General features: G+C 63.9%; 100 protein-coding genes, 6 tRNA genes and 1 other RNA gene (2 of these 107 only partly in view). 72 read left to right on the top strand and 35 right to left on the bottom strand.

Features of this window, described 5'->3' with window-relative positions:
- From epsC to msrA, 3 genes are all read right to left on the bottom strand, one after another.
- On the bottom strand, window positions 1-524 hold the 5' portion of the coding sequence (gene epsC, locus CURSPS6_RS04570) for a serine O-acetyltransferase EpsC (RefSeq protein ID WP_030014458.1). The gene continues 61 nt to the left of window position 1, outside the view; the window shows 524 of its 585 coding nt (coding positions 1-524); the start codon lies at window positions 522-524; its stop codon lies beyond the left edge, outside the window.
- A gap of 218 nt (window positions 525-742) precedes the next feature.
- Window positions 743-1,678, bottom strand: a complete 936-nt coding sequence (gene cysK / locus CURSPS6_RS04565; protein ID WP_030014456.1) for a cysteine synthase A — start codon at window positions 1,676-1,678, stop codon at window positions 743-745.
- Window positions 1,679-1,753: 75 nt separating this feature from the next.
- The gene (gene msrA / locus CURSPS6_RS04560; RefSeq protein WP_030014454.1) at window positions 1,754-2,284 is read right to left on the bottom strand and encodes a peptide-methionine (S)-S-oxide reductase MsrA; all 531 of its coding nucleotides are present in this window, start codon (window positions 2,282-2,284) and stop codon (window positions 1,754-1,756) included.
- A gap of 114 nt (window positions 2,285-2,398) precedes the next feature.
- Here msrA and CURSPS6_RS04555 point away from each other — a divergent pair, with 114 nt between their 5' ends.
- Window positions 2,399-3,286 (top strand): Nif3-like dinuclear metal center hexameric protein, encoded by an 888-nt coding sequence (locus tag CURSPS6_RS04555; protein WP_030014453.1) that lies wholly within the window; start codon window positions 2,399-2,401, stop codon window positions 3,284-3,286.
- Between the two features lie 50 nt (window positions 3,287-3,336).
- Here CURSPS6_RS04555 and rnpB read toward each other — a convergent pair.
- An RNA gene (gene rnpB / locus CURSPS6_RS09425) (RNase P RNA component class A) lies at window positions 3,337-3,707 on the bottom strand.
- 28 nt (window positions 3,708-3,735) lie between these two features.
- Between rnpB and CURSPS6_RS04550 the strand changes: the two genes are divergently transcribed.
- The gene (locus CURSPS6_RS04550) at window positions 3,736-4,494 is read left to right on the top strand and encodes a YaaA family protein (protein WP_030014452.1); all 759 of its coding nucleotides are present in this window, start codon (window positions 3,736-3,738) and stop codon (window positions 4,492-4,494) included.
- 42 nt (window positions 4,495-4,536) lie between these two features.
- On the opposite strand, the gene def is transcribed toward CURSPS6_RS04550, so the two are convergent.
- A complete protein-coding gene (gene def / locus CURSPS6_RS04545) occupies window positions 4,537-5,118 on the bottom strand; it encodes a peptide deformylase (protein WP_030014450.1) in 582 nt (193 codons plus the stop codon).
- A gap of 209 nt (window positions 5,119-5,327) precedes the next feature.
- On the opposite strand from def, the gene CURSPS6_RS04540 reads away from it, so the two are divergent.
- From CURSPS6_RS04540 to CURSPS6_RS04520, 5 genes are read left to right on the top strand one after another with little or no spacing between them, the layout of a single operon-like run.
- Complete coding sequence (locus CURSPS6_RS04540) at window positions 5,328-5,924, top strand: biotin transporter BioY (RefSeq protein WP_152978055.1); 597 nt, start codon at window positions 5,328-5,330, stop codon at window positions 5,922-5,924.
- Window positions 5,921-7,060: an AMP-binding protein gene (locus CURSPS6_RS04535; protein WP_051687630.1), complete on the top strand. Its 1,140-nt coding sequence runs from the start codon at window positions 5,921-5,923 to the stop codon at window positions 7,058-7,060. Before CURSPS6_RS04540 ends, CURSPS6_RS04535 begins: the two co-directional genes overlap by 4 nt.
- Before the next feature lie 23 nt (window positions 7,061-7,083).
- Window positions 7,084-8,205 (top strand): thiolase family protein, encoded by a 1,122-nt coding sequence (locus tag CURSPS6_RS04530; RefSeq protein ID WP_035810189.1) that lies wholly within the window; start codon window positions 7,084-7,086, stop codon window positions 8,203-8,205.
- Complete coding sequence (locus CURSPS6_RS04525) at window positions 8,202-8,894, top strand: energy-coupling factor ABC transporter ATP-binding protein (RefSeq protein ID WP_030014444.1); 693 nt, start codon at window positions 8,202-8,204, stop codon at window positions 8,892-8,894. The genes CURSPS6_RS04530 and CURSPS6_RS04525 overlap by 4 nt, the downstream gene beginning before the upstream one ends.
- Window positions 8,891-9,508, top strand: a complete 618-nt coding sequence (locus tag CURSPS6_RS04520; protein ID WP_030014443.1) for an energy-coupling factor transporter transmembrane component T family protein — start codon at window positions 8,891-8,893, stop codon at window positions 9,506-9,508. Before CURSPS6_RS04525 ends, CURSPS6_RS04520 begins: the two co-directional genes overlap by 4 nt.
- Window positions 9,509-9,596: 88 nt before the next feature.
- On the opposite strand, the gene CURSPS6_RS04515 is transcribed toward CURSPS6_RS04520, so the two are convergent.
- Both CURSPS6_RS04515 and orn read right to left on the bottom strand, forming a co-directional pair.
- Window positions 9,597-9,672 (bottom strand) — tRNA-His (locus CURSPS6_RS04515).
- Between the two features lie 141 nt (window positions 9,673-9,813).
- Window positions 9,814-10,434: an oligoribonuclease gene (gene orn, locus CURSPS6_RS04510; protein WP_082470069.1), complete on the bottom strand. Its 621-nt coding sequence runs from the start codon at window positions 10,432-10,434 to the stop codon at window positions 9,814-9,816.
- Between the two features lie 130 nt (window positions 10,435-10,564).
- On the opposite strand from orn, the gene mptB reads away from it, so the two are divergent.
- Window positions 10,565-12,094, top strand: a complete 1,530-nt coding sequence (gene mptB / locus CURSPS6_RS04505; RefSeq protein WP_152978054.1) for a polyprenol phosphomannose-dependent alpha 1,6 mannosyltransferase MptB — start codon at window positions 10,565-10,567, stop codon at window positions 12,092-12,094.
- Between the two features lie 60 nt (window positions 12,095-12,154).
- Window positions 12,155-12,230 (top strand) — tRNA-Arg (locus CURSPS6_RS04500).
- A 401-nt stretch (window positions 12,231-12,631) separates the two neighbouring features.
- Here the strand turns inward: CURSPS6_RS04500 and CURSPS6_RS04495 are convergent.
- Complete coding sequence (locus CURSPS6_RS04495; protein WP_030014439.1) at window positions 12,632-13,204, bottom strand: hypothetical protein; 573 nt, start codon at window positions 13,202-13,204, stop codon at window positions 12,632-12,634.
- Window positions 13,205-13,385: 181 nt separating this feature from the next.
- On the opposite strand from CURSPS6_RS04495, the gene CURSPS6_RS04490 reads away from it, so the two are divergent.
- On the top strand, window positions 13,386-14,210 hold the full coding sequence (locus CURSPS6_RS04490; RefSeq protein WP_051687629.1) for a methyltransferase domain-containing protein: 825 nt from the start codon (window positions 13,386-13,388) through the stop codon (window positions 14,208-14,210).
- 70 nt (window positions 14,211-14,280) lie between these two features.
- On the opposite strand, the gene ctlX is transcribed toward CURSPS6_RS04490, so the two are convergent.
- Window positions 14,281-15,282, bottom strand: coding sequence for a citrulline utilization hydrolase CtlX (ctlX, locus tag CURSPS6_RS04485; RefSeq protein WP_200910827.1), 1,002 nt, complete (start codon window positions 15,280-15,282; stop codon window positions 14,281-14,283).
- 277 nt (window positions 15,283-15,559) lie between these two features.
- Between ctlX and CURSPS6_RS04480 the strand changes: the two genes are divergently transcribed.
- On the top strand, window positions 15,560-16,024 hold the full coding sequence (locus tag CURSPS6_RS04480; protein ID WP_051687628.1) for a DUF6993 domain-containing protein: 465 nt from the start codon (window positions 15,560-15,562) through the stop codon (window positions 16,022-16,024).
- Between the two features lie 113 nt (window positions 16,025-16,137).
- Window positions 16,138-17,820 carry an energy-dependent translational throttle protein EttA gene (gene ettA, locus CURSPS6_RS04475; RefSeq protein ID WP_030014435.1) on the top strand — a complete coding sequence of 561 codons (1,683 nt, stop codon included), beginning with the start codon at window positions 16,138-16,140 and terminating at the stop codon, window positions 17,818-17,820.
- Between the two features lie 118 nt (window positions 17,821-17,938).
- Here ettA and CURSPS6_RS04470 read toward each other — a convergent pair whose 3' ends face one another.
- Window positions 17,939-18,790 carry an acyl-CoA thioesterase gene (locus CURSPS6_RS04470; RefSeq protein ID WP_051687817.1) on the bottom strand — a complete coding sequence of 284 codons (852 nt, stop codon included), beginning with the start codon at window positions 18,788-18,790 and terminating at the stop codon, window positions 17,939-17,941.
- Window positions 18,791-18,990: 200 nt separating this feature from the next.
- Here CURSPS6_RS04470 and CURSPS6_RS04465 point away from each other — a divergent pair, with 200 nt between their 5' ends.
- Entirely contained in the window at window positions 18,991-19,641 is a 651-nt protein-coding gene (locus tag CURSPS6_RS04465) for a hypothetical protein (RefSeq protein ID WP_030014433.1), read from the top strand.
- A 30-nt stretch (window positions 19,642-19,671) separates the two neighbouring features.
- On the opposite strand, the gene CURSPS6_RS04460 is transcribed toward CURSPS6_RS04465, so the two are convergent.
- Together CURSPS6_RS04460 and pepN are read right to left on the bottom strand one after the other, a co-directional pair.
- A complete protein-coding gene (locus tag CURSPS6_RS04460) occupies window positions 19,672-20,067 on the bottom strand; it encodes a globin (RefSeq protein WP_030014432.1) in 396 nt (131 codons plus the stop codon).
- A 49-nt stretch (window positions 20,068-20,116) separates the two neighbouring features.
- The gene (gene pepN, locus CURSPS6_RS04455) at window positions 20,117-22,663 is read right to left on the bottom strand and encodes an aminopeptidase N (protein WP_030014430.1); all 2,547 of its coding nucleotides are present in this window, start codon (window positions 22,661-22,663) and stop codon (window positions 20,117-20,119) included.
- Window positions 22,664-22,776: 113 nt separating this feature from the next.
- Between pepN and CURSPS6_RS04450 the strand changes: the two genes are divergently transcribed.
- Window positions 22,777-23,271: a ribose-5-phosphate isomerase gene (locus tag CURSPS6_RS04450; RefSeq protein WP_030014426.1), complete on the top strand. Its 495-nt coding sequence runs from the start codon at window positions 22,777-22,779 to the stop codon at window positions 23,269-23,271.
- Between the two features lie 43 nt (window positions 23,272-23,314).
- A complete protein-coding gene (locus CURSPS6_RS04445) occupies window positions 23,315-24,205 on the top strand; it encodes an Fpg/Nei family DNA glycosylase (RefSeq protein ID WP_030014425.1) in 891 nt (296 codons plus the stop codon).
- 10 nt (window positions 24,206-24,215) lie between these two features.
- On the opposite strand, the gene CURSPS6_RS04440 is transcribed toward CURSPS6_RS04445, so the two are convergent.
- Complete coding sequence (locus tag CURSPS6_RS04440) at window positions 24,216-25,814, bottom strand: nucleobase:cation symporter-2 family protein (RefSeq protein ID WP_035810186.1); 1,599 nt, start codon at window positions 25,812-25,814, stop codon at window positions 24,216-24,218.
- Window positions 25,815-26,197: 383 nt separating this feature from the next.
- On the opposite strand from CURSPS6_RS04440, the gene CURSPS6_RS04435 reads away from it, so the two are divergent.
- Window positions 26,198-27,652: an 8-oxoguanine deaminase gene (locus tag CURSPS6_RS04435; protein ID WP_082470068.1), complete on the top strand. Its 1,455-nt coding sequence runs from the start codon at window positions 26,198-26,200 to the stop codon at window positions 27,650-27,652.
- 60 nt (window positions 27,653-27,712) lie between these two features.
- Here the strand turns inward: CURSPS6_RS04435 and CURSPS6_RS04430 are convergent.
- Window positions 27,713-27,786, bottom strand: a tRNA-Gly gene (locus CURSPS6_RS04430).
- A 117-nt stretch (window positions 27,787-27,903) separates the two neighbouring features.
- Here CURSPS6_RS04430 and CURSPS6_RS04425 point away from each other — a divergent pair.
- The 7 genes from CURSPS6_RS04425 to CURSPS6_RS04395 all read left to right on the top strand — a co-directional run bounded on the left by CURSPS6_RS04425 (window position 27,904) and on the right by CURSPS6_RS04395 (window position 34,110).
- A tRNA-Pro gene (locus CURSPS6_RS04425) sits at window positions 27,904-27,976 on the top strand.
- 154 nt (window positions 27,977-28,130) lie between these two features.
- On the top strand, window positions 28,131-29,462 hold the full coding sequence (gene tig / locus CURSPS6_RS04420; protein WP_030014421.1) for a trigger factor: 1,332 nt from the start codon (window positions 28,131-28,133) through the stop codon (window positions 29,460-29,462).
- A gap of 358 nt (window positions 29,463-29,820) precedes the next feature.
- Window positions 29,821-30,423, top strand: coding sequence for an ATP-dependent Clp protease proteolytic subunit (locus tag CURSPS6_RS04415; protein WP_030014420.1), 603 nt, complete (start codon window positions 29,821-29,823; stop codon window positions 30,421-30,423).
- Window positions 30,424-30,484: 61 nt separating this feature from the next.
- Window positions 30,485-31,168, top strand: coding sequence for an ATP-dependent Clp protease proteolytic subunit (locus CURSPS6_RS04410; protein ID WP_051687627.1), 684 nt, complete (start codon window positions 30,485-30,487; stop codon window positions 31,166-31,168).
- Window positions 31,169-31,444: 276 nt separating this feature from the next.
- The gene (clpX, locus tag CURSPS6_RS04405) at window positions 31,445-32,737 is read left to right on the top strand and encodes an ATP-dependent Clp protease ATP-binding subunit ClpX (protein WP_030014416.1); all 1,293 of its coding nucleotides are present in this window, start codon (window positions 31,445-31,447) and stop codon (window positions 32,735-32,737) included.
- 189 nt (window positions 32,738-32,926) lie between these two features.
- Window positions 32,927-33,415 carry a hypothetical protein gene (locus CURSPS6_RS04400; protein WP_030014414.1) on the top strand — a complete coding sequence of 163 codons (489 nt, stop codon included), beginning with the start codon at window positions 32,927-32,929 and terminating at the stop codon, window positions 33,413-33,415.
- Window positions 33,416-33,489: 74 nt separating this feature from the next.
- Complete coding sequence (locus tag CURSPS6_RS04395; RefSeq protein WP_030014413.1) at window positions 33,490-34,110, top strand: DsbA family protein; 621 nt, start codon at window positions 33,490-33,492, stop codon at window positions 34,108-34,110.
- On the opposite strand, the gene CURSPS6_RS12290 is transcribed toward CURSPS6_RS04395, so the two are convergent.
- Entirely contained in the window at window positions 34,107-35,567 is a 1,461-nt protein-coding gene (locus CURSPS6_RS12290; RefSeq protein WP_235503670.1) for an LssY C-terminal domain-containing protein, read from the bottom strand. The genes CURSPS6_RS04395 and CURSPS6_RS12290 overlap by 4 nt on opposite strands.
- A 113-nt stretch (window positions 35,568-35,680) precedes the next feature.
- The gene (gene valS, locus CURSPS6_RS04385) at window positions 35,681-38,299 is read right to left on the bottom strand and encodes a valine--tRNA ligase (RefSeq protein WP_030014410.1); all 2,619 of its coding nucleotides are present in this window, start codon (window positions 38,297-38,299) and stop codon (window positions 35,681-35,683) included.
- Window positions 38,300-38,426: 127 nt separating this feature from the next.
- On the opposite strand from valS, the gene CURSPS6_RS04380 reads away from it, so the two are divergent.
- From CURSPS6_RS04380 to cobA, 7 genes are all read left to right on the top strand, one after another.
- Window positions 38,427-39,215 carry an SDR family oxidoreductase gene (locus tag CURSPS6_RS04380; protein WP_030014409.1) on the top strand — a complete coding sequence of 263 codons (789 nt, stop codon included), beginning with the start codon at window positions 38,427-38,429 and terminating at the stop codon, window positions 39,213-39,215.
- 37 nt (window positions 39,216-39,252) lie between these two features.
- A complete protein-coding gene (locus CURSPS6_RS04375) occupies window positions 39,253-39,960 on the top strand; it encodes a sirohydrochlorin chelatase (protein WP_051687626.1) in 708 nt (235 codons plus the stop codon).
- Window positions 39,961-40,093: 133 nt separating this feature from the next.
- Window positions 40,094-41,815: a nitrite/sulfite reductase gene (locus CURSPS6_RS04370; protein ID WP_030014406.1), complete on the top strand. Its 1,722-nt coding sequence runs from the start codon at window positions 40,094-40,096 to the stop codon at window positions 41,813-41,815.
- Window positions 41,816-41,817: 2 nt separating this feature from the next.
- Window positions 41,818-42,513, top strand: coding sequence for a phosphoadenylyl-sulfate reductase (locus CURSPS6_RS04365; RefSeq protein WP_030014405.1), 696 nt, complete (start codon window positions 41,818-41,820; stop codon window positions 42,511-42,513).
- Entirely contained in the window at window positions 42,495-43,472 is a 978-nt protein-coding gene (cysD, locus tag CURSPS6_RS04360) for a sulfate adenylyltransferase subunit CysD (RefSeq protein ID WP_082470062.1), read from the top strand. Before CURSPS6_RS04365 ends, cysD begins: the two co-directional genes overlap by 19 nt.
- Window positions 43,472-44,851 (top strand): sulfate adenylyltransferase subunit 1, encoded by a 1,380-nt coding sequence (locus CURSPS6_RS04355; protein WP_051687625.1) that lies wholly within the window; start codon window positions 43,472-43,474, stop codon window positions 44,849-44,851. Before cysD ends, CURSPS6_RS04355 begins: the two co-directional genes overlap by 1 nt.
- Window positions 44,852-44,863: 12 nt before the next feature.
- On the top strand, window positions 44,864-46,117 hold the full coding sequence (gene cobA / locus CURSPS6_RS04350) for a uroporphyrinogen-III C-methyltransferase (RefSeq protein WP_030014401.1): 1,254 nt from the start codon (window positions 44,864-44,866) through the stop codon (window positions 46,115-46,117).
- Here the strand turns inward: cobA and CURSPS6_RS04345 are convergent.
- Window positions 46,085-46,474 (bottom strand): membrane protein, encoded by a 390-nt coding sequence (locus CURSPS6_RS04345; protein ID WP_030014400.1) that lies wholly within the window; start codon window positions 46,472-46,474, stop codon window positions 46,085-46,087. The two genes, cobA and CURSPS6_RS04345, sit on opposite strands and share 33 nt — an antisense overlap.
- A 337-nt stretch (window positions 46,475-46,811) precedes the next feature.
- Between CURSPS6_RS04345 and ileS the strand changes: the two genes are divergently transcribed.
- The 5 genes from ileS to ndk are packed head-to-tail and all read left to right on the top strand — an operon-like array spanning window position 46,812 to window position 53,847.
- Window positions 46,812-50,135 carry an isoleucine--tRNA ligase gene (gene ileS, locus CURSPS6_RS04340; RefSeq protein ID WP_051687624.1) on the top strand — a complete coding sequence of 1,108 codons (3,324 nt, stop codon included), beginning with the start codon at window positions 46,812-46,814 and terminating at the stop codon, window positions 50,133-50,135.
- Window positions 50,132-51,676, top strand: coding sequence for a bifunctional folylpolyglutamate synthase/dihydrofolate synthase (locus tag CURSPS6_RS04335; RefSeq protein WP_152978053.1), 1,545 nt, complete (start codon window positions 50,132-50,134; stop codon window positions 51,674-51,676). The genes ileS and CURSPS6_RS04335 overlap by 4 nt, the downstream gene beginning before the upstream one ends.
- 9 nt (window positions 51,677-51,685) lie before the next feature.
- Window positions 51,686-52,129 carry a DUF4233 domain-containing protein gene (locus CURSPS6_RS04330; RefSeq protein WP_030014396.1) on the top strand — a complete coding sequence of 148 codons (444 nt, stop codon included), beginning with the start codon at window positions 51,686-51,688 and terminating at the stop codon, window positions 52,127-52,129.
- Between the two features lie 26 nt (window positions 52,130-52,155).
- Window positions 52,156-53,430, top strand: coding sequence for a hypothetical protein (locus tag CURSPS6_RS04325; protein ID WP_152978052.1), 1,275 nt, complete (start codon window positions 52,156-52,158; stop codon window positions 53,428-53,430).
- Window positions 53,431-53,433: 3 nt separating this feature from the next.
- Window positions 53,434-53,847: a nucleoside-diphosphate kinase gene (gene ndk / locus CURSPS6_RS04320; protein WP_030014393.1), complete on the top strand. Its 414-nt coding sequence runs from the start codon at window positions 53,434-53,436 to the stop codon at window positions 53,845-53,847.
- A gap of 64 nt (window positions 53,848-53,911) precedes the next feature.
- On the opposite strand, the gene CURSPS6_RS04315 is transcribed toward ndk, so the two are convergent.
- Window positions 53,912-54,556: a vitamin K epoxide reductase family protein gene (locus tag CURSPS6_RS04315; RefSeq protein ID WP_235503669.1), complete on the bottom strand. Its 645-nt coding sequence runs from the start codon at window positions 54,554-54,556 to the stop codon at window positions 53,912-53,914.
- A 462-nt stretch (window positions 54,557-55,018) separates the two neighbouring features.
- Between CURSPS6_RS04315 and CURSPS6_RS04310 the strand changes: the two genes are divergently transcribed.
- The 16 genes from CURSPS6_RS04310 (at window position 55,019) to CURSPS6_RS04235 (ending at window position 69,551) form a co-directional block, all read left to right on the top strand.
- Entirely contained in the window at window positions 55,019-58,072 is a 3,054-nt protein-coding gene (locus CURSPS6_RS04310) for an Rne/Rng family ribonuclease (RefSeq protein ID WP_051687623.1), read from the top strand.
- A gap of 305 nt (window positions 58,073-58,377) precedes the next feature.
- Window positions 58,378-58,689 carry a 50S ribosomal protein L21 gene (gene rplU, locus CURSPS6_RS04305; protein WP_030014390.1) on the top strand — a complete coding sequence of 104 codons (312 nt, stop codon included), beginning with the start codon at window positions 58,378-58,380 and terminating at the stop codon, window positions 58,687-58,689.
- Between the two features lie 52 nt (window positions 58,690-58,741).
- On the top strand, window positions 58,742-58,999 hold the full coding sequence (rpmA, locus tag CURSPS6_RS04300) for a 50S ribosomal protein L27 (protein WP_030014389.1): 258 nt from the start codon (window positions 58,742-58,744) through the stop codon (window positions 58,997-58,999).
- Between the two features lie 134 nt (window positions 59,000-59,133).
- On the top strand, window positions 59,134-60,744 hold the full coding sequence (gene obgE, locus CURSPS6_RS04295; protein WP_030014387.1) for a GTPase ObgE: 1,611 nt from the start codon (window positions 59,134-59,136) through the stop codon (window positions 60,742-60,744).
- A complete protein-coding gene (gene proB / locus CURSPS6_RS04290) occupies window positions 60,731-61,936 on the top strand; it encodes a glutamate 5-kinase (RefSeq protein WP_030014386.1) in 1,206 nt (401 codons plus the stop codon). Before obgE ends, proB begins: the two co-directional genes overlap by 14 nt.
- 108 nt (window positions 61,937-62,044) lie before the next feature.
- Window positions 62,045-63,352: a glutamate-5-semialdehyde dehydrogenase gene (locus tag CURSPS6_RS04285; RefSeq protein WP_030014385.1), complete on the top strand. Its 1,308-nt coding sequence runs from the start codon at window positions 62,045-62,047 to the stop codon at window positions 63,350-63,352.
- A 75-nt stretch (window positions 63,353-63,427) separates the two neighbouring features.
- Window positions 63,428-63,664: a hypothetical protein gene (locus CURSPS6_RS04280; RefSeq protein ID WP_030014384.1), complete on the top strand. Its 237-nt coding sequence runs from the start codon at window positions 63,428-63,430 to the stop codon at window positions 63,662-63,664.
- 52 nt (window positions 63,665-63,716) lie between these two features.
- Window positions 63,717-64,457, top strand: a complete 741-nt coding sequence (nadD, locus tag CURSPS6_RS04275) for a nicotinate-nucleotide adenylyltransferase (protein WP_082470335.1) — start codon at window positions 63,717-63,719, stop codon at window positions 64,455-64,457.
- Between the two features lie 152 nt (window positions 64,458-64,609).
- Window positions 64,610-65,446, top strand: a complete 837-nt coding sequence (locus CURSPS6_RS04270; protein ID WP_030014381.1) for a hypothetical protein — start codon at window positions 64,610-64,612, stop codon at window positions 65,444-65,446.
- Window positions 65,447-65,477: 31 nt separating this feature from the next.
- The gene (gene rsfS, locus CURSPS6_RS04265; RefSeq protein WP_035810182.1) at window positions 65,478-65,903 is read left to right on the top strand and encodes a ribosome silencing factor; all 426 of its coding nucleotides are present in this window, start codon (window positions 65,478-65,480) and stop codon (window positions 65,901-65,903) included.
- 116 nt (window positions 65,904-66,019) lie between these two features.
- Window positions 66,020-66,092: transfer RNA gene (locus CURSPS6_RS04260), tRNA-Ala, on the top strand.
- A gap of 148 nt (window positions 66,093-66,240) precedes the next feature.
- On the top strand, window positions 66,241-66,525 hold the full coding sequence (locus tag CURSPS6_RS04255; RefSeq protein ID WP_030014379.1) for an antibiotic biosynthesis monooxygenase family protein: 285 nt from the start codon (window positions 66,241-66,243) through the stop codon (window positions 66,523-66,525).
- Between the two features lie 74 nt (window positions 66,526-66,599).
- Window positions 66,600-66,672: transfer RNA gene (locus CURSPS6_RS04250), tRNA-Ala, on the top strand.
- Between the two features lie 291 nt (window positions 66,673-66,963).
- Window positions 66,964-67,956, top strand: a complete 993-nt coding sequence (locus tag CURSPS6_RS04245; RefSeq protein WP_082470058.1) for a metal ABC transporter substrate-binding protein — start codon at window positions 66,964-66,966, stop codon at window positions 67,954-67,956.
- Window positions 67,953-68,678 carry a metal ABC transporter ATP-binding protein gene (locus tag CURSPS6_RS04240; protein WP_030014375.1) on the top strand — a complete coding sequence of 242 codons (726 nt, stop codon included), beginning with the start codon at window positions 67,953-67,955 and terminating at the stop codon, window positions 68,676-68,678. The genes CURSPS6_RS04245 and CURSPS6_RS04240 overlap by 4 nt, the downstream gene beginning before the upstream one ends.
- On the top strand, window positions 68,679-69,551 hold the full coding sequence (locus CURSPS6_RS04235) for a metal ABC transporter permease (protein ID WP_030014374.1): 873 nt from the start codon (window positions 68,679-68,681) through the stop codon (window positions 69,549-69,551).
- Window positions 69,552-69,589: 38 nt separating this feature from the next.
- Here CURSPS6_RS04235 and CURSPS6_RS04230 read toward each other — a convergent pair whose 3' ends face one another.
- Both CURSPS6_RS04230 and CURSPS6_RS04225 read right to left on the bottom strand, forming a co-directional pair.
- The gene (locus tag CURSPS6_RS04230) at window positions 69,590-70,267 is read right to left on the bottom strand and encodes a metal-dependent transcriptional regulator (RefSeq protein WP_030014373.1); all 678 of its coding nucleotides are present in this window, start codon (window positions 70,265-70,267) and stop codon (window positions 69,590-69,592) included.
- A gap of 47 nt (window positions 70,268-70,314) precedes the next feature.
- Complete coding sequence (locus tag CURSPS6_RS04225) at window positions 70,315-71,718, bottom strand: anion permease (RefSeq protein WP_082470333.1); 1,404 nt, start codon at window positions 71,716-71,718, stop codon at window positions 70,315-70,317.
- 254 nt (window positions 71,719-71,972) lie between these two features.
- Here CURSPS6_RS04225 and CURSPS6_RS04220 point away from each other — a divergent pair, with 254 nt between their 5' ends.
- From CURSPS6_RS04220 to CURSPS6_RS04195, 6 genes are all read left to right on the top strand, one after another.
- Complete coding sequence (locus CURSPS6_RS04220; protein WP_051687622.1) at window positions 71,973-73,073, top strand: App1 family protein; 1,101 nt, start codon at window positions 71,973-71,975, stop codon at window positions 73,071-73,073.
- A 316-nt stretch (window positions 73,074-73,389) separates the two neighbouring features.
- Complete coding sequence (gene nrdH / locus CURSPS6_RS04215; RefSeq protein WP_030014369.1) at window positions 73,390-73,626, top strand: glutaredoxin-like protein NrdH; 237 nt, start codon at window positions 73,390-73,392, stop codon at window positions 73,624-73,626.
- 37 nt (window positions 73,627-73,663) lie between these two features.
- The gene (gene nrdI, locus CURSPS6_RS04210; protein ID WP_030014367.1) at window positions 73,664-74,122 is read left to right on the top strand and encodes a class Ib ribonucleoside-diphosphate reductase assembly flavoprotein NrdI; all 459 of its coding nucleotides are present in this window, start codon (window positions 73,664-73,666) and stop codon (window positions 74,120-74,122) included.
- The gene (nrdE, locus tag CURSPS6_RS04205; protein WP_051687621.1) at window positions 74,098-76,278 is read left to right on the top strand and encodes a class 1b ribonucleoside-diphosphate reductase subunit alpha; all 2,181 of its coding nucleotides are present in this window, start codon (window positions 74,098-74,100) and stop codon (window positions 76,276-76,278) included. The genes nrdI and nrdE overlap by 25 nt, the downstream gene beginning before the upstream one ends.
- A 147-nt stretch (window positions 76,279-76,425) precedes the next feature.
- Entirely contained in the window at window positions 76,426-77,400 is a 975-nt protein-coding gene (gene nrdF / locus CURSPS6_RS04200) for a class 1b ribonucleoside-diphosphate reductase subunit beta (RefSeq protein WP_030014365.1), read from the top strand.
- Between the two features lie 191 nt (window positions 77,401-77,591).
- Complete coding sequence (locus CURSPS6_RS04195) at window positions 77,592-78,311, top strand: SRPBCC domain-containing protein (protein WP_051687620.1); 720 nt, start codon at window positions 77,592-77,594, stop codon at window positions 78,309-78,311.
- 99 nt (window positions 78,312-78,410) lie between these two features.
- Here CURSPS6_RS04195 and CURSPS6_RS04190 read toward each other — a convergent pair whose 3' ends face one another.
- Entirely contained in the window at window positions 78,411-79,916 is a 1,506-nt protein-coding gene (locus CURSPS6_RS04190) for a SulP family inorganic anion transporter (RefSeq protein WP_030014362.1), read from the bottom strand.
- A 129-nt stretch (window positions 79,917-80,045) separates the two neighbouring features.
- On the opposite strand from CURSPS6_RS04190, the gene CURSPS6_RS04185 reads away from it, so the two are divergent.
- Window positions 80,046-80,750, top strand: a complete 705-nt coding sequence (locus CURSPS6_RS04185) for a lipoyl protein ligase domain-containing protein (RefSeq protein ID WP_051687619.1) — start codon at window positions 80,046-80,048, stop codon at window positions 80,748-80,750.
- A gap of 214 nt (window positions 80,751-80,964) precedes the next feature.
- Here the strand turns inward: CURSPS6_RS04185 and CURSPS6_RS04180 are convergent, their stop codons facing one another.
- The 5 genes from CURSPS6_RS04180 to CURSPS6_RS04165 form a co-directional block, all read right to left on the bottom strand.
- The gene (locus CURSPS6_RS04180) at window positions 80,965-82,074 is read right to left on the bottom strand and encodes a tyrosine-type recombinase/integrase (RefSeq protein ID WP_030014359.1); all 1,110 of its coding nucleotides are present in this window, start codon (window positions 82,072-82,074) and stop codon (window positions 80,965-80,967) included.
- 144 nt (window positions 82,075-82,218) lie between these two features.
- Window positions 82,219-82,458 (bottom strand): hypothetical protein, encoded by a 240-nt coding sequence (locus CURSPS6_RS12490; protein WP_152978050.1) that lies wholly within the window; start codon window positions 82,456-82,458, stop codon window positions 82,219-82,221.
- A gap of 183 nt (window positions 82,459-82,641) precedes the next feature.
- Window positions 82,642-83,502 (bottom strand): DUF3037 domain-containing protein, encoded by an 861-nt coding sequence (locus CURSPS6_RS04175; protein ID WP_030014358.1) that lies wholly within the window; start codon window positions 83,500-83,502, stop codon window positions 82,642-82,644.
- 4 nt (window positions 83,503-83,506) lie between these two features.
- Window positions 83,507-84,280 (bottom strand): HipA family kinase, encoded by a 774-nt coding sequence (locus CURSPS6_RS04170; RefSeq protein ID WP_321164016.1) that lies wholly within the window; start codon window positions 84,278-84,280, stop codon window positions 83,507-83,509.
- On the bottom strand, window positions 84,277-84,750 hold the full coding sequence (locus CURSPS6_RS04165; protein ID WP_030014355.1) for a hypothetical protein: 474 nt from the start codon (window positions 84,748-84,750) through the stop codon (window positions 84,277-84,279). Before CURSPS6_RS04165 ends, CURSPS6_RS04170 begins: the two co-directional genes overlap by 4 nt.
- A gap of 659 nt (window positions 84,751-85,409) precedes the next feature.
- Here CURSPS6_RS04165 and CURSPS6_RS04160 point away from each other — a divergent pair.
- Window positions 85,410-86,180: an SOS response-associated peptidase gene (locus tag CURSPS6_RS04160; RefSeq protein ID WP_030014354.1), complete on the top strand. Its 771-nt coding sequence runs from the start codon at window positions 85,410-85,412 to the stop codon at window positions 86,178-86,180.
- Window positions 86,181-86,257: 77 nt separating this feature from the next.
- On the opposite strand, the gene CURSPS6_RS04155 is transcribed toward CURSPS6_RS04160, so the two are convergent.
- The 3 genes from CURSPS6_RS04155 to CURSPS6_RS04145 all read right to left on the bottom strand — a co-directional run bounded on the left by CURSPS6_RS04155 (window position 86,258) and on the right by CURSPS6_RS04145 (window position 90,975).
- A complete protein-coding gene (locus CURSPS6_RS04155; protein ID WP_235503668.1) occupies window positions 86,258-86,695 on the bottom strand; it encodes a GNAT family N-acetyltransferase in 438 nt (145 codons plus the stop codon).
- A 215-nt stretch (window positions 86,696-86,910) separates the two neighbouring features.
- Window positions 86,911-88,341, bottom strand: coding sequence for an alpha/beta fold hydrolase (locus CURSPS6_RS04150; RefSeq protein WP_051687618.1), 1,431 nt, complete (start codon window positions 88,339-88,341; stop codon window positions 86,911-86,913).
- Window positions 88,342-88,362: 21 nt separating this feature from the next.
- Window positions 88,363-90,975, bottom strand: a complete 2,613-nt coding sequence (locus CURSPS6_RS04145) for a DEAD/DEAH box helicase (RefSeq protein ID WP_030014351.1) — start codon at window positions 90,973-90,975, stop codon at window positions 88,363-88,365.
- Between the two features lie 110 nt (window positions 90,976-91,085).
- Here CURSPS6_RS04145 and CURSPS6_RS04140 point away from each other — a divergent pair, with 110 nt between their 5' ends.
- Entirely contained in the window at window positions 91,086-92,786 is a 1,701-nt protein-coding gene (locus tag CURSPS6_RS04140; RefSeq protein WP_030014349.1) for a formate--tetrahydrofolate ligase, read from the top strand.
- Window positions 92,787-92,848: 62 nt separating this feature from the next.
- Here CURSPS6_RS04140 and CURSPS6_RS04135 read toward each other — a convergent pair whose 3' ends face one another.
- Window positions 92,849-93,517: an MBL fold metallo-hydrolase gene (locus CURSPS6_RS04135; protein WP_030014348.1), complete on the bottom strand. Its 669-nt coding sequence runs from the start codon at window positions 93,515-93,517 to the stop codon at window positions 92,849-92,851.
- A 173-nt stretch (window positions 93,518-93,690) separates the two neighbouring features.
- On the opposite strand from CURSPS6_RS04135, the gene uvrA reads away from it, so the two are divergent.
- From uvrA to secG, 11 genes are all read left to right on the top strand, one after another.
- Window positions 93,691-96,576: an excinuclease ABC subunit UvrA gene (uvrA, locus tag CURSPS6_RS04130; protein ID WP_030014346.1), complete on the top strand. Its 2,886-nt coding sequence runs from the start codon at window positions 93,691-93,693 to the stop codon at window positions 96,574-96,576.
- A complete protein-coding gene (locus tag CURSPS6_RS04125; RefSeq protein ID WP_082470052.1) occupies window positions 96,573-97,331 on the top strand; it encodes an HAD hydrolase-like protein in 759 nt (252 codons plus the stop codon). The genes uvrA and CURSPS6_RS04125 overlap by 4 nt, the downstream gene beginning before the upstream one ends.
- Before the next feature lie 124 nt (window positions 97,332-97,455).
- Window positions 97,456-98,130, top strand: a complete 675-nt coding sequence (locus CURSPS6_RS04120) for a lysophospholipid acyltransferase family protein (RefSeq protein WP_030014343.1) — start codon at window positions 97,456-97,458, stop codon at window positions 98,128-98,130.
- Between the two features lie 26 nt (window positions 98,131-98,156).
- Window positions 98,157-100,139, top strand: a complete 1,983-nt coding sequence (gene uvrC / locus CURSPS6_RS04115) for an excinuclease ABC subunit UvrC (protein WP_030014342.1) — start codon at window positions 98,157-98,159, stop codon at window positions 100,137-100,139.
- A gap of 93 nt (window positions 100,140-100,232) precedes the next feature.
- Complete coding sequence (gene rapZ, locus CURSPS6_RS04110) at window positions 100,233-101,150, top strand: RNase adapter RapZ (RefSeq protein ID WP_030014341.1); 918 nt, start codon at window positions 100,233-100,235, stop codon at window positions 101,148-101,150.
- A 16-nt stretch (window positions 101,151-101,166) separates the two neighbouring features.
- A complete protein-coding gene (locus CURSPS6_RS04105) occupies window positions 101,167-102,192 on the top strand; it encodes a gluconeogenesis factor YvcK family protein (RefSeq protein ID WP_051687615.1) in 1,026 nt (341 codons plus the stop codon).
- Window positions 102,193-102,262: 70 nt separating this feature from the next.
- Window positions 102,263-103,237, top strand: coding sequence for a DNA-binding protein WhiA (whiA, locus tag CURSPS6_RS04100; RefSeq protein ID WP_030014339.1), 975 nt, complete (start codon window positions 102,263-102,265; stop codon window positions 103,235-103,237).
- Window positions 103,238-103,628: 391 nt separating this feature from the next.
- Complete coding sequence (gap, locus tag CURSPS6_RS04095) at window positions 103,629-104,633, top strand: type I glyceraldehyde-3-phosphate dehydrogenase (protein ID WP_030014337.1); 1,005 nt, start codon at window positions 103,629-103,631, stop codon at window positions 104,631-104,633.
- A 48-nt stretch (window positions 104,634-104,681) separates the two neighbouring features.
- A complete protein-coding gene (locus CURSPS6_RS04090; protein ID WP_030014336.1) occupies window positions 104,682-105,905 on the top strand; it encodes a phosphoglycerate kinase in 1,224 nt (407 codons plus the stop codon).
- A 141-nt stretch (window positions 105,906-106,046) separates the two neighbouring features.
- A complete protein-coding gene (tpiA, locus tag CURSPS6_RS04085; protein ID WP_030014334.1) occupies window positions 106,047-106,862 on the top strand; it encodes a triose-phosphate isomerase in 816 nt (271 codons plus the stop codon).
- A gap of 166 nt (window positions 106,863-107,028) precedes the next feature.
- Window positions 107,029-107,277, top strand: coding sequence for a preprotein translocase subunit SecG (gene secG / locus CURSPS6_RS04080; protein ID WP_030014333.1), 249 nt, complete (start codon window positions 107,029-107,031; stop codon window positions 107,275-107,277).
- 101 nt (window positions 107,278-107,378) lie between these two features.
- Here the strand turns inward: secG and pgl are convergent, their stop codons facing one another.
- The 5 genes from pgl to tkt form a co-directional block, all read right to left on the bottom strand.
- Complete coding sequence (pgl, locus tag CURSPS6_RS04075) at window positions 107,379-108,140, bottom strand: 6-phosphogluconolactonase (RefSeq protein ID WP_030014331.1); 762 nt, start codon at window positions 108,138-108,140, stop codon at window positions 107,379-107,381.
- Window positions 108,133-109,119 carry a glucose-6-phosphate dehydrogenase assembly protein OpcA gene (locus tag CURSPS6_RS04070; protein ID WP_030014330.1) on the bottom strand — a complete coding sequence of 329 codons (987 nt, stop codon included), beginning with the start codon at window positions 109,117-109,119 and terminating at the stop codon, window positions 108,133-108,135. Before CURSPS6_RS04070 ends, pgl begins: the two co-directional genes overlap by 8 nt.
- Window positions 109,119-110,657: a glucose-6-phosphate dehydrogenase gene (gene zwf / locus CURSPS6_RS04065; RefSeq protein ID WP_030014329.1), complete on the bottom strand. Its 1,539-nt coding sequence runs from the start codon at window positions 110,655-110,657 to the stop codon at window positions 109,119-109,121. Before zwf ends, CURSPS6_RS04070 begins: the two co-directional genes overlap by 1 nt.
- 108 nt (window positions 110,658-110,765) lie before the next feature.
- Window positions 110,766-111,866 (bottom strand): transaldolase, encoded by a 1,101-nt coding sequence (gene tal / locus CURSPS6_RS04060; protein ID WP_030014327.1) that lies wholly within the window; start codon window positions 111,864-111,866, stop codon window positions 110,766-110,768.
- 76 nt (window positions 111,867-111,942) lie between these two features.
- Window positions 111,943-114,060: a transketolase gene (tkt, locus tag CURSPS6_RS04055; protein WP_030014326.1), complete on the bottom strand. Its 2,118-nt coding sequence runs from the start codon at window positions 114,058-114,060 to the stop codon at window positions 111,943-111,945.
- Between the two features lie 380 nt (window positions 114,061-114,440).
- On the opposite strand from tkt, the gene CURSPS6_RS04050 reads away from it, so the two are divergent.
- Window positions 114,441-115,343, top strand: partial view of a heme o synthase gene (locus CURSPS6_RS04050; protein WP_051687613.1) — the 5' portion only. It continues 30 nt past the right edge of the window; the window shows 903 of its 933 coding nt (coding positions 1-903); its start codon is at window positions 114,441-114,443; its stop codon lies beyond the right edge, outside the window.

Raw genomic sequence — 115,343 nt, 5'->3', positions numbered from 1 at the left:
GGGGTCCGTGGCCGAGCCTCGGCCGGAATGCCGGTGACGATCGAGTCGGCCGGTGCGTCATGGACCACCACGGCATTGGCGCCCACCGCCGAATCATCGCCGATCGTGATCGGCCCCAAAACCTTGGCGCCCGCGCCGACCGTGACGCGGTGGCCCAGCGTCGGATGCCTCTTGACCCGTTCCAGCGAGCGCCCGCCGAGCGTGACCCCGTGGTAGAGCATGACGTCGTCGCCGATTTCGGTGGTTTCGCCGATGACGATCCCCATTCCGTGATCGATGAAAAACCGCCGACCGATGGTCGCCCCGGGGTGAATCTCGACGCCTGTGAGCCACCGGGTGACCTGTGACAGGGTCCGCGCGATGGTTCGGTATCGATCCTGCTGCCACAATCGGTGCGTGAAGCGATGCATCCAAATCGCGTGGAGACCCGAATAATTGAGGATGATCTCGAGATTCCCGCGGGCGGCTGGGTCGTGGGTGCGGGCGGTGGTCAGGTCTTCCCGGAGGCGGCTGGAGAAACTCACTGTCGTGGTCGCTTTCGAAGAACGGGCATGGAATCGCGGGCAAATGCGTGATCGCGGAGGATCAGCAGGGGTCGCGGAGGTTCTGAAGGGGTCCAACCGCGGGGCCGGGACTCGTATTCCCGGGTGTCGACATGTGGAAAAGGTCAGCGGCTCACAGAACGGTGCCCACGCGACGGGATCGCGTGGGCACCGTTGAGCGCTCGGAGCAACGGGGCGACTTAGCCCCGGATGTCCTCGTAGAGAACGGTGGAGATGTAACGCTCCGCGAAGTCGCAGACGACCGTCACGATGAGCTTGCCCTCGTTCTCGGACTTCTTTGCTTCCTCGAGAGCGGCCCACACGTTGGCGCCCGAGGAGATGCCTCCCAAGATGCCTTCCTTGGCGCCGAGCTCGCGGGCCACACGCACGGCGTCGTCGAGGTTGACGTCGGTCACCGAGTCGTAGATGTTCTGGTCCAGGGTCTCTGGGACGAAGTTGGCGCCCAGACCCTGAATCTTGTGGGGTCCGGCCTTGCCTTCGGTCAACAAGGGGGAGTCGGACGGCTCCACGGCGACGACCTTGACCTCGGGCTTTTGTTCCTTGAGGTACTTGCCGGCGCCGGAGATCGTGCCGCCGGTACCGATGCCCGCGACGAAGATGTCGACGGCGCCTTCGGAGTCTTCCCAGATCTCCGGGCCGGTCGTGTCGTAATGAACCTGAGGGTTGGCCTCGTTCTCGAACTGACGGGCCAAAACGGCGTTGTCGGAGTTTTCGACGATCTCCGCGGCCTTATCCACGGCGCCACGCATGCCTTCCGCGCCGGGGGTCAAAACGATCTCGGCACCGTAGGCTCGAAGCATGACCCGGCGCTCGGTGGACATGGTCTCGGGCATGGTCAGGATGACCTTGTATCCGCGTGCCGCACCCACCATGGCCAGGGCGATTCCGGTGTTGCCGGAGGTGCCCTCGACGATCGTGCCGCCGGGACGCAGCTGCCCGGACCTCTCGGCGGCGTCGATGATCGCCTTGCCGATGCGGTCCTTGACCGAGTTCGCCGGGTTGTAGAACTCGAGCTTGACGGCGACGTTCGCCGGGAGGTCCTTGTCCAACTGGTTCAAGCGGACCAGCGGGGTGGCTCCGATGGCCTCGGTCACGTTGTTCAGAATCTTTGCCATGATGTCGCCTTTCGTCGTGAAAACATTCGGCAGGGGAACGGTTCTCTCGATCCACTACGGTAGTCCGCCGCGGTGTCAGACAGCGGGGTCGAGCCACATCTTGTAATATTCCCGGGCCTTCCGGAGCTTGGGACCGATGATGACCTGGCAATAGCCGCTATAGGGGTTCTCCCGTTCGAAGTCCTGATGGACCTCTTCCGCGCGGTAGAAGGTCTGCGAGGGTTCCAGCGTGGTCACGATCGGGGCGTCGAAGAGTCGTTGGGCGCGGGCGATCTGGTCCTCGAAGAACTTCTTCTCGGCCTCGTCCCGGTAAAAGAGGGCCGACCGGTACTGAGTCCCGATGTCGAATCCCTGGCGGTTGAGGCTGGTCGGATCGTGGGTCGTGAAGAACATATCCATGATGACGTCCTCGGGAACGACGTCCTCGTCGAACGTCACGCGGATCGCTTCGGCGTGACCGGTTTGACCGCTACACACCTCGGAGTAGGTGGGGTCTACCGTCTCACCGCCCGTGTATCCGCAGATAGACGACGACACCCCTCGCGTTCGTTGGTAGACGGCGTCGAGGCACCAAAAACATCCTGCGGCAACGGTGAATTCCTTCATAGGGACATTGTCGGTTCCGACACGGTGGTCCGTCACCAGGGTTTCGCTGTGGGAAGACCTATGACATGAGTAAGACTCCTGACGAACCGCGGCGGCTTCCATAGACTGAGACCCATGACTACTCCCAGCCTGAACGACGTCGTTGAAGCCGCCCACGAATTGTGGCCCGTCAGCCTTGCCCAGGACTGGGACGCCAGCGGGCTGGTCAGCGGGCATCCTGACGCCCCTGTCGACCGCGTCCTCTTCGCCGTCGACGCGGTGCAAGGCACGGCCCGCGAGGCCATCGATGCCGAATGCCAATTGCTCATCACCCACCACCCTCTGCTGATGCGGGGCGCTTCATTTTTGCCCTCCTCGAACGATAAGGGCCGCGTGCTCCACACCCTGATCGAGGGAGGATGCGGTCTCTTGGCCTCCCACACGAACGCGGACAGCATGCTCGGCGGGGTCTCGGACGCGTTGATCGAGGCGTGCGGCGTGGAATCCGCGCGCCCTCTCGGCGATCCGGAGGGGGAGACCGGCATCGGCAGGGTCGGCGATCTTCCCCACGAGACCACGTTGGGCGACCTCGCTCGTCGCCTGGCGTCCGTTCTGGTGCCAACGGCGGGTGGTCTGCGGGTGGCCGGCCCCAAGGACGGTACCGTGCGACGCGTCGCGGTATGCGGCGGGGCGGGGGACTCGCTATTCGACGAGGTCCGGCACGCTGGCGCGGACGTCTACGTGACCGCGGATCTGCGGCATCACCCGGCCTCCGAGGCCCGAGAGCGCGCCCTGATCGACGGTGGGGCTCCCTACCTCATCGACTGCTCGCACTTTGCCAGCGAGGAGCTGTGGCTCGCCCACGGGGCGCGCATGCTCCAGGAGAACCTCGCGGGCAAGGGATTCGAGGTCGAGATTCTGCTGAGCAGCGTGAATACGGACCCGTGGGATTTTGTCATCGTGCCGGAAGACGTTCCGGTTTCCGCGTCGACCGATCCCGAAGGATCGGGGTACGCCCGCTGAGGGCTGCCCGAGGGCTGCCCGAGGGCGGATCGCGGCGCTTAGACGAAAGGTGGACGGGTCGGAGCGTAAGCCGGGTCTTGTATCCGCCGCCGGTTGCCCAGGGCGGTGACGATCATCCATCTAGACCGTCGATTGCTCGACGGTTCAAGCGGTCTACCCGAGTGCTTGGGGCGAGCAGCCCTCGTAGCGCACTCTGTCTGACCTTGCTCCGAATGGGGTTTACCGAGCTTCCCGCGTCGCCACGGGAACTGGTGGTCTCTTACACCACCGTTTCACCCTTACCCGCCGATAGCGGGCGGTCTATTTTCTGTGGCACTGGCCTGCGGGTTACCCCGAGTGGACGTTATCCACCATTCTGCTCTGCGGAGCCCGGACTTTCCTCGAGGCGCACAACACGCCGCGCGATCGTCCGTCCGACCCGTCCGGAGGACAACTCTACACTGGGTGGAATGTTGATCTTGCTTCCGCCTTCCGAATCGAAAAGTGCCCCCGAATCCGGGTCGGCGTTGGACCTGTCGCGGTTGTCCTTCCCGGAACTGAGCGACGACCGTGCGGCCATGCTGAGCCGCCTCGTGGAGGTCAGCTCCCGCGAGGATGCCGGCGCGCTGTTGAAGACCGGCGCGAGCCTCGCCGGGGAGGTCCGCCGCAACCGGCGGCTCCCGGACAATCCTACGGCCGAGGCCATGGACATCTACAACGGGGTTCTCTACGACGCCTTGGGATACCGAAGCCTGGGCGACGAGGCGCGTCGTCGCGCCGACGGATCAATCCTTGTCTTCTCGGCCCTCTGGGGCGTGATCAGCCCCACCGACCGGATTCCCGCCTATCGGCTCTCGATCGGGGCGTCCATGACGGATGTGGGGACCCTGGCCTCGTGGTGGAAATCGCGTCTGACTCCGGTGCTCGATGCCGCCTCGGAGGGACACGTCGTCGTCGATTGCCGGTCCTCGGGGTACGCGGCGGCGTGGAAGGCGCCGGCGGATCGAAGCGTGTCGATTCGGGTGGTCCGGGAACGGGACGGCAAGCGCAGCGTCGTGTCCCACATGGCGAAGCATTACCGCGGTCAGGTCGCCCGGTGGCTCGTCGAGTCTTCCCGGCCGATCTACTCGGTTGACGATGTCGCCGAGGTGCTTCAACCTCAAGCTGAAGTGGAACTGGAATCGGCTGGTCGTCGCGGAGCGCAACTGACGATGGTGCTCAGAGACTGAGGACGTTCGGGCGATCGAGTCCCCTGAACGTCAAGTCAACGTTTAATCTTCGTCGTGACCGAAGGGGTCCTCATCCACGCCCGGCATCCACGTTTGGCCGGGGACGCCCCAGCCTTCCGCCTTGATTCTCTTCCGTGCTTTGCGGCTCCATCGGTCGTTGAGCCGATCCACGTAGAGTTTCCCGTCGAGGTGGTCCGTCTCGTGTTGCATGACCCGGGCAAACCAGCCGGTCGCGTCGAACTCGACGACCGCACCGAACTCGTCCTGGGCTTTCATGTGAATCCACTCGGCACGCTTCAGGGGGTACGCCAGGCCGGGCACGGAGAGGCAACCTTCTGCCTCCTCGTCCTTGTCGGGAGCGACCTCAGAGATCTTGCCGAGCGTCAGCTGGGGGTTCACGAGGACGCCCCGGTTGGGCGCGTCGTCGTCGTTGTCGTACGTGAAAGTGAAGAGGCGGAGGGGCACACCCACCTGGGTTGCCGCGAGGCCGACGCCGTGCGCGCGGTCCATGGTCTCGAACATGTCCGCGATCAAGGCCCTGAGGTCATCGTCGAAGTCGGTGACGTGGCGCGTGGGCGAGTGCAGGACGGGTTCACCGGTGATCACGATGGGGCGAATGGTCATGGGGGCTCCAGATGGGTGTGAGGAATGAACGGATCCCAGCGTATCCAATCCCGTTTCGAGGCCGCACGTCGGAGGGCCCCGGCGTCCTGGAAGCACCCGGTGAAATTCTCAGGTATTCTGAACACCGTTCAAAAAATGGGGTCGAGGTCCTCCGCCCCGAACGGTTCCGCCCGCACCGAGGGGCGGTGTTCAGCGAAACGGAGTTCAGTATGAATACAGTGTCCCGCAGTCGTCAGCCGCGCATCGAGTCGGCAACACGCTCGTCCACGGGGCGATCGATCGCCTACGTCGCCGTCTTCGCGGCCCTCGTGGCGGTCTTGGGGCTGCCCGGAAGCATCCCCTTGCCGGGCCTCGTGCCGATCACGGCGCAGACCCTGGGAGTGATGCTGGCCGGCGCGATTCTCGGTCCGCTGCGCGGGGCCGCCTCGATGCTCTTGTTCCTCGTCCTGGTCGCCATCGGTCTTCCGTTGCTCTCCGGGGGACGCGGCGGGCTCGGCGTGTTCGTCGGCCCGAGCGCCGGCTATCTCGTCTCCTGGATACTGGGCGCGGCCGTCATCGGCTGGGTCATGCGTTCCGGCAACGGCCGGCCAACCTGGGCCAAGTCGATCGTGGGGTGCCTGCTGGGCGGAATCGTCGCGATTTACGCCGTGGGCATCCCCGTCCAGGCCGCGGTCGCGGGCATGTCGATCGGTCAGGCCGCGATCTCTTCCCTGGCCTTCATCCCGGGCGATCTGATCAAGCTGGTGATCGCGTGCCTCGTGACGATGTCCCTCTGGAAGGCATATCCGAGGGCGTTCCAGCGGTGAATTCCCGCCTGACGCCGCTTCGAGGGCCTGACCACGGGCAGATTCTGCGGCAAGCCTTGGCGGTTCGCGCGGCGGGCGGGGTGCCCCTCGTCGGTGACGAGCGGTGGTCGGAGACTCGCTGGCGGGAGCTGGTCGACGCGGCCGTGGATGCCGATATACCGGACGAGGCCGATTGGGCCGTGCTGACGTCCGGAAGCACGGGGCGCCCCCGGATTATCGTGCGGACCCAGCGCTCCTGGGACGTGGCCTATCCGCGCCTGAACGAGGTGACCGGGATCGGCGCCGACGACCGCATGCTGATACCGGTCCACCCGGTCTCATCGATGGCGACCTTCGCCGCTTCCCACGCCGCGCATACCGGTTTCGAGTTTTCGGTTCCCCAGCACTCTCGCCTGGGTGCCGCCGATATTCTCGATGCCACGGTTTTGCACGGCACACCGTGGCACCTCAGCGACGCCGTCGATCTCCTCGACGCCGGATGCCCCAGCCGGCTCCGAGTGGCTCTGGTGGGCGGGGATCGTCTGCCGGCGGAGCTTAGGTCGCGGGCCGAACGGCACGGGATATCCGTTTACGGCTACGTGGGCGCGTCGGAATTCAGTCTGATCGCCGTCGACGCCGGAGACGGCGCGGAGATCTTCGAAGGCGTCGAGGTCGACATCCGCGACGGGGTGCTATGGGTCAAGACCCAGCAGATGGCGCTGAGCTCCATCGGCGGGGACGGAAACTGGAGGCGAGACGGGTCGTGGGCGACGGTCGGCGACCGGGCGAGCCTGAACGCGGGGCGTCTGGTGATGCACGGGCGCGATGACGACGCCATCCTGACGGCAGGGGCCACCGTGATTCCCGCGGACGTGGAAGCGGTGCTCAACGGATTACCGGGGGTGAGAGCCTCGCTGGTGGTCGGGGTGCCGAGCCGGCGGGCCGGGATGCTGGTCGCCGCGGCCCTGGAGATTGAGGGACGCGTCGATGAGGCGTTCCTTAAAAATGAGGCGGCGGCCGCGCTGAGCCCCGCGGAACGACCGCGTCGGTGGAAGATCGTCCGTACCTTGCCGAGGACCTCCGCCGGAAAGATCCGGCGGCTCTCGCCCGAAGAATTTTTAAGGCTGGCGGAGATCCGACCCGATATCGGCCAGTGACCACAATGCGAAGGAGATCCCGCATGCACGAGGTCGCCATCATCGCCGCCGCGCGCACCCCGTTCACCGGAAGGTCGCGGGGGCTGGCGAGCTACAGCGTCGATCAGCTTGCCGGTCGTGCGTTGCGGCACGTGGCCGAAGAAGCCGCCACCTGTCCCGACACGGTGATGCTAGGCAATTGCACGGGACCGGGCGGAAACCTCGGGCGCAATGCCGCCTTGGCCGCGGGATTTGGCACGGGATGCGTCGGGTGGGGGATTGACGCCCAGTGCGGCTCGGGCATGGTCGCCGTGATGCAGGGCGCGCAACACGTCCTCGGCACGGGCGAGGTCGTTGCGGCCGGCGGCGCCGAATCGGCCAGCACGGCGCCCGTGCGTTCGAATGGCGGTGAACCCTTTGCCAGGGCGCCGTTCGCGCCGGAAGGCTTCGCCGACCCGGACATGATCGACGCGGCCGATCACCTGGCGCGGGTCAAGGGTGTGTCGAGGCGTCGGCAGGATCTGTACGCCGTGCGGAGCCACGCCTTGGCCGTGGAATCGGAGGGAAGGGTCGGCGACGAACTCGCCCGCTTCCACGACCCCGCGACGGGCGAGGAGATCCTCGACGACGGACCGAGACGGATGACGGCGGAAACCGTCGCTCGCTTCCATCCGGTGAGGAAGGGCGAGGACGCGACGGTGACGCCCGCGACCGCGGCCCGGATTTCCGATGGGGCCGCCGCGGTGATCCTGCGTCCCGAGTCCGAGGCTTCCGGCCCGCGATGGATCATTCGGGCCTCGACGCTGACCGGTGGGGACCCCGCCTTACCCGGGATCTTGCCCGTTGCGGCCATTCAGAGGGTTATGGATCAAGCGGGAGTATTCCTTGGGTCGGTGGCGGCCGTGGAGATCGTGGAGGCTTTCGCCGCGCAAACCCTGGCTGTCCTGGATGAGCTGGGCCTGACCGACGGTGAGAACATCGACCCCCGGGTCAACGCGTGGGGCGGAGCCCTCGCGCTCGGACATCCCTGGGGCGCCTCCGGGGCGGCCGCCGTCGTGCGGTTGGCGCACCGCCTGCGGTCAGAGGGGCCGGGCTCTGTGGGAGTGGCCGCCTGCGCGATCGGCGGCGGCATGGGATCGGCATTAATGATGGAGTACACGGAATGACTATCAGCATCGGCTCGATGCACGTCCGCGTGGACGGTCAGCAGGGCCCTACCACCTTATTGCGGGATATCAACATCGATCTTCGGGCGCCCCGAACGGCCATTATCGGCGAGAACGGATCGGGCAAGTCGACCCTGGCCAAGACGCTCGCCGGCCTGGTCGCCCCGGCCGAGGGAACCGTGCACGTCAACGGCATCGACGCGGTCGCGGACCTGAAGAAGCTGCGCCGAGAGGTCGGCTTCGTCTTCGCCAACCCCGCGGCCCAGGTCATCATGCCGACGGTTCGCGAGGACGTCGCCCTGACCCTGCGCGGGCGGAAACTGTCCAAGAGCGAGATCGAACGCCGCGTAAACGACGCGATCGAGCACCACGAGCTGGTGGAGCTGGCGGATCGACCGTGCCACTCTCTCTCGAGCGGCCAGATGCAGCGGTTGGCCCTGTGCTCGGTTCTGGTGGGTCAGCCGGGGCTGGTCATCGCGGATGAGCCCACGAGCCTCCTGGACGCGAGGCACCGGCGCATCATCGCCGACAGGCTCCTGGAGCCCGCCGCGCCGCAGGTCATCCTCGTGACGCACGATCTCGACCTCGCGCGCCGGTGCGATGAGGCGGTTCTCGTCGCCGAGGGGCGGATCGAGGCGCAGGGCGACCCGGGCGACGTCATCGCTCGCTACGAGGAGATCCTCGGATGATTTCGCTCTACCAGCCGGGGCACAGCCCGATTCACCGGTTGCCCACCGGACTGAAACTCGTGATCTTCGCCGCGATCGCCTTGGGGCTCTCCTTCGCGCCCGCGACTTGGGCGACCATCGTGATCTGCGTGATTCTCCCCATCGTGGGCTACGGGGTGGCCGGTCTCGGAGCCCGGACCTTTCTGAAAGACCTTCGCGGGGTGGCCCTGTTGGTGGTCTTTCTCCTCGTCACGCAGTTGATCTTCCTCGATCCGATGGACGCCGTGCGCAACACCGTGCGCGTGGTGTCGATCGTGTTGCTGGCACAGGTGATCACGAGGACCACTCCCGTCCACGGGATGATCGAGACGTGCGAGCGGGTGCTGGGTCCGTTCCGCAGATTGGGGCTCAACCCGGAACGCGTCGGTCTGGCGATGGCGCTGACCCTGACCTCGGTCAATCAGCTCGGCAGCATCGTCCGTGACGTCAGGGATGCGCAAACCGCCAGGGGAGTCCGCATCGCGCCCTGGGCCTGGGTCATGCCGATGCTGATCCTGACCTTGCAACACGCGGATCAGGTGGGCGACGCGCTGGAGGCCAGGGGGATCGGCGACCACGAGGATGTTGAGGAGTGACGGCTCGGCCCGAGACCGGTGAGGATCAGGGTTAAAAGAATGAGGCCCCGCCTCGATCCGGAGGGACCGAGGCGGGGCCTCATCGTGCTGGGGTGAGCGACGGGGTTTGAACCCGCGACCTCCTGGACCACAACCAGGCGCTCTGCCGACTGAGCTACGCCCACCACGCCGTCGACGATCTCATGACCCTGTGGGCCCGCGATCGGACAACGAATAAGAGCTTACATGAGCCGCGCCGGACGGGCCAATTCGAGGGGCGTCCGAACGGGTGATAACTCTCACACCGCGTCCGACGGCGTGCTCATTCAGCCGTCGGTCGAGGAAGCCCCGCTCACGCGCTGGGCCACGGCACGTGCCGCCTCCGAATCCGGTCCGGGCTGGGGGACAAAGACGGCCTCACGGTAATACCGCAGCTCGGTGATGGAATCTCGGATATCGCCGAGGGCGCGGTGATTGCCGGTCTTTTCGGGGGACTGGTAGTAAGCCCTCGGGTACCAGCGGCGCGAGAGCTCTTTGATCGTGGAGACGTCGATGATGCGGTAGTGCAGGTGGTCGATGACCTGCGGCATGTCGCGGACGAGGAACGTCTTGTCGGTTCCGACCGAGTTTCCGCCCAGCTGAGCCTTGGCGGGCTCGGGTACGTACTTCTTGATGTGATCGAGCACCTGCTCTTCGGCCTCGCTCATGGTCATGCCGTTGCCCAGCTCGTCGAGAAGGCCCGAGGTCGTGTGCATGGTGCGGACAAAGTCGTTCATCTGCTCGACCGCTGCCTGTTCGGGCTTGATCACGACGTCGAGTCCGTCGTCGAGAATATTCAACTCACCGTCCGTGATGAGGACCGCGACTTCGATCAGGGCATCGTGCGCCAGATCCAAACCGGTCATCTCACAGTCGATCCATACGATTCGTTCATTTGAAATAGACACAATGACAACCTACCGCGCCCGGGTGCCTCGGGAAGCCCCCGACGAGAATGAGTTGGGCAACCTGTAAAATCGTTCGGAGCCTCGACAGCGGTTGCGGCGAAACACGATTCGATACACGGCAGGGGGAAGCGTGAGCCACAGCGCACGGCTTCGGCAACGACGGCCCAAAGAACCGCGGTTTGTTCAGCGAAGCCCCTTGCGAACGGTCATCTTCGGGACGATCGGGTCCCTGATGATGATGGTCGGGTCCTTCGGCATCGGCTGGCTCGCTCCGATCTCGCAATTGCGCCTCAAGGATTGGGTCATTTCCCTCCGGTATACCGATGGGGCGGTGGTGCTGTGCATCGTGATCACCGCCGTCGGTGCCATGGCGCTGACGCGAGAGTGGATGCGCCTGAGCCAAAAGGTGAACTGGGCCGAAAAATCGGCGACCAGGTGGGTTACCGCCGCCATCGTCAGTTGGACGGCGCCTTTATTGGTCGCGTTTCCGTTGTTCAGCCGCGACGTGTATTCGTATTTTGCGCAGGGCCGTGTTTATCAGTCCGGGCTGAATCCGTATGAGTCCGGTGTGTCCTCGGTCAATAACTTTCTCCAGAACGGCGCCGATCAGCTCTGGAGCCAGTCCCCGCCGCCGTACGGGCCCGTCTTCCTCTGGATCGAGGACCTGGTGGTGCGCGTGGCAGGGGATTCGCCGGACGTCGCCTTCTACCTTTTTCGGGGCGTGTCCCTCCTGGGGGTCGTCCTCATCGCGATTTTCCTTCCCAAGCTGGCCCGGATGCACGGGGTCAACCCGACGCGGGCCGCCTGGCTGTGCCTGGCCAACCCGATGTTTCTGGTTCACTTCGTGGTCTCGGCGCATAACGATGCGCTGATGATCGGTCTGATGATCGCGGCGATCTACGTGTCGGCCCGGTGGCGGAATACCGCCGGCGGGCTCGCCGGAATCACGATCACGACGATTGCCATCGCGGTCAAGCCGATCGCGTTGCTCGTGCTCCCGTTCATCGGTCTCCTGTGGGCCGGGCGTGGGGCCTCGTGGCCCCGGCGCTTCGTGTACTGGATCCTGACCGCCGGCATCTCCCTGGTCGAGCTGTGGGCCATGGGCGTGGCCAACGGGTTCGGTTTCGACTGGGTGGGTGCCCTGTCGACGACCGGCGGCGTGTGGATTTGGTACGCCCCCGTCGGCATGCTCGGATTCCTCGTGAAGTTGTGGGGGGACTCCCTGGGGCTGCCGGGCGGAGACCTGCAATCTTTGGTCTTCAAGGTCGGCCAGATGATCGGGGTGCTCGGCGCCGGCATTTTGGCTTTCGTCGGCCGCGACGAGAAGATCATTCGCCGGCTGACCATCGGCCTGACCCTGGTGGTCATGCTCAACCCGATGATCCAGGCCTGGTACGTCGTGTGGCTGATCCCGTTCTTTGCGGTGACCGGCATCAGGGCGGACTGGCACGTGGACTTCTTCCTGCTGACGACCCTGTTCTTCATGATGTGGGCGGTCTCCGACCAGCTCGACGTCTTCCCTTACCTCAGCCTGGACCTGAACATGGGACGGCTCGTGGCAGGCGTCGTCGCCTTGATGTACGGGCTGTACATCATGTTCATCGATCCCTCGACCCGAAGGGTCTTCCGACGGGAACATCGGGCCAGCGTCATCATCTGAGGTCGGCGAGTGGAGGGCGAGGGCCAGGCGCTGTATTCTAGGTGAGGCCCGAGCGGCCTCGCCTCAGTAGCTCAGTGGATAGAGCAGGAGCCTTCTAATCTCTTGGTCGGGGGTTCGACTCCCTCCTGGGGCACCACAGCAAAAACCCGAAATGTCGGACCGCAAACCGGCACAAAGGGTAAGACGCAAACGTTACCGTCAAAAAGACGCACACCATTGTGCATACCCTTCGCAGAAAACGGCCCCGGCCAGGAATGTTCCTGACCGGGGCCGCATTCGTATGACGCCGTTCCTGCCGTCGGTGCTAAGGCGCGTCCGTTGAGAGCCCGCCGGCATCAAGGGCGTTTCCGATGGCTGGGGGCGACTAAATCCGAATCGACTTCGTGATCACCGGCAGTGTTTGGTCACTATTGCCTTTGGCGGAATTGTCGGCGTTGGGCGTGCTGGCCGATGTGGGCGATTCAGCGCCTCGTGTCTCGGCGGACTGCTCGGGGAGCGGACGATCTGCGGACGTATTATCGGGCATTGTGATTCTCCTTAAAGGGTGATGGGGCCGCGCGTGAACTGAATCCGATTGCCGTCGACGGTGACGTCTCGGGTTGCGTAGGCCTGAATGCCGGCGGTGCAGGCGGAATAAGTGGTCAATGCGGCCGTAAAGCTGGGGTTCGAGCTGGCCAGGAGGACATTGGCGTCGCTCTTGAAAGACCAGGTACCCGAATACTTCGTGGTGTAGGCGGTGAATCCCGCTTTTGCCGGCGCGGCGGTGTCGACCACCGGTATTGACCACGCACCATTATCGGCCTGAGCCTTCCACGTGAGGTTGCCGAGGCTTGAGGAGACGTAGTAGGTCAGCGAGGCATTGGTGGCTTTCGAGGTGGCCGAGGCCTGCTCGATCCAGATGCCTCGATCGGGATACGCGCCAACACCTGAGAGCGTCAGGGCGCTGGTGGTGTTGCAGGATTTGCCCAGTGTCACCCACCCCTGGAGGCCGGGCTGTGCCGACGCGGCGTACGTGGGGGTCGCGGCGGCAGCGGCGATGATGGGCATCGACCACGCGGTGCCCTTGGCGATAGTGCGTCGAGAAGGGGCGGACATTCGGGTGGGGGACATAGGGTTCCTCGAAGTCAGGGGGAGGCTTATTACCGTTGGGTATCTTACCGGGTGGTAGCCGCCGTTGCGCCTAGTCACCGCGGTATGCCGCCGGAGGTGAGGATCACAGCTGGCGCGCGTACGCGTCTCACCATGCGGGGAACCATCGCCCAGGCAGGCTCGCCGGCCGTATCCTGCCGGGATGACGGAACCTTATTCCCAACGCTCCCTGCAGGACTACAGCCACGGGCATCACCGCAGCGTCTTGGCCTCGCATGCGACCCGAACCGCGCGGAACAGCTGCGGATATTTCCTGGACAGCATCGCGCCCGGCGACCGGATCCTGGATATCGGGTGCGGACCCGGGACGATCTCGACGGATCTAGCCGGGATCGTCGGGGCCACCGGGTCGGTCCTGGGCATTGATGTGTCGGGCGTTGCCGTCGAGGAGGCCCGGTCGCACGCGCGGGCGAGCGGGGTGCCCAATGCCTCCTTCGAGGTGGGGGACCTCTTCGGCCTGGCGGAAGATGCCGGAGGATTCGACATCGTCCACGCCCATCAGGTGCTTCAGCATCTGTCGCGGCCGGTCGAGGCGCTCCGAGCCATGGTGAGGCTCTGTCGCCCGGGAGGCATCGTGGCGGTGAGGGATGCCGACTACGGCGCGATGACGTGGTTCCCGGAATCCTCGGGAATGGACCGATGGCTATCCGTCTACTCTTCTGGTGCGCGTCTGCGCGGGGGCGAACCCGACGCGGGTCGTCGATTGCGCCGGTGGGCCCGGCTTGCCGAGGCGAACGTAGCCTCGATTGGAACCTCCACGTGGACCTATGCCACGCCGGAAGATACCGCGTGGTGGGGCGGGAGTCAGGCCGAAAGGGTGAGGTCGTCGAAATTCGTCGAGCAGGCGCGCGAACAAGGCGTGGATCAGAGTCAGATCGACGAAATGGCCGCGGCCTGGCAACGATGGGGCGACGACCCCGACGCGTGGTTCTGCATGGTGCATACCGATTTGGTTCTTCGGGCCTAACCGGCAGGACCCGAGGCCACTTACCCAGGGTGGGTGCGGCCTCAGGCGGGAGGGCCCGCGGCCCGGGCGTTCAGTCCTGCGGCCTGGACGGCAGATGGTTCCCGGCAATCATGCAGCGAATGGAACCTCCGGCCGATTCGATCGTCGAGACGTCGACCGCCGTGATGCTGACGACCTCTTCCAGCGAGCGCAATTGCCGGTCCGTGAGCGAGCGTTTCGCCGTAGTGGACATGATGAGCGCGGGTCCATTGACGCCTGAGACCTCCAGGCAATTGCCCGCGAACTGATGGATCTGGTCCTCGGTCAGGTCGACGACGCGACGCCCGCTGGCTTCGAGGGATTCGATGACCCATTGGCGTTCGGTTCGATCGCGGATCATCTCGGTGCCGATGACCGCGATGCGCGTTCCCACGGACATGAGGACATTGGTGTGATAAACCGGCACGCCGTCCCGGTCGGTGGCGTCGAAAACCACCGGCCGGTAACCCAGATCGGCACAGAACCGGTCCAGGACCTCCGTGGAGACTCGCTGGGATCGGCACACGTAGGCAATCCGCTCGAGGTGGTCCAGCACCATGGCCCCGGTTCCCTCGAGATACTGATCGTCGGCCTCGGAGGGGCTGTAGTCGATGACCCGGCAGACCCGGCCGGAGGTGCGGAGGTGATCCAAGATGTCCTGGCGACGCTCCGCCCTCCTGTTGGGGGCGTGCATGGGGAAGACGACGACAGTGCCGTCGTGATGAGTGGTGAACCAGTTGTTGGGGAAGACGCTGTCGGGGGTTTCCACCGTGGGGTCCTCGAATATGGTCACTCCCACGCCGATTTCCCGGAGCGCCTGGGCCACGTCCGACACCTCGTCGAAGGCGCGTTGGGCCACGGGCACGGTATCCGTGGAGGGGCGGCTCTGGAACCTATTGTCGGTCTCGGTCATGGGGTTCGGCACGAAGTGATGAGGCCTGACGAGAATCACGCGTTCCGGACCTTGCCTGCGCGGAATTGCGGCTTCCTGAGGCTCGGGGCGGCGCTCGTCGATGGCCGTGCGGTCCGGACGGTCAATTGTTGATTGGCTCACGTGTCGGCTCCTCCGTGATCGAGATGATGATGTCTGGCGCAATGACTCTATGGGGCAACAGTCTGGATGCGATATATCAAATTTGATAACAGATTGGAACGATGACCATCACCCTGTAACCCCAAGGTGATCAGATTGCCATGCGAGAGGGCCGACCGAACCGCCCGCGTGGGCCGCCAGGACCCATATTCGGAGACCCGGCGGTCGACACGTGGCAAAATTTCCTCAGGAGTTTGCCGTCGGAGCGGTCCGCCGGTGAAGCATGAAAGGTTCATCCATGACGCGTTGTTCATCTCTTCCGCGCCGGACGTCGGCAGCCCTCTCGGTCGCCGTCATCCTGGGCCTCGTGAGCGGTTGCTCCGTGGCCGACAAGCCCAGCGAGGCGTCGTCCTCGCCGACGACGACCGCCAGCCATGCCCCGGCGGGCACGAGCGACGGCGCGGGCGAGGGGAGCGAGGAGACCAACCGGGTGCGACGAGCCGTCGAATCAGGCCTCCAGGGGGACCCCACCGAACGGGCGCTGAGGCAGGCACTGGTGAACGCGGGATGGGCCGACGAGAGCATCGAAACAGGTCAGAACACGACCCCCACGGGCCTTGACGTAGACAATGTGGACGCCGCGATCTCCCATGAGGGGCGTTGCCTTCTGGTCGACGTGCGCCCCGATCGGACCGTGACCGTGACGGAAGCCCCGCCAATGGCCGACGGGCGGTGCCTGATCGGCGGGGTCCACAACGAATAATCGGTGGATTTGCCGACGGCCGGTGTTCATGAGCGCGGTGGCCTGAACATTCGAGCGCTACTCACCTCGTCGTGATGGCCAGGTCAGGGCCTGGGCATAGTAGCCTGGGAGGCATGGCTGAATTTATTTATACGATGTCTAAAGCCCGCAAGAAAGTGGGCGACAAGGTCATCCTGGACGATGTGACCATGTCGTTCTATCCGGGCGCCAAAATCGGCGTCGTCGGACCGAACGGTGCCGGTAAGTCGACCATCCTCAAGATCATGGCAGGCCTCGATCAGCCGTCCAACGGTGAAGCGCGGCTGAGCCCCGGATACTCCGTCGGTATCCTGCTCCAGGAACCGCCGCTGAACGAAGAGAAGACCGTTCTGGGTAACGTCGAAGAAGGCGTTGGCGAGATCAAGGGCAAGCTGGACCGCTACAACGCCATTTCCGAGGAAATGGCCAATCCGGACGCCGACTTCGACGCGCTGATGGAAGAGATGGGCCAGCTGCAAGGCGATATCGACGCCGCCAACGCGTGGGACCTGGACAGTCAGCTCGAGCAGGCGATGGACGCTCTCCGTTGCCCGCCCGGCGACGCGATGGTCAGCAACCTCTCCGGTGGTGAACGTCGCCGCGTGGCCCTGTGCAAGCTCCTGTTGCAGAAGCCGGACCTATTGCTCCTGGACGAGCCGACCAACCACCTGGACGCCGAATCGGTGCTGTGGCTCGAGCAGCACCTCGCGTCGTATCACGGTGCGGTCCTGGCCGTGACCCACGACCGGTACTTCCTCGACCACGTGGCCGAATGGATCTGCGAGGTCGAGCGAGGCCGTCTTCACGGATACGAAGGCAACTACTCCACCTACCTCGAGACCAAGCGTAAGCGCCTGGAGGTCCAGGGCAAGAAGGACGCCAAGCTGGCTCGACGCCTGGCCGACGAGCTCGACTGGGTCCGGTCCAATTCGAAGGGCCGCCAGACCAAGTCCAAGGCCCGACTCGCGCGATACGAAGAGATGGCCGCGGAGGCCGAGAAGACCCGTAAGCTCGACTTCGAGGAGATCCAGATTCCCCCGGGGCCCCGCCTCGGAAACCTGGTTATCGAGGCCGAGAACCTGCAAAAGGGGTTCGGGGATCGAAGCCTGATCAAGGACCTCTCCTTCTCGTTGCCGCGTAACGGAATTGTCGGCGTGATCGGCCCGAACGGTGTCGGTAAGTCGACGCTGTTCAAGACGATCGTCGGCATGGAATCCCTCGATGGGGGAGACCTCAAGATCGGTGACTCCGTCAAGATTTCCTACGTCGATCAGAACCGGGCCAATATCGATCCGGAGAAGACGCTGTGGGAAGTCGTCTCGGACGGTCTGGACTTCATCCACGTGGGCCAGGTCGAGATGCCCTCCCGGGCGTACGTCTCGGCCTTCGGCTTCAAGGGTCCCGACCAGCAGAAGAAGGCCGGCGTCCTGTCCGGCGGTGAGCGCAACCGCCTCAACCTGGCGCTGACCCTCAAGCAGGGCGGAAACCTTCTGCTCCTCGACGAGCCGACCAACGACCTCGACGTCGAGACCCTCGCATCTCTCGAGAACGCGCTCCTGGACTTCCCGGGTTGCGCGGTCGTGGTCTCGCACGATCGGTGGTTCCTCGACCGGGTCGCGACCCACATCCTCGCCTGGGAAGGCACCGAGGAAGAACCGGACAAGTGGTACTGGTTCGAGGGGAACTTCGAGTCCTACGAGGAGAACAAGGTCGAGCGACTCGGCCCGGAGGCCGCACGGCCGCATCGCCTCACCCACCGTCGCCTGACCCGCGACTGAGATCAGGCCATGTCACGACGACGCCCCGGTCGCCACCCGCTGAGGTAGCGACCGGGGCGTCGTCGTATCTGCCCGGAACCCCGACCCGTCGCACCGCGATGGCCGGGGCCGCCCCGATCTACGAGATGTCTTCCTCCGGCACGCGCACGAGAGCCTCTTGCGTGGTCGTTGCCACGAGCTCTCCGTCGCGGGAGAAGATCCGGCCGCACGCGAGACCTCGGGCGCTCGAGGCATTGGGCGAGGTCTGCGTGTAGAGAAGCCATTCGTCGGCCCGTGCCGGGCGATGCCACCAGATGGCGTGGTCCAGGGACGCCAGGCTCAATCCCTCCTGCGCCCAGATGAACCCGTGGCGTCGAAGGATGGGATCCATGGGCGTGTAGTCGGAGGCGTACGCGATGGCCGCGCGATGAATCCTGGGGTCGTCCGGTAGCCGCCCGTGGGTCTTGAACCACACGGTATTGACGGGCTCGTGGACTTCGGACGGGCGCAGATAGATGGGGTCCGTGACGTGGCGGATCTCAAAGGGGCGGCCGCGGACCACGCGCTGGGCCATCGGATGATCGATGCCGCCCCAGAGTTCCTCCGAGCTCTTCAAATCCTCGGGCTCGGGGATCCCCGTGGGCATAGGCTCCTGATGCTCGATCCCGCGCGCCGGCTGCTGAAAGGACGCTATGGCCGAAAGAATGACCTCGCCGTTCTGATACGCATGCACCCTGCGGGCCGAGAAAGACCTGCCGTCACGCATGCGCTCCACGCCGAAGGTGATGGGCTGCGAGACGTCACCGGGGCGCAGGAAATATCCGTGCATCGAGTGAATGGGCCGTTCCGGATCCACGGTTCTGCTCGCGGCCATGACCGACTGCCCGAAGACCTGGCCACCGTAGACACGGGGCGTTTCCGGGGCGATCGTGCGCCCGACGAAAATGTCCTCCGTGGTGCGCAGCGGATGATCGGGTTCCAGGGAGAGCATGCTGACGAGAGCTCGCGTGGGGTCATAGTCGTCGGAAGGGAACTGGGTTTCGTCGAATGTGGTCACATGTGCATCCTATGGCGGTCTCGTCCACAGTCATAAGCCGCAATGCTGAGTCGCGGGGCTCGTGCGACTCGCGGGAAGGTCCATAATGGACGGGCACATTCTTGATTCCGAACCCGAGAGGGACTCTCCACCCGATGCGCCATGACCGGCTACGCCTCGCGGATATCCGCCAAGCCAAAGACCTCGCTACCTTCTTGTCACGGGTCAAGACCATCGAAGCGACTGCCGCGGTGCGGCTTCAGGCCCGGGGAAGGTCCTTGGCGGTCTGGGCCCCGGTCATGAGCGCGGAGACGCTCCTCGATACGGTACCGACGGTCCTCGGCATGCGGGCCCTGCACCTGGCCCATCAGGCCGAGGCCGACGCGACCGTCGAGGCGTCGGCGGTGCTCGACCGCCTCGCCCGGATCGAGAGCACCGACGGCGAGCTGTCGATCCCTCCGGCCACCGTGACGGCGGCCTGGGCCGGGGTCATGCCGCCGACGAGGGGGTGGACCGAGCAGGGACGCCTCGACGCCGAGAGCATCGAGCGCATCGCCCGGGACGGCATCCGGGCGGTGGAGTCGGCGCTGCCGGTCAATCCGGGCAACGCCGTCCTGAGCACGGTGCGGTCGCGCATCTGGGGCGAGGAGTCCGAAGACGGAGTCGTCAGCGGGGCCATGTTCGGTGCCACGGTCTTGGGGTTCAACGAGACCGCTGAAGGGTTCACCGTCTACGCCAATGGGCCGTGGCGGCGCTTGTCGAACTCCCGCGGGCACATCGTTGCGAAGCCGGCGACCGCGCTCTAACGCCGCGATGGCTGCTCCGGGGCGGAACGATTACCCGGGCGTATTGGTCATGGCGTGCGCCGCACGTTCGAAATATCCCCAGATCATCCCGTCCTGCAGGGGCGGAAGTTCCAGGCAGTCGAGGGCCTCGCGCATGTGCGTGAGCCACCGGTCCCGTGCCCAGGAGTCGATCGTGAAGGGCGCGTGCCGCATCCGTAACCGCGGGTGCCCCCGTTCCTTGCTGTAGGTGGTGGGGCCGCCGAAGTATTGCTCCAAGAACATCTCGAGCCGGCGGCGGGCGGGTTCCAGATCGGATTCCGGGTAGAGCGCCTTGAAATCGGGGTCGTTCTCCACGCGCCGGTAGAACTCGGTCGTGAGGCGTTGGATCGCGGGGTGACCACCGAGTTGTTCGTACATCGTGGGAACGGGAGAGGCCGGACTCGTCATGCCTCCATAGTGCAACGACGAGCCCGGCCGACGCGAATGCGTCCCCTACCTACGACATGACGTCGGCGGACTGGACCCGCAGCGCCCGCTCGATGACGTCGCGGCCCTCCATCACCTGTCGGCGGAGCGAATCCTTGCCGTCGCCGAGCTGAACGAGGAACTCTTCCGCGGCATCGAGGACGTCTCGGTCCGCGATCTGCGGGAACAGCCCCGTGATGATCTGCTGGGAGATCTCGTGTGACAGCTCCGTCCAGACCCGCTCGATCGAGGCGAAATAGCGGTCCACGAAGGGACGCAACAGGGCGTCCCGGCTGGTGGCGTTGAAGCCGGCGATCGCGGAACGCTGGATCACGTTGGGGAGGTCGTGGTGGTCGACGACCATGTCCCACACCTTTTCCTTCGCCTCAACCGTCGGGACGGCGGCGCGGGCCTGCGCGGCCCGCTGGGCGCCGGTCGACGTGTTGTCACGCGCCGCGAATTCGTCGACGTCCGCCGCGGTCCGGCGGCCGGCGGCCACGAGCCCGGTCAGGAGCTTCCAGGCCAGATCCGTATCGATCTCGAGCCCCGGCAGCGTGATCTCCTGGCTGTACAGCCCCTCCAGGATGTCGAGCTGCTCATCGGTCGTCGCGTGGGAGGCGAATGCCTGGACGAACTGCAACTGGCGATCCGAGCCCTCCGGGGCGCCCTGGGAAATTTCCCACAGGCGTTCGGCGGCCTTTTCCCGGGTTTCCTCTTGGGCGTCCGGCCTGACGTACCAACGCAAGGTCGTGGCGAGGTTGCGGAGTTGGGTCAAGACGGTCGTGGAGTCCGTTTCGGCGTCGATGTTATCCAGCAGCATCTCCACGAATTGGCGCGCCGGAATCTGGCCGTCCCTGGTGCCGTTCCAGACCGCGCTCCACACGACGGCACGGGGGAGGGACTCCTCGAAGTTCCTGAGCTGGGTCTTGGCGTGGAAGAAGGACACGTCGTCGAGTCGGACCTTGGCATAGGCCAGGTCTTGGTCGTTGAGGAGGATCACCGCGGGACGGGGGCGCCCGGCCACGTCGGGAATCTCGGTCCGCTCTCCGTCGACGTCGAATTCCACGCCGTGCACCCGGACCAGCTTCTGGTCGACCAGCTCGTAGAAGCCGGCGGTCATGCGGTGCGGCCTCAGGGTGGGGTGCTCATTCGGAGCGGTCTGGATGACCTCGATGCGGACGATGCGGCCGTCCGCGTCGGTCTCGACCGAGGGCGTCAGCGTGTTGACGCCCGCCGTTTCGAGCCAGGCCCGGGACCACGAGCTCAGCTCGCGACCGGAGGTGGCCTCCAGCTCGGTCATGAGGTCGATGAGCGTTGCGTTGCCCCAGGAGTGCTTGCCGAAGTACTCGGTCAGGGCCTTCATGAACTCCTCCTGGCCGACCCACGCGACGAGCTGCCGGAGCACCGAGGCACCCTTGGCATAGGTAATGCCGTCGAAGTTCACCTGAACGTCGTGGAGGTCCTTGATGTCCGCGACGATCGGGTGCGTCGAGGGCAGCTGGTCCTGGCGATAGGCCCAGGTCTTCTCCATGGCCGAGAACGTGGTCCACGCATTCGTGAACCGCGTATTGTTCGCGGCGCTGAGGTGCGACATGAATTCCGCGAAGGACTCGTTGAGCCAGAGGTCGTTCCACCACTTCATGGTCACGAGGTCGCCGAACCACATGTGGGCCAGCTCGTGCAGGACGGTGATCGCGCGGCGCTCGATCATCGCGTCGGTGGTCTTGGACCGGAAGATGTAGTCCTCGAGGATGGTCACGCACCCGGCGTTCTCCATGGCGCCCGCGTTGAACTCCGGGACGAAGAGCTGGTCGTATTTGGTGAACGGGTACGGCACCCCGAACTGTCGCTCGTAATACTCGAAGCCCTGCTTGGTCAGCTCGAAGATGTCCTCGTGATCGAGGTATTCCATGAGCGAGCGGCGAGCGTAGATGTCCAGGGGGATCGTGCGGCCGTCGGCGGAGGTCACCGAGTCGGACACGCGAGAATACGGCCCGGCGACGAGCGCGGTGATGTACGACGAGATGCGGGGCGTGGTCGCGAAGGTCCACACGTCGGATCCTTCGCCCTGTTCCCGGTGCTCGACCGGTTCGTTGGAAATCAGCGTCCAGGAGCTGGGCGCTTTGACGCTGAAGGTGAACTCGGCCTTGAGATCCGGCTGCTCGAACACCGCGAACATGCGACGTGCGTCGGGAACCTCGAACTGGGTGTAGAGGTAGACCTCGTCGTCCACGGGGTCGACAAAGCGGTGGAGGCCCTCGCCGGTATTGGTGAACATGGCGTCCGCGGCGATGGTGAGTTCGTTGTGCTCGGCAAGGTCCGGAAGCTGGATCCGGACGCCGTCGGAGACCTCCGCGGGATCGAGCTCCCGGCCGTTGAGGACGACGGAGGCGACGCGATGCGTGATCGCGTCGATGAATGTGGATGAGCCCGCCACGGCGTCGAAGGAGACGGTGGTCGTGGAAGGAAAGACGCTCTCCGACACGGTCAGGTCGAGGTCGACGCGGTAGGAGTGAACCTTCGTCACGATGTCCGCGCGCTCGGTGGCTTCCTGGCGCGTCAGGTTGAGTCCTGGCATGAGTTCCGCCTTTCGAAGAGGAATCGGTCTGAGTCTCAGGCTATTACAGGAGCCGGTAGGCTTGACTCATCCACACGATGTCACCCTTGAAATCTCTGAGGACGGAAACTTACGTGCGTGTTCACATTGCCACCGACCATGCCGGGCTTGACCTGAGCCGATACCTCGTTGAGTCACTGACGAAGCTCGGGTACGAGCTCGTGGACCACGGGCCGAAAGAATTCGACCCATTGGACGATTACCCGGGCTTCTGCATCAATGCGGCCCTGGGGGTGCGCGCCGACCGAGAACGCGGGCTCGATTCCTTGGGCATCGTCCTGGGTGGGTCCGGAAACGGCGAGCAGATGGCGGCCAATAAGGTTCCGGGCATCCGCGCGGCGCTGGCCTGGAACCATGACACGGCGGCGCTGGCCCGCGAGCACAACAACGCACACGTGGTGGCCGTCGGGGGGCGGCAGCACAGCGTCGAAGAAGCCCTCGAGATCATCAAGGTCTTCCTCGCGACCGAGTTCTCCGGTGAACCGCGCCACGTCCGGCGCATCGGTCAGATGGAGGAATACGAGAACACGGGTCGTATCGTCGGGCAGCATCTCGAGACGGATGACTAGGGTTCATCGGCGTCCGGTGCCCGGGCCTCGGGAGGCATGAGATATGCCCGAGGGACATTCGATTCACCGGCTCGCCCGTCAGTTCGACGACGTCTTCGTGGGGGAGCGGCTCCGGGCCTCGAGCCCACAAGGTCGCTTTGCGCAGGGCGCGGCCCTGATCGACGGGGCACGGGCCGTATCCGCCGCGGCCGTCGGCAAGCACTTCTTCTTGGAGTTCGACAACCGGCTCACCCTCAACGTGCATTTGGGAATGTACGGGGCGTGGACCTTCGGCGGCGACGGGACGTTCCGGGCGGCCTCGTCCATCGGCGCGCCCCGAAAAATTGGCGAGCGAGAGCAACGGTCCGAGGCGACCGGTGAGGACTACCTGGACCCTCCGGCGCCGAAGGCGACGACTCGAGTGAGGCTCGAATCGGAGCACGGCTGGGCCGACCTGGTCGGTGCGACGACCTGCCGGATTCTCGAACCCACGGGGGTCGCCGAGGTCCGTCGAAACCTCGGCCCGGATCCGCTCGACCCCTCGGCCGACCCCGAACCCTTCCACGAGGCCTGTGCCCGGAGCTCGCGCCCGATCGCGGCGGTGCTCATGGACCAGAAGGTCATCGCGGGCATCGGCAACATCTACCGTGCGGAGTCACTCTTCCGGGCCGGAATCGAGCCGCATCGTCCAGCCCGGGATCTGACGCCCGCTCAGGTTGGCATGCTGTGGCGGGACACGGTGGCACTGATGACCACCGGCGTGCAGCTGGGGCGCATCGTCACGACGGCACCGGAACACCGACCCGGAGTCGAGGTGGCCGACGCCTGGCCGGAGCACGCGAATTACGTCTATGGCCGTGCCGGACGACGGTGCCGAGTCTGCGGAGAAGACTCGATCACCGTCGAAGACATGGCCGGTCGCAAGCTGTACTGGTGCCGGACCTGCCAAGTTTAGGGGGCGGCGATCATTCCTCGTCGTTCTCCTTGATGACCCGGCGGATGTCGTCCTGACATGTGACCTCGCCGTTTTCGGCGGCCTCGACCACGATCTGGTGTTGGCGGGCCGTGACCACGGGGACTTCCTCCCCGTTGGAGTCCACAATGGTCACGTCCTTGATCGACTCCCCATCGGCCAAGATCGTCTCGTTGTTCATGAGCCGTTCCAGGTCGTCCCAGCGGATGACGCGGCCCGTGCCGGCCACGAAAACCGAGCGGTTCGTCCGGTCCTTATTCCGCGCGCCGATGTGGTTGAAGACCAGGTTCAGGAGGACGGCCATCAACGTGGCCGACGAGATCCCCGAATGGAAGATGATGCCGATCCACGAGGGGAAGTCGTGATAGAAGTCCGGCTCGACGACCGGGATGATGCCGAAGGCCAGGGAAACGGCCACGATGATCATGTTGAGGTTGCCCTCGTACTCGACCTTCGAGAGGGTTCGGATGCCCGAGGCCGCCACGGTGCCGAACAGGACAACGCCCGCGCCACCCAGAACCGGCGACGGTACGGCTGCCACGACGCCGCCCATGACCGGAAGGAGGCCCAGGACCACCAGGATGGCACCGCCGGCCACGGTCACGAACCGCGACTTCACGCCCGTGATCGCCACCAGCCCGACGTTCTGGGCGAAGGCCGACTGCGTGAAGGAGTTGAAGACCGGCGAGACGGCCGAGGAGAGCATGTCCGCCCTCAGCCCGTTGGCGATGCGCTTCGAGTCAACCTTGGTCCGCACGATGCCGCCGACGGCGATGATGTCCGCGGTGGTCTCGGCGAAGGTCACGATGATGACGATGAACATGGACACGATCGCGGCGACCGAGAAGCTCGGCATGCCGAAGGCGAACGGCTGAGGCACCGCGAGAATTCCCCGATCGAGCACGTGCGAGAAGTCGGTCCAGCCGAAGATGAGCGAGACGACGGTTCCCACCACGATCGCCAGAAGGATCGACAACCGGGAGACCATGGGGATCGGTATCCGGCTCAGGATCAGGACGACCGCGAGGGTGCCCACCGCGATGAGGATGTTCCGGACGCTGCCGTAGTCGGCCGCCTCCGCATCCCCTCCCATCGCCCAGCCGGCGGCGACGGGCATGAGCGACAGCCCGATCGTCGTGATGACGGTGCCGGTGACCACCGGCGGGAAGAACCGGACGATGCGGGCAAAGGCCGGCGCGACGAGCAAACCGATCACCGAGGCGACGATGACCGCGCCGAATACTTCGGGCAGCCCGTCGCCGCCCGCGAGGATCGAGGTCATCGTGGCGACCCCGGAGAACGAGACGCCTTGGACAAGCGGCAGCTTCGAGCCGAAGAACGGAACGCCGAATGACTGCAAAATCGTGGCCAGCCCGCCCATGAAGAGGCACGAGGCGATCAGCACGCTGATGCCATTGCCGTCCAGGCCGGCCGCCTTGCCGATGATCAGCGGGACCGCGATGATCCCGCCGTACATCGTGAGCACGTGCTGCAGCCCGTAGGCGAAGGAATTGGCGATCGGGAGTTTCTCATTCTCCGGAAGAACGGCCGCGGCGTGATCTTCCTGCGACGACTGTTTGGTTGCCGACATCTGTCTCTCCGTCGAGTTCGTGGCTGAACGCTGGCCCTAGGCGACGAGCCCGCGGTGGGGAGTCGAGTGCCGAACGTTCAACGGGGGATCGGTCTGTAAGTTTCCAACATGCGAAAACGGCTTTCCTTATCGCAAAAGCGTAAATCTTCATCAAGCCGTTGACAAGGAGTTTTCGTGATTTGGAGCACATGCTAGAGTGCCGTCTATTCGGTCCCGTGTGACCCAGCGGCCCTCCGTGGGTGCGGCATGGTCGTTCCCGGGAGGCCGGACGGCGGATCAGCAGACGCCGAGAAACCTGAGCTGGCGGCGATTCGCCCCAGCGAAGTCGCCACACCTCGAAATATCCGAGGGAACCATCGACGCGGCAGGGAAAGGCGACTGACATGACAGATGAGGATCGGGGCACCCCCGGAGCGGATGCGAAGGCCGGCAGCGGGGCACAGCCCACCCCGGCCGCCCAGGCTCGGCCGACGGCTTCGACCGTATGGATCAAGGATCCCCTCGCGGTTCACCTGGGACGCGACGTCGATCCGTCACGCGCGGGGCGAGGCCTGGTGGTGGACGCCGCCTCGGGGCGCATCGTCGAGATCGTCGCGGCGGGGCGGGAGCCGACCGTCGACGTCGGCGAGGTCGTCGATGCCCGGGAACACGTCGTGACCCCGGGGCTGATTAATACGCATCACCACTTCTACCAAACGCTCACCCGGGCCTGGGCCCCGGTGGCCGACCTACCCCTGTTCGGCTGGTTGACCAATCTCTATCCGGTGTGGGCTCGGCTCACGCCGCGGGCCCTGGAGCTGGCGACCACGGTGGCCATGGCCGAACTGCTCGAGTCGGGGTGCACGACGGCCGCCGATCACCATTACCTCTTCCCGACCGGGCTCGAGGACGCGATCGATGTTCAGGTCGGTGTGGTCCGCCGTCTCGGGATGCGGGCGATGCTGACGCGCGGGTCCATGTCCCTGGGGGAGAAGGACGGTGGCCTGCCCCCGCAGCAGACGGTCCAGGAGAGCGACGTCATCCTCGAGGACTCCCGGCGACTCGTGGAGGCTTATCACGAGCGTGGCGATGGGGCGCAGGTGCAGATCGGCTTCGCGCCGTGCTCTCCGTTCTCCGTCACGACGGAACTCATGCGTGACAGCGCGACGCTGGCCGAGGACATGGACGTTCGGCTCCACACCCACCTGGCGGAAACCCTCGACGAGGAGGAATTCTGCCGCGAACGCTTCGGCCTGCGCACGGTCGATTACTTGGAGTCCGTCGGCTGGCTCGGCGACAGGACCTGGCTGGCACACGGGGTGCATTTCGACGACGACGAGATCGCCCGCCTGGGCCGGGCCGGCGCGTCGGTGGCTCACTGCCCAACGTCAAATATGAGGCTGGCCTCGGGGATCGCCAGGGCCGTCGAGCTCGAAGACGCCGGCGTCACGGTGGGCCTCGGCGTCGACGGTTCCGCGTCCAATGACGCGTCGAACCTGATGCGTGAGGTGCGGCAGGCGCTGTATGTCCAGCGGCTGCGGTACGGGGCGGAAGCCGTGACGAGTCAGCGTGTTCTCGACTGGGCCACCAGCGGGTCGGCCGCGGCGCTCGGCCGGGACGATATCGGCCGCATCGAGGTCGGCAAACAGGCCGACTTGGCGATGTTTCGACTCGATGGGCTGTCGTTCTCCGGCTCCCACGATCCGATTCCCGCGCTCGTGTTGTGCGGGGCAGAGAAGGCCGACCGGGTGATGATTGCCGGGCAGTGGCGGGTCCTCGACGGCAGGGCGGTCGGTCTGGATCACGAGCGATTGATCGCGGAACATCGGGAGGAAGCCCGGAGGCTCGTCGCCGGTTAGGGGCGTGGGTCGGCCAGATGCGAAAGGGCCCCGGCTGAGAACAGCCGGGGCCTTTCGATGTGGAGGGGATGACGGGAATCGAACCCGCGTAATCAGTTTGGAAGACTGAGGCTCTACCATTGAGCTACATCCCCGTGTGAACCTCGACTATATAACCCCACCGGCGGACCCTTCGTCAAATCGATCGAGCGTCGTGTCGGGGGAAAAATTCGCGGAATCCCGATTTGGCGCATAAACTAGCCTTTGCCTTACGGGGCGTAGCGCAGTGGCTAGCGCGCCTGCTTTGGGAGCAGGAGATCGCAGGTTCGAGTCCTGTCGCCCCGACGTTGGAACACCGGCACCGGTGGATACTGCCCCGACGGGTAGCATGGGCGCCGAGCGCGGTGCGACTCTGACACCAGAATAATTCAGAGCAATTCGACTCGTCTGGCAGACTGCCGGACGGTTTTTGACCCCGACTTGTAGGAGATCAACGGACGTGAAGACCGCCGTCGAGAAACTGAACCCGACCCTGGCGAAGATCCAGGTGGATGTTCCTTTCGAGGAATTCAAGCCGTTTCTCACCAAGACTTATACGGAATTGGCCGAGCAGATCCAGATGCCGGGGTTCCGCAAGGGCAAGATTCCGAACAAGCTCATCGAACAGCGAGTCGGATTCGACTTCGTCGTCGAGAACGCCCTCAACGAGGGACTGAACGGTTTCTACCAGCAGGCCTTGACCGAGAACGAGTTGACGCCTTTGGCTCAGCCCGAGGTCGAGGTGCAGAAGAAGCCGGAAGAGAACGAGCGCGAAGCCGACGTCGCCGTGTCGATCCAGGTTGTTGTCCGCCCCGAGGTTGAGTTGCCGGACTACTCCGGCCTCAAGATCGAGGTCGACGCCGCCGAGGTCACCGCCGAGGACGAGCAGAAGGCCCTCGACGAGCTGCGTGGACGCTTTGGCACGTTGAAGACCGTCGAGCGCCCCGCCGCCGAGGACGACTTCGTGACCCTCGACTTGAACGCGATGATCGGCGAGGAAGAAGTCGACGCCGCCAACGACCTGTCGTACCAGGTCGGCGCCGGCACGATGCTCGACGGACTCGACGAGGCCATCACCGGTCTCTCGGCCGACGAGGACGCAACCTTCGAGACCACGCTGGCCGGCGGGGAGCACTCCGGTGAGGCCGCGACCGTCAAGGTCAAGGTCACCGCCGTCAAGGAACGCGAGCTCCCCGAGGCCGACGACGACTTCGCCCAGATGGCCTCCGAGTTCGACACCATCGACGAACTCAAGGAAGACCTGAAGAAGCAGGCCGCGCAGGGCAAGGTCGTCGAGCAGGGCAATGCCGCTCGCGACAAGGTCCTGGATCGTCTGATCGAGATGGTTGAGGTTCCGGTTCCCGAGAAGGTCGTCGAAGACCAGATCGAGCAGCACTTCAACAACGAAAACGCCGAGCCGGACCACGACACCGAGGAGCACCGCGCGGAGGTTCGTGAGAACACCGAGCGCGCCTTCCGTAACGAGGTCGTCCTGGACGCCATCGCCGATCAGGAAGAGGTCGGCGTCGAGCAGTCGGAGCTGATCGACTACATCATCTCGATGTCCTCGCAGTACGGCATGGATCCCAACCAGTTCGCTCAGATGCTGGACTCTTCGGGCCAGGCCGGAATGATGGTCGGCGAGGTTCGCCGCTCCAAGGCCCTTGCGGCCGTTCTGGAGAAGGCCGAGGTCGTGGATTCCCAGGGCAACGCCGTGGACCTGTCCTCCTACATCAAGCCTCAGGGTGACGGCGAGACCGTCGAGGCGGAGAAGGACGCCGACGAGTCCTAAGGTTTCTTCCCGTCCGTACCCTCCTTGGGTGCTGACGGACGGGTGAATCGTGCATAAGGCGCCCCATCGAGAACTCGGTGGGGCGCCTTTGTGCACCCGACGCGCACTTCGTGACGGCGACGGGCGACATCTTCGGACCCATCGCGGCCTGCCGGAACGCCATCAGCGAACTATCGTGGATCACCCGCGCTTACCGGCCCGGTGGCTACTAGTGTCGGATGCAGAACAAGAGGTCCACCAGGCTTGAGGCCATCGAGGTGGGCGACTTCGAACATCGAGAGAGGTCAGAAGCACAATGGCTCATAACCTTCCTTACGGCGAGAGCACCGTTCGGGACGCGTCCAGCGGTCGTCCGACGATGAGTCGGGAAGCTGGAAACGGACAAGACGATCACGTCTACAACCGTTTGCTCAAGGAACGCATCATCTGGTTGGGCTCGGAGGTCCGCGACGACAACGCGAACCTCATCTGCTCGCAGATGCTTCTGCTGTCCTCCGAGGATCCCAGCGCGGACATCTACCTGTACATCAATTCCCCCGGCGGATCGATCACGGCCGGAATGGCCATCTACGACACGATGCAGCTCATCCCGAACGACGTCGTGACGATCGCGACCGGTATGGCGGCGTCGATGGGGCAGTTCCTGTTGTCCTCCGGAACCCCGGGCAAGCGGTACGCGACCCCCAACGCCCGTATCCTGATGCACCAGCCCTCGGGCGGCATCGGTGGTACCGCCTCGGATATCCGCACGCAGGCGGAGCTGATCTTGTCGATGAAGCGCCGCCTCTCGGAGCTCACCGCCGAGCAGACCGGCAAGTCCGTGGAGCAGATCTTGGAAGACAACGACCGCGATAACTGGTTCACCGCCGACGAGGCGTTGGAGTACGGATTCTTTGACCACATCGCGCAGAGTGCCAACACCGTGGCCGGTGGCGGCGGAACGCTCAAGGACGAGAAGTAGGACAACCCGCGGCCCAGAGCCCGGGAAGACCACGTCAGAGACTTTTGTAGGAGAAACACACATGAATTTCACTTCACCGCAGTCGAAGGGGCCGCAGGCCGGCGGCGTCGAGATGCCCGGTAGCCGGTACGTTCTTCCGAGCTTCGAGGAACGAACCCCTTACGGCTACAAGCGTCAGGACCCGTACGCGAAGTTGTTCGAAGACCGCATCATCTTCCTGGGAGTCCAGGTCGACGATGCCAGCGCGGACGACATCATGGCGCAGTTGCTGGTGCTCGAGGCGCAGGATCCGGACCGCGACATCACGATGTACATCAACTCTCCCGGTGGTTCCTTCACCGCGATGACCGCGATCTACGACACGATGCAGTACATCCGCCCGGAGATTCAGACGGTTTGCCTCGGGCAGGCCGCCTCGGCAGCCTCCGTGCTTCTCGCCGCGGGAACCCCCGGAAAGCGCCTGGCCCTGCCGAACGCCCGAGTCCTGATCCATCAGCCCGCGTTGGCCGGTCAGCAGGGCGGGCAAGCCTCGGACATCGAGATCCACGCCAACGAGGTCATGCGGATGAGGACCTGGCTCGAGGACACCCTCGCGTTGCACTCGGGCAAGAAGTCCGCCGAGGTGAACAAGGACATCGAGCGAGACAAGATCCTGACCGCCAAGGACGCCCTGGAGTACGGCCTGATCGACCAGGTTCTGGACTCCCGTAAGATCAACAAGCCGCAGATCAACACCGCGGACTAGACCCTTCCGCGACGGTACCTCGGTACCGGTGGCATCACGGCGTCGGCCGCCCGGGTTGATCGGGTGGCCGGCGCCTTTGTCATGTGACGCAAGGATTCCTCGCGGAAAGCCCGTCCGCTCCTGGGGTTCCGAGCCGGATTGGCGGGGGAGGAAGACCGCGGTAACCGGCCCGATGAGAGTGCTACGAGGCGAAGCAACCTGTAGCCTAGGAGGGCGAGTCATCGACGTAGTGTCGCGATGTCCGTCACGCACCACCTTCAGAAATGAGGAGCAAGCATGTCGAGAATCGGTGAAAGCACCGACCTACTCAAGTGTTCTTTCTGCGGAAAGTCGCAGAAGCAGGTGCGTAAGCTCATCGCGGGACCCGGCGTGTACATCTGCGACGAATGCATCGAACTCTGCAATGAGATCATCGAGGAAGAGCTGGCCGAAGTCGCCGAGATCACCTCAATGGAATTGCCGAGGCCCCGGGAGATTTTCGACTACCTCCAGGAATTCGTGATCGGTCAGGAACCCGCCAAGCGGGCGCTGTCCGTGGCCGTTTACAACCATTACAAGAGGATCCAGGCCAAAGACTCGTCCAAGCCGCAGAGCGGCGAATCATTACTGGCCAGCGGCGGCGAAGACGTCGATCTCGCCAAGTCGAATATTCTCCTCGTCGGTCCGACGGGCTCCGGTAAAACCTATCTGGCGCAGACGCTGGCCAAAAAGCTCAACGTTCCTTTTGCGATGGCCGACGCGACCAGCCTCACGGAGGCAGGTTACGTGGGGGAGGACGTCGAGAACATCCTCCTCAAGCTCATCCAGGCGGCCGATTACGACGTCAAAAAGGCCGAGACCGGCATCATCTATATCGACGAGATCGACAAGATTTCCCGAAAGTCCGAGAATCCCTCGATCACCCGGGACGTTTCGGGCGAAGGCGTCCAGCAGGCGCTCCTCAAGATTCTGGAGGGGACCGTTGCCGCCGTTCCGCCGCAGGGCGGGCGCAAACATCCGCAACAGGAATTCCTGCAAATTGATACCACTAACGTGCTTTTCATCGTGGCCGGGGCGTTTGCCGGGCTGGAGGAAATAGTCGGTTCCCGGGTCGGTAAGAAGGGCATCGGTTTCGGCGCACCGATTGAGCAGGCCTCCAAGGAGTCGGATATTCTCCGTAAACTCCTGCCCGAGGATCTCTTGAAATTCGGCCTCATTCCGGAATTCATCGGTCGTCTTCCCGTCCTGACGAGCCTCTCAGGCCTGGATGTCGACACGCTGAGCCGTGTTCTCACGGAACCCCGCAATGCGCTCATCAAGCAGTACAAGCGGATGTTCGCCCTGGACGACGTGCAGCTCGAGTTCGACGACGGGGCGGTGCGCGCCGTCGCCGAGCTTGCGATGGAGCGCGGAACGGGCGCGCGTGGGCTGCGGGCCATCCTCGAGGACCTCCTGCAGTCCGTCATGTTCGATATCCCGTCCCGCGAGGATGTGGCCCAGGTGATCGTGACGGACAAGGTCATCACCGACGGCGCCGAACCGACCATCATCACTCGGGCCCCGGAACAAGAGAAAAAAGACGCCTCCTAGGTTTTCCCGTAAATATTGATCTTTGTCGTGATGTTCGGCATAAAGAACGATAACGATATGGTCACGGAATGCGGGAAACGAACAATTCCGATCACGGTTTGATCAAGATTCTTCCGTGAGCTTGAGCGTGCCTGTGGCGCGTGCTTAGCTGGATCACGGCAACGGCACGAACGCACTGGAGGAGATGACATGCACCGGATCTTCAGAATTGCCGTTTCCGTATTCCTCATGGCCACCTCTTTCTTCTTGGTGACCGTGATGCGAGACCAGGGCCTGATCACCGCCGGCGGTCAGATCGGTGCCTTCGCCGTGGCTTTCCTGACGGTCGGAGGCCTCCGGGCCGTCATGTACGGCTTCGACAGCCGGCATGGTTTCGAGCACGAGGTGCAGACCAAGGACACGGTGACCGGCGAAGCCCTGCTCTTCATCGGCGGACTGATGTACGCCTGGCTGATCCTGGGCGTTCTGGTCGGCACCGGTAGCGTCAGCCTCGAATACGAAGACACGATCAAACCGTTCCTCGGGTGGGCTTCCCTGATCGTGGTGGCCCTCACCGCACTTCTCTACGGCGTCGGCATGTTCCGGTTGCGCCGCGGCGAAATCTCTTTGGGCGGCCGGACCGCCCGCGAACGCCGGGACGAGGCCGCGCGGGATCTGGCTCACCACGGGCGGGCATAAAACAGAGAACCTGCTCGTTATCCCTGTCGATGGCGCATTTCGCGCAACTATCAGCGACACGGTAGGAGAAGAGCATGACGCAGCACGCAGAATACTGGTTCGACCCGATTTGCCCGTGGGCCTGGATGACGTCCCGGTGGATGACCGAGGTCGAGCGGCTGCGCGACGTGGAGGTCACCTGGCACCCCTTCAGCCTCGCGATCCTCAACGAAGGCAAAGACCTTGACCCCGAGTACCGCCAACACATCAGTGACGCGAGCGGCCCGGCGCGCGTGGCCATGGCCGTGCGTGAGCAGGCCGGCCAAGAGAAGGTCAAGGCTTTCTACGACGCCGTGGGCACCGCGATTCACCCGGAGAACACCGGTGAAGAGGATTCACGTCAGCGGTATCGCCACGCCGTAGAGCGCGCCCTGTCCGAGGTGGGACTGCCCGCGGAGCTGGCCGACTACGCGGACCAGGAGACCTACGACGAGCAACTCAGGGAGTCCAACGCGCGGGCGCTGGGGCTAGTGGGCGACGACGTCGGCGTGCCGATCATCTCGCTCGACGGGACGGCCTTCTTCGGCCCGGTCATGTCCCCGGCACCCACCGGCGAAGACGCCGCTAAGGTCTGGGACGGCGCCGTGGCGTTGGCCTCGTATCCCGGTTTCTTCGAACTCAAGCGTTCCAGGACCACCGGACCGATCTTCGACTAATCCTGGGTGTCCGTCGAGGACTGTTGCGAGGAGCGCCGGGCCGTCTTGGCCCGGCGCTTTTCCTCTGTGCTGGCCCAGGTGTAGTTCAGCGACTCGTCCGAAGTGTAGTTGATCATCGCGAATACCTGGCTGGCCATCAGCACAAAGACCGCGTACACGGTGGAGGAATCCGACGTGTCGGTCACGATCTGGACCGCGATGATCACGAAGGTCAGGCACAGCAGGGCCAGCTGAATCTGCCGGGCACGGTTGTGGCCTCGGACGACGTTGACCGCCAGGAGGATCTGGATCAGGGACGTCGCGGTGACCAGGAGAGACGCGCCGGCCACGACGAAGGTCCAAAACTCGGTGCCGGTATTGGTCGCAAAGTGTGAGGCCGCGGCGGGAAGGTCGGTGGCCAGATTGTCCCGAACCCCGGGCCTGAAATACAGCATCAGCGTGCGGCCGAGCTGCAGAAGCGCCACCAGGGTGACGAGGGCGCCGGCCACCCAGACGTCCGGCGGAGCTTTTTTCGCCAGCTCGGAGAGATTACGGTGCTTGTGATCGGGGTCCCGGTCGGTTTCGGTCTCGTGGTTGCCGGGCACCACGTCGTCCAGGTTCAAGATCGGCAGATTCCCGTCCGTCTTGATGTGGTCGCCACCCCCGTTGCGGGAGTTGTAGTCGCCCATGAAATTTTCCAGGACCTCGTCGGTGACCTCGGGGTTCTTGTACTGGATCGTGGATTTGGCGTAGTCGCGTTCGAGGTCGGTGTCCGAGTCGACCTTGTGGGTCACCTGAAAGGTGAACAGCGATAGGCCCACGGCATTGTCATACGTCGCCGCGGCCAACCAGTTGACCTTCTTGCCTCCGGGCAGGCTCCAGTCTTGGGGCGTCTTCCAAAAGCGGACGTGGTGCCGCTTGCTGGGATTGCCGTCGACCTCCTGCTGGTACGCGAAGTCTTGCTGCCGCCCGAACAGCAGAAGAGGGCTGACCGGGGCCTCCGGGTAGGAGGATTTCCGGACCGAGGAGACGACGATGCGCCACGAACTCTTCAGGGTCACGGGTTCCGCCTTGGTCCAACCGGCGCGCGTCATCGCTTCGTGGATGTCGTCTTCCTCCGCGACCAGCGCTAGGTTCACCGGATCTCCCAGGAGTCCATCGCCGGTCTGGGTCCGCCCGAAGAAGTAATTCGGGACGTAGATGTTGGTGAGGATGCGGTGCATCCGAGGCAGCGTCAGGTAGGACGCCAAACCCCAGAACACGAGGATGAACAGCACCGACCACCAGCTCAGGTGAACGGCCTCGGTCAAGGAGACGACCGCGAGCCAGAGGCTGGCGATACCGGCAAAGATGAAGTACACCTGGTCCGAGAAGCCATTGAACAGTCGTCGGCCATCCGAGAACTGCTGCTTGATGCGGCTCTCGCCCCTCTTGTCGGTATTGCCCTGGTACACGGGATAATTCGGGTCGTCGTGCACGGTTGCCTCTTTCTTCCGATACGGGTCGGCCCCGCACTCACGGCGGTGACTGCGGGGCCGACTGACCATACCTGATGCCGAGCCGCTCTCCCCGGGAGGCGGCCGGAACCGGTCTATTCTCCGGGGATCAGCTCGACGGCGGTGACCGCGAGCTCGCCCTCGGAATCGTTCAGCGTCAGATCCTGAGCGTTGCCGGCGGCCTTGAGGTCGCCGATGCCCGCCCGGAGCTGCTCGAGCTGGGCGGCAGGGCCCGAGATCGTGGCGGAGGCCACCTCGGTGCGCTGCTTAACCTTGGCCTCGGACTTGGACTTGCGGAGTCCGGAGAGCGCCCGCCCCACCACCGTGAGGACCTCGGCATCGCCCGCGTCGGCGATGGCGGACCAACCCTGCGTGGTCGGCCAGGCCGCGCGGTGCACGGAACCGGCACGCCACCAGGACCACACCTCTTCCGTCGCGAACGGCAGGAACGGGGCGAACAACCTCAGCACGGCGTCGAGCGTGGTCGCCAGCGCCGCGTGAACCGAGGCCTGCTCGGCCTCACCGCGAGCGCCGTAGGCGCGGTCCTTGACCAGCTCGACGTAGTCGTCGGTGAAGGTCCAGAAAAACGACTCGGTCAGTTGCAGGGCACGCGCGTATTCGTACTTGTCGAAGGCCTCGGTCGCGGCCGTCACGACGTCCTGCAACTGCGCGAGCAGGGAGCGGTCCAGGCCGTTGGAAACCACGTCGGCCGATACACCCCGGCCGATGACCGAGGATTCGTCGACTCCCTGCATCAACACGAATTTCGACGCGTTGAGCAGCTTGATGGACAGCCGTCGGCCGATCTTCATCTGGCCCTCGTCATACGCGGTGTCCGCGCCCAGGCGCGCCGAGGCGGCCCAGTAGCGGACGGCGTCGGCCCCGTGATTCTTCAGAACCTCGTCCGGGACCACGACGTTGCCCTTGGACTTGGACATCTTCTTCCGGTCGGGATCCAGGATCCAGCCGGAGAGCGCGGTGTTGGTCCACGGAACGCTTCCCGCCAGGGTCTCCGCCCGCACGACGGAGCTGAACAACCAGGTTCGGATGATGTCGTGCCCCTGGGGGCGAAGGTCCATCGGGAACGTGACCCGGTGCAATTCGGGGTTCACGGCCCACCCGGTGGCGATCTGCGGGGTCAGGGAGGAGGTAGCCCACGTGTCCAAGACGTCCGGGTCGGCGGTGAAGCCGCCGGGCTGATCGCGCTGGGACTCGTCGTAGCCCGTGGGCGCCTGAGCGGCCGGGTCCACCGGCAACTGCTCCTCGCTCGGCACGAGCGGGGTGTCGTAGCGGGGATCGCCGTTCTCGTCCAGGGAGTACCACAGGGGGAACGGCACGCCGAAGAAGCGTTGGCGGGAGATGAGCCAGTCCCCGTTGAGGCCCTCGACCCAATTCTCGTAGCGGGAGCGCATGAAGCTCGGGTGCCACTGGATCTGGCGGCCGCGATCGATCAGGTCCTGCCGGCGGTCGGCGTCGCGGCCCCCGTTGCGGATGTACCACTGGCGTGAGGTGACGATTTCGAGGGGCTTGTCGCCCTTTTCGTAGAACTTCACCGGGTGCTTGATCGGTTTGGGGTCGCCTTCCATCTCGCCGGCCTCGGTGAGCATCTCGACCACGGCCTTTTGCGCCGAGAAGACCGTCGCGCCGGCCATGCGCTCATAGCGTTCGCGCGCCTCCGCGTCGGCGATCCATTCGGGGGTCTCCCGGGCGAAACGACCGTCGCGGCCCACCAGGGCCCGGGTCTCGAGGTTGAGCTCTCGCCACCAGGTGACGTCGGTCGTGTCGCCGAACGTGCAGATCATCGCGATGCCGGAGCCCTTATCGGGTTGGGCCAGCTCGTGGGCCTTCACGGGGACCTCGACGCCGAACAAGGGCGAGGTCACGGTGGTTCCGAAAAGGTCCTGATACCTTTCGTCCTCCGGGTGGGCCGCGAGGGCCACGCACGAGGGAAGCAGCTCGGGCCGGGTGGTCTCGATCCAGACTTTCCCGCCGTCGGGACGGTGGAAGGACACGCGGTGGTACGCGCCGTCGCGTTCCTTATCCTCGAGCTCCGCCTGGGCGACGGCCGTGCGGAACGTGACGTCCCACATCGTGGGGGCCTCGGCCATGTACGCGTTGCCCGCCTCGAGATCCTTGAGGAAAGCAAGCTGCGAGACTTTGCGCGAATGATCGTCGATCGTTCGGTAGGTGCGGTTCCAATCCACCGAGAGACCCAGGGTCATGAACAGGTGCTCGAAGACCTTCTCGTCGTCCACGGCGAGTTCTTCGCACAACTCGATGAAATTGGCGCGGGAGACGACGTCCCAGTCGCGCTGGTTCTTGGCAGGCTTCTCCGGCGGACGGTAACCCTCAATGTACGGTTTGGTCGGATCGCACCGAACGCCGTAGTAGTTCTGGACGCGGCGCTCCGTGGGCAACCCGTTGTCGTCCCAACCGAGCGGATAGAACACGTTCTTGCCCGACATCCGCTGGTAGCGGGCGATGACGTCCGTCTGCGTGTAGGAGAACATGTGGCCGACGTGCAGGGAGCCCGACGCCGTCGGAGGCGGGGTGTCGATCGAGTAGACCGAGGCGCGGTCGGTGTTCTCGTCGAACGCGTAGGTTCCTTCCTCGCGCCACTGCCGTGAGTATTTCTCCTCGAGCCCTTCGAGTCCGGGCTTATCGGGGACGGTCACCGTATTGGGCGTGTCTGTGCCCTGTGTGTAATCAGCCATGGCGTCATTCTCTCACGCTCGCGCCCCTAGGGTCCGTACGGCGGGCCGTGCCGTCACCCACGCGACCTGTGCGTACGCATCCCGCAATGTTTCCGTGAGCGACCCACGGCGTTTGTAGGCTGGCGCCATGACAAATAACACCGAACTCTTGACGCGCAACGTTGCCCCGGTCGCCGTCGTGACCGGGGCCAGCTCCGGAATCGGACGCGAAACCGCCCGCCAGCTCTCCCAGCAGGGGTGGACCGTCTATGCCGTCGCACGCCGCACGGAACGACTCGAAGAGCTCGCGGCGGCCACCGGGGCCTTGCCCCACCCGCTCGACGTGACCGACGCGCGGGCCGTCGGAGAACTCGCCGAACGGGTCATCCAGGAACAGGGCCGAGTAGACGCGCTGGTCAACGTCTCCGGCGGCGCGATCGGCACGGACGCGGTGGCCGACGGAAGCGTTCGGGACTGGACCGCGATGTATCAGCTCAACGTCATCGGAACCCTCAATATGGTCCAGGCCTTCCTGCCCTCCCTGCGGGCCAATGGCGAGGGCAGCATCCTCAACCTCACCTCGACCGCGGCCGAGGCGGGGTACGAGGGCGGCGGCGGGTACAACGCCGCCAAATCCGGGCAACGGGCCCTGACCCAGGCCTTACGCCTCGAAGAGGCCGAGAACAATATCCGCGTCATCGAGCTGTCGCCTGGACTCGTGCACACCGAAGAATTCTCCCTCAACCGCCTCGGCGGCGATCAGCAGGCCGCCGACAACGTCTACCGCGGCGTCGACAAGCCCCTGACCGCCGAAGACGTCGCCCGCATCGCCGTGTTTTCCCTGACGCTGCCGCACCACGTCAACCTGGACCAGATGACCGTCAGGCCCGTCGCGCAACCGGCCCAGCACAAGCTCATCCGGACCACGGACGCATAACCCGGTGGAAAACCCAGCACCCCGGGGGAGCCACCTCGTGCCCACCGGGCACGGCACCCGAGACCCCCGCGGACAAGAAACGATCGCCGCGCTCGTCGAGAAGATTTCCCGCCGGTGCGACCACCCCGTGCACCCCGCCTCCGTGGACGTGCAACACCCGCGGGTCGGCGACGTCGTGGCGGCGCTGCCCCCGGGGGCGCACGCGATCATCGTCCCCCTGCTGCTCTCGGCCGGCTACCACACGAGCGTGGACCTGGTGGAGGCCGCCGCGCGCTTAGGACACGACCGTCCGGCCCTGATCGCCGACCCGCTCGGCCCAGACCCCGACCTGGCCCGCCTCCAAGCCCGCAGGCTCCGCGAGCGGGGCTGGCGCCCCGGCAAACACGTCATCATGGGAGTCGTCGGTTCCTCCCTCGCCGAAGGGCAAGACGCCGCGGAACGACAGGCCGAATACCTGGCCGGCGAACTCGGAACGACCGTGACCATCGGGTACGGGGCAGCAGCACGACCCCGCATCGACGAGGCCGTCGCGTCCCTCCGCGACGAAGGGGCACGGGAGGTCTATGTCTCCTCCTACATCCTCGCCCCCGGCGTGTTCCACGACAGGCTCGAAGGCACCGAGGCGGCCACCACCGAGCCGCTCATGTCCCTGAAGGACCCCAGCTCCCTCGACCTCGTCGCCCACCTGGCCCTGCGCCGCGCCCGCCAACGGTGGGACGCCGCGACGTCGGCCCCGGAAACCTGAGCACCGAATCTCGGCGAAACCCGAGACGCGCCGTACCCCGTCACATCCCGTTGTGTGACCTCGCGAGACCTTGTGTTGATGCGTGTTGAGACAGGACTATCGCCAAGCCAGCCAGTGTTTCTAGAGTTCCACCATGGTTGCAGACACACGGGAATCCGCACACGGGTCCAACGAGAAGAAGCCTCGTTCCAAGCGGCCCAACGCTCAGTGGAAAATCGACGGCACCGCCCCGATGAACCACAACGAGGAATTCAAACTCGACGACAACGGGCTCAACGTCCGGGAACGCATCGAGAACTCCTACGCCGCAGAAGGCTTCGACGCCATCAGCGACGACGACCTCCACGGCCGCTTCCGCTGGTGGGGCCTCTACACCCAGCGACGCCCCGGAATCGACGGCGGCCGCACCGCGACCCTCGAGACCCGTGAACTCGAAGATCGCTACTTCATGATGAGGATCCGCATCGACGGGGGACAACTGACCCGCCAACAGCTGTCCACCATCGCCGGAATCTCCGAAGAATTCGGTCGCGGAACCGCCGACCTCTCGGATCGGCAAAATATCCAACTGCACTGGATCGAGATCGAATCCGTGCCGGAGATCTGGCGCAGGCTGGAAAGCGTCGGTCTCTCCACGACCGAAGCCTGCGGCGACGTCTCCCGCGTCATCCTCGGCTCGCCCGTCGCGGGCGTCTCCGACGACGAAATCCTCGACCCCACGCCCGTCATCGACGAGATCCGCGAACGCTTCATCGGCGACACCGAACTGTCCAACCTGCCCCGCAAATTCAAGACCGCGATCAGTGGCCACCCGAGCCAAGACGTCGTCCACGAGATCAACGACATCTCCCTGATCGGCGTCGTTCACCCAGAACTCGGACCCGGATTCGACCTGTGGGTCGGGGGAGGGCTCTCGACCAACCCCAAACTCGCCCTGCGCCTCGGGGCCTTCGTGAGCGTCGACCAGGCAGCAGACGTCTGGCACGGCGTGATCCGCATCTTCCGGGACTACGGCTATCGACGGCTCCGCAACCGAGCCCGCCTCAAATTCCTCATGAGCGACTGGGGCCCGGAAAAATTCCGGGAGGTCCTCGAAACCGAATACCTCGGCTACGCGCTCGCCGACGGACCGGAACCTCCCGCTCCCTCCCACACGGGCGACCACGTGGGAGTCCACCGCCAAAAGGACGGCAACTACTACGTCGGGCTCAGCCCGGTCGTCGGCCGCGTCAACGGCGGAACGCTCACCGCGCTCGCCGAACTCATGGAGCGATACGGCACGGAACGTCTGCGGACGACCCCTTATCAGAAGCTGGTCGTGCTGGACATCGCGCCGGAACGGACCGAGGAATTCGTCGCCGATGCCCGGGCCTTGGGGCTCGAGGCCACGCCCTCGGTCTTCCGACGGGACACCATGGCCTGCACCGGACTGGAATTCTGCAAACTCGCGATCGTGGACACCAAGGACACCGCGACGCGCGTCATCGCCGAGCTGGAGGAGCGACTCGCCGATGTGCGGGAGCAGCTTCCGGAGCAGCTGAGCCTCTACATCAATGGGTGCCCCAATTCCTGCGCCCGCATTCAAACCGCCGACATCGGGCTGAAAGGCCAGCTGATCCCGGACGGCGACGGTGGACAGACCTCAGGCTTTCAAGTCCATCTGGGCGGGGGCCTGGCCAATCACCACAACGATGGGACTGGGGAACTTGGCCGTACCGTTCGGGGGCTGAAAGTCGCCTCCGACGACGTCGCCCCGTACGTCGACAGGCTCGTTCGCCGATACATCGACAACCACGCCGAGGGCGAATCATTCGCCCGCTGGGCCAAAAACGCCGCCGAGGAGGACCTGACGTGAGCATGACCGAGACCGCAATGAAAGACTCCGCCGAGCAGGCGGCCGACGCGCTGGGCTGGGACGCCTCCGCGCAGGAAACCATCGCCTGGGTCGCCGAGAATTTCTCGACCGACCAGGTGGCCGTCGCGTGCTCGATGGCCGACGCCGTGCTCCCGGCGCTCGTCGCCGACCGGATGCCCGGCGTCGACGTGCTGTTCCTGGACACCGGGTACCACTTCGGCGAGACGCTGGGAACCCGTGACCTCGTGCAGGAGAGCCTCGACGTCAACGTCGTCGACCTGACCCCCGAACTGACCGTGGCCGAACAGGACGAGCAATACGGCAAGGACCTCTTCGCTCGGGACCCCGCGGAGTGCTGCCGGATGCGAAAAGTCGTCCCCCTCAACAAGGCGCTGGAGGGCTACACCGTGTGGTTCACGGGCGTACGCCGCGACGAGTCCCCCACGAGAACCGAGACGCCCCTGGTGACGTGGGACGAAACCCACGGGCTCATCAAGGTCAACCCGCTGGCGACGTGGAGCTTTGACGACCTCGTCGACTACGCGACCGACCATCGGGTACCGGTCAACATGTTGCTGACCAATGGGTATCCGTCGATCGGCTGCGAACCCTGCACCCGCCCCGTTGCCGAGGGCGAAGATCCCCGAGCCGGTCGTTGGGCCGGGCTCGCCAAAACCGAATGCGGAATCCACCTGTGAACCGCTTCTCGTCCCCGGAGGGCACTGTGACCACCTCACCTCACCTGACCGCGGAGGCACCGACCGCCGAGCTCACCGACCTCGACATCCTCGAGGCCGAAGCGATCCACATCATCCGCGAGGTCGTCGCCGAATTCGAGCGACCGGCCATGCTGTTTTCCGGCGGTAAAGACTCCGTCGTGATGACGCACGTTGCGGCCAAGGCGTTCTTCCCGGCGAAGATCCCGTTTCCGCTGGTGCACATCGACACCGGACATAATTTTCCGGAGGTGCTCGACTTTCGGGACCGGACCGTCGAGCGTCTCGGGACCCGGCTGGTCATCGGTTCGGTGCAGGACTACATCGACCGCGGCGAACTGGCGGAACGCCCGGATGGGACGCGCAACCCGCTGCAGACCGTCCCGTTGCTGGAGACCATTTCGGACCACGGTTTCGACGCGGTATTCGGCGGCGGGCGACGCGACGAGGACAAGGCCCGCGCGAAAGAGCGCGTCCTGAGCCTGCGGGACGACTTCGGGCAGTGGGACCCCCGATCCCAACGTCCCGAGCTGTGGAACCTGTACAACGGTCGTCACACGCCGGGCCAGCACGTCAGGGCGTTTCCGCTGTCCAACTGGACGGAACTCGACGTCTGGCGGTACATCGAGCGCGAGCACATCGAGCTGCCCGAGCTCTACTACGCACACACGCGCCCGACGTTCCTGCGGGACGGCATGATCCGCGCCGTGGGGGAGTTTTCGCAGCCCACTCCCGAGGAGGCCGTCTCGCCGCGTCTCGTGCGGTACCGGACCGTCGGGGACATGTCCTGCACCGGGGCCGTGGAGTCCACGGCCACGACCACCCCCGAGATCGTCCAGGAGGTCGCCGTCTCGACGGTGACCGAGCGCGGCGCGACCAGGGCGGACGACCGGATCTCCGAGGCAGCCATGGAAGATCGCAAAAAGGACGGCTATTTCTAATGACCACGACCGATACCCTCGCCGCGAAGGCCGAGGGGACCCGCACGCTCTTCCGCTTCGCCACGGCCGGCTCCGTCGACGACGGAAAGTCCACCCTGGTGGGGCGGCTCTTGTACGATGCCAAGGCGATCCTGGCCGATCAGCTGGACGCCGTCGCCCGCACCTCCGCGGAGCGCGGGTTCGGCGACGACGAGCAAGGGCTCGATTTGGCGTTGCTCACGGACGGCCTCCGGGCCGAGCGGGAGCAGGGCATCACGATCGACGTCGCGTATCGATACTTCGCGACCGACACCAGAAACTTCGTCCTGGCCGATTGCCCCGGCCACGTCGAGTACACCAAGAACACCGTCACGGGAGCGTCGACCGCCGACGCCGTGGTCCTCTTGGTCGACGCGCGGCACGGTGTCCTGGAACAGACGCGCCGACACCTCGCCGTGACCAGGCTCTTGCGGGTTCCCCACGTCGTGGTGGCCGTCAACAAGATCGACCTGGTGGACTACGACGAAAACGCCTATCGCGCCATCACGCACGATCTTCAGTCGATCGCGGATGATCTCGGCGTCGACGGACGCCTCACCGCGGTCCCGGTCTCGGCCCTCAAGGGGGACAACGTCGTGACGGGCTCCGATCGCACGCCGTGGTACTCGGGGCCAACCCTTCTCGGGCTCCTGGAGAGCCTTCCCGACAAGTCCCAGGTGATGCGGTCGGCCGAACCCTTCCGGCTCGCCGTCCAGTCCGTGATCAGGCCGCAGGGCGGCCTGGCGCCGGGCCTGGACCCCGATGATTTTCGCGATTTCCGGGGCTATACCGGACAGGTCTCCTCCGGGGCGATCCGCGTCGGGGACGAGATCCAGATCGCGGCAACGGGAACCACGGCCCACGTCACGGCGCTGTGGAACGGGAGTCACCGGATGGAGACCGCCCGGTCGCCCCAGGCCGTCACGGTGGAGATCGACAGTGACCTCGACATTTCGCGGGGGACCATGTTGTGTGCCGCCGCGACGGCCCCGCCGACGCTGAGCACCTTCGACGCCCGGGTCGCGTGGCTGTCCGACCGGGAGATCACGGCCGGAAGTAAGGTCCTGGTCAAGCACGGAACGGCCACCGTCAAGGCGATTATCACGGAAATCGGTGGCCGCCTGGACCTGCAGGACCTCGCCGAACGGCCGGCCGCGTCGCTCGGTCTGAACGACATCGGTTCCGTCACGATCCGGACGGCCTCTCCGCTACCGGTCGAAGATTACGAAGCCCACCGCCATACCGGGGCCTTTTTGGTCATCGATCCCCGGTCGGGTGATACCTGGGGCGCGGGCATCGCCTCCCGACAGCCCGTGCCGCAACCCGAGGAATTCGGGGACTGGCTGGAATCAAGCGAATAGCAGGTACGCATCATGACTTACCCCCTGGGCCTGTCCCTGGCCGGGCGCCGCGTGCTGGTCGTCGGCGGGGGACCCGTCGCGGCCCGTCGCCTCGAGGCTCTCGTGGCCGAGCAGGCCGATGTGCACGTGGTCTCCCCGGACGTCGAGGAATCCATCGCCCGGTTGAGCCACCGGGGAAGGCTGACCTGGCACCGGAGGAGGTTTCACACCACGGACGTGAACGGCGCGTGGCTCGTTTTCGCGCACACCTCGGACCCCGAGACGCAGGATGCCGTGGCGCTGGAGGCCGAGTCGCGGAGCACGTTCTGCGTTAAGGGAGGCGATCCCGACGAGGCAAGCGCGCACGTACCGGCCGTGGCCCGGTTCAATGGGGTCACGGTCGGCATCAACGCGAGCCGCGATCCGAAGCGCGCGGTCGCGGTCGCCGCGGAGATCCGCGCGGCGCTAGAAACGGGGGAGCTGCCCAGCGAGGCCCGGCGAGAGGGAGGCGCGGCGACGTCTCACCAGCCCGCGGGCACCGTTGCCCTGGTGGGCGGCGGACCGGGAGACACCGGACTGCTGACCGTTCGCGGTCGATTCCTGCTGGCCTCGGCCGACATCGTGGTCGCCGACCGACTGGGCCCGAGGAAAATCTTGGACCGTCTGCCCGAGACCGCGCGGGTCATCGAGGTCGGAAAACGTCCCGGGAATCATCCGGTGACCCAGGACGAGATCAACCAGATCCTGGTCCGCGAGGCCCGCAAGGGGCATCGCGTGGTGCGCCTCAAGGGCGGCGACCCCTTCGTCCTCGGGCGCGGCGGCGAGGAAACGGAATACTGCGCTCGGCACGACGTTCCCACCGAGGTCGTCCCCGGGGTAACCTCCGCGATCTCCGTGCCGGCGGCAGCGGGCATACCCGTGACGCACCGCGGGGTCGCCGCGGGCTTCACCGTGGTGACCGGACACCAGCAGATCGAGGCTCTTCCCCAGCGGGACGATCACACGATCATCCTCCTCATGGGCGTCGCCAAGCTGTCCCAGGCCACCGAAGGGATCATGGGATCCGGGCGGTCGGCGTCGACCCCCGTGGCCATCATCGAAAGAGGCTGGACCGAGCACCAGCGCACCACCTTCGGGCGGCTGAGTGACATTGCGGACCAGGCCAAACGGGTCGGCGTCACGTCCCCGGCCGTGATCGTGGTGGGCGAGGTCGTGCGCCTGTCGCCCGGCTACCCGGATTCGACGAGGCGAATCTCACCTGACGTGTCGGTAGACCTGCACGGCTGAGGCTATCAGCGGAAGCTGCAGCGGCAGACGGCCCCACGCGATGGCTTGAGCGGTGGGAGAGGCCCCGCGGCTATCCCATGCCATCTGAAAGTTTCCGGGCCATACGCCCACGTACAGTGCGGCCGCGGCGAGTCCACCGATGCGCCGGGTGCGCGGGTAGAGCAGAAGCCCGGCGACCCCCAGCTCCAGCGCGCCCGAGCCGAGGGTCCAGAGTCGTGCCGAGCCGGGAAGGCGCGGGGGGATCAAACGGTCGAAGGGCTCGGGGCGGAGACCGTGGAGTACTCCCATGGCACCCAGGGCTATCCCCTGGAAGCGTGCGGATCTGTGGGCGCGGCGCTTCTGTTTCTCGTTCGTCATCGTCCCAGTATAGGAGCCGTTTTTTCGTGACGAGGGGTTAGACAGGACTGACCCATCTGCCTAGACTGAGAGGCAGTGCGAAGACCCGGCCATCACCGGCGAGCAATCCGGAAGAACGGGCAGTACCTGTGTTCTCCCCTCGATGCGTTGCGGCGCGGGAGCCCACGGAATAGATACAGCCTCACTAGACCCGGACGGGTAGGCCCGAGACAGCCGTCATGAAGCGGCCGATGCCGCTGAGACACCCCCGCGGTGGCCCCAGGGTCACCGCGGGACGTCTCGGCGTCCTCGGCAAGTGAGGTGGTACCGCGCCGATTCGGCGTCCTGACGCAACCGAATGTTCCTTTTCGAGAACCAGGATGTCCGCGTGAGCAATCACTATCCCAAGGCGACCAATTCGTCATCGCAGTCCGTACCGGCGTCACCGTCTTTCCCTGAGCTCGAGGAAAAGGTCCTCGACTATTGGAACGAAGACGGCACGTTCCAGGCCAGCATCTCGCAGCGGGACCAGGGACAAGGGGCGACGGACGAATTCGTCTTCTACGACGGGCCTCCCTTCGCCAATGGCCTGCCGCATTACGGCCACCTTCTGACCGGGTACGTCAAGGATCTCGTCGCCCGGTACCAGACCCAGCGCGGGCATAAGGTCGATCGCCGATTCGGTTGGGACACCCACGGGCTTCCGGCGGAACTGGAAGCCATGAAGCAACTCGGCATGACCGATAAGCGGCAGATCGAGGACATGGGCATCGACAAATTCAACGATGCGTGCCGTTCGTCCGTCCTGCGGTACACCGACGAGTGGGAGAAATACGTCACCCGCCAGGCCCGATGGGTGGACTTCGAGAACGACTACAAGACGCTCAACGTTGAGTACATGGAGTCGGTGATCTGGGTCTACAAGCAGCTTCACGAGAAGGGCCTGACCTACCAGGGCTTCCGCGTGCTGCCCTACTGCTGGAAGGACGAGACGCCGCTGTCCAACCACGAATTGCGGATGGACGACGACGTCTACAAGGACCGTCAAGACCCCACGGTCACCGTCTCCTTCACGCTGCGGGACGGCGAGACCGAGATCAGCCACGAGCTCGCGGGCGTCGCGGCGATCGGCTGGACGACCACGCCGTGGACTCTGCCGGCCAACCTCGCCCTGGCCGTGGGACCCGAGATCGACTACGTCGTGCTGCCCGCCGGGCCGCAGGGGACCGCCGCCGACGCCTCGCGCTACCTCCTCGCGGCGGAGCGATTGGCCGATTACGCCACGGACCTCGGCTACGACGACGCCGATGCGGCCCAGGCCGCCGTCCAGGCCCATTACCAGGGCCGCGATCTCGAGGGCCTTCGTTACGAACCGCTCTTCGACACGTTCGTCGGCCATGATTCCTACGACACCTCTCAGGCGTGGCAGGTTCTGCTCGCCGATTACGTGACGACCACCGACGGTACCGGCGTGGTGCATCAGGCCCCCGCCTACGGTGAAGACGACCAGGCGACGTGCGACCGCTACGGTATCCCCGTGATCCTGACGGTGGACGAAGGCGCCAAGGTGCTCCCGCTCTTCCGGGGGACCGAGCTCGAGGACATCGTCGGGCTCCAGGTCTTCGAGTCCAATACTCCGATCATCCGGCACCTGCGTGCCAAGAACGTGCTGTTGCGCGAAAAGTCCTACGTGCACTCCTACCCCCACTGCTGGCGCTGCCGAAACCCCCTGATCTACCGCGCGATCACCAGCTGGTACGTTGCGGTGAGCCAGTTCAAGGACCGCATGGTCGAGCTCAACGAGCAGATCAACTGGATCCCCGAGAACGTCAAGCACGGGCAGTTCGGCAAGTGGCTCGAGAACGCGCGGGACTGGTCGATTTCACGGAACCGTTATTGGGGTTCGCCGATCCCCGTGTGGGTCTCGGACGACCCAAATTACCCCCGCACGGATGTCTACGGCTCGCTGGCCGAGCTCGAGGCGGACTTCGGACGCATGCCGCTGAATCACGAGGGGCAGCCGGACCTCCACCGTCCCTTTATCGACGAGCTGACGCGGCCCAACCCCGACGACCCGACCGGACGCTCGACCATGAGGCGAGTTCCGGACGTCTTGGACGTCTGGTTCGACTCGGGGTCCATGCCGTACGGGCAGGTGCACTACCCGTTCGAGAATAAGGAGTGGTTCGAGAATCACTATCCGGCGGACTTCATCGTCGAATACATCGGCCAGACCCGCGGGTGGTTCTACACGCTCCACATCCTCTCCACGGCCCTCTTCGACCGCCCGGCCTTCACCAACGTGATCTCGCACGGGATCGTGCTCGGTTCGGACGGGCAGAAGATGTCCAAGTCCCTCCAGAACTATCCCGACGTCACCGAGGTGTTGGACCGGGACGGCTCCGACGCGATGCGCTGGTTCCTGATGTCCTCGCCGATCCTGCGTGGCGGAAACCTGATTGTCACCGAACGGGGGATTCGCGAAGGCGTCCGGCAGGTCATGCTTCCGTTGTGGAACGCTTATCACTTCCTGACGCTCTACACGAACGCCGCTTTCGACGGCAAGGGATACGACGCGCGGTTGCGATACTCGAGCGATCACGTGATGGATCGGTTCATCCTGGCCAAGACGCGGCAGCTGGTCGAGCAGGTCACGGAAGACTTCGACGCTTACGACGTCTGGAGCGCGTGCGAGCACTTGCGCGTCTACACGGACGCGCTGACCAACTGGTACGTCCGCCGTTCCCGCGAACGGTTCTTCGACGAGGACATCGCCGCTTTCGACGTTCTGTACACGTGCCTCGAGACGATGTGTCGCGTGGCTGCACCGTTGCTTCCGCTCGAAACGGAAGAGATCTGGCGGGGGCTCACCGGTGGCCGGTCCGTTCACCTGACCGACTGGCCGACGCCGGGAGCCTTCGCGGAAGAAAGCGATCTCGTCGAGCTCATGGAGACCACCCGGGCCATCTGTTCGGCGGGCTCCGCGTTGCGCAAGGCGGAAAACCTCCGCGTGCGCCAGCCGCTGGCGAGCCTGACGGTCGCGGTTCCGCGGGGCAAGGAGTTGGCCGGTACGTTTGCGGGCATCATTGCCTCGGAGCTGAACATCAAGAGCGTCGAGGTGCTCGCCGCGGACGAGGTCTCGCCCGAGGACTACGGGATTTCCCGGAGCCTTAAGGTCAATGCTCGCGCCGCGGGTCCTCGCCTCGGCAAGCAGGTCCAGGCGGCCATCAAGGCCTCCAAATCGGGGGATTGGGAGGTGCGCGAGGACGGCACCGTCGTGGTCGGCATGCGCGCCGATGGTAGCGGGTTCGCCCTGGAGCCCGGGGAATACGAGCTGGAAACCGTGGTCGCCGAGGGTGAGGGCCAAGGCCGCGCCGTCTCCGTGATCGACGGCGGCTTCCTGGTCCTGGACACCGAGCTGACCGACGACCTGTTGGCCGAAGGCGCCGCCCGCGACATGATCCGTACGATCCAGCAGGCCCGCAAGGATGCCGGGCTCAAGGTCAGCGACCGCATCACCACGGTGATCCGGGACCACGAAGAGACATTGAGCGCGATCCGCGCCCACGAAGCCCTGGTGACGGGGGAGACCCTGACCGCCCACCTGGTGCTCGAGGCCGCCGAGGCGCCGTCGGTCACCGTGGAAGCGGTCGCCGACGATCACGCGAAGAAGGATGCATGAGCGACCAACCATTCCGCGACAACGACTCCAGCGAGGAACCGGACGACCTTCCCGAGGAACTCAACCCCCTCGGGCCGGAGGACGCAGAAATCGCCGAGGAGATCGACCTCGACGACGTGACGAGCATGGAGGGTCTCTCCGACCTCCCGACGCCGGCCCGCGAGGACTCGGGGGACATCATGGATGACGTCTTCTCGGTCGAGTCCATCTACGCCGAACTTCGGGGGCGCGCTCCGGAGACCGAGATGGCACCGCGTTTGGACGCGATGCGTCTGGCGATGGATTACCTCGGGGACCCGGCACACAGCGCCCCGGTCATCCACGTCACCGGAACCAACGGCAAGACCTCGACGGCCCGGCTCGTCGAGCGTCTGGTCATGGCCCACGACCTAAGGCCCGGCCGGTATACCTCTCCGCACCTGGAGCGCGTCAACGAGCGCATCAGCGTGGATGGGGAACCGGTTGCCGACCGCACGTTTGTCCGCGTCTGGGACGAGATCCGCCCGTTTCTCCAGATGGTGGACGCGCGCCTCGAAGAACAGGGCGAGGTTCCCCTGACCGAATTCGAGGCCATGACGGCCCTGGCCTTCGCGATCTTCGCCGATGCGCCCGTGGACGTCATGATTCTCGAGGTCGGGCTGGGCGGCCTGTGGGACGCCACCAATGTCGCCGACGCCCAGGTTTCCGTCGTGACCCCGATCGATCTCGACCACACGCAGATGCTGGGCGAGACCGTCGAGGAGATCGCCCGGGAAAAGGCCGGAATCATCAAGCAGGACGGCTTTCTCGTCTCCGCGGCGCAGCAACCGAGCGTCGCCGAGATCCTCCTCCAGACGGCACGGGAGAATTCGGCGGAATTTCGTTTCGAAGGGGTCGAATTCGGGGTAGCGGACCGAACCCCCGGGGTCGGGGGACAGGTCCTGACGGTCCAGGGACTGGCCGGCCGATACGAGGAGATCGCGCTCCCGCTCCTCGGGGCCCATCAGGCGGAAAATGCCGCCCTTGCGATCACGGCCGTCGAGGCCTTTCTGGGCGGAGGCGGCAAGGAGCTGTCGGTGGATCTGGTGCGCACGGCATTCGAGGAAGCCACCTCACCGGGCCGCCTCGAGGTGGTGCGCAACGCCCCCGTGGTCATCCTGGATGCCGCCCACAATCCCCACGGCGTCGCAGCCTCCGCTCGGGCCGTCGAGGAGTCCTTCGATGTCCGGCAGCTCAATATCGTGGTCGGAATCCTCCAGGACAAGGACGCTCGGTCCATGCTGAACATCATGCGTGAGAAATACGCGGAGTCCCCGGAATTCGATGCGCGCTTGTACGTCACGGCCTCGACCTCGCCGCGGGCCATCCCCGCGGAGGACCTGGCGGAGATGGCCTTCGACGCCGGATTCGACGAGGACCAGGTGGAAGTTCACGACCGTCTCGACAACGCCACGGTGGCCGCGATTTCCGACGCCGCCACCCGCGAGGAACTCGACGCCGCCGTCCTTGTCACGGGGTCGATCACCGTGGTCGGCGAAGCCCGAGTGCTGCTCGGACACTAGGAGAAGAACATGGCACGCCTTACTAAAGCGCAGCGCGAATGGCGGCCCGGCCAGATCAAGAAGCCCGGGTCCGTCAAGGTGATGTTCGCGTCGACCGTCCTGCTTCTGGAGGCCTTCGTGGTCTTTTTTGGAACCCTCGCGTATTTCGGACTGCAACACCTGCACTCGGACGTGGGGGTCAAATCCGGCGTCATGATCGGCGGCGTGATCCTGGCTGCGGCCTTCGTGGCCAACTGCGCGGTGTTACGGAAGCCGTGGGGTTACGCGGCGGGATGGATCTTGCAACTGGTCCTGGTCGCCACCGGTTTCCTTCTGCCGGCGATGTTCGTCATCGGGCTCTGCTTCTTGGCGGCGTGGTGGTATTCCATGCTGACCGGGACAAAGATCGACCGGGAGAAGAAAGAGCGCTGGGATGCCGAACTCGAGTGGGAACGGACGCACGGTGCCGGCTAGAAGTCCGTGGCCGTCTCTTCTCCGCGGTGGGTAGGCCGTCGCCGTGCTGGGTCGGCGGATCCTGTGGCACGGCCGATCCCGACCGCATCGATCTCGAGCTGGAATCGCGCGCGGTCTTCGGGTCGTGGCGGACCAAGGGTAAGGCTCGATCCCGTGACCTGGAGGCCGCGCAGAGGGTCCTCCGGCTCCTGAACGGCCCCCAGACCGTGCCCACGGTCCTGGTCACGGGCTCTAAAGGAAAGGGTCAGGTGGCCGCCACGGCCGCCGCGCACCTTTCGGCCGCGGGCCTCCGGGCGGGGTTGGTGTCCTCGCCGGGGCTGCTGTCCAACCTGGACCGGTTCACACTGGATGGGGCCGTCGTCGGCGTCGATCACTATAACCGTTGGCTGCGCCGCTTGGACGAGGCCGTGTCGGAGGTCGGAGCGACCCCCGACGGATACCTGTCGCCAACGGGCCTGATGACCGTGATGGGTCACGCCATGCTGACGGGCGCCGGGGCCGAAGTGATCGTGCATGAGGCCGGAATGGGCGGCGCCCACGACGAGATCTCCCTCTTCGATCGCCTGTGCGTGGGCCTGACCAGCATTTTTCCTGAGCATCTGGACGTTTTCGGCCCCGATCTGGAACACGTTGCGTGGGAAAAGTGCGGGCTGCTTCGGGATGGCGACGTGGCGTGGTCGGTGCCCCAAAGCCCGATTCCGGCGGCGGTCCTCAACCGGGTGATCGCGCGGACCGGTGCCGAGGTCCACACGGTCGAGCCGGGCGAGGTCGCGGCCCAGAATCTGGCCCTCGGTCGGGCGCTGGCCGGGTCCGCGGCGCGTGAGTGGGCCATCCTCCCACCGACGGACGGCCCCGAGGTGCGCCGTCCCGGTCGGGGCCAGACGTACCTCACGGAACGAGGCGCCAGGATCATGATCGATGCCAGCATCGATCCCGTGGGGTGTGCGGCAACCATCGCCAGAGCGCGTCACGACTGGGGGCGCGTGGACCGCGTCGCGTGGTCCGCGCCGAGGACCAAGAATCTGGTGGGAATCGCCGACTGGCTCGATCGCGAGGGCCTGCCTCACGAGTACGTGACCCTGGCCGGCAGCCACCTCGACTATGACCTTCCCCCGGAATTGAGCAGACGCCTCCGCCCGAGACCACGTGAGGGGCTGCTGGGTACGGTCACGGACCGTACCGTGTTCCTGGGGACCATTTCCTTCGGAACTTCCCTCCTGCGAGAGATGGGCGTCACCATAGATCGGATCTACGGCCCGGATAGGATCGAAGCAGAAGACACGAACGACACGAGGAGTTAACAGATGACGGAACGTTCATTGGTCCTGGTCAAGCCCGACGGCGTCGAGCGGAATCTGGTGGGGGAGATCCTCTCTCGCATCGAAACCAAGGGCTTTCGGATCGCGGAGTTGCGGCGCCTGTCCGCGACGCGAGAGATCCTGGAACAGCACTACGAGGAGCACCAAGGTAAGCCCTTCTACGAGCCGCTCCTCGAATTCATGATGTCGGGCCCGGTGGTCGCCGCCGTCATCGAGGGCGACCGCGTGATCGAGGCGGTCCGCACCATGATGGGGCCGTCGGATCCGACGACGGCCGCTCCCGGCACCATCCGCGGCGATCTGGGACGCGACTGGGGCGAGAAGGTTCAGAAGAACCTCGTTCACGGTTCCGACTCCGTCGAGTCGGCCGAGCGCGAGATCTCCATCTGGTTCGGCTAATCCCCAGAGCACAACAGAACCGCCCCGGTGCCGCATGGCGCCGGGGCGGTTCTGTTGTGGCCGGTTAGAACATCGCCAAGATATTCGCGAAGAACCTGATGAAGATGATCCCGAAAATGACCAAGAGGATCATGACGATGAGGAACCAATTCCACCGCGGGAGCGTCTCGGCGACCCGCGGCGAGACCGGAATCGCTCCGATCCTGATGTTATGCATGGTGATGCTGACCGACAGGATGGTTTGGACGACCCACACGACCATGCAGTACAGGCAGAGGGCATCGATCTGGAAGGTGGTTTGATACCACAGCCAAAAGGTGAACAGCGATCCGAGGATGGTGCCGATGTCGACGCAGATCCAATACCAGCGCGAGAACCGCGCGCCGGCCAACATCGCCGTGCCCAGGGTGAGGATGATGGTGTAAGCGACGAGCCCGATGAAGGGATTCGGGAAGCCGAAAAGCTCGGCCTGCGGGGTGCGCATGACCGTGCCGCAGTTCAGAAGGGCGTTGATGTCGCAGCTCGACTTGTGCCCGGCGTCCAGGTAGACCTGCAACCGCTCAAAGACCAGGGCCGCGGCCGCGAAGAACCCGACGGCCCCCGTCACGATGAGAAGCCAGATGAACCGTTTCTCGGTGGCCCCGCCGGCTTCCGCGGGGACGCGGTCCGTGCCGCGGGGCGCCGCATGGTCGAGGCTGGAAGTGCTCACGAGAATGTCCTTGGGGGTTGGAGAGTGCGGCAGGACGCCGCGTCTTTCAGAATTATCCTAGCCATCGGCGGCTCTAAAGGCCCGTGAGATGACCCGAATCTCAACTGAGAGGTCGCTGGCAATCGGTAATCCAGCATGCCGGCGCATTGCTGTGCGATACTGACAGAGGTGAGAATCGCGCCGCACGCGGTTCACAGCCCAATGTGCAGCCGATAGGTGCCGTGCACCGCGTTCCGGATCGGGACGCGAAGACCACCTTGCACAAGACTTCAGCAGGAAGCGAAGCTCGGCGCATTCATTGGCCCAGGTGGTGCCCTTCGCCGGCGAGTCCACATTGCCGGCTCGAAGAGCCCCACCGGGTACGCAACGACTTCCGGTCGCCGCGAACGACGTGGTGAGACCGAATAATCGAGAGATCCCGGGTGCGGCTCGGGACGCTCTTCATAGGAGTACTAACTACACATGAGCACAACACCAGAAGGCACCGCGGAATTTGGCGGGGCCGATTCGGCCGAACCCATCAACAGTACCGAGGGGCAGGCAACCGCCGCCGAGACCTCTCCCCACGTCGACCAGGCCGCACAGGCTGCCGGCACCGGCGCCCCGGCGGAGCCTGCCGCTCCGGCCGATTCCACCGGTGATGCCACCCCCGAGACCGACGACGAGTCGTCGGCGGAGGAATCTCAGGACACCGGGGAGAAGTTCCCCGCGGTTTCCGCAACGTCCCTCCTGTTCCACGCACCGGATCTGGACGAGATCAAGGCCGCGGTCAAGCAGCCGAAGAAGAGCACCGATGAGGCCGAAGAAGACGACGAGCCCGAGGACGACGTCGTGGAGGACGGAGACGTCGTCTCGCGCCGCCGCCGTCGCCGCCGCCGCGGCGGTGAAGACCTCGAGCTGACCGGCGGGTCGGAGGGCGATCCGCCCAACACCGTGACCAAGGTGCGTACGCCGCGCCTGAACGAGGCCGCCGCCTCCAATAAGGTCACCTCCGTCAAGGGTTCCACCCGCCTCGAAGCCAAGCGTCAGCGGCGCCGGGATTCCCGGCAGTCGGGACGTCGCCGCCAGGTCATCACCGAGGCCGAGTTCCTGGCCCGTCGCGAATCCGTGGATCGCCAGATGATCGTCCGGCAGAAGGACGACCGCATCCAGATCGGCGTCCTGGAAGACGGCGTGCTCGCGGAGCACTTTGTGTCGAAGACGCAGCAGGATTCCTTGATCGGAAACGTCTATCTGGGCAAGGTCCAGAATGTCCTCCCGTCGATGGAGGCGGCCTTCGTCGACATCGGACGCGGCCGGAACGCCGTGCTGTACGCCGGCGAGGTCAACTGGGATGCCAGCGGCCTGGACGGGGCGCCCCGCAAGATCGAGAACGCCCTGAAATCCGGTGACTCCGTCCTGGTTCAGGTCACGAAGGATCCGATCGGGCACAAGGGCGCTCGGCTGACCTCCCAGATCTCCCTGCCGGGGCGGTACCTGGTCTACGTCCCGGGTGGGTCGATGACGGGCATCTCCCGGAAGCTGCCGGATACCGAGCGGGCCAGGCTCAAGAAAATCCTCAAGGACAAGTTGCCCGAGGGCGCCGGCGTGATCGTTCGCACCGCCGCCGAGGGTGCCGCCGAGGAAGAGCTCGCGCACGACATCAACCGACTCCGTGCCCAGTGGGAGGAGATCGAGTCCAAGTCGAAGTCCAAGAAGACGCTGTCCCCGGAAATGCTCTACCAGGAACCGGACCTGACCATTAAGACGGTCCGCGACGTCTTCAACGAGGATTTCTCGGCCATGGTGGTCCAGGGGGAGCAGGCCTGGGACAACATCGAGGCCTACGTGACCTATGTGGCCCCGGACCTTGTCGATCGCCTCAAGAAGTGGGACGGCGAGGATGACCTCTTCGATCACTACCGCGTCGAGGAAGGCCTGGCCAAGGCTCTCGAGCGGAAGGTTTTCCTTCCGTCCGGCGGTTCGTTGGTCATCGACCGCACCGAGGCGATGACCGTGGTCGATGTCAATACCGGCAAGTTCACCGGCTCCGGCGGAAACCTCGAAGAGACGGTCACCAAGAATAACTTGGAGGCCGCCGAGGAGATCGTTCGCCAGCTTCGACTGCGTGACATCGGCGGAATCATCGTCATCGACTTCATCGATATGGTTCTGGAACAAAACCGGGACCTCGTGCTCCGCCGATTGATCGAGTGCCTGGGGCGCGATCGCACCAAGCACCAGGTGGCCGAGGTGACGTCCTTGGGTCTCGTCCAGATGACACGCAAGCGCATGGGCACCGGCCTGCTCGACGTGTTCTCCGAATCCTGCGAGCACTGCGGTGGCCGCGGGATCATCGTGCACGACCAGCCCCTGAAGGGCCGCGCGGGTGCGGCACCCGTCGAGCACAACAACCGCCAGGATCGTAAGCGCAATAAGGATCGCGGCCGTTCCTCGAAGCCGTCGCACGAGCCGGCCAAGCGCGACGAAGCTCAGGCCGAGGCCAACCGCAACGCCGTGGCCAATATCGCGGCGGCCTCGGTCCAGCAGGACGAGGAAGCGCCCTCGGCTCAAGGCAAGCGTCAGGAGCAGACGGGACAGGCCGTCGAGGGCGGCGAGTCGAAGTCGGCCAAGAAGCGGAAGCGTCGCAAGCGCAATAAGGACCGTCAGACGGATTCGCACCAGCCCCAGGATGCCGCGAGCCAGGCCCCTCAGGACGCGGCGGATCAGGATCAGGCCGACGGGCGCCAGCACCGTTCGATCACGGATTCCGATCCGGACATGGTCGTGACGATCCAGGGTGAAGTGGTCAACCTGCCGCAGTCCGAGCGTCGGAGCAAGGGCAAGAGCACCGAGAATAACGACGCCTCGATGAGCCTGGACTCGCTGAGCGCGGCCTTCGAGGACAAGGGTTCCGAGGAGCAGCGGGCCGACGAGCCGGTTGCGGAGACCCCGGAGCCGTCCGAGGAGGCCTCGACGATCTCGCGGGCCCGACGCCGTTCGGAAGGCCGCCGCGACGCCGCCCGGACCCGGTCGGGACGCCAGGGCGCCGAAGCAGCCCGCAAGGCGGCGCTCGAAGCGTTGGAAGACATGCGTCCCGGTCGTAACCGCAGGAAGAAGCCCGCGGAGAATGGCGGAAGCGGGGACAACCGCTCCACCCAGCAACGCGGAAACGGCCGCCGTCAGCCGGCGCGCGACAACACGCCGGATCCGTCGGCCGCGACCGTGACAGGCGTTGCCGTGCCCGGATCGGGCGAGGCGAAGGCACCGGAAGCTGCGCAGGAGCCCGCCGAGACGCGCCAGGCCACACAGTCCCAGGCCGAAGCGGTCCAGAAGCCGAAGAAGCGTCGTAGCCGGCGTGCTGCCTCGAGCACGGGTGTCGGTGGCGAGATCCAGTCGGGTATCGCCGGCAAGGCGTCGGGCGGAACGGTGTCCTCGGGCGAGTACCGGTCGCCGTCACGGGAGAACGGTACTTCCGACGAGGTCACCATGCTCGGCGTCGGGGTGAAGGCGTCGGAGATTCGCCGCGCCGAATAAACCGGGCATTGTGATGCGTGTCGCGTGAATGAGTGCGCGACACGCATCACCGCCACTTGCCGCCGCACCTGCGGTATCGTAGTCTTGTATGTCGGTGCTCATTAACATCTCATGAACGGACGTTTATGTCCGGGCCGGTCATACGGGCTGAGAAGGGTAGATGAGCATGAGGGTGCAGACGCGACGCGGTCCCCACCGTTGACAGCGATGCGGCAGGCCTCATCCGTCTCAGCGAGAGGTCGCCGGTTCGGGCGCCCTCCCCAAGAAACTTTGTACATATAACGTCGAGAGAAGTGAGTTCCCAAGTGGTGTACGCGATTGTCCGCGCTGGCGGCCGCCAAGAAAAGGTTTCCGTCGGAGACCTCGTGACCCTTGACCGCGTCGCCGGCGAGGCCGGCAGCACCATTGAGCTGCCCGTCCTGATGCTGGTCGATGGCGAGTCGGTCACCGCCGATGCGAAGTCCCTGGCTTCGGCCACGGTCACCGCAGAGAAGGTCGAGGACCTCCGCGGTCCGAAGATCGTCATTCAGAAGTTCAAGAACAAGACCGGTTACAAGAAGCGACAGGGCTTCCGGGCCGATCTGACCAAGGTCAAGATCACCGGCATTAACGCCTAGTCATCGACTCACGGTTTTCCGTCAGAATATTTTCATCCGAAGGTAGGCAGGAATGGCACATAAAAAAGGTGCAAGCTCAACCCGTAACGGCCGCGACTCCAACCCCCAGTACCTGGGCGTGAAGCGCTTTGGCGGCCAGGCCGTCAACGCCGGCGAAATCATCGTTCGCCAGCGCGGCACCCATTTCCACCCGGGCGAGAACGTCGGCCGCGGTGGAGACGACACCCTCTTCGCTCTGGCCGCCGGCCAGGTCGAGTTCGGCCGTCGTCGCGGCCGCAAGGTCGTCAACATCTTGTCCGCGGCGGAGTAATACTCCCGTCGTGATGTGCCGGTCCAACGGGCCGGCCCAGGAAAAGAGGACATGCGCGTACGTCGCGTATGCCCTCTTTTCTGCTTAACAGATAGAATCGCGGAAAACGCACCGCATCATTTCGAGGAGTTTGTGTGGCCAATTTTGTGGACCGGGTCGTGTTGCACGCCAGCGGTGGATCCGGCGGCGACGGCTGCGTCTCCGTGCGCCGTGAGAAGTTCAAGCCCCTCGGAGGCCCCGACGGAGGCAACGGCGGAAACGGGGGAGACGTCATCCTGCGCGTGGATGGCCAGTCCACGACCCTGTTGGAATACCACCATTTGCCGCATCAGACCGCTCCCAAGGGCGACGTCGGCCGCGGGGCGATGAGCCACGGGAGGCACGGCGAGAATCTGATCCTCTCCGTCCCCCAGGGAACCGTCGTGAAGTCCAAGGACGGCGAGGTCCTGGCCGACCTTGTCCGCGAGGGCGACGAGTACGTCGCGGCCCGCGGCGGGATCGGCGGCATGGGCAACGCCGCACTGGCGTCTCCCAAGCGTAAAGCGCCCGGTTTCGCGCTCCTCGGGATCGAGGGGGAGGCCCGGGACATCGTCTTGGAGCTCAAGTCGATCGCCGACGTCGCCCTGGTCGGCTACCCCTCGGCGGGTAAGTCCTCTCTGATCGCGGCCATCAGCGCCGCCAGGCCCAAGATCGCCGACTATCCCTTCACCACGTTGGTGCCCAATCTCGGCGTCGTCGAAGCCGGGGACGTTCGGTTCACCGTGGCCGACGTGCCGGGGCTGATCGAAGGCGCCTCCGAGGGGAAGGGGCTGGGGCATCGTTTCCTGCGACACGTTGAGCGGTGCGCGGCCATCGTCCACGTCATCGACTGCGCGACGCTGGAACCGTACCGGGACCCCATCAGCGACTTCGAGACCATCAACGCGGAATTGTCCCGCTACGAGGTGGATCCCTCGGCGGAAACGTCCACGCCGTTGGTCGAACGCCCGCACATCGCCGTCCTGAACAAGATCGACGTGCCGGAGGCCCGCGAGCTCGCGGAATTCGTCCGGGGAGACCTGGAATCCCGCGGCATGCGGGTCGTGGAGATTTCGACGGCCTCGCACGAAGGTTTGCGGGAACTGTCCTTCGCCATGGCCGAGCTCGTCGAGGCCTCGCGTGCCCAGGCCGCCGAGACCGAAGAGGCGGAGCCGGCCCCCGCGGTCATTCGTCCCCGAGGCTTCTCGAAGAAGAAGGCTCGGGAGTTCTCAATTCGTCATGAAGAGAGAAACCTGGAGCCGCTCTTCCGCGTCTTGGGTGAGAAGCCGGAGCGTTGGATCAAACAGACCGATTTTGCAAATGACGAGGCGGTCGGGTTCCTGGCGGATCGTCTGGCTAAGCTCGGTGTCGAAGATGAATTGTTCAAACAAGGTGCCAAGCCCGGTGACGCCGTGGCGATTGGTCCGGACGCGGACGCCGTGCTCTTTGACTGGGAGCCCACGATGATGACCGGCGCGGAGAATCTCACGAGCCCCCGGGGAACCGATGCCCGGCTCGAGGAGCTTCTCCGACCGACCCGTGCCGAAAAGCGCGAAGACTATCAGCAGCGAAAGGACGCGAGGGCGGCCGCCCGCGCGGACCTCGAGTCCGAACGTCTTGCCGGCAAATGGACCGAATCGGTGGAGCAGGCGCGTGAGCGCAAGGCTCGTGGAAACGGCACCGAGAGTACTTCTCGAGGAGACGAAACAGAAGATGAGCAAGGGTAGCGCGAAACTCAAACAGACAGAGATCCAGCGGTCTGCCGAGAACCGAGGCAAAAACCGGGTCAGCCCGATCGAAAAACGATCGGACATCCCCAAGGCCAAGCGCGTCGTCGTCAAGGTCGGTTCCTCGTCGTTGACGTCGATCGCGAATTCCTTGGACGAGCTCGCGGTCGCGACCGTGACCGACGTCTTGGCGAAGGCCCACGCACGCAACGTCGAGGTGGTGTTCGTTTCCTCGGGCGCGATCGCCGCCGGTTTGGCCCCGCTGGGGCTTAGCCGTCGCCCCAAGGATCTTTCGACGCAGCAGGCCGCGGCCTCGGTGGGACAGTCGCTGATCATGACGCGCTACACGGAGCTGTTCACCCGGTACGACGTCACGATTTCCCAGGTGCTGGTCACGGCCGAGGACCTCATGCACAGGAACCGGTACCACAACGTGCATCGTCAGCTGGAGCGCCTTCTCGACCTCAACGTTTTGCCGATCGTCAACGAAAACGACGCCGTGGCGACCCACGAGTTGAAATTCGGCGATAACGACCGGATCGCCGCGCTGGTGGCCCACACGATCAAGGCCGACGCCCTGTTGCTGCTGTCGGACGTGGATGCCCTCTACACCAAGCATCCCGCGGAAGGCGGGGAGCGCATCCCGGAGATCACGGATCCCGAGAAGGACCTTGAGGGCGTGGAAATCGGCACGGTCGGGCGCGCGGGTGTCGGTTCAGGCGGCATGGTCACCAAGGTCGAGGCCGCCAAGATTGCCTCGGCATCGGGCATTCCTGCCCTGGTGACCTCGACCGCCAACGCGGCCGCGGCGCTTGCGGGGGAGGACGTCGGAACCTGGTTCAAACCCACTGGCGGGCGTCGCTCCGTGCGTCTGGTTTGGCTGACCCAGCTCGCCAAGACCAAGGGCGCGCTGACCCTGGACTCCGGTGCCGTCAAGGCCATCCGGCGGCGCACCTCGCTGTTGGCGGCCGGCGTGACCAAGGTCGAGGGCGTCTTCCGTCCGGGGGAGGCCATCGCGCTGAAAACCCCCGAAGGGAAGACCATCGCCCACGGAATCGCCGCCTATTCGAGCGATGAATGCAGCAAGACCGCCGGAAAGCATACCGACGACGTCGTCGACGATCTCGGAGAGAGCTTCGACGGGGTGCTCGTGCACGTGGACAACCTCGCCCTGTTGCGTCGCAAGCCGTAACAGGCGCGTGTTTTCGATGGGGCCGGGATCGTGAAGGACCACGTCATCGGCTTTTACGCACAGTGAAAGCGGATGAATCACGATCCCTGTCCCGCTATGGTGGATGCCATGAGCGATAACGCACAGGCACAACAGTCCACCTTCTCGGTTCCCGAGGATGTCCAGAGCGCCGTCAATGCGATGGCCGACGACGCCCGCGCCGCGTCGCGCGTGCTGGCAACCGCCGACCGAAGCCGAAAGGACCGGGCGCTGTCCCGCATCGCGGAGGCCATCGACGAGCACCGCGACGTCATTCTCGGCGCCAACGCGCAGGATGTTTCCCGGGGTTCGGAGAAGGGCCTCGCCGAGAACCTGCTGGATCGTCTCACCTTGACTCACGAGCGCATCGACGGCCTGATCGAGGCCTTGCATAGCCTGGCCTCGCAGGTCGATCCCATCGGAGAAATCCTGGACGGGCAAACCCTGCCCAACGGCCTGAGGGTCTCCAGGGTTCGTGTGCCGCTCGGGGTGGTCGGCGCCATCTACGAGGCGCGACCGAATGTCACGGTCGACATCGCCGGCCTGGCCCTCAAATCGGGCAATGCGGCGATGCTGCGCGGCGGGTCCGCGGCATTGGAGACCAACAAGACGCTGGTGGGCGTGATCCGCGACGCGCTCGATGCCGCGGGCCTGCCGATGGACGCCGTCCAGTCGGTCGATGAATTCGGCCGCGACGGGGCGAACGCTCTGATGCTGGCCCGAGGCAAGGTCGACGTGCTGATTCCCCGCGGCGGAGGAAGCCTCATCCAATCGGTCGTGCAGAACGCCCGGGTGCCCGTGATCGAGACGGGCGAGGGAAATGTTCATATTTACCTGGACGAGTCGGCCACTGCCGATTCCGCTGTCCCGCTGGTGGTCAACTCCAAGATTCACCGCCCCTCGGCCTGTAACTCGGCCGAGACCTTGCTCATCCAGAAGGGCGCCCCGGCCGCCCCGGACGTCCTGCAGGCGCTCGTCGAGGCGGACGTGCGTCTCCACGTCGACGAGGCCGCCGCGGAACTCGCCGGGGGCCTGTCCGATCGCGTGGTCGCGGCGACCGAGGGGGACTGGGACTCCGAGAGCCTCGCCCTGGAAATGTCGGTTCGAGTGGTCGACTCCATGGATGAAGCCCTCGAGCACATCCAGAAGTACTCGACGGGGCACACCGAGCTGATCATCACCAACGACCTCCGGAAGGCGGATGAATTCGTCAATCGCGTCGACTCGGCAACCGTCATGGTCAACGCCTCGACACGATTCACGGACGGTGGAGAGCTTGGTCTGGGGGCCGAGGTCGGTATCTCCACGCAGAAGTTGCATGCTCGCGGCCCGATGGGTCTCGCCCAACTGACCTCCTCGCAGTGGGTTGTCCGCGGACAAGGTCATACCAGGGGCTAAACTGGGTGTGACTTCATCGCACCGGCACCACGGCGGACGAATTCAGCGTCGCGTCGGAAGGGAATATCTAAGAACATGCTCAACACCGTTATCCTCGCCTCCGCAACCGTGGCGAAAGAGTCCGAAGGCTACGACCTCGGAATTCCGCACTGGTTGGTCGCCGTGATCTTCTTTTGCGCCTTTGTGCTGTTGGCCATCGTGACCATGTCTTTCTCCGGCCGAGGGATTCAGCGGGACTCCGTGAGCCCCTCATCCCTTTCCCCGGAGGAAGTCGAGGCCATGACCGAGTACAGCCAGAAACACCGCCGCTAGAAGTCTGGAAGAGAGCCGGGACCGCCTGTGTGCGGTTCCGGCTATGCAGTTCATGAATCCACATCTGAGTCTCACCCCCTGCGACGGCGTTTCCGTTCCCGCCCGCAGAGAAGGCCGCACCCGCCTCGGCGTCATGGGCGGCACCTTTGACCCGATCCACCACGGGCACCTCGTGGCGGCCAGCGAAGTCGCCTCGGTCTTCGATCTCGACGAGGTCGTCTTCGTGCCCACCGGAGAGCCCTGGCAGAAGGCGGACAAGAAGGTCTCCTCGGCGGAGCATCGCTATCTGATGACCGTCGTCGCGACCGCGTCCAATCCACGGTTCACGGTTTCGCGGGTGGATATCGATCGCCCCGGGCCCACCTACACGATCGACACCCTGCGTGATCTGCGTTCCATTCGGCCCAATGCCGACTTGTTCTTTATCACGGGGGCCGACGCGATGGCGCAGATCCTCTCGTGGAAAGATGCCTCGGAAATGTGGGACCTGGCGTATTTCGTGGGCGTGACGCGCCCCGGGCACGAACTGGCCGCGCCCTATCAGGGCGAGGGTGTGGGGCTGCTCGAGGTGCCGGCCATGGCCATTTCCTCGACCGATGTTCGCAAGAGATCGGCCGCCGGCAAGCCCGTGTGGTATCTGGTTCCCGATGGCGTCGTTCAGTACATCAACAAATACGACCTGTACGATCCCCACGTGGACTCTGACGATGTGCGGGGGCGCCAAAATCCGGACCGTCTCCCGAGGGAACACGGAGGCAACCATAGGCCGGTAGACTCAACAGCGACGCGGTAACGCCACGTCGAGCGGATACGTCAAGGAGTTTTCAGCTGAGTAGCAATCTTCCCACCACGACCGACATCTCGTCGGATCCGGACAAGGTGTATGTGGCGGAGGACGGAACACAGGTCCCTCCGGCTCCAGAGGAGTACGGTCCTCGTCGCCTCATGAGGTACCGGCGGGAGTACCTGGCCGAGGTCAGGGGAGAGCCGCCCCTGCATACCCAGGGCGTGCCGATCGTACCGGCGGCAGAGCCGAGCCCGGACGTCCTGGAGATTCAGCGACGGTTCGAGGCCCTTTCCCATTCGCTGGAGGAACACGGCGAATTCGTGCAGCTCGGCGAAAACGCGGAGTTCGACGCCTTTATTGCAGGTGATTCATCCGCGGTTAAATTCCAGGAAGAAGACGTGCTGAACGCGGTTCAGCGCCATATTCTCGGCGAATCCGGATCTGTCGCGGACACTCCGAGCATGTCCATTAATCCGGCACATCTCTCCGGGTTTAGCAGCACCGACATCAAACGTGATTACGACGAGCACGTCTTGGGTCCGGTGACCATGGGCGTTCCCGTGGTCTTCGGTTCTCATGCTCCGGAGACGGACGACGTGGCCGGGGGAGCCACACTCCCCGCCGAAGAGCAGCGGACCTCGGCGAGCACCCTTCCGGTCGGTGCGCCGGAGGAAGCGCCTTCCCCGGGGGCTATCGATCCGGGCGACGGTGCCGCAAGCCTCGGCTCGGAGGTCTCGGCATCAAGCGGAACCGACGCCACGACCATGGGGGATGCCGGCCGATCGGACTCATCCCGGGAGGCGACGGAGAATTCGGTGAGCGACGCGTCGCCATCCTCCGCGGCTCGCCCCGTTCGGGCCATGGACGCCCACGGCCTGGACCTGTCGGGTATGGACCGCAAGGCACCCAAATCGGGTTCGAGGATCGCGGTCTTCGTTCTCATCGCACTACTTCTCATCGCGGCCGTTGTCCTGGGAATTGTCTTCCTGCTCTAACGATCGCTCATCTCAGTCCCGAAAGGACGCCATGACCGCAACGCAAGAATCCATAGATGCCATCATCTTGGCGGCCCAGGCCGCCGAATCGAAACAAGCTACCCAACTGAACGCGTATGACGTCTCTGAAATCATGGGGCTCATCGACGGTTTCCTGATCGTCTCCGCATCGAACGAAAGACTCGTGGACGCGATCGTGGACGAGGTCGAGGACCAGCTGCGGGAACAGAAGGACCTCAAGCCGATTCGTCGCGAGGGGAAGTCCGGTGGCCGCTGGGTTCTGCTGGACTTCGGCGACATCGTGGTGCACGTTCAGCACGAGGAAGAGCGCGCGTTCTACGCCCTCGACCGGCTCTGGGCGGACGCACCCCGCATCCCGCTGGGTGTGGAGAACGAGGTCGAGGAAGTCGGAGAACTTCCCGAAGCCTCGGAGCTGGCACCTGAGCCGAAGTCCTAAAGCCTTCCTGGTGGGGTAGATCACTCGCTACGGATTTGCGCAGGCTGGATCGGCTCTCGTATAGTAGAGGAGTTGCCGCGAGGTAACACCGAAGATGATCCTCGGGATCATCGTTTGGGGCTGTGGCGCAGCTGGTAGCGCATCTGCATGGCATGCAGAGGGTCAGGGGTTCGAGTCCCCTCAGCTCCACCGGCAAGAAGTACCCCGTCCATCTGGGCGGGGTACTTTTTTGTGCTTCCCGCTCCACCGTGCCGTGGTTTTGACAGTGACCCAGGACATGGTTGGCCCCTCAGTGCCGGAATATGCTGAGAGTGTCGGCAGACACAAGGAGGCAGACATGACCGTCGTCAAGATCAATAAGTTGTCGGTCCCAGAAGGCGCGGGCCAGGAACTCGAACACCGCTTTGCGGAACGCAAGCATTCCGTGGATTCGGCTCCCGGTTTCGAAGGGTTCGAGTTGCTTCGCCCGGCCGGTGAGCAAAAGGAATACTTCGTCATCACCCGGTGGGCGGATGAGGAGAGTTTCCAGGCATGGGCGTCGCAGAGGACACCTCGGGACCCTAAATCCACCGTGTCCACTTCGGAAGGCATGCTGGAATTCGAGGTCGTGGACCTGGACTGATCTCTACGGCGGCAAGGCTCGCCAGGTTCGATTACCCTTCTCGGGGCGAGCCTTGCTACACTGATCAAGTTCTTGGGGCTGTGGCGCAGCTGGTAGCGCATCTGCATGGCATGCAGAGGGTCAGGGGTTCGAGTCCCCTCAGCTCCACTCAACGGCAAAAGGCCGGCATCGCGAAAGCGATGCCGGCCTTTTGCGTACCCGGGGTTGGAACCGTGTGCGACGGGCGGTCCCCGGTGGGAGGTCAGCTGAAGGGGGCGTACGTCGTCCCGGACACGAATGGTGTTCTTCTTTGGAAAACTGGATTGTTCGGCAGGGCGTACTTATGATGTTCCTGGCGGGTGAGTTCCCTGCGTCAGCCATAACACGATCCAGCTAGGCCTTGTGGGCGGCTCACCCGCCGTACATCAGTCCTCGTTATCCGAGAAGGATATTTTCCCTATGAACGCCACCGAACATGTTGATGAAGCCGGATCCTCCCTGCCCTCAGGCCAGGTCGCAGAGCGACGCCGGCGACGCCGTCGCACGGCCATGGTGCTGGCGACGCTGAGCCTGCCGCTGCTCGCGACCGCCTGCTCGGGTCAGGGCACGCCCAAGGCCGAGCGTCACGACAAGCCCGTCGTGCTCACCACGTTCACCGTGTTGGCGGATATGGCGCAGACGATCGCGGGGGACCACGTCAAGGTCGAATCGATTACCAAGCCCGGCGCGGAAATCCACGAGTACGAGCCGACCCCCGAAGACATCAAAAAGGCCTCTCAGGCGGACTTGATCTTGGAGAACGGAATGAACCTCGAGGCGTGGTTCGAGAAGTTTACCCAGGACGCCGACGCGCCCAAGGTCACGGCGTCGGACGGTGTTCAGCCGATCAGCATCGAGGAGGGCGAAGGCAAGGGAAAACCGAATCCCCACGCGTGGATGAGCCCCGTCGCCGGTGAAAAATACGCCGACAACATCGAAAAGGCCCTGTCGGACCTCGATCCCGAACACCGGGACGATTTTCGGCGGAATGCCGAGGACTACAAGAACAAGCTCGACGACATTCACGGGCGCCTGACCTCTCGTCTGCACGAGATCCCGGAGAACCAGAGGAAGCTCGTGACCTGCGAGGGAGCCTTCTCGTACCTGGCCCACGACGCCGGGCTCTCCGAGGAATATCTCTGGGCGGTCAACTCGGATTCCCAACCTTCGGCACAGCACGTCTCCGATGTGGCCCGCGACGTCAAAGACAGCGGTACCCGGGCGGTATTCTGCGAATCCACCGTGTCAGATAAGACGATGCAGCAGGTTGTTCGGTCCTCGGGGGCCGAGTTCGGTGGCACGCTCTACGTCGACTCGCTGTCCGACGCGGACGGCCCCGTGCCGACGTACCTGGACCTGCTGACCTACGACACCGAGACGATCGCGTCCGCACTGACGGGCGCCAAGAAATGACCGGTTCGGCGGCAGCCCTCGACGTCTCGAGCCTGACCGTGGATTACGGCTCCAACCGGGCGTTGGAAGGCGTAGACCTAACCCTCGGGCCGGGAACGGTCTGTGCAGTCCTCGGGATGAACGGCTCGGGCAAGTCCACGCTCTTCAAGGCGATCAGTGGGACCGTGCGGCCCACGACCGGGAAGGTCAGGATCCAGGGGGAGAGCGTGCGCGATGCCCTTAAACGCGGGCTGCTCGGGTATATGCCGCAGTCCGAGGCCGTCGACTGGGAATTTCCCGTATCCGTCTGGGACGTCGTCATGATGGGTCGGTACGGAGCCATGGGCATGACGCGAGCCCCGCGTAGCGCGGATCGGGAAGCGGGAGAGCGGGCACTTGCGAAGGTTGGACTCACCGAATTTGCGCAACGCCAGATCGGCCAGCTGTCCGGCGGTCAGAAGAAGAGGGCCTTTTTGGCCCGCGCCCTGGCCCAGGAAGCGCAGGTGCTCCTCCTCGACGAGCCGTTCGCCGGCGTGGATCGCGTGTCGGCCGGGACGATGATCGAGGTGCTTCGAGGCATGGCGGCCGAGGGGGTCGCCGTATTGATCACCGTGCACGACGTCGAGAACATCGCGCGCCTGGCCGACGAGGCCATCCTCCTGCGTGGCCGCGTCGTTTTCCGGGGCACGCCGGGCGAGGTCCTTCAGCCCGAGAATTTGGCGCTGGCCTTTGGGGGAGAATAAATGCATTTCGTCGAGCTACTTCTCGAGCCTTTTCAGTACGGCTTCATGCTGCGGGCCATCGAGGCGACACTCTTGGCCGCCGTGCTCTGCGCGGTCTTGTCGTGCTGGCTGGTCCTGACGGGCTGGGCCCTCCTGGGCGACGCCGTGTCCCACGCGGTCTTGCCCGGTGTGGTCCTGTCCTATATCTTCGGGCTTCCCTTTGCCGTGGGCGCGGCGGTCTTCGGGATACTCGCCGTGGCCCTCATCGGGGGAGTCAAGGAGACGTCCCGGGTCAAAGAAGACGCCGCGATCGGCATCGTGTTCACGACGCTCTTTGCGCTCGGGCTCGTGATGGTCTCCGTGACGCCTTCCCAAGTGGATCTCAACCACATCATCTTCGGGAATCTGCTCGGGGTATCGCCCTCGGACGTGATTCAGGTGGCGATCTTGTCGATCGTCTGTCTGCTGGTGTTGGTCCTGAAACGGAGGGACCTGACGCTCTACGCATTCGATCCGGGGCACGCCCGAACGGTCGGCCTGAATCCTAAGGTCCTCGGCGGCATCCTGCTTGGCGTGCTGGCGCTGACCTGCGTCGTTGCGCTACAAGCCGTCGGTGTGGTCCTGGTCGTTGCGATGCTCATCATCCCCGGCGCCACGGCGCGACTCCTGACGGACCGGATGTCGCGCATGCTCTGGATCGCCCCGTTGACCTCCGCCGTGAGTTCTCTCGTGGGGCTCTACGTGAGTTACTACCAGGACACCTCCTCCGGCGGGATGGTGGTCCTGTGCCAGGGCATCCTTTTTGCATTGGTCTATCTCGCGGGACCGCGGGACGGGGTGCTCGCCAAGGCCCTTCGGCGTCGGCGAGTCGGTTCCCTGGCGGAGCAGGCATGACGCGCGCCTCACCCGGTGAGGGCAAGCCGCCAGGAGACCTAGCTTTCCGCGGAGACGAACACGGCATCCGTGGCTTGCACGCCGAGCGATAGCGTCACGCCCGCGTCCACCACGACCACGTCCACCCCGCCTGAGTACGGCGCACCCGGCGTGACCGTGAGGCGGGAACCCACCGAGACCCCCTGGCTGGAAAAATATTGGAGCAACTGAGGGTCGGCGTCCGAGATTCTCTCGACGACGACGACGCCGTCCCCGGTGACCTCCGAAAGCCGGTGGGCCTCGGGGGCGTCGACGGCGCCCTCGGGGGAGGGAATGGGGTCCCCGTGGGGGTCTCGCGTCGGATGCCCGAGCAGGTCGTCGATGCGTTGGATCATGAAGTCGGATACGGAGTGTTCGAGGACCTCGGCCTCCTCGTGGACCTGGTCCCAGGTGTAGCCCAGGGTTTCCACGAGGAAGGTCTCCAGCAGTCGGTGCCGGCGAATCATGGCGACCGCGTGCGAACGACCGGTCTCGGTGAGGGAGACGGCCCCATACGGGGCGTGAGCCAGGAACCCCTGAGACGTCAGCTTACGCACGGCGTCGGAGACGGAGGACAGGCGCAACCCCGTTGCCTGGGAGATCGCTGACGCCGTCACGGCGGCATCGGACCATTCGTTCAGAGCCCAGATGGTCTTGAGATAGTTCTGCGTGCTTTCGGTCAGCGAAGAGACGGACATACGTGTCATGGTACGAGAATCGGCGGGGCCGTGCTCGTCTGGCCAGGTCAATCCCACATCCCGATCACGTACATCCAGCCGCTTCCGACAACGGTCCAGATCAGGATGTTGACCACCGAGGCGATGAAGCCGACCTTGAACCATTCGGCGGTCTTGACGTAGCCCGATCCGAAGATCACGCCGGCGGGGCCCGAAGCGTAGTGGGTCAACCCACCGATGAGGTTCCCCATGAAGCCGAAGGCCAGCGCCGCGAACATCGGCGGTGCGCCGACGCCGATCGCTGCTCCCAGGAAGACCGAATACATCGCCACCACCTGAGCGGTGTTTGAGGCGAAGAAATAGTGGACGTAGAAATACACGAGCGCCAGGATGGCGAAGGCCAGGGGCCACGGCATCCCGCCCACGACGGTACCGACCGACTTTCCGATCCAGGAGATGACGCCGAGGGTATTGAGGTGCGTGGCCATGCCCACGAGCACCGAAAAGAAGATCAGCGTGGACCAGGCGCCGGAATTCGCCGCCATGTCTTTCCACGTCAACACCTTGGTCACCAGGAGGATCGCGATACCGAAGAAGGCCGCCGCGGTCGCGTTGACGCCCAGCGTGGTACCGAGGACCCACAGGAGCAGCAGCACCACGAAGGTGGCCAGCATGATCCATTCCCCGCGTGACATCGGTCCGAGCTCTTTGAGTTGGGCCCGTGCCTGAGCGGGGGCTTCGGGCGTCTTCTTGAGGGTCGGTGGGAAGATCTTCGACATGACCCACGGCATCGTCACGAGGGAGACGAGGCCCGGGACCAGGGCGGCGAGGGCCCATCCGCCCCAGGTGATGTTCACGTGATGCGCAGAGGCGAAGCTGACGGCCAACGGGTTGCCCGCCATCGCCGTCACGAACATCGCGGAGGTGATCGTATTGACCTGGACCGCTGTCAGGGAGAGATACGACCCGAGGCGCTTGCGGGATTCCTCGGGTGTCGGCTCGGATCCGTTGACCGAGGCGAGCGACGCGATAATCGGGTAGACCACGCCGCCGGCGCGTGCGGTGTTGGACGGCGTCGCCGGGGCCAGCACGAGGTCGGTGAGCGTCATGCCGTAGGACAGCCCCAGGGACGATCGACCCAGCGCCGAGACGAAGAGCAACGCGATGCGGCGGCCCAGGCCCGTGATGAGGAACCCGTCGGCAATGAAGAAGGCGGCGACGATGAGCCAAATCGTGGAGTTGCCGAATCCCTGGAGCGCTTCCTTCTCGGCGGTCATGGTGCCGGTCATCATGGCCGCGGCGAGACCGATCACGGCCACGGAGGCGGTGGGCAGGGGCTGGAGGATCAGTCCCAAGATCGTGCCGACGAAGATTCCGGCCATGTGCATGCCGCGAGGGTCGACGCCCTCGGGGGATGGGATGCAATAGATGGCGATCGTGACGACGAGGATCAGGGCGATCTTGATCGTCATGGATGTCCTGCTCCGCGCCGCGCCGGAGGCCTTGCGGGGAGCGGCGGTCTGACTCTTCACGATGATTCCTTACACAGGTGTATTCCGTGGTTCACGTACGGCGAGATAGGCCCGTCGATGCGTTGGGACTCCTCGACTTTAAGACCATCGGGGCCCTCAAGAAGACCTGAGAAGGGCAAATTGAGAGTTCCTCTCGACACATCTGGGTGTCGGCCCGCGCCGGGTTCGAGTGGAGGCTGTGACAAACTGGACACATGCCTTTTCATCGGCCCAGCTTTCGCCGGAATCAGCCCAAGAAGCGCCGCGCTCCGTCGGTGAGCCGCGAAGCAGTGAACCTTGGTTATCGCATTGCCGACGGTATTCACGAGCGCCGCGAACGATCGGCGATCAAAGCCGGAAACGAACCGGCGATCGTTCCCTTCGTCGGGTACGGGAGCACCCGGTGGGTCAGGGTGCTGGGTCGAGCTCTCTACAAGACCATGTTGTTTTCCGAGCTCACCGAAGGCTTTACCGGCGACCAGCGGGCCAGCAGCCCGGCCCGAGGCTGGCGTTCCTTTACCTCGGTGCCGATCTCTAATGCGGTGATCGATGTGGCCATCGGCGGCCAGAACTTCCGCGTGGCGGCCGATCGCGGCGGGGTCTTGGACGTGTGCCTCGACATCGAACTTGAGCCGGGAGTGCACAAGGTCCACATGAGCATGGACGGATCCGAGACGGTCTCCTCGAGCGTCTACGTGGTTCCCGAGGATGAAAAGATCGGCATCATTTGCGACGTCGACGACACGGTCATGGTCACGGCCCTGCCGCGGCCCTTGCTGGCGGCGTGGAACTCCTTCGTCCTGAGCGAGCACGCCCGCATGCCCACGCCCGGTATGCCCGTGCTCCTGGAGAGGATCCACCGGGCCCACCCGAGATCGCCGGTCATGTATCTGTCCACCGGTGCGTGGAACGTCGCCCCGACCCTGCGGCGTTTTCTCTCCCGGAACGCCTATCCGGAAGGCACCCTGCTACTGACCGATTGGGGCCCCACTAGGACCCGGTGGTTCCGATCCGGCGCGGCCCACAAGGTCAATTCCCTGCGCCGCCTGGCGCGCGAATTTCCGGACATGAAGTGGATCCTGATCGGCGACGACGGACAGTCCGATCCCGACATCTACAACGGCTTCGCCCTGCGGTACCCGGAGCACGTCGCCGCGATCATCATCAGAAACCTGACGGTGGGGGAATCCGTCCTTGCCTCGGGGCGTGTCTGGGGGGACGATCGCGCCCGGGAAGTTGCCGCGGGATCCCTCTGGATGGAAGCCAACGACGGCGCCACCCTGCACGACAAGCTCAAGCGCACCGACCTTCTGTAACCTCCCGGCGCGACACGCCTGCGTCCCGGTGTGTCAGAAATAATTTTCTCCCTTCGGGCTGTGGATACTCCTGGGTCAGAAAGATCGCGAGGAAAGCATCGGCCGCGAGATGACGCGGCCGGGTGGTCGCCGAATTACATCGGTGTGAAGTGCACACCCTGGGGATAACTCAGATGGGCAAAAAACACATATGTTGGGGCATCGCCCTGGGGGCAACACTAGATGTAGTATTGGTGCGAACCCAGCGACACGGGTGCTTGCGGCTTGAAAACCGCGCGAAGCGCCCGTCGCCCCCACCATGGCACGAGGAGAATGCATGTCCATCACCGTTTACACCAAGCCCGCCTGCGTCCAGTGCAATGCGACCTACCGGGCCCTCGACAAGCGAGGAATTTCCTACGACGTCGTGGACGTGACGGAAGACGACCAGGCCCTCGATCACATCAAGGGTCTCGGCTACCTGCAGGCTCCCGTCGTGGAGACCGAGAACGATCACTGGTCCGGATTCCGCCCGGACAAGATCTCGACCCTGGAAGCGGTCCTCGCCTCCTAAACCCGTTCATTCACTCGAAGTCTTCGGGAGAACACCCATGGAAACCGCGCTCGAATCCCATCGCGGCGCGCCGGCGGCGGCCGACGAGCCATTGCTCGTCTACTTCTCCTCCGTCTCCGGAAACACCCAGAAATTCGTCGACAAGTTGGAAGCCGAGTCCTATCGGTTACCGCTACGCACCGCCGAAGAGACGATCCACATGCATCGACCGTTCGTGCTGTGCGTGCCGACCTACGGCCGCCCTCGTTCGGGCGGAGCCGTCCCGCCACAAGTCATGAAGTTCCTGCGGGTTGCCCGAAATCGGGAACTCATGCTGGGGGTCATTGGGGCGGGAAATACCAATTTCGGGGAGCACTATTGCATCGCGGCCGACAAGATCGCCGCGAAGTGCAACGTCCCCGTCCTCTACAAATTCGAGCTCATGGGCACCAGCGATGATGTTGCCCGCGTCAACGAAGGATTGAAAGCTTTTTGGATACAAAACTCCCCGCAGTAGACGTCAACGCCGAACGCGGACACGATGACCCCACCATTCCGGAGAAGTACAAGGGCCTCGGCTACCACGAGCTGAACGCGATGCTGAACCTGTACGACGCGAACGGCATGATCCAGTTCGACGCCGATCGCCAGGCCGCGCGTCAGTACTTCTTGCAGCACGTCAATAACAACACCGTGTTCTTCCATGACCTGGAGGAGAAGCTCAAGTACCTGGTCGAGCACCAGTACTACGAGCCCCAGGTTCTTGAGCAGTACTCGATGGATTTCATCAGGTCCCTCTCCAAGCTTGCCTACGCCAAGAAGTTCCGCTTCCCGACGTTCCTCGGGGCCTTCAAGTTCTACACCTCCTACACGCTGAAGACCTTTGACGGCCAGCGTTACCTCGAGCGCTTCGAGGATCGCGTGGTCATGGTGTCTTTGGCGTTGGCCCGTGGCGACGAGACCCTCGCGACCCAGCTCGTCGAGGAGATCATCTCCGGTCGCTTCCAGCCGGCCACGCCGACGTTCCTCAACGCCGGCAAGAAGCAGCGCGGCGAATTGGTCTCGTGCTTCTTGCTTCGCATCGAGGACAACATGGAATCCATCGGTCGCTCGATCAACTCCGCCCTGCAGCTGTCCAAGCGCGGGGGAGGCGTGGCCTTTGCCCTGACCAATCTCCGCGAGTCGGGCGCGCCCATCAAGAAGATCGAGAACCAGTCTTCCGGCGTTATTCCGGTCATGAAGTTGCTGGAGGATTCCTTCTCCTACGCCAACCAGTTGGGTGCCCGTCAGGGCGCCGGCGCCGTGTACCTGCACGCGCACCACCCGGACATCTACCGCTTCCTGGACACCAAGCGTGAGAACGCGGACGAGAAGATCCGCATCAAGACCCTCTCGCTGGGCGTCGTCATCCCCGACATCACGTTCGAGCTCGCCAAGCGGAACGAGGACATGTACCTGTTCTCGCCGTACGACGTCGAGCGCGTTTACGGGGTTCCCTTCTCGGACGTCAACGTCACGGAGAAGTACTACGAGATGGTCGACGACTCGCGCATCGCGAAGAAGAAGATCAACGCGCGTGAGTTCTTCCAGACCCTCGCCGAGATCCAGTTCGAGTCCGGTTACCCCTACGTGATGTTCGAGGACACCGTCAATCGGTCCAACCCGATCGACGGCAAGATCATCATGTCCAACCTGTGCTCGGAGATTCTCCAGGTCTCGCAGCCCTCGGAGTACAACGCCGGACTGGACTACGACCACATCGGCAAGGACATCTCCTGCAACCTGGGGTCGCTGAACGTGGCCGGGACGATGGATTCGCCCGACTTCGGCCAGACCATTGAGACGGCGATCCGCGGCCTGACCGCCGTGTCCGATATGTCGGACATCGAGTCCGTGCCGTCGATTGCCCGAGGCAACTCGATGTCGCACGCGATCGGCCTGGGCCAGATGAACCTGCACGGCTACCTCGCACGCGAACGCGTGTTCTACGGTTCCGAAGAGGGCATCGACTTCACGAATATCTACTTCTACACCGTTCTCTACCACGCGCTGCGGGCATCCAACCGGATCGCGATCGAACGCGGAGAGACCTTCGTCGGCTTCGAAAACTCGACCTATGCGTCGGGAGAGTTCTTCGACAAGTACACCAAGCAGGCGTGGGTCCCGGCGACGGAACGCGTCCGGGAGCTCTTCTCGGGAATGCACCTTCCCGACCAGTCCGACTGGGAAGCGCTCAAGGCCAGCGTCATGGAGCACGGCATCTATAACCAGAACCTTCAGGCCGTCCCGCCGACCGGCTCCATCTCCTACATCAACGGCTCGACCTCGTCGATCCACCCGATCGCCTCGAAGATCGAGATCCGCAAGGAAGGCAAGCTCGGCCGCGTGTACTACCCGGCGCCGTACCTCGATAACGACAACCTGGAGTACTTCCAGGACGCGTACGAGATCGGCCACGAGAAGATCATCGACACCTACGCCGCCGCCACGCAGCACGTGGACCAGGGGCTGTCGCTGACGCTGTTCTTCCCCGACACCGCCACGACGCGCGATATCAACAAGGCCCAGATCTACGCGTGGCGCAAGGGGATCAAGACGATCTACTATGTGCGCCTGCGCCAGCTCGCGCTGGAAGGCACCGAGGTCGAAGGCTGCGTCTCCTGCATGCTGTAGTACCTGAGCGTCAGGGCCGGACGGCCAGATCCGTCCGGCCCTTTCCCCATGGGGCGCGCCAGCGCATCCACACCGTCCTCCCCAAACTTCAGAAACATCCCACGTGACGAAGCGCCGAAAGCGCCCGAAGGAGTCTTGCCTGCCATGATGAGCGAAAAGGTCGAACTGGTCCACAACGTCGAGGCCATCAACTGGAATCGCATCCCGGACGAGAAGGACCTCGAGGTCTGGGATCGCCTGACCGGTAACTTTTGGCTTCCCGAAAAGGTGCCGCTGTCCAATGACGTGCAGTCGTGGGCCACGCTGAACGACCAAGAGAAGCAGCTGACCATGCGCGTGTTCACGGGGTTGACGCTGCTGGATACGATTCAGGGCACCGTTGGCGCCGTCGCGCTCCTTCCGGATGCGCTCACGCCCCATGAGGAAGCCGTGTACACGAATATCGCCTTCATGGAATCGGTGCACGCCAAGTCCTACTCGTCGATCTTCTCGACGCTGTGCTCGACCAAGGAGATCGACGAGGTCTTCCGCTGGTCGCGAGAGAACGAGCACCTGCAAAAGAAGGCCAACATCGTCATGGACTACTACCAGGGCGACGATCCGCTGAAGAAGAAGGTCGCCTCGACCCTGCTCGAGTCGTTCCTCTTCTACTCGGGCTTCTACCTGCCCATGTACTGGTCCTCGCACGCGAAGTTGACCAACACCGCGGACCTGATCCGCCTGATCATTCGCGACGAGGCGGTGCACGGGTACTACATCGGCTACAAGTACCAGCGCGGACTCGAGCAGGAGACAGCCGAGCGGAAGCAGGAGCTGAAGGACTACACCTTCGAATTGCTCTTCGAGCTCTACGAAAACGAAGTCGCCTACACGCACTCCCTGTACGACGGCGTTGGCCTCTCCGAGGACGTCAAGAAGTTCCTGCACTACAACGCCAATAAGGCGCTCATGAACCTCGGCTACGAGGCCATGTTCCCCTCATCGGTGACCGACGTATCGCCGGCGATCCTCTCGGCCCTCTCTCCCAACGCGGACGAGAATCACGACTTCTTCTCCGGGTCGGGTTCCTCCTACGTGATCGGCAAGGCGGTCAACACGGAAGACGAGGACTGGGACTTCTAGTCTCCTCGAATCCGGGCTGACCTCCCGGCTTGATCAATGCCCGGGGCAAGGAACGATTCCTCGTCCCGGGCATTGCCATATCTGGGACCGACCCGCGCGGCGCGTCGTTCACTGTGAGGCGAGGAAGTCGCGGAGTCCCGCCGCGTCGTCGTATTCTCGAGATGAAGATCATCGAGGTTAGGAGTCACACAGTGGCACATGCTGCAACGCCGGAGCAGGAAACCCAGACAGAGTCAGCACCGCGCGGGGGCTCGACCCTGTCGCAACCGCCGACGAAGAAGTCGCCGACGGATCTGCAGATCGATCGGGTCTATCGCCAGGTCAGCAACAAGAAGAACCACCACGTCGTGGTCCTGGAGCAGACCTTCACGAACCCGGCCCACGAAATCTGGAAGGCGCTGACCGACCCGGAAGCCCTTGCCGTGTGGCTCGAACCGGTGGAGATCGTCTCCGGAGAGGACCGTCGCTTCAAGACGGGCACCACGGGCACCGAAGGGACCATCGACGTCTTCGATCCTCCGCGCTTGCTTCAGTTGTCCTGGGAGAACGGCGACGAAATCGGTGAACTTCAGATCTCCATCACGCAGACGGCGGCGGGCTCCTCGCTGACCCTCCGGCACAATGTCCCCGCCAACGACCATTGGGATCGGTACGGCGCGGGGGCCACGGGCGTGGGCTGGGACGGATCATTCCTGGCCCTGCAGGCATTCCTGTCCGGACGGGCCGCCACGGTCCGCGAGAGGATGTCCGCGCTGGAAGGCTCTGAGGAGGGCAACCGATTCATCGAGAATTCCAGCAAGGCGTGGGAGCAGGCCCAGGTGAAAGCCGGAACGGACGAGGACACCGCCCGGCAGCAGGCCGAGCGAACCCGTGCGTTTTACACCGGGCAACAGGAGCCGCAGAAGGCCTGACCTCACCGGCAGGCCGCTCCTTCTAGACGGTGTATTCATCAGCCTGCGGTTCGGGACGAGGTCCCGAACCGCAGGCTGATTTTCGTGCGAGGCCGGACATCAACCGTCGAGTTCTCCGCTCAACCGGTCATGGAAACGTGCCGATCTCCTATCAAGGCCCGTCACCTCGACGTCGTGCCCCGACGACTCATATCGGTGCGTGATGGAATCCAGCGTGGCCACGGTCGAGGCATCCCAGATTTGGGCCTGGGAGAAATCCAGGATCACGTGCCGTGGGTCCTGGGCATAGCGGAAGGAAAAGTACAGGTCATTCGAGGAGGCAAAGAAGAGGGTCCCGTGCACGAGATATCGCACCTGGCCCTCCGCCCCGTCCGCGGCTTCTTCCAGAACCCTCTCGACCCTCACGAGGTGGGAAACCCTCCGGACGAAGGCGAGTAGCGCAGCGATCACACCGACGCCCACGCCCAGGGCCAGATTGTGAGTCAGGACGGTCACGAGCACGGTGAACACCATGACCAGGGTCTCGGACCACGGCAGTTTGCGTAGCAGACGAGGACTGATCGAATGCCAATCGAACGTCGTGAAGGCCACGTACACCATGACCGCCACCAGAGCCGCCATCGGGATGACGGCGAGCACTCCGTGCAGGCTCATGATCAACGCCAGGACCGAAGCGGCGGCGACGAGCGATGAGAGGCGGGATCTCGCCCCGGTGCCGACGTTGATCATGGTCTGTCCGATCATCGCGCACCCGGCGGAGCCACCGAACAGGCCCGAGACCACGTTGGCGAGACCGAGCGCCCACGACTCCCGGGTCTTATTCGAATGCGTATCGGTCAGGTCATCGACGAGTTTTGCGGTCAGAAGCGACTCGATCATGCCGACCACGGCCATCGCGAAGGCCACGGGCGCCACGGCGACCAGGAGGTCCATCGACCAGGGAACGCTGGGCAGCCCGAAAACCGGCAAGGCGTCTGGCAGCGACCCCTTGTCCCCGACGGTCGGGGCGTGTCCACCGGCGACCAGCGAGACACCGGTGACGACCGCGATCGCGATCAACGGGGCGGGCAACGCCTTGAACCAGCGTGGCACGATGAAGACGATGGCGAGTCCCAGAGCGACGAGGGGATACACCATCCATGGAACCCCCATCAGCTCGGGAATCTGGGAGCTGAAAATCAGGATGGCGAGCGCGTTGATGAATCCCTTCATGACCGAGCGGGGGATGAACCGCATGAGTTTCGCCGCTCCGAGGACGGCCAAGAGTATCTGGAAGGCGCCGGAGAGGATCACCGCGGCGAAATAGTAGTGGATTCCGTGCCCGGCAATGAGCGGGGCCGCAACCAACGCGACGGAACCGGCCGCCGCGGAGACCATCGCGGGGCGGCCCCCAAATATCGACGTGACAAGGGCGATGATCACGGCGCCGAAGAGACCCGTGCGAGGATCGAGCCCGGTGACGATCGCGAAGGCCATGGCCTCGGGAATCAACGCCAAGGAGGTCACGATGCCCGAGAGGATCTCCGTCAAGGCGGTCTTCGGGCTCCGCAACGCATCGCGGATCGATAGCGGCTCGGCCGCCGATAATGATGCTGTAGTCGCCACGAATAATCGCTCCTGATCAGGGGAAGGTCCTGCATTAGAGTATCGGAGCCACCCGTCCGGCACGGCCCTCGGGCCCATCGGTCCGCCCCGGGGTATCCTCTCGATGACGCCGAAGAAAAAGGGACAGCCATGGTGATTGAACGAGCCGAAGCCGATGCTTCCGTGACCTTCGAATCGACGGTCGATCGTCTTCGTCGGGTCGCGGCCGGATCGGAGGAATCCGTCCTTCGCTTTTCGCGTCCCGCGCCGGTCGTGGGATTCGGGCGGAGGGATGAGTTGAACCCCGGCTTCGCTCGTGCCGTCCGAGCATGTGCCGAGCACGGTTTCGCGGCCTCGGTCCGAAAGGTCGGGGGACGCGCGGCCGCCTACCACGGCGATTGCTTGATCATCGATCACCTGGTGGCCGACGCGGACGCGACCAGCGGGAATATGCGGCGGTACCGGGAATTCGGTCGCCTGTACGCCGAGGCGCTCGGGGACCTGGGCCTTCACGCGGCGGTCGGGGAGATTCCCCTGGAGTACTGTCCCGGTGAATACAGCGTGCACGGTCTGGTCGCCGGAGACCACCGCATCAAACTGGTGGGCACCGCGCAGCGCGTCGTCGCCGGCGGCTGGTGGTTTTCCGCCGGTATCGTGGTCCGCCGTCCGGAGCCGCTGAGGGCCGTGCTCACGGAGGTTTATGCCCACCTACGGTTGCCTCTGGACCCTTCGACCGTGGGCTCCGTGGATCAGGCGGTCCCGGAGGTCCGGTGTGAAGACGTGGAAGACGCCGTGCAGGAGCGTTACGAGCGCTGGGCCCGGGAAACACCCGTCAGGGGGACACGTCGCGCCTAATGGGCCTCGGGCGCGCTATGCGGAACCCCCGCGACCGGGCAAGATGCTCAGTACGTCGGAACGATACGAAGAGGGGCCAAGTCAATGTGTGGACGGTACGTTCCGGTCAAGATTTGACACTGAGACTTCGGGACCGTATGCAACCGCTAGATCCCTTGCGGCAGTAGGGTGGTACCGGGACAGGTCTGGAACAAAAACTCCGCGAGAAACCGTATCAGGCCGAACGAATATGGGGAGTTTCCGGGGAGTCCTCCGGCTCGGCGCTGAGCACGTTATCCAGCACGGCGCGCGCATCGGAAACGGACTTCCGAGTGATGTAGTGCTTGTACGTGATCGTCGTCGAAGAGTGCCCCAACTGGAGCGCCGCGGCCTCGGCATTACTCGCCTCTTTGATCAACGTCGCGACCGACCTCCGGAGCGTGTGCTCCGTGACATGCGAAAAGCGCTCGCCGGCCGCCGTATGGAACATTTTGGTGAACGAAGCGCGCTGTAGCTGCGTGCCTCGATTCCCGGGGAAAATACATTCCGTAGTCGAGGCCTCTTGCCGTCGACGTAGCATTCGAACGGTCTCTACGGGGAGCAGAAGAACTCGGGCCGAATCAGAGGTTTTGGTGTGCTCCTGACGGAAGATGGTCGCTCCCTGGCCCGCCAGTGTCGCCGCGATCGTCAGCGTGGCCGTGTCTAGATTCAAGTCGGTCCATTTAAGACAGAGGATCTCGCCGATGCGCGCGCCGGTAGCGATGAGCAGATCTAGCACATCCGGAACAGTCTCGGCGGCCTGCCCGGCCAAGGGGTGGTTCTGATAGTGGTTTCGCACGGCGAGGCGTAACTCGCTGAGTTCGGCCTGGTCCAATACTTCAATAGGCTTCTTCTCATCTTTGACAGCTCGGACCGATCGGGCCGGGTTGGTGGGCACGGCGTCCCACCTAACCGCTTGGTCTAGGGCGAGACGCAGCAGGAGTCGACATTGCTTTGCCGCGCCGATTCCTCCGACCCGCTTAGTCACCCGTCGGCCGTCGATGCGAATCGTGTACGGACGTCGGTCGCTGATACCGGCGATCAGTTCATCCAGCATGCCCGTACTCAGCTCCCGCAGGCGCACGTCTCCAATGCGGGGCCGGATGTTACGTTCTAGCCCGTCCCTGTAAAGCCGCCGTGTGGAGTCCGTCCACCCGGTCTCCTGCTCGGCGTAACGTTCGATCAGCTCAGCCACCGTGGAATCCGCGGTGATCGTGGACCGACGCAACGAGCGGACCTGTTCGATACGTGCCTTGAGCCGGTTGGTCGCCTTGGCTTTCGACGCTCCCCGCGCCGTCACCTCCACGGAACGGCCTGACCTTGTTCGGTATCTAGTCCGAGCGTGATACACGCCAGTGGGGAGCTGCTTGACGTGAATGGTGCCGTAGTGACCGATCGGTGTAGGCGGTCGAGGAGTCAACGTTGAATCCTTCCATGAGAAACGAACGAGCTAGGCGATGAGCGCACAGCCGAGTAGGCGGCGCTCGCCGAGGGTGAGACAAGAGAAACGATCTTCCAAGACCGTCTGGGTGACGCTCAGGCCTTCCGCGAGGACCCAGAGAAGCTTCCTGGCTACCGGCCAGATCGATAAGGCGGGAGAACGGCAATAGGCGTTTCGCGACGCGCACGCGGACTCCACGTTCCACTTCTGGGGGTTGGTGCCCGGCGTGCCCGGCTCTGATGTGGTCAAGCTCGTGGGCGAGGGCGCACGTCGATTCGACCCGCGTCAGCTCGTGGTGGAGCCAGACGCGGGTGCCGTCGGTGACGCCGGACTGTGTGGTCAGGTCGGCGATGAAGATTGGAGTCTGCGTACGTGCAGCCTCTCCCCAGGGGTTATACACATCACAAAAGCGTAGGGGTGGGGGCTGACAAGTTAAGCGGCGCTTAGCCTGCGCTCGAGGTCATTCGCATGGACTCCGATCTGATCTGATGTCAGGGTTTGGATCTCAAGCTGGGACCAGGGAGCGGTAACTTCCTGAAAAAGTTCCTGTTGAGCTGAGGTCTGTGGCGGGTCGACTATGGCAATAATTGGGGTATCGGGCGCGACCGGGACGTTCGGTTCCCGACCGTGCTGGAGAACCCCGCCATTTCCCTCCCGTAGTAACTTCATTCGAAATGCCCAGGAGTCAATTCGTTCTAGGAGGTGTCGATTTGGCTCACCTTGGAATGAGAATGCGCTGTTGATTTCGATGATGTTCTGGTCCAGGACCGCTAGATCGACTGGTGCAGAGCGTGGTCCCGCCACAAGTCGGGGGCTAGACAGTAAACTCCTCGCCAGGGTAGGCCGAGTTGAGTATGTATCGGTAATGCGTCGACGGAGTCGGGTAAGTCGTTGCTCTCTCCGGGCCGGGGTGCCGCGAGAAACCAGATGGTCGAACAGAAAATCTGCGACGGCCATGGCTGACTGGCCGTCGGCAATCCCTTCATCACTGAATTGGATCAATCCGTACGCATTGCGGGCAAAAGAGTCGATGCTAGCCCGCAGTGTTGATGAGTGATCGATCTCTAACTCAGCAGGGCTCTCGTGACGAGACTCTACCTCGCGCACGATGCCGGAAACGGCCTCGAGGGCCGCCGATCGCGGACCTCCGATGTTCGGGATTTCGGTAATGGTTTCGACGGCACGGATTGCCACATCGCGGGGGTCGTCTCCCATGACGATGACACCGAGGTTGAGGAACTCGCCGCGGGCGGTGTCAGGGACGTATCGGACGATTCGAGTTCGATACAGCATGACGTCAGAGCTCCTTCCTGGCGAGTCGACCGTAGTCTTCGAGAGTCTTCACAGTGTACGGGACGCGTTCGAGGACATAGTTGATTATGTCTTCGACCTCACGAGGGTCCACGTTCCATTCGGCCGGGATCATTGAAGGTATGTGCGCCAAGTCAGGTCTACGAAGACTCGAAACTGCTTCGGTTGCCGATTCCCAGGCCTCTACAGAGGTGCCCCTACCGATCTTAGGAATTTCAGTCCGTCCGGCCAGCTCCGACGGCATAAACAGCCCGCGAGGCCCTTCATGGCTGCCAAACCAAAAGCCATGGTCTATTGACCAGACCTGATCATCTTCCGCCAAGCAATAGAGCATCTGGATATCTTCCGCGTTGCAAAGCTTCCAGAGTGCCACGAGGTACGGAACTCGTTCGGCGTTGCCGTCTCGCCGGATCGACGTTACATCGTAGCGATGGTTAGTGCCGGCTTTCTCCAAGGATCCAAACATCGGACGTCGGCTCAGACTTCCTTTGCCGACTCGCCTGCCCGCAAGAGAATTCGGCACATCGACTACCGCCCAGTCCAGGACGGGAGCTCCGAGAGCCTTTCCCACCTCTACTGAAACGATTTCGTTCACAGCCTCATCAGGGGAATCTTCCGAATGACCTTTGCACCAATACTTCTTCCCGTCCTCACAGAGGCACAAGACTGGCCGACTTCCCGTTTCGTTGGCTGCCGTAACCGGCTGGACAACACGGGTACGTTGCGGTCGAGGCAGTTGGATCACCTGTGCATCGCTCATGCGCCTTCGCTTTCGTCGAGTTTCCGGCGGCGCTCGCGGCCTTCGGACGGTGAGTCATCGGCCGCGAGCTTGTACTCGTATCCCTCGGGCGGGGGAATGTACCCCTCTTCGCCGGGATAGATCGCATCATCCGGGGTGCCGGTGAGCTCGCGACGTCGTGAACCGAGCTCGGTCGGTTCCGGGTCGCGGGCACGTTGCCCGGCGTGGTTCATGGGGGTCGTGTTGCCACGAGTACCACCTGCCTCTGTTCGCATGACCGTTAGGAGCCGCAGCAGGGTTTGCTTGTCGGTCTCGCTCAGGTCTGAGTCGATTCGGATCGCGTCCTCAGGCGTGCCGGCGGACTCTTGGAGTTCGATCGGCTTCTTGAGGGAGCGCAGTGCTGCACGGACGACCAGGTCGGTGGGGAGACCGAGGACTTCGGCGAGGCTGACGAGCGTCTCACCCTTGATGGAGACAAGGGGGTTGTTCATCAGCTTCGTCATGTTCCCGCGGCCAAGCCCGGGGGTCCCGCCACTGATCTCTTCGACATGGCGGGCGCTCCACCCATGGACGTCGAGCGACGCCTGGATGAGGTTTCCGAGTGGTGTTCGTGTAGGCACGGTGACGATCCTGCGAGGTGGGAGATTACCTGCGAAAATGGCACGGGGACCAAAAACGCCGGACAGGTGGACACTAGAAATCTATCAACATTTCTCGTGTCCGCGCGGTGGCGCGGCGAGGCGGTCTTGCCGAGCGGGAGCTAAAGGCATCTCCTGATAGAAATCGCTGGACATAGTGGGCGGCCGCCACCCCGTACCCAAAAGCCTACGGTTGCGTGTCCTCCTCGACTACTGCTGGGAGAGAATATCTCGGTCTGCGAGGGCCTGGCTTGTGAGAGTAACCTGTCCTGTGTGGTCGAGGCGTAGCAATCAGTATGTAGCGTAGTCGTGCCGGGGAGGTCGACCCAGGCTAGATTCCGTCCGGTGATTAACTTGCATGGCGGGGGTGTCATGAAGTTTGACGAAAGCCTGAGGTGGTTTTTTGGGAGGGGAGTCCACATAGACTAAATGAAAATGCGAGTCAACATATTGTTTTGCTTACATGCTCATTTCCACCTCCGTGATATCAAGCGTGCAGAAGGGCAGGAACCATGTGTGGACGGTACGTAATCGCGAGGGCCGCGGGCGACTTGCTGGGCGGCGTCGTGCTGGATGAGACGCTAGAGAACTACAACGTCGCGCCGACCCACACGGTGCCGATTCTGGTTGACCATAGGAACGACGACGAATGGCGGCGCGAGGTGCACGCCGCTCGTTGGGGCCTGTTGCCCCGGTGGGCCAAGGACGAGTCCCTTTCCTCCCGAGCCTTTAATGCGCGCTCCGAGACCGTGGTCGAAAAGCCCACGTTCCGGCATGCCGTCAAGGCCCAACGGTGCGCCGTCCCAGCGACCGGATACTACGAGTGGAAAAAAGCTACCTCCCAGTCGGCGGGGAAACCGACCAAGACGCCGTACTACATTCATCCACGGAACGATGAGGAGACCATCTATTTCGCCGGTCTCTACGAATGGTGGAAGATCCCCGACGGTGACCAGGCGGGGGAATGGTTGCTCTCCACGACCATTCTCACGATGCCCTCGCCCTCGGCGGAAGAGGCGGAACTGATGGATTCGGAGGTCCTCAAGCAGCTGGGCGAGCTCCACGACAGGCTGCCGATTCCCCTGCAGGCGACCGGTCGCGATGACGATGCCATGACGGCGTGGATGAGAAGCGAAGACGAGCCGCAGGACGCGGTTCAAAGCCTTCGGGCCCAGGCCTATGACGTTGCTCGAAACTGGCAACTGACGGAGGTCGGCCGGGAGGTCGGATCGGTGTCCAACAACGGACCGGAGCTGATTCAACCGGTGGAACGTCTTCTCTAACCGGCGAATTCGCGGAACCATGACTCACGCACGAAGCCCCCGGCCGATGGAGGCCGGGGGCTTGGTGCGCGCATGTCTCAGAGCTCCGAGTCGTCCTCGGGGATCCAGCGCTTGAAATCGAGAGTCAGGTAGAGCGCCAACGCCGCGGAGTTGTCTTCGGCAATCCGGAGAGCAACCTCTTGATGACCTTGCTGGTGCAACTGGTCGATGGCGATGCGGAGCAACTGCTCGGCGAAGCCCTCGCGTCGGCGCGAGGCAGCGGTGAACAACTCGAAGACATAGGGCGTATTGGGCACGCCGGTTCCCACACGGGAGTCCAGGACCAACGCGGCGGCCACGATGCGGCCGTTATCGTCGACAACCACGGGGGAAGCGGACTCGATGAGTTGACCGTAGTCACCAGCGAAGACCTTGTGAATGATCTCGAGTGCCTCGGCTTGACTACCGATCACGTCCTGGTCGTCATAGGACGCGAAGAAGAGTTTGGCGAGCCCGTCGGCGTCTTCCGGGGTCACCGGTCTCGTTGAAACTTTGACGGGGCGGGTGTTGGCCCACGTCTTTCCAATAAGTGTGATCGTGCCGCTCACGAAAACCTCCCGAATGCTTCCCACCGGCCACGCTCCGCAACCGAGTGTTTGTAATCTCTAGCCTATCGTCCGCCGAGCGTTTGCGGGGCCTCGTCGTGAAGATGGGCGAATGGTCTCAGTACCCAGGTTATCGCTTCGGAAGGTCATTTTCCCTTGTGACCAGGAGAAACAGGCAAATGGGTCAGCGCATCCGCATCCTTGAGCAGGTTCCCGAGCGCGCCGAGCACGAGTTCCGTGTCGTTGCCCAACGCGTCGTGATGCAGCGTATCCGACGTCCACGTCGCGAGGTTTCGGACGGTGCTCGCCGTATCCATGGCATGCGAATAGTCCACGTAGACGTCCGGTCGATACGCGCTGGCGGCCACCGGAACCTCATTCGAGCGGAGAACCTCGAGGTCGTAGAGCCGTCCCCAGTCGTCCTTGGTGGCCAGCAATTCCGCGGTCTCGGCCAGCGGGCGTAGCGCCGGATCTTCCTGGAAATACCATGGATGAATCATCTCTCCGGTGAACAGGAGCGGTCGGGCGGTGTCGTCGTAATCCCCGCGTGCGTGCCGCGTCTGATCCGCGGCCCACCTACTGGCGATGCCCGGGCCGTCGCAGTAGATCGCCTCGTGCATCAGCGCGTAGAGCGGGCGACCCGAGAAGGTCACCTCCTGACCCACGTCGGTCAGGAAGCTTTCGGAGAGCCGATCCTCGCCTTCGGAGAACGCCGATTCCAGCAGGTAATGCAGGCCGTGGACGCGCGACGTGCCGCCGAGGCGGTGACCGACCATCTGGAACCTATGCGGCGTCAGCCTTTCCCCCGTGGGAAGGTAAGCCTCTCGTTCCGCCAGGAAGGTCGCGATGTCACCGGCCCGCCGCCGATCTTCCGGGTACCAGTCGTAGAACCGACGGTTTCTCTCCGCCATCCGTTCGAAGGTGGCCTCGTAAACCTCCCGGGGCGAGCAGTTGATGGGTGCCAGGCCCGCTGTCATCCACGAGTGCAGGAGCGACTCAGGGGCAAAGGACAGATAGCTCAGGGTGATGAAACCGCCGAAGCTCTGGCCGAGCGTCGCCCACCGCTTCTCGTGCTCGTCGTGGGTCAGCGTGGCCCTGATGGCCTCCGCGTCGGCGACGATGGAGTCGGCCCGGAAATGTTCCAGGTAGGCGACCTGCTGCGAAGCGTTCCCCCGGAGGGCGAGCGACTGCGCGGTGAGTGGGGTCGACAGGCCCGTGCCTCGTTGGTCCATCAGAACCACGCGGTAGGTGTTCGCCATGTGGCCGACCCACCCGCTATCGGCCAACGGGCGGGGCGACGGCATGCCCGGGCCGCCCTGCAGGTAGAGAAGGTACGGCCGGTCTTCGGGCGATCCGTGCCCTTCGGTGCCGCCCACGCGGGTCACGACCCTGGTGAAGAGCTCAATCGTCTCCTCGCCGAGGCGGCCGGGGTCGACCTCGGAGTACGGGGTCTGGTGGGTCCATTCCCAGGCATGGGTCAGCGGAACCGAGAAACGCATCTCGGTGATGAGAAGGTCGCCGACCCGGTGGGAGGGGCCGACGCGGTGGGGGACGGGGGAGGAACCGGCAGTGAGCATGGTCTCTATTCTAGGCGCGGGCTACTCACCCCTGGGTGCGTCTTTGAGCTGACCCACGTGGTCGATTCGGATGACGGGGGCCCCGACGTCGTCCGAGGACATGAGATCAACGGTCGCCGTGATGCCTAAGTCGAAGTTGTCTTGCGGATCGGAGAATGCCTGTCGCAGCCGCCAGACGGTTCCGTCCTCGCGATCAATGCTCAAATGCCGGGGGGACCTGGCCTCCGCATCGGTGTAGATGTCGTCATATTCCTCGAAATATTCGTCGAGAGCCCCCGCCCAACGATCCGCATCCCATCCTGACTCGGCATCGAGTTCCCCGAGCAACCGGTCCTTTTCTTCCGCAAAGAGTTCGACGCGTCGGAACATCGCGTTGCGAACCATGATCGTGAAGGCGCGACGGTTGTCGGTCAGCTTCGGGGCGGACTCGGCCACGAGGTTCTCCAGGGAATCCTGAACCGGCTCCACGTCCTCCCCGGAGGTCATCTTTTCCCACTCATCGATCAGGGAGTTATCCGTCTGCCGGATGAGTTCGCCGAGCCATTGGATCAGGTCTTCCAGGTCCTCGGTCAGCGATGACAACGGAACGGTCTGTCGCAACGCGCGGTAGGCGTCCGACAGGTACCGCAACAGGATCCCCTCTGACCGGGTGATCTGGTAGTACTGCACAAAATCGCCGAAGCCCATGGCACGCTCGTACATGTCACGGACGATCGATTTGGGAGCCAACTCAAATTCTGCGATCCACGGAGCCCCGGAGCGATAGGTTTCGAAAGCATCCTCCAACATCTCGGCCAGAGGCTGCGCATAGGTGATGTCATCGACGGCGTTCATGCGCTCGGTGTAGTCCATGCCCTCGGCCTTCATCGCGGCGATGGCCTCACCGCGGGCCTTCTTCTCCTGGGCGTTGAGAACCTGCCGTGGCTTTTCGAGGGTCGCCTCGATGATGGAGACCGCGTCAAGGCTGTAGCTGGGATCTTCCTTGTCCAGCAGCGTCAGCGCGGCAAGGGCGAACGGTGACAATGGTTGATTCAGGGCAAAATTTTCCTGCAACTCGACGGTCAGGCGTACGGTTCGGCCCTCCTCGTCGGGGTGGTCAAGGCGTTCGATCACCCCGGCCGCCAACAATTCCCGGTAGATACCGATCGCCTTGCGGATCAACGCGCGTTGGCGGGGGCGCGGCTCGTGGTTTTCCGTCAGGAGCTTCTTCGCTGCGGCGAAGGGGTCACCCGGCCGGGCGAGAAGGTTCAGCATCATGGAGTGCGTGACGTTGAAGCTGGAGGTCAACGGTTCGGGCTCCGCCGCGACGAGCTGTTCGAAGGTTTTGCGGGACCACGCGACGAACCCCTGCGGGGGCTTTTTCTTCTTTCCGCGCGTGGACTGCGCGATCTTCTTCTCGTCGCCGTCGAATTTTGCCCGGGCCTTCTCGAGGATCTTGGCGTTCTCGATGTCATGCTCGGGGGCCTGGACGACGACGGTACCGGAGGTGTCGTATCCCGCCCGCCCGGCGCGTCCGGCGATCTGGTGGAATTCCCGGGCCTTCAGGCGACGCGTGCGGTCGCCGTCGAACTTGGAGAGCGCGGTGATGAGGACCGTTCGGATGGGCACATTGATGCCGACGCCGAGGGTGTCGGTCCCACAGATGACCTTGAGAAGGCCCGTTTGGGCGAGTTGCTCCACGAGGCGCCGGTATTTCGGCAGCATCCCGGCGTGGTGGACCCCCACCCCGTGACGCACCATTTTGTTCAGGACCTTGCCGAAGCCCGCCGAGAAGCGGAAGCCGGCGATCGCGTCGGCGACGCGTTCCCGCTCTTCCTTGGACAAGATGTTGATGCTCATCAACGCCTGGGCCTGGTCCATGGCCTGCAGCTGGGAGAAGTGCACGACGTAAATCGGGGCCTGGTTCGTCGTCGCGAGTTCTTCGATCGCCTCGTGGACGGGCTCTTCGGAGTAGTAGTAATTCAGGGGAATGGGCCGCTCGGAGCTCGTCACATAGGCCGTCGGGCGGCCGGTCAGGTCGGTCAGCTCCCGTTCGAACCGGCTCACGTCTCCGAGCGTGGCGCTCATGAGGAGAAACTGGGCCTGGGGCAATTCGAGGAGCGGAACCTGCCACGCCCAACCTCGCTGCGGATCCGAGTAGAAGTGAAACTCGTCCATGACCACCTGGGTCAGATCCGCCGCTTGGCCTTCCCTCAAGACCACGTTGGCGAGGATCTCGGCCGTGCAACACACGATCGGTGCCTGAGCGTTGACGGAGGAATCTCCGGTGATCATTCCGACGTTCTCGGGCCCGAAGATCTCACAAAGATCGAAGAACTTTTCCGAGACCAGGGCCTTGATCGGGGCCGTGTAGTAGGAACGCTGACCCTGGGCGAGTCCGGCGAAATGGGCGGCCACCGCGACCGTGGATTTGCCGGAGCCCGTGGGCGTCGCCAACACCACGTTGGCACCACCGGCGATCTCCAGAACCGCCTCGTCCTGTGCCGGGTACATCTCCATGTCACGGGAGGCGATCCACGCGGCGAATCCGTCGTAGATTTCCTCACTCGTCAGGGGGTTGGAGGCAAAATCGCCTCGGAAATACCGGTGGTCGACATCGGCCAGGTTCGGATTCAGCGCTTCGAGCAGTTTCATTGTCACCCATGATACCGACAGGCCGGCGTATTCACGGGCCCCGGATACTTCGTGGATATCCCGCCGGCGAGATAATGGAGGGGACCCGACTGCAGAAGAGGAGATGACCCATGTCGGCTACCTTCCCAACCGATCTTGAAATCGCCCAACAGGCAGACCTGTGGCCCATCGCGCAGGTCGCCGACGCCGCCGGCATTCCCGAGGACCAGCTGGAACCCTATGGGAAGCACGTGGCCAAAGTCCTGGTCGACGACTCGACCGGTTCCGCCCGGCGCCACGCCAAGTACATCGTGGTCACGGCCGTGACGCCGACCCCGCTCGGTGAGGGGAAGACCGCGACGAGCGTTTCCTTGGCTCAGGGAATGGCCCAGACGGGCCGCGACGCGTGCCTGACGCTGCGGCAACCGTCGATGGGCCCGACCTTCGGTATCAAGGGCGGAGCTGCCGGCGGGGGCTATTCCCAGATCGTGCCGATGGAGAAACTCAATCTTCATCTCACGGGTGATTTTCACGCGGTCACGTCGGCACACAACATGCTGGCAGCGATCCTGGATAACCACCTCCACTTCGGAAACGAGCTCGACATCGACGAGCGCAGCATCACCTGGCGCCGCGTCGTGGACGTCAACGACAGGTCATTGAGAAACATCGTGGTGGGACTCGGGGAACGAGCCGACGGCGTGACCCGCCAGTCAGGCTTCGACATCACCTCGGCGTCGGAGCTCATGGTCCTGTTATCGCTGGCCAAGAACTTCGATGACCTCAGGGACCGGCTGGCCAGGGTGGTGGTCGCCATGACGAGATCGGGGGATCCGGTCACCGCCCGGGACCTCAAGGCCGACGGGGCCCTGAGCGTGATTCTCGCCGACGCGATTCATCCCAACCTGATGCAGACGCTCGAGCACGTGCCCGCTCTCATCCACACCGGGCCCTTTGGGAATATCGCGACGGGCAATTCGTCGGTTGTTGCGGACTACGTCGCTCTCGACCACAGCGACTACGTCATCACCGAGGCCGGCTTCGGTTCCGACATGGGCGCGGAGCGCTTCGTGAATGTGAAATGCCGCGTGAGCGGGTTGCGTCCGGACGCGGCGGTCCTGGTCGTGACGGTGCGAGCGCTGAAATCTCATTCCGGGCGTTACCGGATCGTGCCTGGCGCCGCCCTACCCGAGGGGATCCTCGAGGAAAGTCCGGAAGACGTCATGGCGGGGGCCGCGAACCTGAAGAAGCACGTCGAGATCGTGAAATCCTTCGGGATCTCACCGGTCGTGGCGATTAATGCGTTCCCCACGGATTTCGCATCGGAACATCAAGCGATCCGGGATGTGGCCGAGGAGCTCGGTGTCGAGGTTGCCGTGCACCGCGGGGTGGCCGAAGGTGGGGCAGGGGCGGTCGAGCTGGCCGAGGCCGTGGCCCGGGCCTGCGAGGACCCGGGGGAGCTGCGATTTACCTATCAGGACGAGGACCCGCTGGCCACCAAGCTGGAAAAGGTCGCGACCGAGGTGTATGGCGCGGAGGGCATCGATCTATCGGCTTCAGCGGCCCGGCAACTGGATCGATACGAGCAGCTGGGGTACGGGACCTTGCCGGTCGTGATCGCCAAGACCCATCTGTCGATCTCCGCCGATCCCGAAGCGCGAGGAGTCCCGACGGGCTGGCGCCTTCCCATCCGCGAAGTGCGGCTTGCCGCCGGCGCCGGTTATGTCTATGCCATCTGCGGCACCATGAGAACGATGCCGGGTCTCTCACGCCACCCGGCGGCCGAGCGCATCGGATTCGACGAGAGCGGCTCGATCCGCGGGCTCTTCTAAGCTCCGGGCCGTGCCTCGGCTGCCGCCCACGGGGAGGAGACGGTAGCCGAGGCGGCGGGCGGTCACCAGCCGCGTTGCTCCCATTCGTCGAGATGGGGCCTTTCGGCGCCTAAGGTCGTGGAAGCTCCGTGACCGGGCAGGATCACGGTGTCGTCGTCGTAGACGTCAAAGATCTTGGTTTTGACGTCGTGGAACAGCGACCGGAATGCCTCTGGAGAGGTGGTTTTCCCGACGCCGCCGGGAAAGAGGGAATCGCCGGTAAAAATGAAGCTGGGGCCGTCCTCGGGGGAGTATGCCAGAGCAATCGAGCCGGGCGTATGACCGGCCAGCCCGATGACGTCCAAGGAAAAACCCTCCAAATCGGCCGTGTCGCCGTCTTCGAAGGTGATGTCCATCGGAACCTTGATATCCGATTCGTCGGCCGCGCCACAGGCCGTCAGGGCCTCCGATCGAGAGGCAATCTCCGCCAGTGCCCGCACGTGGTCCCAGTGAGAATGCGTGGTCACGATCAGCTGCACGTTACCGCAGCAGGCGCACTGCGAGTCGACGTCGTGCGCTCCGGCGGCGACCAACCCGGAAATTGCGTCGGGATCGTCCGCGGCATCGATCAGTAACTGGGTGCCGGTGCGCTTGCAGGTCACGAGGTAGACCTTGTTGTCCATGTCCGAGACGCTGATATAACGGATGGTGACGTCATTCAGGTCGAACTTTTCGGTAGCGATTGCCATCATGGTGCCGAGTTTAGGTCTTTCGAAGGGGCCCAGTACAACCCGCGCGCGGGCAAAGTTCACCAGCGGCAGATGAACCCGCCAAATTCACCGACATTCGTTAGAATAAATCTTCGAACGAACTACGCAATCGTTGCGGACTTCGGTCCGGAAGCCACCACGCAGACAGGCAGTTCATGACCACACAGCACGTTCAAGCCACAGCACCCGGAACCCCACAGGACCTCACCCGCATCCTGGTCAAGGGAGCCCGGGAAAATAATCTTCAGAACGTGGATCTTGATATCCCACGCAATGCGATGATCGTCTTCACGGGGCTCTCGGGATCCGGAAAGTCTTCGCTGGCCTTCGACACCATCTTCGCCGAAGGGCAACGACGGTACGTCGAGTCGTTGTCGGCTTATGCCCGCATGTTTTTGGGTCAGGTCGACAAACCGGATGTGGATTTCATTGAAGGCCTGTCGCCGGCGGTCTCGATCGACCAGAAGTCCACGTCCAAAAACCCGCGGTCGACGGTCGGTACCATCACCGAGATCTACGACTACATGCGCCTCCTCTGGGCGCGCGTTGGGCATCCCCACTGTCCCATCTGCGGCGAGCCGATTACTCAGCAGACTCCTCAGGCCATCGTCGACCAGTTGATGTCGTATCCGGAGAAAACCAGACTGCAGGTTCTCGCGCCCATGGTCCGTTCCCGCAAGGGAGAGTTCGTCGACCTCTACGCGAGCCTGACCCAACAGGGCTTCTCGCGCGCCATCGTCGACGGGGAACAAATTCAGCTCTCCGAGGCCCCCAAGCTCAAGAAGCAGTACAAGCACACCATTTCCGTGGTGGTGGACCGACTCGTCATCAAGGAATCGATCCAGCAGCGGCTGACGGACTCCATCGAAACCGCGCTGGGCTTGGCCGACGGCCGGGTCGAGGTCGATTTCGTGGACGACGACTCCGAGGCCGGCCTGCGCGTGTTCAGCGAGAATCTGGCCTGCCCCAACGAGCACACGATCGAGACCACGGAAATCGAGCCGCGCGCCTTTTCGTTCAACAGTCCGTTCGGCGCGTGCTCCGAATGCGACGGCATCGGCTCACGCCTCGAGGTGGACGAAAGCCTCGTGATCCCGGACCCGGAAAAGACCCTGGGGGAGGGCGCCGTCGCGCCCTGGTCCCTCGGAAAAGCCTCCTCCGAGTACTGGTTGCGTTTGCTCGGGGGTCTCGGCAAAGAGGTCGGATTCGACCTCAACACCCCCTGGCAGGACCTCTCGGCCAAGGCGCGTGCCGCCATCTTGGATGGCAAGGACTTCAAGGTCGAGGTGTCCTACCGCAATAGGTTCGGTCGCGAACGCCGTTACACCTCGGGCTTCGAGGGCGTGTACGCCTATATCAAGCGCAAGCACCTGGAGACCGAATCCGACCGGGCTAAGGATCGCTACGAGCAGTACATGCGGCAGGTCCCGTGCCCGGCGTGTCAGGGCGCCCGGCTGAACCCAACCATGCTCTCGGTCACGGTCGGAGGCGCCTCGATCGCCGAGGTGACCTCGATGTCGATGACGGACGCCAAAGAGTTCATGAGCGGTCTGGAACTCAGCGACCGTGAGCGGACCATCGCCGAACAGGTGCTCAAGGAAATCAATGCCCGGCTCCAATTCCTCTTGGATGTCGGATTGGACTACCTGAATCTCGGTCGTGCCGCAGCGACCCTCTCCGGAGGCGAGGCGCAACGCATCCGCTTGGCGACGCAGATCGGATCCGGTCTGGTGGGCGTTCTGTATGTGCTGGACGAGCCTTCGATCGGCCTGCACCAGCGGGACAACCGTCGGCTCATCGAAACGCTGACGAAATTGCGGGACCTCGGTAACACCCTGATCGTGGTGGAGCACGACGAGGACACCATTAAGGAGTCCGACTGGGTCGTCGACGTCGGGCCGGGCGCCGGGGAACACGGCGGACGCATCGTGCACTCCGGTCCGTACCGCGAGCTGTTGAGCAACAGTGAGTCGCTCACCGGCGCGTATCTGAATCGTGACCGGGAAATCGCGGTTCCCTCGAAGCGGCGCCCGGTGGATAAGAAGCGCATGATCAAGGTCGTGGGGGCCCAAGAAAATAACCTCAAGAACCTTGATGTGTCCTTCCCCCTGGGAGTCCTGACGGCGGTGACCGGCGTTTCGGGGTCGGGGAAGTCCACCCTGGTCAACGAGATCCTGTACACGGCGTTGGCCAATAAACTCAACGGGGCCAAACAGGTCCCGGGGCGTCACCGCCGCATCGAGGGGACCGATCACCTGGACAAGATTGTTCACGTGGATCAGAGCCCCATCGGCCGGATGCCAAGGTCGAACCCGGCCACGTACACGGGCGTTTTCGACCACATCAGGAAGCTGTTCGCCGAGACCAACGAGGCAAAGGTGCGCGGTTATCTCCCGGGACGGTTCTCGTTCAACGTCAAGGGCGGTCGATGCGAAGCATGCCACGGCGACGGCACCCTGAAAATCGAGATGAATTTCCTTCCGGACGTCTTCGTGCCCTGCGAGGTCTGCCACGGGGCCCGGTATAACCGCGAGACCCTGGAAATTCGGTATAAAGGCAAGACCATTTCCGAGGTCTTGGATATGCCGGTCGAGGAAGCCGCCGAATTCTTTGCCGCCTTCACGCCGATCGCTCGCCACCTCAACACGCTCGTTGACGTCGGCCTGGGGTATATCCGGTTGGGTCAACCTGCCCCGACGCTCTCCGGGGGCGAGGCCCAACGCGTCAAGCTGGCATCGGAACTCCAGAAGCGCTCGAATGGTCGAACCATTTACGTCTTGGATGAGCCGACCACGGGACTGCACTTCGAGGACATCAGCAAGTTGCTCAACGTCCTCCAGGGCCTGGTGGACAAGGGCAATACCGTGCTGACCATTGAGCATAATCTCGATGTGGCCAAGTCGGCCGATTGGATCGTGGACATGGGTCCCGAAGGAGGATCCGGCGGCGGAACCGTCGTCGCGGAAGGAACGCCCGAGCAGATAGCGCGAGTGAAAGACAGCTACACCGGCCAGTTCTTGGCGGAAGTCTTGGAGGCATGATGACCGCCCACGACGTCCCGACCGTCCTCTTTGACCTGGACGGGACCGTCCTGGATCCGGCCGGGGCGATTACGGAGGGGCTCTCCGACGCGATCGCCGCGCACGGCTTCGAACGGCCAACGCCCGAGACTCTGCGAAAATTCGTCGGTCCCTCCACCGATAGCTCGCTGACGCAGTACACCTCGATCCCCAGCGAATATCACCAGGCCATATTGGCCACGTATAGGGGTGGATATCTCGATCGTGCGCGTCGGGTTTCGCGGGTCTACCCGGGCCTGGTCGAGATTCTGCGTGATCTCTCCGCGAGCCGCGCGCGGGTGGGAATCGCGACCCAAAAACCCTTGCCGACCACCAACACCCTCCTGGAAGATTTTGGGCTGACCGGATACTTCGATGTCGTCTCCGGGGCGCGGGATTCGTTGAAGCCCGAGACCCGCCATCTGCCCCACGACAAGGCCGGGGTGATCGACCGTGCCCTGACATTGCTGCGGGACGACGCGGCGGGCCGGGGAGAAACCCTCGGCCCGTGCGTGATGGTCGGGGACCGGGAGCACGACATCGTCGGCGCCGCGGCCCACGGGATGCCGTGTATCGGCGTTTCGTGGGGCTTCGGCGACCCGGAAGAATTGTTGAACGCCGGAGCAGAGTGCGTGGTTGATGACGCCGCCGGGTTGCGGAGAGCCATCGAACGGGCCACCGGTGTTGCCGTGAGCTCCACCTCGAGCGGCGCGCCGCCTACCGATCCTCTTTCGTGAGGTGAGGTGAGCGGGCGAAAAAATCGGGTCTTTGGCCCCGGGAAGCCATTGGCCCGGCCCGGGTGGCGGTACAGTAGGGGCGACCATTTTATCGAGGGGAGCGCGCTTCGTGAATCTGTATCCAATGGCCCAGACGGCGGTGACCGGTCTCATGAAGACCGGTTTTCGAGCCAGGGTGACAGGTTTGGAGAACTTCCCCGCGGACGGTCCCGTGATCGTGGCATCGAATCATCGCGCGTTTCTGGATAGCGTGATCATTTCGGCGTTAATGCCTCGTCGCGTGGCGTTTCTGGCCAAGGCCGAGTACGTCAATACCCCGGGCATCGGGGGGAAGCTCATGAAGGCTTTGTTCGACCTCATCGACATCATTCCGGTCAACAGGTCGGACCAGTCGCAGCGGTTGAAGGCCCTCGACAAAGGCCTGGAGCGGCTCGAAAAGGGGCAGGTCTTCGGAATCTACCCCGAGGGAACCCGTTCCCGGGATGGCTACCTGTACAGGGGGCGGGTGGGCGTTGCCTGGTTGGCGCATAAAACCGGCGCCCCCGTCGTGCCGGTGGGTCTGATCGGAACCGATCGGCTCCAACCGCCTGGATCTCGTTTCATCCGGCCGGTTCGGTTCACGGTCCGGGTCGGCAAGCCGATGTACTTCGATCAGGTAGGGGACCGCCAGACCGGAAAGCAACGTCGGGAAACCACGGATCTCATCATGGATGAGATCGCTCAATTATCGGGGCAACCCCGGAAGAACGAATATAACTCCTCGCCGTCGCTGGATAAGGATTCCGGCACGAGCAATTAGAGGGGTCACGACCCAGGAGGGCGACCATGGCAGACCCGGCATCTTACCGACCGGCGTCAGGAGAGATCCCGACGCAGCCGGGTGTCTATCGATTTCGCGACGAGTTCGGCCGGGTCATCTATGTCGGTAAGGCAAAGAATCTTCGGAATCGCCTGAATTCCTATTTTCAAAAGCCGGGCCAGCTTCCGCCGAAGACCTACGCGATGGTCCATACCGCGTCGAGTGTTGAATGGACCGTGGTGGGTTCCGAAATGGAATCCCTGCAACTCGAGTACACGTGGATTAAGCAGTACACGCCCCGCTTCAACACCATGTACCGGGACGATAAGTCGTACCCGTATTTGGCGGTATCCCTCGCGGATAAATTCCCCAGGGCACAGGTCATGCGCGGGGCGAAGAAGAAAGGGACACGGTACTTCGGCCCCTTTTCGCAAGCCTGGGCGATCCGGGAGACCTTGGATTCGCTGCTGCGCGTCTTTCCCGTGCGGACGTGCACGCGGTCCGTCTTCAAACGAGCTGAGCTCGCGAATCGCCCGTGTCTTCTCGGATACATCGATAAATGTTCGGCACCCTGCGTTGGACGCATCGACGAGGAATCTCACAGGGAGCTTGCCGACCAGCTGTGCAAGTTCATGGCCGGTGATTCGGAGAAGTACATCAAGCGGCTCACCTCGGACATGGAGTCCGCGGCGGAAAACATGGAGTTCGAAAGGGCGGCGCGGCTTCGCGACGACATCGCCGCCCTTCGCAAGGCTTTCGAACGCAACGCGGTCGTCCTGTCCGATTCCGTGGACGCCGACCTCTTCGCATTTCACGAAGACGAACTCGAGGCCTCGGCGCAGGTATTTCACGTTCGAGGAGGCCGCATCCGTGGTCAGCGCGGCTGGATCGTCGAGCGCGTGGAAGACCTTTCCGCACCCCAGATGGTCGAACAGCTCCTGCAACAGGTCTACGGGGAATCCGCGGTGACCATGGCCAGCGCGCCCCAGGACGCCGAATTGAACCTCAACGAGATTCCGCGCAATGTTCTCGTCCCGGTGATGCCCGAGAACGCCGAGGATCTACAGCGCTGGCTCAGCGATTTGCGAGGAAGTAACGTCGCGATCTCGGTTCCGCAGCGCGGGGAGCGCGTCCAGCTCATGGGCACGGTCGCCGATAACGCCAAGCAGGCCCTCACCCTGCATAAGTCACGACGGGCCGGAGACCTCACCACGCGGAGCGCGTCCTTGCAGGAGCTACAGGAGGCCCTCGACCTTCCCGATCCGCTGATGCGCATCGAGTGCTACGACATCTCCCACGTTCAGGGCACCAACGTGGTTGCCTCGATGGTGGTCTTCGAAGACGGGCTGCCCCGAAAGTCGGATTATCGAAAATTCTCGATCAAGGGCGAGGCCGCCCGGGACGACACCGCATCCATGTATGACGTGATCACCCGACGTTTTAAGAGGCACCTGGAGGATCAGAAAGCCCGCAGCGAGGCCCCGCGAGCCTCGGGAGAGGTCGACGCCGCCGCCAGCGGGGAACCGACGAAGTTCGCCTACCCGCCCAATCTCGTGGTGGTCGACGGCGGTCCGCCTCAGGTGGCCGCGGCGCGTCAGGCGCTGGACGACCTGGGCGTGACCGACGTGTACGTCGTGGGACTGGCCAAGAGACTCGAGGAAATTTGGGTTCCCGATGACGATTTCCCCGTCATCCTGCCCCGATCCTCCAACGGGCTTTTTTTGTTGCAACGCCTCAGAGACGAAGCGCACCGCTTCGCCATCACCTTCCACCGCAGCAAGCGAGGAAAGGCGATGCTCGTCTCGGCCCTGGACGGGATCGAGGGGCTGGGCAGCGCCAAGCGTGAGGCTCTCATCCGCGAGTTCGGGTCTCTCCGCGCGATACGCGAAGCCGACGTCGGCGAGCTGACCAAGGCCAAGGGGATCGGGCCGACTCTGGCCGAAAAAATTCACCGGCATTTGTCCACGGAGGAACGGCAGCCGGAGGACCGCGAGACGGAAGCCGAGTAAGCTGGGGAACAGACCATTCGTCGTCCGCCCGGTTTCAACTCCGGCACCGGACGAAACCCGAATTCAGCCTGAATGCGACTCCGGGAGCAACTTTTGACGCACGAGACCCCTCCGACGGCCACCGAGGACCTCACCCCCGAAAAACCCGAGCAGACCGAGATGTTGGTCATTACCGGAATCTCTGGGGCCGGGCGATCCACCGCGGCTCACACGCTCGAGGATGCCGGCTGGTACGTCGTGGACAACATTCCACCGAACCTCCTGGGCCCCTTGGTCGACCTGGTGGCCCGAGCGCCCCAGTCCATGCCGAAGCTGGCGGTCATCATCGATATCCGCGGCAAAGCCCTGTTCGCCGACTTTAAAGAAGCGCTGGGCGTCCTGGAAAATGCCCCCGTGGAATTCACCATCCTGTTTCTCGACGCATCGGACGAATCCATCATCGCCCGCTACGAGGCGCAAAGGCGCCCCCACCCGCTTCAAGGAAATGGCCGGATTCTGGACGGGATTCAGGCGGAACGTAATCTCCTCGCGGATCTCAAAAAGCGTGCGGACGTCGTCATGGACACCACGGGCTTCAACGTTCACGAGCTGTCCCGCCGGATTTCACAAACGTATTCGATGTCCGGCCCCATGATCGTGAATATCACGGTGATGAGTTTTGGCTTCAAATACGGCGTGCCCGCGGACGCAAATTTCGTGGCGGATATGCGATTTATCGCAAACCCGCATTGGATTCCCGAACTGCGGCCGTATACCGGGCAGGACGAGCCGGTGAAAAATTTTGTGCTGAATAATGAAAGCGCCGGCAAGTTCATTGATCTGTATGTAGATTCATTGACGCCGGTGATCGACGGGTATCGTGCCGAGAATAAGCACTACGCCACGATCGCTATCGGTTGCACGGGCGGAAAGCATCGTTCCGTTGCCGTGACCGAAGAGATCGCCCGACGCCTCGGGGAACTGGATAACGTCACGGTCAACGTGCAGCACCGGGATCTCGGCAGGGAATAGAACGAAGGACGGTTCGATGAATGCGATAGCGCGCAGGCAGGGCCGACGAGTGCCCGGAACCCACGGGGCGCCCAAAGTCGCCGCACTGGGCGGAGGGCATGGCCTCTATGCTTCGCTGAGCGCCCTGCGGCTGGTGACCCCGCACATCTCGGCCGTCGTCACGGTTGCCGACGACGGAGGCTCCTCGGGCCGTCTGCGGGAACAGTTCAATGTCCTTCCGCCGGGGGATCTGCGAATGGCGCTGTCTGCCCTGTGCGATGACTCCGAATGGGGTCACTTATGGCGCGCGGCGATGCAGCACCGGTTTTCCGCGATTCCCGATGCGCCGCAAGAGATCGACGGACACGCGATGGGGAACCTGCTCCTCGTCAGCCTGTGGCAGATGCTCGACGATCCCGTGGCCGGATTGGATTGGGCGTCCCGACTGCTCGAGGCGCGAGGGCGCGTTCTCCCGATGGCCTTGGACCCGTTGGTGATTTCCGGCGACGCACTCATGGAAGACGGAAGCCAACGTCTCGTCGTGGGCCAGGCCAAACTGGCCAAGGCGCGTCGCGTCGTGAATCTCAGCCTCGAGCCCGAAGGCGCCCGCGAATGCGAGGAATCCATCGACGCGATCATGGACGCCGATTGGGTCATTCTTGGCCCCGGGTCCTGGTACACATCGGTGATCCCGCATCTGCTCTTGCCGCAGTCCCGGGACGCCCTGTGCCGCACGCAGGCCAAAATCTGCATCTCCATGAACCTCGGCCTGGAACAGAAAGAGACCACCGGGCTGGGGGCCATCGGTCACCTCGAATCCTTGGAAGAGTACGCGCCCGGCCTGTCCATCGACGCCGTGGTCGCGGACCCGACCTCGATGGTTCAGGCGAAGGAATTCGAGGAGGCCGTATCGGCTCGCGGGGCAAAGATGGTGTGGAGCAGAATGCGTACGCGCAGGGGAGAGGACCTTCACAACCCGTTGCGCCTCGCCGCGGCGTACCAGGAGGCCATGCGCACCCCGGATAACGCCTACGGCATGGAACCCGATACGCCCAGCGTGTAATCTCGCGTAGTGACTCGTGAACATTCGAGTCATGCGCTTGACGCACCCAGATCAGCCCGGAGGAACATCTATGGCCTTGACGGCACTCGTGAAAGACGAACTGGCGAAGCTCGAGGTGCCCAAGTCCTCGACGCGCCAGGCGGAGGTCGCGACCGTCCTGCGCTTCGCCGGGGGACTCCACCTCGTCTCCGGGACCATCATGATTGAGGCGGAGCTGGACCACCTGGCCACGGCGCAGCGCCTGCAGACCGCGATCGAGGATCTGTACGGTCATCGCAGCGAGTTAATGACCGTCTCCGGAGGGGCCCTCAAACGCGGTGGCCACTACGTCCTCCGCGTCACTCGGGGTGGGGAGGCCCTCGCGCGTCAGACCGGTCTGCTCGATACGCGCGGTCGTCCCGTCCGGGGTTTACCTCCCGCGGTGGTCAACGGTTCCCTCGCCGATTCCGAGGCGGTGATGCGCGGCGCATTCCTGGCGCACGGCTCGCTGACCGAACCGGGACGATCGTCGGCCATGGAGTTTACATGCCCGGGTTCCGAGGCCGCTCTCGCGCTCGTCGGCTCGGCGCGGCGGCTCGACGTCTTCGCCAAGGCGCGCGAGGTCCGGGGCGCGGACCGCGTGGTCGTCCGTGATGGCGAGACCATCGGGCAGCTTCTCAAGCGCATGGGGGCCACCGAAGTCCTCTCGCAGTGGCAGGACAGCAGGACCCACCGCGAGGTCCGGGCCACCGCAAACCGTCTCGCGAATTTCGACGATGCCAATTTGCGTCGGTCGGCACAGGCCGCCGTCGCGGCCGGCGCACGGGTCGAACGGGCCCTGGAGATTTTGGGCGACGACGTCCCTGAGCACCTCCAATACGCCGGCCAGCTACGCCTGGGGCATCGGCACGCGAGCCTGGACGAGTTGGGCCGACTCGCGGATCCGCCGCTGACCAAAGACGCGATAGCCGGGCGCATCCGTCGGCTCTTGGCCATGGCGGACAAGCAAGCGGCCACGGAGGGGATCCCGGGCACGGATGCCACGCCCCGTTCGATGAACGGCTAACCCGGACTCTGCCCGACGAACCGGATCACCTCGTACCCCTGGGGCGACAGTGGTTCGGGTGGCGAACTTAGCTCACAGCTGAAGTTTGCAACATGAAACCACACCAGGGACTCGATAAGCCCGAGATGCCGCGGCACCTCGGGCTTTTGCGTTCCTTCGCGGTCATCGGCCCGGCGCGAATCACCCCGAGCAGTCCCGGTACGGGTGAAAAATTTCGGCTAAACACACCCAAACACACACAAAATCACCTAAACTAAGGACAGAACCGAACGGAGACCCGTGAAGTCGGGTTGCTCTCGACGTGCATACCGCGTTGCAGGGGTTCGGCGGGCGACCTCCGCACGGATGAGTCGCCTATGAATAGCACTCAAACTGAGGAGTTTGATTAACAGTGACTGTACGTATTGGTATCAATGGCTTTGGTCGTATCGGCCGTAACTTCTTCCGCGCTGTCCTCGAGCAGGGGGAGAACATCGAGATCGTCGCCGTCAACGACCTCACCAGCCCCGAAACTCTGGCGCATCTCCTCAAGTACGACTCGATCCTCGGGCCGCTCAAGGACGAGGTGAAGGTCGAAGACGGCCACATCGTCGTCGGCGGCAAGCAGCTTCAGGTGCTCTCCGAGAAGAACCCCGCGGATCTTCCGTGGAAGGACCTCAACGTCGACATCGTTCTGGAGTCCACCGGACTGTTCACGGACGGCACCAAGGCCAAGGCCCACCTGGATGCCGGCGCCAAGAAGGTCGTCGTCTCCGCACCGGGCACCAACCTGGACGGCACGTTCGTCATGGGCGTGAATGACGACACCTACGACAACGAAACCCAGCACGTCGTGTCCAACGCATCCTGCACGACCAACTGCCTGGCTCCCCTGGCCAAGGTGCTGGACCAGAACTTCGGCATCAAGTCCGGCCTGATGACGACGATTCACTCCTACACCGCTGACCAGCGCCTGCAGGACGCCCCCCACAAGGATCTGCGACGCGCCCGCGCGGCAGCCGTCAACATGATCCCGACCTCGACCGGTGCCGCTCGCACCGTCGGCAAGGTCTACGCCCCGGTTGAGGGAAAGCTGGACGGCATGGCCTTCCGCGTCCCGACCATCACCGGTTCCATCGTGGACCTGTCCTTGAACCTCGAGAAGGACGTCACGGCTGAGGAAATCAATGCCGTGGTCAAGAAGGCCGCCGAGGGCGACTACAAGGGCATCATCAAGTACACCGAGGACCCGATCGTTTCCACCGACATCGTCGGCGAAGAGATCTCCACGGTGTTCGACGCGGAGCTCACTTCCGTGCTGAACGGCCAGACCAAGGTGTTCGCCTGGTACGACAACGAGTGGGGATTCACCTCCCGCACCGTCAAGTTCGTCAACATGCTGGCGGCCAAGCTCTAAGATAGAAATCGGATTCGATTTCCCACAAAGAGGTTGGAGTAGAACACCATGGCTCATGCGCTTGAAGAGCTCATTGCCGGTGGTGTCAAGGGAAAGCACGTTCTGGTCCGTTCGGACCTGAACGTGCCCCTTGACGGGACCACCGTGACCGACGACGGCCGTGTCAAAGCGTCATTGCCGGTCCTGAAGAAGTTGACCGACGCCGGTGCCCGCGTGCTGGTGATGGCCCACTTGGGACGCCCCAAGGGGCAGGTCGACCCGAAATATTCGATTGAACCCGCGGCACGTCGGCTCGACGAGTTGGCGGACTTTCCCGTTCACGTGGCGTCGGACGTCATCGGCCCCGACGCCCGGGAAAAATCCCAGCAGCTCGAGGATGGCCAGGCCCTCGTCCTAGAGAACGTGCGGTTCGATCCTCGTGAGACGAGCAAGGACGACCAGGAGCGCGCCTCCTTCGCCCAAGAGCTAGCGAGCCTCACGGGCGAGAACGGTGCTTACGTCGACGACGCCTTTGGCGCCGTGCACCGCAAGCACGCGTCCGTATACGACATCGCGCGCCTCCTGCCCTCGTACATGGGGGATCTGGTGTCCACCGAGCTCGAGGTCTTGTCGACGGTCATTGACAATCCCAAGCGACCCTTTGTTGTCGTCATGGGTGGCTCAAAGGTCTCCGACAAACTGGCAGTGATCGAGAACCTCATCGGCAAAGCCGATGCGCTGCTGATCGGTGGAGGAATGTCGTACACGTTCTCCGCCGCGCAGGGCCATCGGGTCGGCCGGTCCCTGTTGGAGAAGGATCAGATCGACACCGTGACTCAGTACCTGGAGCGCGCTCAGGCGGAAGGAACGGAAATCGTTCTTCCGACCGACGCGGTCTGGGCCTCCGAGTTCTCCGCAGAGGCACGTCATGAGGTTCGCCCCATCGATGCCCTCGAAGACGGCGAGATCGGGTCTGATGGACAAGGGCTCGACGTGGGCCCCGAGACTCAGAAGCTCTTCGCCCGGTACATCCGTCAGGCCCAAACGGTCTTCTGGAACGGGCCGGTCGGGGTCTTCGAGATGAAGGCATTTTCGGAGGGAACCCGGGCCGTGGCGACCGCCGTCGCAGAATCCGACGCGTTCAGCGTGATTGGCGGAGGCGACTCGGCCTCCGCGGTCCGCAACCTGGGATTCTCTGATGACCAGTTCGGGCACATCTCTACCGGAGGCGGGGCTTCTCTCGAATACATCGAAGGAAAGACTCTCCCCGGGCTTGAAGCGCTCGGCGCATAGAGGGCAGGCGGGCCGACCACACAGTGGTCGGCCCGCTCTCGTCCGCGAGACCCTGCTCGGGAATTCTGTGGCGGATAGACCACCGGGCAATGTTTCGCTGTTTCGAATTCTCGAAAAGCTCATGACACGAAGGACAGCACTATGACTACGCAAACCAACGGCTCATTCGACCGGAAGCCCTTGATCGCCGGTAACTGGAAGATGAATATGGACCACGCTGAAGGCGTGGCGCTAGTGCAGAAGCTTGCCTGGACGCTATCCGATGCGAAATTCGATCACGATCGAGTAGAGGTTGCCGTTTTCCCCCCGGCTACGGACCTCCGCTCCGTCCAGACCCTGGTCAACGGTGACAAATTCGATCTGGTCTACGGTGCCCAAGATCTCTCGGACCAGGATTCCGGCGCCTATACCGGCGACATCTCAGGGGCCTTCCTGAAGAAACTCGAGTGCACCTACGTTCTGGTGGGCCACTCCGAACGCCGTGCAATTCACGGTGAGAACGATCAGCTGTGCTCCCGTAAGGTTCAGGCAGCCTACCGCCACGGTTTGACGCCCGTGCTGTGCGTGGGCGAGGGCCTGGACGAGCGCACGGCCGGCCGGCACATTGAGTTCACCCTGGAACAGCTGAGGGGCTCCATCGCCGAGCTGACCGCCGAGCAGGCCCAGACGCTGGTCATCGCGTACGAGCCCGTATGGGCCATCGGGACCGGCAAGGTTGCCGGTCCGTCGGATGCCCAGGAGATGTCTGAGGCAATTCGCGCCGAGATCGCCAAGCTCTACGACGCCGAGACCGCATCCGCCGTTCGGATTCTCTACGGAGGTTCGGTCAAGGCATCCAACGCGGCCGCGACGCTGAGCGAGAAAGACGTCGACGGCGTCCTCGTGGGTGGAGCATCCCTCAAGGCGGAAGAGTTCGCGAACATCGCGCGTTTCGAGAAGCACGTGGTCTCGGAATAAGCATGGGAGCCGTCACGCGGCCCAGCGTGCCTGGGCCGCGTGACGACGCCCTCGGTTCTATGGCATGGCGGTGCCGATGGCGTAGAGTTGGCATGAATTAAATTTCCGTTGTGGCTTTGTCGCCTGCGATCAATGGGTCGACGTCACGAAGCAACGAAAGGTCGAAGTGGAAATTTTACGTTGGGTCCTGTTGGGGATCATCGCGCTGTCCAGCGTCTTGACGGTCTTTTTTGTCCTGCTGAATAAGGGCAAGGGCGGGGGACTGTCCGACATGTTTGGTGGCGGCATGACGAGCTCGCTGAACTCGTCGGGGGTCGCGTCCCGAAACCTTGTGAGGCTCACCGTGACCACGGCGATCATCTGGGTACTCGCCATCATCGGCTACGCGCTCTTCCTGAGGTTCACAGCCATTTAGAGGCTTTACCCCGGCCAGCCACGATAAGGGCCGCACCATCTTCCCGATGGTGCGGCCCTTATTGTCGTATTTCCCACTCCGGAGAGGCCCTCATCCGGCCTCTAGTTGCCGGAAGCGTCCCGTGAGACGAGGTATAGCGTCTCGAATTCACCACGGGCGCCGACCGCAGGCGTGTCACGCAACGTCTCGGGGGTCATCGCCCCGTCGAGCCGGGACGTAAGGCGCCGAAACGCCTCGCGCTTGTCTGAGCCGGATACGAGGAACCAGATGCGTTCCGAACGATTGATCATGGGAAGTGTCATGGTCACGCGCTCGGGCGGCGGCTTGGGCGAGTCACTGATGCCCATGACGCCGTCGACCGAGGAGAGGATCTCTTCGCGACCCGGGAAGAGCGAGGCCAGGTGCCCGTCAGGGCCCATGCCCAGCAATGACACCATGAACCGCGGCGACGATTCTCCGGGTTGCGCGAAGGTCCTGAGTTCATCCGCATAGGCCGAGGCCGCCTCGTCCTGATGGTCGTAGTCGGTGGCCGAGCCCATGACGTGGATATTGCCGCGGGGAATCGGCCCGGCACCAAAAAACGCGTCGAAGGTCTGCTGGGCATTGCGCTCGGCGTCCCCAGCTTCCAGGAAGCGTTCGTCGGACCACCAGATATGGACCTTGTCCCACGGGACGGTATTCACCAGAGTGCTCGCGGCCACCTCGGACCAAATCCTTGTCCCCAAGGATCCACCCGTGATGCTCAAATGCACCGCGTTCCGGCCGGGAGCTTCGTCGGCCAGCAGAAGCAGGAGCCTTGCCGCCGCCGACTCGGCCACGAGATCTTTGGTCGAATATTCGTGGATCCTGGGAATGCTATGCATCGTAGACCTCGGTGTAGCGGGCGGGATCCCCGGCCGGCTCGGGGGCACTTCCCTGAGTAAATTTCACGTCGGAGGAAGCCAATCCATTCTGTAAAACGTCGCCAAAGACTTCATCAGGGTCGAGGCGTCGAAGCTCCTCCGCGAGACACTCGGAGAGCGATCGTACCGGCAACGCAATCTGCTGGTCGGCGCTGCCCGGAATCGAGAGGGTCGCGATGCTCTTACCCGGTCTGTAGATGGTGACCTCGCCATCCTCTCGGCACAGGCTGACTCTGTAGAGACCCCGGTTTTGGGGGCTCTCCTGAATCTCTACCTTGGCGCCCAGTCGGTATCCGAGCCAGGTTCCCAGCAACAGGACGGACGGCGACTTCTCCGAACCCTCCACGATCACCTTGGATACCGTGTGTGGTTCGGGATCGTCCATGACGGCGGCCAGCTGGATGCGCCAGAGTGTCAGCCTGGTCCAGGCGAGATCGGTATCGCCGGGGGCGTAGCGTTGACGCAACGCATCGAGCGCGTCCCAGGGGACCTCCGCGCGGGCCGAATCGGTAATACGACGGTGCGCGATACGTCCGATCGAGTGATCCGCGGGGCATTCAGGCAGAGAATGCGGCCACCACGCGACGATGGGGGCATCCGGCAACAGGAGAGCCGCAATCAGCGATTCGGTCGGGCGTGAAGACTCGCCCCATCCGCGGAGGATGACGATCTCGCTCGCACCCGCGTCTCCACCCATGCTGACCTCGGCATCCAGCCGGTTCTCGGCGGATTCGTCGTGCGCGATATGGACGATAATTCGGCAGGGGTGTTCGTGGCTCGCCGCGATCGCGGCATCGATGGCGTTCTTGGAGTGTCCCGTGTCCGCCATGATCACCAAGGTGAGAACCCGGCCCAACGTGCTGATGCCGGTGTCCTCGCGCATCCGCGCGAGTTCCTTGTCGATCGTGGAGCTCGTGGTGTCTTTGAGGGTCCGAATCATTATGGCCTCCTCCAGGCGCGACCGTCGCGAGCCAGCAACTGATGGGCTGACTCCGGCCCCCACGAACCGGGGGCGTATTCTTCTGGGCACATTCCGCTGTCTTCCCAGTATTTCTCGAAGGGATCCAAGATCTTCCACGACAGTTCCACTTCTTCGTGCCGGGGGAACAGCGGGGGTTCTCCTAGAAGCACGTCCAGGATCAGGCGTTCGTAGGCCTCAGGGCTGGACTCGGTAAATGAATGCCCGTAGCCGAAGTCCATGCTGACGTCGCGAAGCTCCATCTGCGTGCCCGGCACCTTCGATGCAAAACGAATCGTGACGCCTTCATCCGGCTGGATGCGAATCACAATGGCATTTTGACCGAATTCTTCGTAGGAATTCTCGCGGAACAAGAGATTGGGGGAGCGCTTGAACACGACCGCGATCTCGGTGACTCGGCGTCCGAGTCGCTTCCCTGCGCGGAGGTAGAAGGGCACCCCGGACCAGCGGCGATTGTTGATGTCCAACTTAATGGCCGCAAAGGTCTCGGTCCGGGAATCCTGGGGGATTCCCTCTTCGTCCTTGAACCCCTTGACCTCTTCGCCGCCCTGGAAACCGTCGGCGTACTGGCCGAGCGCGGAATAGCTACGTAGGTCTTCGGGAAGGGTCACCGCCGCCAGAACCTTGGCTTTTTCGTCTCGCAGATATTCGGCGTCGAAGGTGATCGGCTCTTCCATGGCGGTGAGCGCCAGCAACTGCAGGAGGTGGTTCTGGATTACGTCCCGGGCTGCGCCGACGCCTTCGTAATATCCGGCGCGGGAGCCGATGCCGATGTCCTCGGCCATCGTGATCTGGACGTGGTCAACGTAATTGGCGTTCCAGAGCGGTTCAAACATCTCATTGGCGAATCGGAGCGCCAAAATGTTCTGAACCGTCTCCTTGCCCAAATAGTGGTCAATGCGGAAGACGGAGTCCGATGGAAAGACCCCTTCGACAATCTCATTGAGTTCACGCGCGGATTCGAGGTTATGCCCGAAGGGCTTCTCAATGACGACGCGCCGCCAGCCGTTCGTATCTTCCTGATCGGCCAAACCATTCTCGGCCAGCTGGGTGCACACGGCCTCGAAGGCCTTCGGCGGGATCGACAGGTAGAATGCGTGGTTTCCGCGGGTGCCGCGTGATTCCTCCAGCTCGGCGAGCGTGTCCTTCAACCGTCGGAAGGCATCCGCGTCGTCAAATGCTCCCTGAACGAACCGGATGCCCACCGTCAACTGATTCCAGACATCTTCGCGGAAGGGCGTGCGGGCATGCGCCTCGACGGACTTGCGTACTTCCGCCCGAAAATCGTCATCGGACCAATCACGCCGTCCGAAGCCGACAAGGGCGAACATGGGAGGCAAGAGGCCCCGGTTCATGAGGTCGTAGATCGCCGGAAGCAATTTCTTACGGGCCAGATCGCCCGTGACACCGAAGAGGACGAGGGCAGATGGCCCCGCGACTCGGGTGAGGCGGCGATCCTGTGGATCGCGGAGCGAATTCGTTTCTTGGGGAGCGGACACACCAAATCCTTTGGTCGAAATATATCTCGCGGTGCCGTGGCACCGAACGTTGGTGAAACCGAGCGCGATGACCGAACATTCCCGGTCATCGCGCTCGGTTAATGTGGGTTACCGGCTCAGGGCCGAAGAAACGGTATCGAGCAGTTCCTTCCAGGAATCCTCGAACTTCTGGATGCCCTCGGTTTCGAGCTTGGCGACGACGTCGTTGTAGGACACGCCGATCTTTTCGAGGGCGTTGATCTCCGCCTCGGACTGATCGTAGGTTCCCGTGACGGTGTCCCCGGTGATCTCCGCGTGATCCGCGGTGGCCTCGAGGGTCTTCTCCGGCATGGTGTTCACGGTGTTCTCCACGCACAGACCCGTGACGTACATGGTGTCCGGGTATGCGGGATCCTTGGTGCCCGTCGAGGCCCACAACGGACGCTGGGGCGCCGCTCCGGCTTCGGCCAGACGGTTCCAGCGTTCGGTGGAGAAGGCTTCTTCATACACCTGGTAGGCCAGGCGAGCGTTGGCGAGTCCGGCTTTGCCCTTGAGCTGCTTGGCCTCTTCCGTGCCGATTCGATCCAGCTGTGCGTCAATCTCGGAATCCACACGCGAGACGAAGAACGAGGCGACCGAGTGGATCTTGCTGAGGTCGTATCCGTTCTCCAGGGCGCGTTCGAGTCCGGTCATAAAGGCGTTGATGACGGCCCGGTAGCGTTCCAAGGAGAAGATCAGGGTCACGTTGACGCTGATGCCGTGGGCCAGCGTCTCGGCGATCGGATCAAGGCCCGCCTCGGTGGCCGGGATCTTGATCATCACGTTCTCGCGACCGACGGTTTCGTGGAGACGGCGCGCCATCTCCACGGTCTCGGCGGTCTTGTGCGCCAAACGCGGGTCGACTTCGATCGACACCCGGCCGTCGACACCCTGCGACGACTCATAGATGGGCGCGAAGACATCGCAGGCATCGCGGACGTCGTCGGTGGTCACGGTGAACACCGCTTCTTCGACGTCGGCACCCGCCTGCGCGAGTTCCTTCATCTGCGCGTCGTAGGCGTCTCCCTTGGAGAGCGCCTGAGCAAAGATCGTGGGGTTGGTGGTCACGCCGACGATGTTGCGCTCACGGATCAGCTGATCGAGGTTTCCGGAGGTGAGACGTTCCCGTGAGAGGTCGTCGAGCCAAATCGAGACTCCGGCGTCGGAAAGTTTTTGGGTTGGGGTAGTCATCTGTATTTCTCCTCTTGGCGATGAAGTTCGGTGGGCGGGGCGGCGATGCTTCCGAGATCGCCGCCCCGCCCCGGGGTTAAGCCTTGGAGGCGTGGATCGACTCGAGGGCCGATTCGACGACGGCCTCCGGCGTGATGCCGAATTCCTTGTACAGGGTCTTGTAATCGGCGGAAGCGCCAAAGTGGTCCAGCGATACGGCACGACCGTAAGTACCCAGAAGGTCGTTCCACGACATCGCGGAACCGGCCTCGACGGTCACGCGCGCCATGACGCTCGCGGGGATCACCGACTCGCGGTAGGACGCGTCCTGGCGATCGAACCACTCACGGCACGGCATCGAGACGACCCGGGCGGCGATCGACTGTTGCGCCAGAGTCCTGCGTGCCTCAAGGGCCAGTTCAACCTCGGAGCCGGAGGCGATCAGGATGACATCCGGAGTGGATTCGGTATCCGCCAGGACGTATCCGCCGCGGGCCGTACCTTCGGCGGAGGCAAACTTCTCGCCTTCGGCCTCGGGGTGAAGATCCACGCGCGCGAGGGTCGGCAGGCCCTGGCGGGTCAGCGCCAGACCGGCCGGACGATCCTTCTGCTCCAGTACGGTCCGCCATGCCACGGACGTCTCGTTGGCGTCCGCCGGGCGAACGACGTCGAGATTCGGAATGGCGCGAAGCGACGAGAGCTGCTCGACGGGCTGGTGCGTGGGGCCGTCCTCACCCAGACCGATCGAGTCGTGAGTCCAGACGAAGATCGACGGGATGCCCATGAGGGCAGAGAGCCGGATCGCCGGGCGCTGATAGTCACTGAAGATCAGGAACGTCCCGCTGAACGCACGGGTCGGCGACGAGAGCACGATGCCGTTGACGATCGCCGCCGCCGCGTGTTCGCGAATGCCGAAGTGCAGGACGCGGCCGTAGGGGTCGGCCGTGAACTTCTTGGTCGACCGCGACGACGGGTTGAACGAGTCTGCGGACTCGATGGTGGTGTTATTCGAACCCGCCAGGTCGGCCGATCCGCCCCACAGCTCGGGGAAGGTCTCGGCGATGGCGTTGATGACCTTGCCGCTGGCCGCGCGTGTCGCCAGGGATTCCCCGGCCTCGAAGACCGGGAACGCCTCGCGGTAATTCTCCGGAAGCTCACCCTCGGACAAACGACGGTAAAGCTCGGCCGCCTCCGGGTTCTTTTCCTGCCACGCACGGAAGTCGGCCTCCCAGGCCTTGCGCTCTTCCTGAGCGCGCTCCTTGACGGCCCGCGTGTGGGCAAGCACCTCGTCGCTGACCTCGAAGGTCTTCTCGGGGTCGAAGCCGAGAATTTCCTTGACTGCCTTGACCTCATCCCCGCCCAATGCGGCTCCGTGGGCCGCGCCGGTGTTCTGCTTGGTGGGGGCGGGCCAACCGATAATGGTCTTCAGGGCGATCAGGGTCGGCTTGTCGGTGACCTTCTTCGCCTCACGAATTTGCTGGTAAAGCTTCTCGACATCTTCTTCATAGCCTTTGCCGCCGTTGGTCCAGTCGACCGTTCGGACATCCCAACCGTAGGCCTCGTAGCGCTTGGCGACGTCCTCGGTGAAGGCGACATCGGTGTCATCCTCAATGGAGATCTGGTTCTGGTCGTAGAACACCACAAGGTTGCCGAGTTGCTGGTGGCCCGCGAGCGACGACGCTTCCGAGGTCACGCCCTCCTGGAGGTCACCGTCGGAGGCAATCGTGTAGATCATGTGATCGAAGGGGCTGCTTCCCTCGGGGGCGTCAGGATCGAAAAGACCCCGCATCCGACGCTGGGCGTAGGCAAAGCCGACGGCCGAAGAAAGGCCTTGGCCGAGGGGGCCGGTGGTGATCTCGACACCCTTGGTGTGCTTGTACTCCGGGTGTCCCGGGGTCAGCGAGCCCCAGGTGCGGAGCGACTCGAGGTCCTTGAGCTCCAGGCCGTATCCGGAGAGGAAAAGCTGGATGTACAGGGTCAGGGACGAGTGCCCCGGGGAAAGGATGAAACGGTCGCGTCCGGCCCATCGGTCGTCCGACGGGTCGTGCCGCATAACTCGCTGCTGCAGCAGATAGGCGAGCGGGGCCAAGCTCATGGCGGTTCCGGGATGGCCGTTGCCAACCTTTTCGACGGCGTCAGCCGCCAAGACGCGGACGTTGTCCACCGCTCGGCGATCCTGATCTGTCCATTCGAGCTTGTCATTGAGGTTAGGCACGAAATTGCCCCTTTCTCCGCAGATAGGCGCGGAACACGACCGCGATCAACGTGACCGGTGTCCCGCAATTTCTATGACTCACACTATGCCAAATCGGGGGCACTCGGCAGGGGAGTGAGCCGACAGCGGAAGCCTGATACGCCACTGGGAGGGGAGAGGGAAACATCACGCGTCCAGGTAGGGACTGAGGGCCTGTTCGTTATATGATGGAGGTTGTTTTTCCATCCGATGCGCCCGGTTCAATGCCGCCTAGACCATGGGTCTCTCCGGACGGGTGAAGAACATCAATCACGAAGGGTCGATGAGTGAAGCGCCAAAGTATCAGCGAGACGTCACCTGCCGCGCATGCCGTGCATGACGGTCCGGCAGCTGATTCTTCGATGCCGGATCGGCGCGATGCGACCCGACGCCCCAAGATCGGCCTGAGGCGGAAACTCAAAGGTTTCTTCCTGCTGACCAAACCGCAGGTTATCGAGCTTCTCCTCGTGACCACTGCGCCGACGATGATTTTTGCCGCCGGTGAGTTCCCGAGCATTTGGCTTATTCTCCATACGATGATCGGCGGAGCGATGGCCGCGGGCGGCGCGGGTGCCTTTAACTGCTACATCGACCGCGAAGCCGATCGCCTCATGAAGCGCACCGAGAAGAGGCCCCTCGTCACCGGCGAGATCACGGATCGTGAGGGTCTGATTTTCGCCTGGGCCCTGTCGATCGTCGCCATCGCGTATCTGACCATCCTGGTGAACCCCTTGTCGGGGGCACTGGGGCTGGCGGCGATCCTTTTGTACGTGGTTTTCTACTCGTTGATCCTCAAGCGGCGGACGGCGCAAAATATCGTTTGGGGCGGAATCGCCGGCTGCATGCCGGTCTTCATCGGATGGGCCGCCGTCGAGAACAAGCTCAGCTTCTCGTCCCTGGTCCTTTTTGTCCTGATCTTCTTGTGGACGCCCCCGCACTATTGGCCTCTGTCTATGAAGTACGCCGAAGACTATCAACGAGCGGGAATCCCCATGCTCGGCGCCATCGCGTCGGCTAAGGCGGTATCCGTTCAGGTCGTGCTGTACGCGTGGGCCACCGTTATTTGTTCGTTGCTGCTGATCCCCGTGGGTGGCGCCGGTTGGGTCTACGGCCTGACCGCGCTCGTTTCGGGCGCTTGGTTCATTTGGAAATGCCATCGCTTGCACCAGTTGGCCCTCGCGGAGGAAGCGACCTCCCGTACCGCGATGGTCGTCTTCCACGCGTCCATCACATATCTGACCCTCGTATTCGTGGCGTTGGCCATC

Origin of the sequence: Curtobacterium sp. S6 (genome assembly GCF_000710345.2) — a bacterium.
Taxonomy (GTDB): Bacteria; Actinomycetota; Actinomycetes; order Actinomycetales; family Micrococcaceae; genus Rothia.
Note: the sequence above shows the minus strand (reverse complement) of the source record. Positions and strands in the feature narration are given on the sequence as shown.

Excerpts from the sequence above, each read along its gene's own strand:
- CURSPS6_RS04165 (WP_030014355.1), bottom strand. The coding sequence starts at position 84,750 with ATGAACAACCCCCTTGTCTCCATCAAGGGTGAGACGCTCGTCAGCCTC.
- CURSPS6_RS04310 (WP_051687623.1), top strand. The coding sequence starts at position 55,019 with ATGAGCACAACACCAGAAGGCACCGCGGAATTTGGCGGGGCCGATTCG.
- CURSPS6_RS04435 (WP_082470068.1), top strand. The coding sequence starts at position 26,198 with ATGACAGATGAGGATCGGGGCACCCCCGGAGCGGATGCGAAGGCCGGC.
- ileS (WP_051687624.1), top strand. The coding sequence starts at position 46,812 with ATGTTCCTTTTCGAGAACCAGGATGTCCGCGTGAGCAATCACTATCCC.
- CURSPS6_RS04235 (WP_030014374.1), top strand. The coding sequence starts at position 68,679 with ATGCATTTCGTCGAGCTACTTCTCGAGCCTTTTCAGTACGGCTTCATG.
- CURSPS6_RS04495 (WP_030014439.1), bottom strand. The coding sequence starts at position 13,204 with ATGTCCCCCACCCGAATGTCCGCCCCTTCTCGACGCACTATCGCCAAG.
- tpiA (WP_030014334.1), top strand. The coding sequence starts at position 106,047 with ATGACTACGCAAACCAACGGCTCATTCGACCGGAAGCCCTTGATCGCC.
- pepN (WP_030014430.1), bottom strand. The coding sequence starts at position 22,663 with ATGCCAGGACTCAACCTGACGCGCCAGGAAGCCACCGAGCGCGCGGAC.
- CURSPS6_RS04410 (WP_051687627.1), top strand. The coding sequence starts at position 30,485 with ATGAATTTCACTTCACCGCAGTCGAAGGGGCCGCAGGCCGGCGGCGTC.
- cysD (WP_082470062.1), top strand. The coding sequence starts at position 42,495 with ATGCGGAATCCACCTGTGAACCGCTTCTCGTCCCCGGAGGGCACTGTG.
- CURSPS6_RS04445 (WP_030014425.1), top strand. The coding sequence starts at position 23,315 with ATGCCCGAGGGACATTCGATTCACCGGCTCGCCCGTCAGTTCGACGAC.
- CURSPS6_RS04140 (WP_030014349.1), top strand. The coding sequence starts at position 91,086 with ATGTCGGCTACCTTCCCAACCGATCTTGAAATCGCCCAACAGGCAGAC.
- CURSPS6_RS04370 (WP_030014406.1), top strand. The coding sequence starts at position 40,094 with ATGGTTGCAGACACACGGGAATCCGCACACGGGTCCAACGAGAAGAAG.
- pgl (WP_030014331.1), bottom strand. The coding sequence starts at position 108,140 with ATGCATAGCATTCCCAGGATCCACGAATATTCGACCAAAGATCTCGTG.
- CURSPS6_RS04480 (WP_051687628.1), top strand. The coding sequence starts at position 15,560 with ATGACGCGTTGTTCATCTCTTCCGCGCCGGACGTCGGCAGCCCTCTCG.
- CURSPS6_RS04225 (WP_082470333.1), bottom strand. The coding sequence starts at position 71,718 with ATGACGATCAAGATCGCCCTGATCCTCGTCGTCACGATCGCCATCTAT.
- CURSPS6_RS04270 (WP_030014381.1), top strand. The coding sequence starts at position 64,610 with ATGAGGTACCGGCGGGAGTACCTGGCCGAGGTCAGGGGAGAGCCGCCC.
- CURSPS6_RS04125 (WP_082470052.1), top strand. The coding sequence starts at position 96,573 with ATGATGACCGCCCACGACGTCCCGACCGTCCTCTTTGACCTGGACGGG.
- CURSPS6_RS04540 (WP_152978055.1), top strand. The coding sequence starts at position 5,328 with ATGAATACAGTGTCCCGCAGTCGTCAGCCGCGCATCGAGTCGGCAACA.
- CURSPS6_RS04335 (WP_152978053.1), top strand. The coding sequence starts at position 50,132 with ATGAGCGACCAACCATTCCGCGACAACGACTCCAGCGAGGAACCGGAC.
- cobA (WP_030014401.1), top strand. The coding sequence starts at position 44,864 with ATGACTTACCCCCTGGGCCTGTCCCTGGCCGGGCGCCGCGTGCTGGTC.
- CURSPS6_RS04520 (WP_030014443.1), top strand. The coding sequence starts at position 8,891 with ATGATTTCGCTCTACCAGCCGGGGCACAGCCCGATTCACCGGTTGCCC.
- CURSPS6_RS04150 (WP_051687618.1), bottom strand. The coding sequence starts at position 88,341 with ATGCTCACTGCCGGTTCCTCCCCCGTCCCCCACCGCGTCGGCCCCTCC.
- CURSPS6_RS04230 (WP_030014373.1), bottom strand. The coding sequence starts at position 70,267 with ATGTCCGTCTCTTCGCTGACCGAAAGCACGCAGAACTATCTCAAGACC.
- CURSPS6_RS04355 (WP_051687625.1), top strand. The coding sequence starts at position 43,472 with ATGACCACGACCGATACCCTCGCCGCGAAGGCCGAGGGGACCCGCACG.
- CURSPS6_RS04470 (WP_051687817.1), bottom strand. The coding sequence starts at position 18,790 with ATGCTCTCCCTGGAACCCGATCATCCGCTGCGCACCACGGAGGACATT.
- CURSPS6_RS04135 (WP_030014348.1), bottom strand. The coding sequence starts at position 93,517 with ATGATGGCAATCGCTACCGAAAAGTTCGACCTGAATGACGTCACCATC.
- CURSPS6_RS04550 (WP_030014452.1), top strand. The coding sequence starts at position 3,736 with ATGTTGATCTTGCTTCCGCCTTCCGAATCGAAAAGTGCCCCCGAATCC.
- CURSPS6_RS04330 (WP_030014396.1), top strand. The coding sequence starts at position 51,686 with ATGGCACGCCTTACTAAAGCGCAGCGCGAATGGCGGCCCGGCCAGATC.
- ettA (WP_030014435.1), top strand. The coding sequence starts at position 16,138 with ATGGCTGAATTTATTTATACGATGTCTAAAGCCCGCAAGAAAGTGGGC.
- uvrC (WP_030014342.1), top strand. The coding sequence starts at position 98,157 with ATGGCAGACCCGGCATCTTACCGACCGGCGTCAGGAGAGATCCCGACG.
- nrdH (WP_030014369.1), top strand. The coding sequence starts at position 73,390 with ATGTCCATCACCGTTTACACCAAGCCCGCCTGCGTCCAGTGCAATGCG.
- CURSPS6_RS04365 (WP_030014405.1), top strand. The coding sequence starts at position 41,818 with ATGACCGAGACCGCAATGAAAGACTCCGCCGAGCAGGCGGCCGACGCG.
- CURSPS6_RS04145 (WP_030014351.1), bottom strand. The coding sequence starts at position 90,975 with ATGAAACTGCTCGAAGCGCTGAATCCGAACCTGGCCGATGTCGACCAC.
- rsfS (WP_035810182.1), top strand. The coding sequence starts at position 65,478 with ATGACCGCAACGCAAGAATCCATAGATGCCATCATCTTGGCGGCCCAG.
- CURSPS6_RS04460 (WP_030014432.1), bottom strand. The coding sequence starts at position 20,067 with ATGACGAGTCCGGCCTCTCCCGTTCCCACGATGTACGAACAACTCGGT.
- whiA (WP_030014339.1), top strand. The coding sequence starts at position 102,263 with ATGGCCTTGACGGCACTCGTGAAAGACGAACTGGCGAAGCTCGAGGTG.
- CURSPS6_RS04400 (WP_030014414.1), top strand. The coding sequence starts at position 32,927 with ATGCACCGGATCTTCAGAATTGCCGTTTCCGTATTCCTCATGGCCACC.
- CURSPS6_RS04415 (WP_030014420.1), top strand. The coding sequence starts at position 29,821 with ATGAGTCGGGAAGCTGGAAACGGACAAGACGATCACGTCTACAACCGT.
- CURSPS6_RS04285 (WP_030014385.1), top strand. The coding sequence starts at position 62,045 with ATGAGCGATAACGCACAGGCACAACAGTCCACCTTCTCGGTTCCCGAG.
- proB (WP_030014386.1), top strand. The coding sequence starts at position 60,731 with ATGAGCAAGGGTAGCGCGAAACTCAAACAGACAGAGATCCAGCGGTCT.
- CURSPS6_RS04245 (WP_082470058.1), top strand. The coding sequence starts at position 66,964 with ATGAACGCCACCGAACATGTTGATGAAGCCGGATCCTCCCTGCCCTCA.
- CURSPS6_RS04220 (WP_051687622.1), top strand. The coding sequence starts at position 71,973 with ATGCCTTTTCATCGGCCCAGCTTTCGCCGGAATCAGCCCAAGAAGCGC.
- CURSPS6_RS04465 (WP_030014433.1), top strand. The coding sequence starts at position 18,991 with ATGCGCCATGACCGGCTACGCCTCGCGGATATCCGCCAAGCCAAAGAC.
- CURSPS6_RS04185 (WP_051687619.1), top strand. The coding sequence starts at position 80,046 with ATGGTGATTGAACGAGCCGAAGCCGATGCTTCCGTGACCTTCGAATCG.
- uvrA (WP_030014346.1), top strand. The coding sequence starts at position 93,691 with ATGACCACACAGCACGTTCAAGCCACAGCACCCGGAACCCCACAGGAC.
- CURSPS6_RS04525 (WP_030014444.1), top strand. The coding sequence starts at position 8,202 with ATGACTATCAGCATCGGCTCGATGCACGTCCGCGTGGACGGTCAGCAG.
- CURSPS6_RS04490 (WP_051687629.1), top strand. The coding sequence starts at position 13,386 with ATGACGGAACCTTATTCCCAACGCTCCCTGCAGGACTACAGCCACGGG.
- clpX (WP_030014416.1), top strand. The coding sequence starts at position 31,445 with ATGTCGAGAATCGGTGAAAGCACCGACCTACTCAAGTGTTCTTTCTGC.
- cysK (WP_030014456.1), bottom strand. The coding sequence starts at position 1,678 with ATGGCAAAGATTCTGAACAACGTGACCGAGGCCATCGGAGCCACCCCG.
- msrA (WP_030014454.1), bottom strand. The coding sequence starts at position 2,284 with ATGAAGGAATTCACCGTTGCCGCAGGATGTTTTTGGTGCCTCGACGCC.
- CURSPS6_RS04395 (WP_030014413.1), top strand. The coding sequence starts at position 33,490 with ATGACGCAGCACGCAGAATACTGGTTCGACCCGATTTGCCCGTGGGCC.
- CURSPS6_RS04255 (WP_030014379.1), top strand. The coding sequence starts at position 66,241 with ATGACCGTCGTCAAGATCAATAAGTTGTCGGTCCCAGAAGGCGCGGGC.
- CURSPS6_RS04240 (WP_030014375.1), top strand. The coding sequence starts at position 67,953 with ATGACCGGTTCGGCGGCAGCCCTCGACGTCTCGAGCCTGACCGTGGAT.
- CURSPS6_RS04120 (WP_030014343.1), top strand. The coding sequence starts at position 97,456 with ATGGCCCAGACGGCGGTGACCGGTCTCATGAAGACCGGTTTTCGAGCC.
- def (WP_030014450.1), bottom strand. The coding sequence starts at position 5,118 with ATGACCATTCGCCCCATCGTGATCACCGGTGAACCCGTCCTGCACTCG.
- nadD (WP_082470335.1), top strand. The coding sequence starts at position 63,717 with ATGAATCCACATCTGAGTCTCACCCCCTGCGACGGCGTTTCCGTTCCC.
- CURSPS6_RS04280 (WP_030014384.1), top strand. The coding sequence starts at position 63,428 with ATGCTCAACACCGTTATCCTCGCCTCCGCAACCGTGGCGAAAGAGTCC.
- CURSPS6_RS04090 (WP_030014336.1), top strand. The coding sequence starts at position 104,682 with ATGGCTCATGCGCTTGAAGAGCTCATTGCCGGTGGTGTCAAGGGAAAG.
- CURSPS6_RS04380 (WP_030014409.1), top strand. The coding sequence starts at position 38,427 with ATGACAAATAACACCGAACTCTTGACGCGCAACGTTGCCCCGGTCGCC.
- nrdI (WP_030014367.1), top strand. The coding sequence starts at position 73,664 with ATGGAAACCGCGCTCGAATCCCATCGCGGCGCGCCGGCGGCGGCCGAC.
- CURSPS6_RS04175 (WP_030014358.1), bottom strand. The coding sequence starts at position 83,502 with ATGCTGTATCGAACTCGAATCGTCCGATACGTCCCTGACACCGCCCGC.
- ndk (WP_030014393.1), top strand. The coding sequence starts at position 53,434 with ATGACGGAACGTTCATTGGTCCTGGTCAAGCCCGACGGCGTCGAGCGG.
- CURSPS6_RS04345 (WP_030014400.1), bottom strand. The coding sequence starts at position 46,474 with ATGACGAACGAGAAACAGAAGCGCCGCGCCCACAGATCCGCACGCTTC.
- CURSPS6_RS04070 (WP_030014330.1), bottom strand. The coding sequence starts at position 109,119 with ATGATTCGGACCCTCAAAGACACCACGAGCTCCACGATCGACAAGGAA.
- CURSPS6_RS04160 (WP_030014354.1), top strand. The coding sequence starts at position 85,410 with ATGTGTGGACGGTACGTAATCGCGAGGGCCGCGGGCGACTTGCTGGGC.
- CURSPS6_RS04440 (WP_035810186.1), bottom strand. The coding sequence starts at position 25,814 with ATGTCGGCAACCAAACAGTCGTCGCAGGAAGATCACGCCGCGGCCGTT.
- CURSPS6_RS04530 (WP_035810189.1), top strand. The coding sequence starts at position 7,084 with ATGCACGAGGTCGCCATCATCGCCGCCGCGCGCACCCCGTTCACCGGA.
- rpmA (WP_030014389.1), top strand. The coding sequence starts at position 58,742 with ATGGCACATAAAAAAGGTGCAAGCTCAACCCGTAACGGCCGCGACTCC.
- CURSPS6_RS04555 (WP_030014453.1), top strand. The coding sequence starts at position 2,399 with ATGACTACTCCCAGCCTGAACGACGTCGTTGAAGCCGCCCACGAATTG.
- valS (WP_030014410.1), bottom strand. The coding sequence starts at position 38,299 with ATGGCTGATTACACACAGGGCACAGACACGCCCAATACGGTGACCGTC.
- tal (WP_030014327.1), bottom strand. The coding sequence starts at position 111,866 with ATGACTACCCCAACCCAAAAACTTTCCGACGCCGGAGTCTCGATTTGG.
- CURSPS6_RS04170 (WP_321164016.1), bottom strand. The coding sequence starts at position 84,280 with ATGAGCGATGCACAGGTGATCCAACTGCCTCGACCGCAACGTACCCGT.
- nrdF (WP_030014365.1), top strand. The coding sequence starts at position 76,426 with ATGAGCGAAAAGGTCGAACTGGTCCACAACGTCGAGGCCATCAACTGG.
- CURSPS6_RS04105 (WP_051687615.1), top strand. The coding sequence starts at position 101,167 with ATGAATGCGATAGCGCGCAGGCAGGGCCGACGAGTGCCCGGAACCCAC.